Origin of the sequence: Ruegeria sp. HKCCSP346, from assembly GCF_017872595.1 — a bacterium.
Classification (GTDB): Bacteria; Pseudomonadota; Alphaproteobacteria; order Rhodobacterales; family Rhodobacteraceae; genus Ruegeria.
Genome location: NZ_JAEDOT010000004.1, coordinates 173,015 through 283,972, shown reverse-complemented (window position 1 = coordinate 283,972; position 110,958 = coordinate 173,015). Strand labels below are relative to the sequence as shown.

The window sequence follows — 110,958 nt, the reverse complement described above, 5'->3', positions numbered from 1 at the left end:
AGACAGCCGGGTTCTGTATGTTGGCAAAGCCCGAAATCTCAGGGCACGGGTGTCGAATTACACACGGCCGGGTCATTCGGGGCGGATCGAAAAGATGATCGCCGCGACGGCCTCGATGATGTTCCTGACCACGCGAACCGAGACCGAGGCCCTGCTGCTGGAGCAGAACCTGATCAAGCAGCTCAAACCCAAGTACAATGTATTGTTGCGGGATGACAAAAGCTTTCCGAACATACTGGTCGCCAAGGATCATGACTTTCCGCAGATCAAGAAACACCGAGGGGCGAAGAAGGAAAAAGGTGCCTATTTCGGCCCCTTCGCCAGTGCCGGTGCGGTGAACCGGACGTTGAACCAGTTGCAAAAAGCGTTCCTGCTGCGCAACTGCTCGGATTCGATGTTCGACAGCCGAACGCGGCCATGCCTTCTGTATCAGATCAAACGGTGTTCCGGGCCGTGTGTCGGCCTGATCTCAGAGCAGGATTACCGTGAAAGCGTGAAGGACGCCGAACGCTTCCTGTCGGGCCGCTCGACCAAGGTGCAAGAGGAACTGGCCGAGCAGATGATGGCCGCATCCGAGGCGATGGAGTTCGAACGCGCCGCAGGTCTGCGTGACCGCATCCGGGCTCTGACGCAGGTGCAGACCTCTCAGGGCATCAACCCGCGCGGTGTGGCCGAGGCGGACGTGATCGGCCTGTATATGGACAGCGGTCAGGCCTGCGTGCAGGTGTTTTTCATCCGTGCGAACCAGAACTGGGGCAACAAGGATTTCTATCCCCGCGTCGGCCCGGATGTTTCACCTGCCGAGGTGATGGAGGCCTTTCTGGGCCAGTTCTATGACAACAAGGAGCCGCCGCGTCAGCTGATCCTGTCGGACGGAATCGAAAATGTGGATCTGATGCAGGACGCGCTGACTGAGAAAGCCGGGCGCAAGGTCGAAATCCTTGTGCCGCAGCGTGGCGAAAAACAGGAACTTGTTGCCGGTGCCTTGCGCAACGCGCGCGAGGCTTTGGCCCGCCGCATGTCGGAAAGTGCCACGCAGGCCAAGTTGCTGCGCGGGCTGGCCGAGGCGTTCGATCTGGATGGTCCGCCTGGACGGATCGAGGTCTATGACAACTCTCATATTCAGGGCACCAATGCTGTCGGCGGCATGATCGTGGCCGGCCCCGAGGGGTTCATGAAGAACGCTTACCGCAAGTTCAACATTCGCGGTGATGACCTGACACCGGGTGACGACTTCGGCATGATGAAAGAGGTGCTGAACCGCCGCTTCACCAGACTGCAAAAGGAAGACCCGGACCGCGACAAAGGGCTGTGGCCCGATCTGTTGCTGATCGATGGCGGTGCCGGGCAGGTAAGCGCGGTGCATCAGATCATGGTCGAACATGGGGTCGAAGACATTCCCATGGTCGGCGTCGCCAAAGGGGTCGACCGCGACCACGGCAAGGAAGAGTTTCACCGGATCGGCCAGCGCCCCTTTGCGCTGAAACGCAACGACCCTGTGTTGTATTTCATTCAACGCCTCAGGGACGAAGCGCACCGGTTCGCCATCGGCACCCATCGTGCGAAACGCGCCAAGGCCGTGGGTGCAACGCCGTTGGATGAAATCCCAGGGGTAGGGGCTGCGCGCAAGCGTGCTCTGTTGACCCATTTCGGCAGCGCCAAAGCCGTCAGCCGGGCCAATCTGGCTGATCTGAAAGCGGTCGAAGGAATCTCGGCCGGGTTGGCGCAAAAGGTTTACGATTTCTTCCACGACAAGGGCTAGGCCTGCCGGCCCCGCCACAGGATATAAAGACCCGACGCGACGATCAGCGCGCTGCCGATCCACATGTTGGGATCCAGCCTCTCTCCAAACATGGCTACGCCAAGCCCGATGCCGAACAACAGCCGGGTGTATCTGAACGGGGTCACGGCGGACACTTCGCCGGTGCGCATCGCCTTCATCAGCGACGCATAGGCCATTACGCCCATCAGCACCGCACCGATCAGATGCACGCTGGTGTGAAGGCCAACCGGTGCAATCGGCGCGCCCTCCCAGAACCGATAGGCCACGCCGGCCACGATGATGCTGAGGAAGCCGTAGAACCCCAGGACTTCGGTTCCAAGCGTGGCAGGTGCTGCGCGGCTGGCCAGATCACGTCCGGCAAATCCCAGCATTCCCAGCACCGCCAGTATCGACAGCAGCGAAAAGCTGTCTCCGGTGGGTTGCAGGATGACGACAACGCCGATCATGCCGACAAAGATAGCGCTCCAACGCCGCCAACCGACTGTCTCGCCGAAGAACAACGCGGCGCCTGCTACAACGACCAGAGGCGTGGCTTGCAGAATCACCGTGGCCGAGGACAACGGCGTCAGTGCGATGGCCAGAACATAGAACAACCGACCAAAGACCTCGAACAGCACCCGAATTTTCATCGGGCGGGACAGAACGTCAGGTTGCAGCAGCCGCTGCCCGCGGGCCCGAGCCACCGCAGCGAAAATCACCGACCCGCCCGCGCCGAAAAGAACCAGGACCTGCCAGATCGGCAGCGCGGCTGAGGCTGCCTTCAGCAACGCATCCTCCAGCGCAAAACCGGCCATCGCGGCAACCATCCAGAGGCTGCCTATCATGTTTGACCGTGTGTCGGTTTGAATATGCGCTGTCATCTGGTACTTTCCGGCTGGGCTTGCGCGGCAATCTGACCGCAAAGCCGGTAAAGGCCAAGAGGTACTGTTCTGAGACGTCGGGCCTGCGGCGCTTTGACCAAGCGTCTGTGAGTGATGCAGTTTTTTGTCTGATTGGCTTTTCTGTCCCGGACCGGCGATATAGGGTCCAAGCCATGAAGTGGAATTTACCTAATCTCCTGACCGTCCTGCGCCTGCTGGCCGCGCCCGGGCTGGCAGTCATGTTTCTGTATTTCACCCGTCCCTATGCGGACTGGTTTGCACTGATCCTGTTCCTGTCAGCGGCGATTACCGATTGGTTCGATGGGTATCTGGCCCGCGCATGGAAGCAGGAGACCAAGATCGGAGCGATGCTGGATCCGATCGCCGACAAGGCTATGGTGGTGATCGCGCTTATGATCCTTGTGGGCTATTCGACCGAGCACTGGACGCCGTGGCTTGTCCTTCCTGCAACCGTGATCCTGTTTCGCGAAGTCTTTGTCTCGGGCCTGCGGGAATATCTGGGCGATGTGGCCGGGACGCTCAAAGTCACCAAACTGGCCAAATGGAAGACCACGGCCCAGATGGTCGCCATCGCGGTTCTGTTTTCGCAGGGTATCTTCGAGCACTATGCCGTGATGGCAAGTTTTGGCATGGATGCCGAGCTGGTCGAGCAGATCATTGCGGGTCAGGTCGAAGACGTGAACCACCTGCGTCTGAATGTCGATGGCATGTATTGGGCGGGTCAGGTCGGGCTGTGGCTGTTGTGGATTGCGGCAACGCTTACATTGATCACCGGCTATGACTATCTACGTAAGGCCATGCCTCATCTGAAGGAGAGCTAACCGATGGATGTTCTGTATTTCGCCTGGGTGCGCGAACGCATCGGCTTGCCAAAGGAAAAGGTCGAAACGCAAGCGGCGACGGTCAGCGAATTGGTGGCAGAACTGAGCGCTCGGGAAGAGCGCTATGCCGCGGCATTTGCCGATCTGTCCGCGCTGCGCGTTGCGTTGGATCAGGAGCTGTCGGATTTCGATGCGTCGCTGTCAGGTGTTCGGGAAGTTGCGTTTTTCCCGCCGATGACGGGCGGTTGACCGATGCGGATCGCGGTTCAGGAGGAGGCATTTGATCTGGGGGCCGAGGCCAATGCCTTTGCCGCCGGGGATGATTCCAACGGCGCCATCGTCACCTTCACCGGCGTTGTGCGTGATCTGGCGAGCGGTGATCTGGATGTGATGGAGATCGAGCACTATCCCGGTATGACCGAACGCGCCCTGACCAAGATCGCCGAAGAGGCGCAGGCGCGTTGGGCATTGGGTGACGTGCTGGTGATTCACCGCCATGGACGTCTGGCCCCGGGCGACAAGATCATGATGGTGGCCACCGCTGCACGGCATCGCAAGGATGCGTTCGAGGCGGCGGAGTACCTGATGGATTACCTGAAATCCCGTGCTCCCTTCTGGAAGAAAGAAATCACCCGGTCGGGTGCGGAATGGGTTGCCGCCAAGGATGAGGATGAAGACGCGCTGACCCGGTGGTGAGGATGCGTCGAGCGGGCGGATCGGCTGACGCGGCCTTATTTCGGCAGATCATTGAACGGGCAAACATCGTCTTCGAACGGAACTCTCTTGCGGCGGAACATGGCACCCTCAACGCATTCCGGGTCGCTGATCCTGTCCATGCGGAAATGCCGAAAATCATCTCGCTGCGGATCCCAGGCAACCAGGTACCAGAGCGGTGGCAGGATCAGCATAGCTTGCGGTTCAACTTCGCGAAAACTCTGGACACCTTTGGCGTCGCGATAACCAAAGCGCAGGTAAAGCCGGTTCAGAAACGCCTGTTCGAAGGCGGGCAGAAGGGCCGCATCCATGGGTCCGAGGTCTGACAGGTTCTGCTGAGGCGACAATTGTCCAACGTAGAGGCAATCGAGAAAGCGACGCAGATCGCGCACCCGGTCCGCTGGCAGGGATTTTTCGATCTTGGCCAGACCTGCATCCGCCAGATCCGAGAACGGCAATGCACGTGCCGCCCGCATTGACGCCACGCCGAGCAGCAGGGCAAAAACTTCGGTTACCGACAACCGGGCGGTTGTTTGGACGGATTGCGGATCAAGTTGCAGCCCGCCACCCCGGCCACATTCGGAATAGATTACAAATCCCTGATCACGCAGTGCAGCGATGTCGCGCAGGATGGTGCGGCGCGAGACGCCGACCTCTGCGGCCAGCGCATCTACGGTGGAACTGCTGTTGCGTCGTAGGATACGGGCGATGGCGTCTTGTCTGGTCGCGGCTTTCATTAGCCCAACCTAGCATATTCAGTGACAAAATTTGGCACTAATACCGTCTAGACCTGTCCTTGCACTTCAGCAAGGATTTCGAACATGACACTTGAAAAACAAAATCTCGAAACGACCCTGCGTCCTCAGATCGTCAATCCCGGAAACCTCCACGACCCATCCCCGAACGGCTATAGCACCGCCGTTGTAACCCCGGGCGCCGGTCGGTTGGCCTTTGTCTCGGGTCAGGGTGGGCAGGATCAAACCGGAGCGTTGTCGCCTGATTTCGGCGCGCAGGTCGAACAGGCCTATACCAATCTCAAGGCGGTGATCCACGCGCTTGGGGCGCAGTGCGATCAGGTTGTGAAGTTGACGGTTTACGTGGTGGACCACGACTTGTCGAAACTCGGCCTGCTGACTGACGCCGTCAGACGCGTGTTTGGAGATACTCTGCCAGCGCAAACCCTGGTTCCGGTGCCAAAGCTGGCAATCGAACCGATGCTGTTCGAAGTTGAGGCTGTCGTTTACCTGAACTGATACTGTAGCGTCTAGTCGGCGTTGTTGATCCGACCGCGCATTTCCTCGGCCTCTTGCCGCGCGGCGCGCAGACCGTCCATGGCTGCGGCCAGTTCTGCCTCTGTCTGGGTCAGCTGGTTGGTCAGCTCGGCTTCACGTTGCTGAAGATAGGTTATGGCCTGATCGCGGGTTTCTTCCGCTTCGTGCAGTTCCTGGCTCATGCGATCCAGATCGGCAACGTCGCTTTGGCGGACGCGGGACAGGCGGTGTGCCAGCCAGTTGGCAAACCAGCCCATGCAGAAGGCCGCAAACAGGATGACGGCTGTGGCAATGATGAATTCGGTTCTGTTCAACTTACTGGTCCTCTGCGTCCGTGTCTGGTGCGGTCGATTCGGTCTGATCCGTTTCAGGCGCGTCAGCCTCAGCCCCAGCCTCGGCCTCAGCCTCGAGCGCTTCGAGACCTGTTTCGGAGGCTTCGACCGGCTCGGGACGGATCAGCCGGAACTCGATCCGCCGGTTGGCTTCGCGGCCTTCTTCGGTGTCGTTGTCCGCGATGGGCTGTGTTTCACCATATCCAACGGCAGTGTAGCTGCTGGTGGGAATGCGCCGCCCGCGCAGCTCGTTCAGAATCGATTGCGCCCGTGCCTGGCTGAGCTGTTGGTTCATCTCTTCGCGGCCCTGGCTGTCGGTATGGCCCTGGATCTCCAGCCGGATCGGCCCGCAGTCGCGCAGGATGTCGGCGATCTGGTTCACCGTATCGCGCGAGTCGGATGCGATCGTCGCTGATCCGGGTTCGAACGCAATTTTGCTGACGGTCTGGATTTCGGCGATCTGCGCTTCGCAGACTTCAGGATCGGGCAGCGCGTCTTCGGGCTCTGGCGGAGGCTGATAGGTGATCGTCAGGGTGAATTCCTGCCCTTCGCCCAGCTTGTCCGACAACTGACCTGCGATACGGGCCTTGGCATCCTCTTCATGGCTGAGGCCGGTCAGTTCGACCGAGCCTGGTGTTACGGTCAGGGCCCCGTTGTGAAGCTGGGCCAACGCCTCGAGGCCGGCCAGAACACGCACCGGCCAATCTGCCGGAAGCCCCGGCGCGATGCGGGTCGCGGTATAGACCTGATCCGAGCCGAAGGCCGCGCGGGCATAGCTGTCGACCATGTCCCGCAACGTTTCATCCCCCAGGCGCCCTCGTAGTTGCACAAGCCCTTCGGGGCTGCGGGTCGCCGAGAACTCGACGGGTCCGGTCTGTTCGCTGGTTTCAGGTTCCGGCAGCACGGCATGCAGGGCAAAGACCTGAGGCAACGCTGTTTCAAGTTCACCTACAACCCGGTCGAACAAGGCTGGATCCGTGCCTTGCGCCGCAACCAGGGTGATGTCCGCATCCGACATCGTGACCGAGCCTTTGCCGATTCTGGCCAGTGCCTGAATGCTCTTCTCGGCGGCTTCGGGCCAGCGTGGCGAGGGCTCGCCCAGACCGATGGTGCAGGAATATGTTCCCGACAAGCCGGCATCGCGCGCAGCGGTCACGATCCGGTCGCGTGCTTTTGCATCTTGTGCCGAGCAGGCGTCAAATTGCCCACCGTTTTCGTTGATCAGAAAACGCAGCGTAAAGGGCGTTATGACGGGACGAGGTGCCGAGATCGCCAGCCCGATCCGCAGGCTGGGCGGCGCGGCGCGGGTCAGATCGCGTTCGAGACGTTGTTTTTCCTGTTGGCTGTCCGCAATGGCAGTGATTTTGACCAAATCGGCGTTTGCGGAAATTTTGGCACGTGGCAGGCTGGCCAGCGCCTCGATGGCATATGATATCGCGGCATCCCAACCGTCGGGCTTGGGGTAATCCGCGGTTTCCATCAGGTCCGAAACTGCGATGTTGCGGTCGAGGTTGCCCAGCCTTCTGATCAGGGCATCTCTGTCTTCGCTGGCCGGGATCAGGCCGATGATCGAGATGCCGTGATCGTTGCGCAGAATTTCCGCCGAAAAGCGCGGCGGCGCCAGGGCAGAGGTCGCTTCAACCTCCATTTCATCGATTACGCGGGACGCATCGACCTCGGTTCCGGCTGCGGTCAGTGCGTTGAACCGTGTCGCCTCATCGGGTGCAATCCCGGTCAGGACCACGCGTAAGCCGTCCGACTCGACCTCGGCCCAGTCGTGCCCTTTGAGGTCAAGCGCCCGGCGCACGGCGAATTCCGATGTCTCTTCGATCTTTGTGACGGCATAGCTGGCTGCCAAAAGCGACAGCCCGGCTGATACAAGAAAGATCAGGGAAACAACGATAAAATACGGCAGACGCATATTTGGGTTTGACACTCCTCAGGCGGTTGGGCCGATCTTTACAGGCCACGTTCAGCAGGTGCAATCAGAGCAACAGGGCGACGCAGAGGAAGATCAGCGGAATCAAGCCAGTGTCGCGGTTGACCCTGAACAATTGCAACAGCCTGGCATTGTCTTCGATGTCCAGCGTGCGGAGTTGCCACATCATGTGCCAGCCCATTGCCCAAGGCCCACAGAGCGCAACACCCAATGCCAGCATCGAGGTCTCCGGCACCCCTGCATCGACGATGGCCAGCCCCATCAGCGACACGGTCGCCACCAAAAAGTACTTCAGCCACCGCGCTGTATCGGCTCCGAACAGACGAGCGGTTGATTTGATGCCGATCAGTTCGTCATCCTCGGCATCCTGATGCGCATAGATGGTATCGTAGAACAGGGTCCACGCGATTCCAGACAGGTAAAGCGTCACCGCAGGCCACCCCACGGAACCGCTATGCGCCGCCCAGGCCAGAAGGGCGCCCCAGTTGAAGGCCAGCCCCAGAAACACCTGAGGCCACCAGGTAAATCGTTTGGCAAACGGATAGATCGTCACGGGCAACAGGGACAGAACACCCATTGCGATTGCCGCCTGATTGAAGCTGAGAAGGATACCAAGCGCCAGAATGCATTGCAGGATCATCCAGACCACGGCCTGCCGGACACTGACCTGACCCGACGGAATCGGGCGCGAGCGCGTGCGTTCGACCTGCCCGTCGAATTCCCGGTCCGTAATGTCATTCCACGTGCAACCGGCGCCCCGCATCAGAAAGGCCCCAAATGCGCATCCCAAGGCGATCCACAGATCTTCCCAACGCGGCTGACCATCATGCAGGATCGCCAGCGCCAGCCCCCACCAACAGGGAATCAGCAGCAGCCATGTCCCGATGGGCCGGTCCGCGCGGCTGAGGCGCAGATAGGGGCGGGCAAAGGCCGGGGCGTGGGTGTCGACCCAGTTGCCGCTGACGGCATCGGCGACTTGACCATCTGGTGTTGGGGCATTGCCTTGCATATGTAGGGTCTCATGAGTGCGAAGATCAGACTGTATGTAGAGCAGCCCTTGGGTCAGGGGCAATCGGTTCCTTTGACGCGCGACCAGGCGCACTACCTCTTTGGTGTCATGCGCCTTGCGGTCAAAGGGCAGGTCGCCCTGTTCAACGGGCAGGACGGAGAGTGGTTGGCCGAAGTCTCCGAAGCGGGAAAACGCGGCGGGACGCTAACCTGCCTTGAACAGACGAAACCGTTGCAGCTGCCGCCCGATCTGTGGTTCCTGTTCGCGCCCATAAAAAAGGCCCGCACCGATTTCATCGTGGAAAAAGCCGCCGAAATGGGCGCGGCGCGTATCCTGCCGGTGCAGACCGAGTTCACCAATTCCGAACGCATTCGTCAGGACCGCCTGCAGGCCCATGCCGTCGAGGCGGCCGAGCAGTGTGGCGGAACCTTCGTGCCTGAGGTTGCCGAATTGCAGCGGTTGGATCGGCTGCTGGATGCATGGCCCGAAGATCGGCAACTGATGTTCTGCAACGAAGCCGAGGTTGGATCGGCCCTGCGATTGGCCGCCAATGAAAAAGGACGGCCCTGGGCGATTCTCATCGGCCCAGAAGGCGGGTTTTCGGACCAGGAACGCGCGCGTCTGACAGGGTTGCCATTCGCGCATGTGGTCAGCCTTGGCCCTCGTATCCTGCGGGCCGACACGGCAGCGGTGGCTGCATTGACCATGTGGCAGCAGGCGCTGGGGGATTGGGCGTGATCCAAGAAGCCTCGCCGTCTGATGCCCCGGCCATTGAGGCGTTTTTGGCCAAACATCCCGATACTTCCATGTTTCTGCGCAGCAACCTGTTGGCGCACGGGATTGGATTTGGAGACGATGACCACTCCACCCGGTTCTTCATTTGGGGGCAGGATCGCATCCAAGGCGTATTCGGCCTGACCAAAAAGGGCTACCTGGTGACGCAACTGCCCGATTGTTCGCCAGAGGCAGCTCAGGCCTTTGCGGGTCGGATCGCAGGTCAGACCGTACTGGGCATGACAGGGGCTGCAAAACAGGTTGAGATGATATTGGACGCGCTAGGGCTTGGACAGGCCGGTTATCGCCTGCATCATGATGAACCCCTGTACCGCCTGGATCTGGGCGAAATCCCAGAGGCACCGATTCCATTTCGCGCCCTTTCCGAGGCAGACCGGCCGTTACTGACGCGTTGGTTTGCGGATTACTTCGAGGATACCGACCAGGCCAAAGGGCAAGAGGCGCGTGAAATGGCCTCAGATCGGATCACCACCGATATTCAATCAGGCAGGGCGATTGTCATGCTGGAAGACGACGCCCCCGTAGCCATGGCCGCCATCAATGCATCAGTCCGGGATCAGGTTCAGGTCGGCGGTGTATTCGTGCCGCGCGAGAACAGAAACTGTGGGCTCGGACGCAAGGTCACAACGGCTGTGCTGCAAAAGGCGAGGACCGAGGGCGCGAACAAGGCCATCCTGTTCGCCAACAATCCACCTGCTGCGCGAGCCTATGAGGCGATGGGGTTTCAGCAGATCGGCTGGTATCGGATCGCCCTGTTGCAAACACCACAAAAGGTGCTGTCATGAGTTTCATCCGACCCGAGGCAAAACTGGCCCTGTGGCGCTGGCGCGAAGTGCTGGTAGCCGGGTTTGTCCTGATCCTCGGTCTCAGCTGGATCAACGGGCCGGGTGGTCTGCTGGGGTGGATCGGCTGGCTGCTTGTCGCTGTCGCAATCGCCCTGGCGGTGATCGGGGTGCAGCGCGCAAGGTTCAGAACCGGCACTGGCGGACAGGGTGTCGTGACCGTCGATGAAGGTCAGATCACCTATTTCGGCCCACTGGATGGCGGCATCATCGCCACGCGCGAGATCGAGCGGCTGGCGCTCGATCCGACCTCGACGCCGGCGCATTGGGTGTTGGAACAACCGGGTCAGGCGGTGCTTCACATTCCTGTGAATGCGGAAGGGGCCGAGGCGCTGTTCGATGTCTTCTCGGCGCTGCCGGGCCTGAAAACCGAGCATATGCTGGCCGAACTGAACGGTGAATCGGCCCATCCGGTCGTGATTTGGGAGCGTACGTCCTCGCGCCCTCCACACCTTCGGCTGCATTGACACCGGCGCGGTTTGCCCCCACGACTGGCCAAAAGACAGACACATCAGGATCGGAGCACGGGTCTCATGTCCATCCCCCAGTCCGGCGGCGGACCAATCGAACGCCACGAGCAATTGGCCGAATATCTGGAGTCGGGCTGCAAGCCCAAGTCAGACTGGCGCATCGGCACCGAGCATGAGAAATTCGGCTACTGCAAAGACACGCTGAAACCGTTGCCGTTTGAGGGTGCGCGATCCATCGTGGCGGTGTTGGAGGGCCTGCGCGACCGGCACGGTTGGGCCGAAGTCCGTGAAGCGGGTCATCTGATCGGTCTGGAAAAGGATGGCGCCAATGTCAGCCTGGAGCCGGGCGGCGCGCTGGAGCTGTCGGGTGCTCCGCTCGAGACCATCCACGAAACCTGCGATGAGGTGAACACCCACCTGCGCGAGGTGAAGGACATCGCTGATGAGATCGGCGTGGGTTTCATCGGTCTGGGCGCGGCACCGACCTGGACACATGAGGAAATGCCGCTGATGCCCAAGGGGCGGTATCGGCTGATGAACGACTATATGGAAAAGGTCGGCACCATGGGCCGCGCCATGATGCGACGGACCTGCACGGTTCAGGTCAACATCGATTTCGGGTCCGAGGCCGACATGGTGCAGAAACTGCGCGTGGCGTTGGCCTTGCAGCCGGTGGCAACGGCGTTGTTTGCGAACTCGCCCTTTTTCGAAGGCAAGGTAAATGGCCAGAAAAGCTGGCGCAGTTACATCTGGCGGCATCTGGACGATGCGCGTACGGGCATGCTGCCTTTCGTGTTCGAAGACGGCTTCGGGTTCGAGCGCTACGTGCAATACGCGCTCGATGTTCCGATGTATTTCGTCTATCGCGATGGCCAGTACATCAATGCGCTGGGCATGTCGTTCCGCGACTTCCTGAAAGGCGAACTGCCCGCTCTGCCGGGTGAAACGCCCACGCTCAGCGATTGGGCCGACCACCTGACCACCGCCTTCCCCGAGGCGCGGATCAAGAAATTCATGGAAATGCGCGGGGCCGATGGCGGCCCATGGCGTCGTCTGTGTGCCTTGCCCGCCTTCTGGGTTGGCCTGACTTACGATCAAACGGCCCAGGACGCGGCCTGGGATCTGGTCAAAGGCTGGGATACCGAGACCCGCGAGGCGCTGCGTGTCGCGGCTGCCAAAGACGGTCTGCAAGCGAAGGTCGGCACCATCAACATGCACGATCTGGCGCGTGAGGTTGTGGCGATCTCCGAAGCCGGCCTGAAAGCCCGCGCCTATCCCGGGGCCGGTGGTCTGGTTCCGGACGAGACCCATTTCCTCAACGCGCTCAAGGACAGCATCCAAAGCGGGAAAGTGCCTGCGGATGAGTTGCTGGAACACTACAACGGCGACTGGAACGGTGATCTGACCCGGATTTTCCCCGAATACAGCTATTGATCCGCCCGGTCCCGCTTGCATTCGCGGGGCTGGCCCGATAGCAGGTTGGCGACCAAATTCAGAGGGCGTCATGGACGATCTTAAGGCAAAATATCTGGGCCAAATCGCCGAAGCAGGCGATGAAAACGCGCTTGAGGCGATCCGCGTCGCTGCCGTGGGCAAAAAAGGCGAGGTCGCGCTGAAGATGCGCGAGTTGGGTAAAATGACGCCCGAGGAACGCCAGGTGGCAGGCCCCGCGCTGAACGCCCTGAAGGATGAGATCAACTCGGCCCTGTCCGCCAAAAAGGCCGCTCTGGCCGATGCCGCGCTGGATGAGCGTCTGCGCACCGAATGGCTGGACGTCACCCTGCCGACCCGCGCGCGCCGTCAGGGCTCGATCCACCCGGTCAGCCAGGCGACCGAGGAACTGACCGCGATCTTTGCCGAACTGGGTTTCTCTGTGGCCGAAGGTCCGCGGATCGAAACCGACTGGCACAACTTCGACGCCCTGAACATCCCCGGCCACCACCCCGCGCGGGCCGAGATGGACACGTTCTACATGCGCCGCGCCGAGGGCGACAATCGCCCGCCGCATGTGCTGCGGACCCACACATCCCCTGTGCAGATCCGGTCGATGGAGAAACAGGGCGCGCCCATCCGCGTGATTTGTCCGGGCGGCGTCTATCGCGCCGACTATGACCAGACCCACACGCCGATGTTCCATCAGGTCGAAGGGCTGGCCATCGATAAGGACATCTCGATGGCGAACCTGAAATGGGTTCTGGAAGAGTTCGTGAAGGCGTTTTTCGAGGTCGACGACGTCGAACTGCGCTTCCGCGCCTCGCACTTCCCCTTCACCGAGCCGTCGGCCGAGGTCGATATCCGCTGTTCCTGGGATAACGGTCAGCTGAAGATCGGCGAGGGCGACGACTGGATGGAGATTCTGGGCTCGGGCATGGTCCACCCCAAGGTGATCGCCGCCGGTGGCATCGACCCCGAGGTCTATCAGGGCTTTGCCTTTGGCATCGGCATCGACCGTCTGGCGATGCTGAAATACGGTATTCCCGATCTGCGGGCGTTCTTTGATTCCGACCTGCGCTGGCTGCGCCACTACGGGTTCGCAGCGCTGGATATGCCGAACCTGCATGGTGGTTTGAGCCGGTAAGTGTACCCGTTGGGTTTATTTCTGGCGCGTTATGTCGATTGGTGCAAAAGGCGCGCCAAAGGTATTCGGTTGTGGCAAATATTTGGATTGTTCACGCTCTCATTTGTCGCAATGCTCTTGGTTTTCGGGTTTGGCGGGGAGTTGTTCGGCTACTTGTTCACAGTCGTAGTTGTTCTTCCTGTAATGCACTTTTTGCAAATCGCCGGGGACGTTTGGTTAAAGGACAAAACTCGCCGCCAAGACGAGAATGAGCAGCTTCAGAAGACTAGAAAGCTCTTGAAAGATTTCCGGAAGTAGAATGCGCGGAGCAAAGGCCGATAGGCCGCCGCGCTATCGCCAGACCGCCCGTACGGGCTGGCGATTTGTCTCCGCAAGTACAACGCTCGAACAGCGCGCGGATTTGGCAATCATAAACCGCCCAACTCAAACCACGGATCGCCACCCCGCGGTCTGGCGACAGCGCGGCTTGTCACAATCTCGCACGGGGTTGTGACGTGACAGCGGGCGCAGGCTCGTTAGGGTTCGGCAGATGATTTACCGACTGCTCTGCCTTCTCCTGCTGACCGCCACCCAAGCCGTTGCCGTGGATACCTGCCACGGTGATACCGCCTGTCAGGTCGGGGACCGCTCGTATCATGTGTTGGAGCCGGATGGGTGGGACGGCGAAACGCCTCTGCCGGTGTTGCTGCATTTCCACGGTTGGGCGCGGCAGGGGACCGTGGTGGTGAACCACGAGCGCATCGCCGGAGCCACAAAGCTGCGCGGTGTGCTGCTGGTGGCTCCGAACGGGTTGGGCAAAAGCTGGGATTTCTGGACCTCGAACACGGGCGACGTGCCTTTTGCTGATCGGGTGCTTGAGGATGTAGCCCAACGCTATCCGATTGACCCGGATCGCATCTATGTCTCGGGCTATTCCTTTGGCGGCGCGATGGCGTGGCGTTATGTCTGCCAGTCGGGCAATGACACTGCCGCGCTCTTGGGCATTGCAGGCACCATTCGTCAGACTGAGCACTGCCCGCAGGCCCCGGCCGAGGTGCGCCATGTGCACGGAACCAGCGATACCGTAATGGACTTCCCCTTTGGCCCGGGAGGGGACACGACCTATCCGGTGGCGCTGTGGCGGCAGAAATTCGGCTGCGAAACAGCGACGCCGCGTGGCGATTGGAGCGTGGTGCCGATCCTGACGCTCAGCCGGGTGGAGTGGACCGATTGCACGCAGGGGCAGGTTTCACTGGACACGCATCCGGGTGGGCATTTCATCCCACACGGCTGGATCGGACGGCAGCTGGACGAGCTTTTGGGCCGCACCCCTACCTATCCGTGACGCAGGGCGCTTGCACCCCGGCCCATTCTTTGTCATTGCCTGTGCCGACTGGATATCTGCCAAAAAAGGCCCCGAGCAATGAAATTCACTCTGTCCTGGCTGAAAGACCACCTCGACACCGATGCGTCGGTTGATGAGATCACTGAGGCGCTGACCGACCTTGGCCTTGAGGTCGAAGAGGTCATCAACCCGGCTGACAAGCTCAAGGGCTTTACGCTGGGCTATGTGAAACACGCGGAAAAACACCCTGACGCCGACAAGCTGCGTGTCTGCAAGGTGGACACGGATGAAGGCGAGTTGCAGATCATCTGCGGCGCGCCAAACGCCCGCGAAGGGATCACTGTCGTCGTCTGTAAACCGGGCATGTATATCCCCGGTCTGGACCTGACGATCAGCGTTGGCAAGATCCGCGGCGTCGAAAGCTTTGGGATGATGGCTTCCGAGCGCGAGCTGGAATTGTCGGACGAACATGACGGCATCATCGAATTGCCCTCGGGCGAGGTCGGTGACAGGTTCGTTGATTGGCTTGCCGAGAATGACCCGTCGAAAGTCGATCCCGTGATCGAGATCGCAATCACTCCCAACCGGCCCGATGCGCTGGGCGTGGAAGGCATCGCGCGTGATCTGGCGGCGCGTGGGATCGGCACTTTGAAACAGCGCGACTACGTGCCGGTGCCCGGAGATTTCGAAAGCCCGATCAAGGTGACGATTGACGACGACACGCTGGACGGCGCGCCGCATTTCACCGGCCGTCTGATCCGTGGTGTGAAGAATGGCCCCAGCCCGCAATGGTTGCAGGATCAGTTGAAGGCGATTGGTCTGCGTCCGATTTCGGCGCTGGTGGATATCACCAACTATATGACCTTTGACCATAACCGTCCGCTGCATGTGTTTGACGCGGACAAGGTGCAGGGCAACCTTCGCGTTCACCGCGCCAAAGGCGGTGAAACCCTGGTGGCGCTGGACGAGAAGGAATACACGCTACAGCCCGGCATGATGGTTATTTCCGATGACAAAGGCCCGGAATCCATCGCAGGCATCATGGGCGGTCAGGAAACCGGCTGCACCGAGGATACGGTGAATGTGTTCCTGGAAAGCGCGTTCTGGGATCATGTGCAGATCGCGCTGACGGGTCGGGCGCTGAAAATCAATTCGGACGCGCGGTATCGGTTCGAACGCGGCGTGGACCCTGAATACACGCTGGAAGGGCTCGAGCACGCAACCCAGTTGATTCTGGACATCTGCGGCGGCGAAGCGTCCAAAGTGGTCGAGGCGGGCAAAGCGCCGAACCACGCGCGTGCGTACAAGCTGGATGCCGAACGGGTGCAGTCTCTGGTCGGGATGGACATTCCCGAAAGCGAGCAGCGTCAGACGCTGACCCGTCTGGGTTTCCGTCTGGAGGGCGAGATGGCCCACGTGCCCAGCTGGCGCCCCGATATCATGGGTGAGGCCGATCTGGTGGAAGAGGTCGCACGGATCGCCTCGTTGACCAAGTTGCAGGGCAAACCCTTGCCGCGCGTCACCGATGGTATTCCCAAGCCGGTGATGACACCGACGCAGCGCCGCCAGTCCATGGCGCGCCGCACCTGCGCCGCGCTGGGTTACAACGAATGTGTCACCTATACGTTCATCGATCAGGCTTCGGCTGCTTTGTTCGGTGGCGGGGATGACGCGACCATGCTTGAAAACCCGATCTCGTCCGAGATGAGTCACATGCGCCCAGATCTGCTGCCCGGATTGTTGCAGGCCGCAGCCCGCAATCAGGCACGCGGATACGCCGACGTCGCCCTGTTCGAGGTTGGCCCCGTTTTCCATGATGGCGAACCCGGCGACCAGAAAACCCAGATCGCCGGCCTGCTGGTTGGCCGCAACGGCCCCAAGGATGTGCACGGGGCCTCGCGCCCGGTGGATGTCTTTGATGCCAAGGCGGATGCCGAGGCCGTTCTTGCGGCGATCGGAGCACCGGCCAAGGTGCAGATTCTGCGCGACGGCGATGCCTGGTGGCATCCGGGTCGTCACGGCAAGATCTGTCTGGGTCCCAAAAAGGTGCTGGGTGTTTTTGGTGAGCTGCACCCGCGCGTGTTGCAGGCGATGGATATCAAGGGTCCGGCAATGGCCTTTACGATCTGGCCTGACGAGGTTCCCTTGCCCCGCAAGTCCGGCGCCACACGTGCCGCATTGGAATTGCGTGACTTGCAAGCGGTTGAACGTGACTTTGCCTTTGTCGTTGATGACAACGTCGAGGCGCTGACATTGGTGAACGCGGCGGCAGGTGCCGACAAGGCGCTGATCGAAGATGTACGTGTCTTTGACGAATTCATCGGCGGCAGCCTGGGTGAAGGTAAAAAATCGTTGGCCATAACGGTACGTTTGCAGCCGACAGAGCAGACGCTGAAGGAAAAGGACATCGAAGCGGTGGCCGAAAAGATCATCGCCAAGGTCACCAAGGCAACCGGCGGTGTTCTGCGGGGCTGATGCAGGACCGCCTCCGGCGGGAGTATTTCAGAAAAGATGAAGGGGCGGTGGCGCCCTTTCCGTGTTTACGGAGGACGAAAGATGCTGAACGTGTACCTCTCTGGCGAAATCCACACCGATTGGCGCGAACAGATCATCGACGGCGCGCAGGGGTTGGACATCACATTCAACAGCCCGGTGACGGACCACGCGGCAAGCGACGATTGCGGCGTTGCCATTCTGGGGGAAGAGCCGAACAAATACTGGCATGACCACAAGGGGGCGATGGTCAACGCGATCCGGACCCGAAAGGGCATTTCGGATGCCGACGTGGTGGTTGTCCGGTTTGGCGACAAGTACAAACAGTGGAACGCGGCTTTTGATGCGGGCTATGCCGCAGCGCTGGGTAAATCCATTATCGTGCTGCACGGTCCCGAGCATCAGCACGCGTTGAAAGAAGTGGATGCAGCCGCGCTGGCCGTGGCGGAAAAGCCCGAGCAGGTTGTTGAAATCCTGCGGTATGTGCTGACGGGCGCACTGCCGGGCTGAGTTTTGCAATGCGGGTGCCGGTTTCGGCACCCCGTCGATTGCGAAGCAGATCAAGCGCGTGCGGGTATGGTCTTGCCGCGCTGCACCGCCGGGCGTTGCATGAAACGGTCGACATAGGCGACGACATTGGCGTAGCCGTCCCAGCCAACAACCTCTTTCGCGCCGTAGAAGTCCAGAGCATTCAACCAGGGGGCAAGAGCGATATCGGCGATGGAGTAATCGCCGGCGATCCAGTCTTTCCCTTCCAGTTGCGTGTTGACCACGTTCAAAAGGCGTTTGGCCTCGTTGATATAGCGTTCGCGCGGTCGGGGGTCTTCGATTTCGCTGCCCGCGAATTTGTAGAAAAAGCCAAGCTGGCCAAACATTGGCCCCACGCCCCCCATTTGGAACATCAGCCATTGCGTAATGCGATGCTTGTCTGCTGCGCTTTGTCCCAGCAACATGCCTGATTTCTCGGCCAGATACAGCAGGATTGCCCCGCTTTCGAACAGGGCCAGCGGCTCACCGTCCGGCCCGTTGGGATCGATTATGGCTGGGATTTTGTTGTTTGGGTTCAGCGACAGAAACTCGGGGCTTTTGACATCCGCATCCGACAGCGTCACCAGATGGGGCTCATAGGGCAGGCCGGTTTCCTCCAGCATGATCGACGCCTTCACGCCGTTTGGAGTCGGATAGGAATACAGTTGAATCCTGTCCGGGGATTGCGCGGGCCAGCGCGCCATGATCGGATGCGGTTCGTTGTCCAGCATTAGGGGCTCCTGTTTGGCTGTCCCTGTAAAAGCTAGGGGCCACGCCTGATTTATTTAAGCCCTTGGCGATGTGCATTTCCGGTCAGGCCGTGTTTTCTGACGAACAAAGGGGAAATCCCACGAAACTCGCACCTAGACCGGAAGCCAAACTTGGCTCACAATCTGGTGACCCCCGCGAAAACCTCGCGGGTTTCTTGCTGTTGAAAGGAGATGGGCGTGGATGAGGTCGTAACACAGGTGGGTGCATTTGCCCCGCTGATCATGAGTGCCGTCAAGGCGCTTGTCGTTCTGATCCTGGGCTGGATCGTGGCTGGTGCAATCGGGGGCATGGTTCGCCGCCGGATCAATTCGACGCCGCATATTGATCCGACGCTTGGGAACTTTATGGCAAGCCTGGTCAAATGGGCCATTCTGGCCATGGTTCTGGTTGCGGTTCTAGGCATCTTCGGAATTGAAGCCACCAGCATCGTCGCCATTCTGGGTGCTGCGTCCCTGGCTATCGGCCTGGCGCTGCAAGGCACACTCAGCGATCTGGCGGCCGGTGTGATGCTGGTTGTCTTCCGGCCCTACAAGCTGGGACAATTTGTTGATATCGGCGGCACGTCGGGCACCGTAAAGGACCTGAACCTGTTCACCACCGAACTGGTGACGCCGGACAACGTGCAGATCATTGTTCCGAACGGTCAGGCATGGGGCTCGATTATCACGAACTACTCTGCCCATGACACGCGTCGTGTCGATCTGGTATTCGGAATCGACTATGGTGACAGCGCTGACAAAGCCATGCAGATCATTCTGGATGTGGCCAAAGCGGACAGCCGCATTCACAGCGACCCGGAACCCTGGGTTCGGGTAACGAACCTGGGTGACAGTTCGGTGGATCTGACAGCACGGCTGTGGTGCTCGGCGCCAGACTATTGGGATGTCAAATTCGAGCTGACGAAAACGATCAAGGAAGCCTTTGACGACAAGGGTATTTCGATCCCTTACCCTCATTCTGTGGAGATCCAGAAACAGGGGTGACGGCTCCCGCCCGTCGATCGGGCATTCGAAAATGCCCTCCTCCCGTTGGGCCGGGCACCGCGCAAGGGCGCGGTGCCCTTTTCTTTGTTCAAACCATCGCTTTGAGTCCAACCGCGCCACGCCTGTGGCGTGGCGCTATGCCCAACGCTGGAAACCGCTTTTCAAAAACGATTTCAGGGGCAGGAGTGGTTACGACTTGACGATCACGTTGGGCGAGACGACGTCAATACCAAGGGCCTTGCCGACCGCATAGTAGGTCAGCTTGCCAGCGTGGACGTTCAGACCTTCCAGCAGATGCGGATCGTCCTGACACGCCTGTTTCCAGCCTTTGTCCGCCAGAGACAGCATGAACGGCATTGTTGCGTTGCCCAGGGCGATGGTCGAGGTGCGCGCCACCGCGCCCGGCATGTTGGCAACGCAGTAGTGCATGATGCCGTCGACGTCGTAGATCGGGTCGGCATGGGTGGTGGCTTTCGACGTTTCGAAGCACCCGCCCTGATCGATGGCAACATCGACAAGTACGGCACCGGGTTTCATCGTCGACAGCTGGGCGCGCGAGACAAGTTTTGGGGCCGCAGCGCCGGGGATCAGAACGGCACCGATGACCATATCGGCATCCTGGATCAGCTCGGCCGTGGCACCTGCGGTCGAATACTGGTTCTTGAAGGTGCCGCCAAAGACGTCGTCCAGATAGCGCAGCCGCGGCAAAGAGCGATCCAGAACGGTGACATCCGCGCCCATACCGGCGGCGATCTTCGCCGCATGGGTTCCTACGACGCCGCCGCCGATTACGACCACTTTGGCAGGGCCGACACCGGGTACGCCACCCATCAGCACGCCGCGCCCGCCATTGGCCTTTTGCAGGGTCCACGATCCGACCTGAGGGGCCAGACGACCGGCGACTTCGGACATCGGTGCCAGCAGGGGCAGGCCGCCGTTCGCATCGGTCACAGTTTCATAGGCGATGGCAGTACAACCCGATTCCAGCAGGTCATGCGTCTGATCCGGGTCCGGAGCCAGGTGCAGATAGGTGAACAGCAGCTGCCCTTCGCGCAGCATCTTGCGTTCCACGGCCTGGGGTTCCTTGACCTTGACGATCATGTCGGCGGTGGCAAACACCTCTTCCGCAGTGTCGATGATACGTGCGCCAGCCGCGACATAGGCGTCGTTGTCAAATCCCGCGCCGATGCCTGCGCCGGATTCGATCAGGACTTCGTGACCACGTGCAACTGCTTCCTGAGCAGCATTGGGCGTCATCCCGACGCGGAATTCCTGAGGTTTGATTTCCTTGGGGCAACCGATTTTCATTGGGCTCTCCGTTCATAAGCTGCTTAAATTATGTGCATTTTGTCGCGCAATTTCTGTGAAAGAAAACGTGTCAATGCGTTTTTCTTTGGAAGAATTTCGCGCAATGTGTATATATTTCGCAAAGGACTTGCGCAAATGAGCTTGGATACGACTGATCGAAAGATTCTGGCGGCACTGCAAAAAAACGGCAGGATGTCGAATTCGGAATTGTCTGAACAGGTCAACCTGTCTCCGTCGGCTTGCCACCGGCGTGTTCAGCGGCTGGAGGTTGAAGGCTACATTCGCAACTACGTGGCGCTGCTGGATGCGCGGAAGATGAACGTGCCGACAACGGTCTTTGTCGAGATCACGCTACAGGGTCAGGCCGAAGAGGTTTTGGATGCGTTTGAAAAGGCGGTAGCCCGGATACCGGATGTGCTGGAATGCCATCTGATGGCTGGTACGGCGGATTACATTCTGAAAGTTGTGGCGGAAAACACCGAAGATTTCGCCCGCATCCATCGGCAATACCTGTCGCGCCTGCCCGGGGTGGCGCAAATGCAAAGCTCGTTTGCCTTGCGTACCGTGTTCAAGACCACTGCCTTGCCCGTCTGATTGTCATAAAGACCCGGGATAGGTGAACAGAAAAAGGTGGGTCAGGTTGAACCCAAAATGCATCATCACAGGCACCCACAGGCGTCTGGTTGCATAGTATCCCAATCCGCAGGCCAGCCCGAGAATGGAAGCAAAAACCACCAGCGCCGTACCCCCGGCGACATGGGCCAGTCCGAACAGCAGGCTGGCTGCGATCACGCTGCAAGCGGCCCCGAAGCGCGAGGAGATGGCCGATTGCAGATAGCCACGAAAGAAGGCTTCTTCCGTAAGGCAGGTCAGAAACAGGTTGGACAGGGTAAATACCAGCCACCAGGGCGGGACCGAAAATTCCGGCTGCACCGCGCCAAAGGCAAGCCCCAACAGAAACAGCCCCGGCAAGAGCAGCAACCCTGCCAGCAAAGCCGTGCGTTTGATCTGCGTTTTGCCGCGCAGCATCCGGGGCCAGGCCAGAAGAACGGCAAAGAAGACCATCGGTTTGTCCAGGTTCAGATGCAGGGTGAAACTGGCGCTTCCCGCACCTGCCTGTACCTGATCCAGAATTTTCAAATTTTCGAATCCCGGCAGCAGATGTGCACCCATCACCAGACACCACAGGATCAACAACAGGTGTCCGGCGACAGCAGGCCATCCTTTCAGATGGGGCAGCAACGAAGCTCCGACCAGACCAAAGGCCACCGCTGCGATCGCCATGGGTGACATCAATCCTGTCGCCGAGGCAATGCTGATGAACAAAGCCAGCAACGAAAAGCCGATGCCTGTCCGCCGGGTCAGCACCATCAATTGCGCTAATATCAGAACAAGCCAGGGCCAGATCGCGGGCATCACGGAAAGAAGGAATGTCACAATCGCCTCGTCTTTGTCATGCGCACCGTGATGCCGCACCAAAACGAGGCAATGCAAGCAGCCATGGCCAAGCGCCGTGCATTGCGTCAATTCAGACGCTTGTATCCCGCGGGCCAGATGTACAAATTCAGGGGAAAGACCGTATACCCGCGCTGGACCTGATTTGTAGGCGTGACAACAGCCGCAGGACTCGTGACCCTCGCATCAATTCATCTGGTGACATCAGACGGTAACACGGGCCCGATATGGTCCGAACCCGAAGACCGAGAAGGAGCTGACCTTGGACAACGAAAACACTGGCGCCCCCAAAGACTGGCTGGAAGCCGAGCTGGAGGACACGCTGGACGAAGATTTCGAGATAGAATTCAGTGAGCCGATGCTGTCGATGGAAGTCCGCAAAATCTATCGGGAACAGCATCCGGACATGTTGGATCGCAAGGTTTACTTCCGCAACCTGCTGCGCCTGCAAGCCGAACTGATCAAGGTTCAGGACTGGGTACAGCATACCGGAGCCAAGGTCTGTATCCTGTTTGAAGGCCGTGACAGTGCCGGTAAAGGGGGCGTGATCAAGCGGATCACCCAGCGTCTGAACCCGCGCGTCGCGCGCGTGGTGGCATTGCCGGCACCCAGCCGCCGAGAGCAAAGCCAGTGGTATTTCCAGCGCTACGTACCGCATCTGCCGGCGGCGGGTGAAATCGTTCTGTTCGACCGCTCCTGGTACAACCGGGCCGGCGTCGAGCGGGTGATGGGTTTTGCGTCCGAGGACCAGGTTGAACAATTCTTTCAGGACGTTCCGGAATTCGAACGGATGCTGGTGCGGTCAGGGATCATTCTGCTGAAATACTGGTTCTCGATCACGGATGAAGAACAGCAGTTGCGATTCCTCATGCGTATTCACGATCCGATGAAGCAATGGAAGCTGTCACCGATGGATCTGGAATCCCGCATCCGCTGGGAATCCTACACAAAGGCCAAAGAGGATATGCTTTTCCGAACCAATATTCCCGAGGCCCCGTGGTACATCGTCGAAGGCAATGACAAAAAACGCGAAAGGCTGAACTGTATCGAGCATCTTTTGACAAAAATCCCTTACGAGGACGTGCCTCAGGAAAAGGTCAATCTGCCCGATCGCAAGTACAACCCGGAATACGAACGCCGCGTTTTGCCGGATGAACTATATGTACCAAAGATCTACTGAAGCAAAATCAGGCTCTGAGCCGGAATATGCGAGGCCGACACGGCCGGCCTCGCACAGGGTCAACTGATCAGGCTGCATCCATCATGCAGTCAAAGTGGAAGAAGTTGACCATTGTGATGTCACAGTCATCGACGTCGGCTGTTTCGGTACCCGCAGGCTCGGATTCCGTTTCCGGCGTGACGTCGACGGTCGGCATCATGTCGATATCATCGGTGTCCGCCACGTCCGTGTCGCCGTTCATATCGTCACCCCAGTTGAACTCGTCAAACTGCGCTTGCAGGTTTTCGAGGAAACTGGCGATTTCATCCAGGAAGGCCTGAACGTCAAAGCAGAACGTCTCGGCCTCACCGCCGTCAACCACGTCCACGTCCGGCGTTTCGGGCTCCGGTTCCTCGGTCTCGGTGACGTCGGTATCGGGTGTTTCGGGCTCCGGTTCTTCGGTTTCGGTGACGTCGGTGTCAGGTGTTTCGGGTTCCGGCTCTTCGGTCTCGGTGACGTCGGTGTCGGGTGTTTCGGGCTCCGGTTCCTCGGTCTCGGTGACGTCGGTGTCGGGTGTTTCGGGCTCCGGTTCCTCGGGCTCGGTGACGTCGGTGTCAGGTGTTTCGGGCTCCGGTTCCTCGGTCTCGGTGACGTCGGTGTCAGGTGTTTCGGGTTCCGGTTCTTCTGTCTCGGTGACGTCGGTGTCAGGTGTTTCAGGTTCCGGCTCTTCCGGAACGGCAACTTCGTCCGGCGTGGTTGGCGGAACGGGCGGTGTGTTCGTATTGCCGTTGTCCAGCATGACTGCCGCGTCGGTTGCGGCAAAGTTCTGGGTGACCATCACCGCATCAAAACCCTGCATATCGCCGGTTTCGATACCGATCCCGATATACTTGAAATCCGGGTTCAGAATATTGGCGCGGTGGCCCGGGCTGTTCATCAGGTTCTGGTGCAACTGAGCCACGTCATCGCTGATGCCGGGCTGCCCGCGTTCGGACTGCCATGCGATGTTTTCGCCGGTCCGCCAGTTGCCCTCAAGATCGAACCCGGCATCTTGCATCCGCTGGGTTGCACTGGAACCGCCCGAACCGGTGTGACTGAACGTGTCTGTGTCCAGCATCCAGGTGCTGTGATCTTCGGATGAATCGTTCAGCTGCGTCTCAAGTTGCAGCGGGTTGAGCCCGCGGGATGTGCGTTCCTGGTTGATCAGCCCCAGCATCTCGCGTTCGAATGTACTTGCAGTCGACATTTTTGCCTCCGTTTGTGTTTGTGTCCTTCCGGACGGGCTCACTTAGAGGTGGGGGTGTCGACGGTGGTAGGGGGCGGTTCACTTCAGGCGAGTTTTGGCAACCCGATGCTACCGGTGCGGGATTCGCTGCGCTGCAAAACGCCGGGCAAAATGTTGCTGGTGAGGAAATGGCGGCTTGTCGCACAGCCGGTACCACGAGTCGGCGGATTGAAACCGATCCCCGAAACGACAAACCCCCGGGCGATGCCTCGGGGGTCGTCAAATAGTGTCATCCAAAGCTGGACGAGGAAAGTCTTAGAGCAGACCTTCGCGCTGTGCTTTCTTGCGTGCCAGTTTACGGGCACGACGGATCGCTTCAGCCTTCTCGCGCGCTTTTTTCTCGGACGGTTTCTCGAAATGTTGCTTCAGCTTCATTTCACGGAACACGCCTTCGCGCTGCAGCTTTTTCTTCAGGGCACGAAGTGCCTGATCGACGTTGTTGTCGCGAACACTAACCTGCATGTGGTTGTCACCACCTTTCTAGATAGAGTTGCAAGGAAATTGCAGGAGTTGGCCGTATAGCAAAGCCGCTCTAACTTGTCTAGTACTGGGGCCGACAACCGGAGAACCGCCATGACGACCACATATGAAGATGCAAAACAGCAGCTTTTGGATGCAATGCTGATCCATGTTCCCTTCGATGGGTGGTCGGAATCCAGTTTCCGCGCCTCCATTTCCGACTGTGGTCTGGATGACGGCCTGGCGCGCGCGATCTGTCCGCGTGGGGCGGTAGATCTGGCGCTGGCGTACCACGCGCGCGGCGATCAGGCGATGCTGGACCGCATCAAGTCCGAAGACCTGAGCGAACTGAAATTCCGTGACAGGATTGCCGCTGCGGTTCGGTTCCGGTTGCAGGCCGTCGAGGACAAAGAGCTGGTGCGCCGGGGCATGACACTGTTTTCCCTGCCGACACATGCAGCAGATGGTGCCAGGGCGGTTTGGCAGACCTGCGATCTGATCTGGGATGCGCTGGGCGACACCTCGGATGATGTGAACTGGTACACGAAACGGGCCACTTTGTCGGGTGTCTATTCCTCGACGCTGCTGTTCTGGCTGGGCGATGACAGCCGGGATCATCAGCGCACGTGGGAGTTTCTGGATCGCCGGATCGCTAATGTCATGGAGTTTGAAAAGTTCAAGGCACAGATGCGCGACAACCCGGTGTTGAAACCGTTTCTGGCGGTTCCGAACTGGCTGGCGGGTCAGGTGAAGGCTCCGGTAAAAATGCGGGCCGATCTTCCGGGGATGCTGAACCCCCGAAAGTAGCGCGTCTTGGTGCTGGGCCTTGGCCCTGATGCCTGTTAGGCATTGGGCAAAGGAGGTGCCTATGACCCAGATGATGCGCGCTGTTGAGATCACCGAACCGGGTGGTCCCGATGTTTTGCAACTGACCGAGCGTCCGATTCCCGAACCGGGTGCAGGGCAGGTCGTTCTGAAAGTGGCCTATGCCGGGGTGAACCGCCCGGATGCGTTGCAGCGCGCGGGCGCTTACGATCCGCCGCCCGGTGCCAGCGACCTGCCGGGGCTTGAGGCTTCGGGCGAAGTGGTCTCGGTCGGGGCCGGGGTCGAAGGACTGTCCGTCGGCGATCAGGTCTGTGCGTTGCTGCCGGGCGGCGGCTATGCCGAATATGTCGCCACCCCTGCGGCCCATTGCTTACCGGTTCCTGCCGGCATGGGAATGAAAGAGGCGGCCTGCCTGCCCGAGACCTTTTTCACCGTGTGGTCCAACGTGTTCACGCGGGGCGGGCTGAAAGCAGGCGAGAGATTTCTGGTCCATGGTGGCTCGAGCGGGATTGGCACGACGGCCATCCAGTTGGCCAATGCTTTTGGGGCCCGCGTTTTTGCCACCGCAGGGTCGGATGAAAAATGCGAGGCTTGCGTCAAATTGGGTGCGGAAAGGGCGATCAACTACCGCGATGAGGACTTTGTGGCCGTCATGCGGGCCGAAGGCGGGGCAAACCTGATCCTCGACATGGTCGGTGGCGACTATATCCCGCGCAACGTCAAAGCTCTGGCCGAGGATGGGCGGCTGGTCCAGATCGCGTTTCTGCAAGGCCCGGTGGTCGAGCTGAACTTTGCCCTGATGATGGTCAAGCGCCTGACCCTGACCGGCAGCACCCTGCGCCCGCAAAGCGATCTGGCCAAGGCCCGGATTGCGCAGGACCTGCGCGAAGCTGTCTGGCCTCTGCTTGAGGCTGGCAAGGTTGCGCCTGTCATGGACAGCGAATTTGATCTGGCCGAGGCTGCCGCCGCCCATGCACGCATGGAAAGCTCGGGCCATATTGGCAAGATCGTTCTGAACGTCGCGGGCTGAACTCTGCGCGCGCGGGGCAGACCCGCGCGTTCACGCAACCGCGCGGCGGTACAGGTGCCATGTGGCATGACCCAGAACCGGCATCACTATGATCAGGCCCAACAGCATCGGCAGGGCTCCCAGAAACAGAAGGGCCGCCACGATGAACCCCCAGGTCAAGATGACGCCGGGGTTGTGACGCAACACGCGAAACGACGTCACGACCGCCACCGGCAATCCGACTTGCCGGTCCAGAAGCAACGGAAAGCTGACGACGCTGACGGCCAGAGCGCAAAGAGCGAATACGAAACCAACGGCGAGTCCGACAACCATCATGGTCCAGCCGGCAGTCGTCGTGAAAGCCTGCGTGGCAAAAGTGCCAAGTGATGCAGGGGCTTCAGGCCCCATTGTATGCGTATAGATGCTCTGCGCCACCATCAGCCAGATCAGCAGAAGCATCACCAGATAGAAGCCCAAAACCAGAATTGCGCCGAATGCCGGTGAGCGGAATACGCCGAATGCATCCAGCCAATGCACCGTGCTGCCTTGTTCACGTTTGCGGCTGATCTCGTACAAACCCACAGCTGCCACTGGACCGATCAAGGCAAAACCTGCGACCAGAGGCGCCAGAAGTGGAACCATGTTGACGTTCAGGGCAAAGCCGAACATCAAAAGCCCCGCGATCGGGTAGATCAACACAATGAATATGGCATCCGCCCGTGTTTCGACAAAGTCGTGATACCCCGCCCGCAGGCAAGCGCGCAGATCCTGCACCGTCAATGTCTGCACCATCGGCAAGTGTTTGGTATCTGCGCTTCCGAGTTGTGAAACGCTATCCGAGACATGATCACTGGCCGCCCCCAGATTCCGGGCGGCCCAACTGATCGGATTTCCGATTGTTTTAGCCATTTTCATCCCCTTTCCTGGCGAGAATTGCGCCGCGGAATGGATCCGGCATTTGGTTGTCCGCGGCCGGACCAGCCGACAACGCCTGGTCGCAGTATAGCACAGTTTGGCGGAATCCTGATCAACACTGTGGCACCAGACGGATTGCCCTGCATTGCAGTCATGTTAGCTTGATGTCAGGCAAGAGGAGGTCAGGATGCAGACAACAGCGAAAACGGTGGTATTGCACGAATTCGGCGGGCCCGAGGTGTTGCGGATCGAAGACAGGCCATTGAGCGACCCCGGACCGGGTGAAATACGTATCCGCCATCATGCCTGCGGTCTAAACTTTATCGATGTTTATCAACGCACTGGATTGTATCCCCTGGAACTCCCCCATGCGTTGGGGATGGAGGCGGCGGGTGTCGTCGAGGCCGTTGGGGAAGGGGTAACGCACCTGCAACCCGGTCAGCGGGCCGCGTATGCGGCAGCCCCGCCCGGCGCGTACTGCGAGGCCCGCGTCATGCCTGCGGCACAGGTGTGCCCTCTGCCGGACGACATCTCTTTCGACGCTGCCGCGGCAATGATGTTGAAGGGCTTGACGGTTGAGTACCTGTTTCACCGAACCACTCCGCTGAAACGCGGGGATACTGTGCTGTTCCATGCGGCGGCGGGCGGGGTCGGACTGATCGCCTGCCAATGGGCGAAATCCGAAGGGATCACCCTGATCGGTACGGCGGGGACCGACGAGAAATGCAGCCTCGCCCGGTTCAACGGGGCTGCGCATTGCATCAACTACCGATCCGAGAATTTCGCCGAACGGGTGGCCGAGATCACCAAAGGCAAGGGCGTGGACGTGGTGATGGATTCCGTCGGGGCGGATACGTTCGAAGGGTCGCTGAACTGCCTGAAACCCTTGGGGATGATGATTTCCTTCGGCAACGCCTCAGGGCCGGTGCCGCCATTCGATATCGGTGTTCTGGGTCAGAAAGGATCGCTCAAGATTACCCGACCCACTTTGTTCACCCATATTGCGGATCACTCCGTATGTCAGGCAATGGCGCGCCGCTTGTTCGGCAAGGTCGAGGGCAGAGAGGTCAAGATCCACATCGACCAGCGTTTTGCGCTTGATCAGGTGGCAGATGCACATCGCGCGCTTGAAGCGCGGCAGACGACCGGCAGTACGATTCTGGACCTTTGACGCGAAACCCGGCCCGTCAGGCCGGGTTCAACTTTATCCGAAGTGCCGTTCAGAACCGGTAGGAGACACGAACCTGCAATGTGGTTGCGTCGACATCCACGTTGTTTCCGTTGAAGTTATCGAATTCGTGGTACAGCAGCTCTCCGCCAATGCTGACATTTGGGGCCACGATCTGTTCATAACCCGCGCCGATGAACCACCCGTCATCACTGCCCAAGGTGTCGGTGCTCGCTTCGGCGTAGCCTGCCGTGCCGTACAGCAGACCTTGCGGGTTTACCTTGTAGCCGGCGCGCGCTTTCAGCCGCCAGACATCTTCGACAGTTGCGGCGCCGGACAGACCCACGTCAGTCCAGTCATAGTCAAATCCGCCGCCAACGACCCAGTCGCCCAGATCATAATCATAGCCCAGGATGATACCACCGATCACGCCATCGCCATCGACACCCGACAGGCTGGTGTCTACATCGGCATAACCCAGTTGCAGACCGCCATAAAACCCGGTCCAGTTGCCCGAGGATTGTGCCATTGCCGATCCCGCGACCGCGGTTGCGACAGTAGTGATGAGAGCCAATTTCAAAGTCATCTCATTTCCTTTCGATTGTCACTCTGCTCCAGTGAAATTCGGTTCACTTATGCAGACAGTTACGATCCGCGAACGTCATCGGATCAGTGATACCTACGAACCCCTGCCCGAATTCTGCCTCTGAAACGTGAAAAGACACGCCGGGGACCTTTGAAGTCGGGCACTTCTGATACTGATGAGATAGGTAGAGATGAGAGGTCTTCAAACGATATACGGCGGCGGAACATTCCGCCGCCGACACATCTGAAGATTTAGGCGGATTATTGCTTTTGCAATTCAGCAGGGGTCTTGTCCGCGATGTTTTCCCAGTTTGCGCTTGCGCTTTCGATAAAGCCCGGGATGTCGCCTTCCCAGCGTTCCTGGATGTCTTCCGACAAGTTCAGGTACAGTTTGTTGTCCACGATTTTCCAGTGGTTCGGGTCACCGTCGAATTTGAAGCCCATGGCTGTACCAAAAGCACAATAGCCGCCATAGGCAGGCAGGTAAGCTTCCGGGTTGGCTTCGAAGGCGGCTTTGTTCTCCTCGGACGAGAAACGGTACAGCGCATCGTCGTGCAGCGTGGTGATGCGGTAGTCACCCTTGGTCGCTTCACCGACGGTGAAATAGGCAACCGGGTCATAACCCTGCATGGCCAGACCGGTCGAGCTTGCGTTGATGTCCACTCCAGCGGCCAGAGCGGATGTTGCCAGTGCAACGGACAGAGCGACGCCACCGATCAGAGATTTAAACTTGTTCATTGTTCCACCTTTCGTGAAAGGAGCCTCGTCTGTGTGCCGATCGAAGGCTCCGGATTGTTGTCCTGTGTGGCCCGTAATTGACCGTCACGACAGCGATCTGGGAAGCAGACGGATCACGTTCAAAACAATGAATCGTGATTGTGCGTCAGAGAGGAACGTCTGTTCAAAAATGCAGGCCTGACATTACGCGTCCGGTTCAAAATCCAGAACAAACGCGATGACTTTGCACGCCGCCATTTCACAAGGCCTCAGCAGCGTGCCGCTGATGCGTGTCTGATACAGGTTCATGCTGATATAGTCGGTGCCGCCCAGTTCGTGCGCAACCAGCTTGTGGGATTTCCCCTTTGCCAAATGTTGGCGCACGACGACATAGCGCCGATCCCCCGATGTACCGGTAAAACTGCCTTCGGGCAGTGCGAAAAACGCGGAAACGAAAGCGTCCGGCGGTGTCACGACTTTCCGATTTTCGGTTCAGTTCCGGCCTTGATCCGTGCGACATTGGTGCTGTGACGCCAGTAGATCATAAGGGTCAGGATAATCCCAAGGATAAAGGAGTGTCCGTTTGTCAGAACCAGTACCCAGGTCGTTGAAAGCGCGGCCGCAGCCAGCGCGCCGACCGAAGATATCCGCCAGATCGCCGCCGCCACCAGCCAGCTGAGACAGCACGCAACTCCGACGCGCCAGTCCAGCGCCAGCCAGAGGCCCAGAAAGGTGGCCACGCCTTTTCCGCCCTTGAAACCCAGCCAGATGGGAAAGCAATGACCCAGAAAGGCAAAAAGGGCAGCGATCTGCGCGGCGTCTTCTCCTGCATAAGCACGGGCAATCAGAACCGCGACCGCGCCCTTGGCCGCGTCGAGCAGCAAGGTCAGCGCCGCGGCGGCTTTGTTGCCGGTGCGCAGGACGTTGGTCGCGCCGATATTTCCGGATCCGATTTCGCGCAGATTTCCCAGCCCCATGACCTTTGCAAGCAGCAGGCCGAAGGGAATGGAGCCCAAGAGATATCCAACCACCGCCCACTGGAGCAGTTCGCTAGTCGAGTTGTCGATCGGGGGCATCAGGAACTCCGGAACACTTCTTTACCTGCAACATAGGTCGAAATGACCTTACCTTGCATCCGCTGGCCGTCAAATGGCGTGTTCTGAGATTTGGATTTTAAGGCAAAGCGATCAAGCACAAAAGGCACATCCGGGTCGAACAGAACCAGATCCGCCGGGGCGCCTTCCGACAATCGGCCGCTTTCCAGACCAAGCCGTTTGGCCGGGTTCAATGCCATCGCCCGGAACAGGGTCGGTAGGTCCAACTGGTCGGCATGATACAGGCGCAATGCCGCCGGCAAGAGCGTTTCCAGCGCCACCGCGCCCGAGGCGGCCTCTTCGAACGGCAGGCGTTTGCTTTCTTCGTCCTGCGGCGTGTGCATCGAACTGATCGTGTCGATCAGGCCGGTGCGCACCGCCTCGATCACCGCCTGCCGGTCATCCTCGGACCGCAGCGGAGGCTTGACCTTGAAGAAGGTGCGATAGTCGGCCACGTCCAGCTCATTCAGCGTCAGGTGATGGATCGAGGTGCCGGCGGTTATATCCAGCCCGTTACGCTTGGCCCGTTCCAGCGCGGGCAGGGCGCGGGCGGTGGTGATCTGGTCGGCGTGATAGGCCGCGCCCGTCATTTCCAACAGCGCGATGTCACGGTCCAGTCCCATGCGCTCGGCCATGGGCGAGACCGCAGGCAACCCGCGCAGGGCGGCGAATTTGCCGCTGGTGGCCGCGGCGCCATGGCTCAGGCCCGGATCCTGTGGGTGGGCAATCACCAGCGCTCCGCAGGATTTTGCATAGGTCAGGGCGCGGGAAAACACCTTGGTATTGGTGATGACGTGATCGCAATCGGTGAAGGCCACGGCGCCTGCGTCCTGCAAAAACCCGATTTCCGTCATCTCTCGCCCGTCGCGCCCTTTGGTCAGCGCGGCCATCGGCAGAACATTGACCGGCGCATCCGCCTGCGCGCGCCGGGTCGCGAATTCCAGCGTTTCCGGCGTATCGACCGCGGGCATTGTATCCGGGCGGGTGACAATGGTGGTGACACCACCGGCTGCGGCAGCGAGGCCTGCGGATTTGTAGCTTTCCTTGTGCCGTTCGCCCGGCTCACACACCTTGACGCCGATATCGACGATGCCGGGGGCGAGGCACTTGCCGCCGCAGTCGATGACCTGGGCGTCAGCGACGGGCACGTCCCCGTTGCCCTTGCCCTGAATGAGGCCGTCGGCAATGTGCAGCCAGCCGGGACTGTCCGTGCCGCTATCAGGGTCGATCAGGCGGGCATTGGTGAAGATCAAGGTGGTCATGGAATGGCCCTTTCAATCGCGGCTTTGGTGGCGGCCGGGTCTGACTGGTACTTGATCAGATGCTTGTCGCCGGTTTTGGTGACAACCTGGACGAAGCTGCCCATGATATTCACGGCGGTGATCTGGTTCAGCGGCATGCTGCGTCCGCCGGGACCGGTCAGTGCGGTGTCTGACAATTGCCAATTGGCGACCATCTCTTCCGAGGCCAGATACCAAGCGCGTATGCCAATGGCGGCAAGGCCAGCAGGCGCTCCGGTCCAGACGTAAGGATTGCCGATCAGCCACAAAACGATCATCGCACCGGCCATAGCAACAGCAGCCAGCCATGCATTTGTGCGGATATAGGCCCCTTTGTCCGGGGTGAAGATCACAGGATCAGCCATAAGATGCCTCCGATGACCAAAAGCGCGACCAGTGCCAGAATGGCCGATCCTACGCGGCGGGGGGTGTCACCCGCTGTGACGGTTTGCGGGGCGGAAAAGGGTTTGGCGCTTTCGGTTTCGATGATCCCCCCGGTCCAGTTCGTGGCTTCTTCCGTGAACAGGCCGATCAGGCGCAGGCGCGGATCGGGGTTCAGCGTCGCCGGGTGTCCGTTGAAAGCCGCGCTGCGAAGGACCATGACCCAACCGTCGACAGAGGCCAGAGCGTTCCGGTCCAACTGATCCGCAGACACGCCGCAGCCCTCGGTCAGATAGCCGTATAGCCCGAGATCTTCGAGGTCGGAGACCGGGAAAATATCGATATGGCTGGAATCCAGCCCGTCGACCCCAAGCACCTGATCGGCGGCACCCGGTTCGCGCAGGAACTTCGCCTCTTCCGGGCGCATGTCCAGCGTGAACAGGCGCAAGACGCCGCGTTCGTGGGGGGCGACGATCAGATCGCTCATGCGGCCTCGCGCAGGTTGCGGGCCAACAGATCCATCGCCGCCATGCGGACGGCGACACCCATTTCCACCTGTTCCTGAATGACGGATCGGTTGATATCATCGGCCAGCGTACCGTCGATCTCGACCCCGCGGTTCATCGGGCCGGGATGCATCACGATCGCGTCTGGCTTGGCCTGCGCCAGCTTCGCGGCGTCCAGACCGTAGCGGTGGTAGTATTCGCGTTCCGAAGGGATGAACCCGCCATCCATCCGTTCTTTCTGAAGGCGCAGCATCATGACGACGTCAACATCCTTCAGGCCCTCGTTCATGTCGTCATAGATCTCGGCCCCGAACTCGGCGAACTGGCTGGGCACCAGCGTCGGCGGGCCAATCAAGCGGATGCGGTTTTCCATCTTGCCCAGCAGGATCAGGTTCGAGCGGGCCACGCGGGAATGGGCCACGTCCCCGCAGATCGCGATGTTCAGCCGGTGCAGGCGACCCTTGGCGCGACGGATGGTCAGGGCGTCCAGCAGGGCTTGCGTGGGGTGTTCATGTTTGCCGTCACCGGCGTTCAGAACGGCGCAATTGACCTTCTGCGCCAGCAGATCGACCGCGCCGGAATGCGGGTGCCGCACCACCAGAAGATCCGGGTGCATCGCATTCAGCGTCATCGCCGTGTCGATCAGTGTTTCACCTTTCTTGATCGAACTGGCCTGCATCGCCATGTTCATCACATCCGCGCCCAGGCGCTTGCCCGCCAGTTCGAAACTGGCCTGTGTGCGGGTCGAGTTTTCAAAGAACATGTTGATCTGGGTCAGTCCCGACAGCACATCCGAATGCTTGGTCGACTGGCGGTTCATAGCGACATAGGTCTCGGCCAGATCCAGAATTTCGGTGATATCGGATTGCGACAGATGCTCGATGCCAAGAAGGTGACGATGGGCGAAACGCATGGGCGGGCTCCTGTCTGACAATCGTGCCGCTTATAGGAAGCCGGGCGGCGCAAGGCAACCTAAGGTTCCGTACCCTCAGGCAGTTTTTCGCAGCCGCCCTCGGGCAGGCATTGCTGGCCCGGCTTGCACCATTTGCCATAGCCGCAGTCGATCGCCTTGATCGGTACGCACCCTTGATGGGCCGAGCATTTGAAACCGGGACGGCATTGTGATCCGGTTTCCTCGCACAGGAACCATCCCGGACGAGAGCATCCCCCGCCGGGCAGGCAGGACGAGCCACGCGCGCAGGTTCTGCCATCAGCGCAAGTGGTCGGAGGCGTCGTATCCAGTTCGGGTGCGTTCCGTTCACACTCACCACGGCCATTGCAGAAACTGTCGCCCGGACAATCCAGCCGCGAGGCGCATTTGTTCAGGCCTGCGGGCGCACATCTGAGTCCACCCGCAACGCAGCGTTCGAACGGACCGCAACTGCGCCCGCCGCCGCAATAGGTGCCGCCCAGTGGAATGCAATAGCCATCAAAACTGCATCTTTGCCCGCCTGAACAACATGTGCTGCCACATTTGAACTGACCCGCACGGCACTGCCCGTGTTTGTCATGAAATGTGGCCCATGCCGGATCATCGGTGACAACCAGCACTAATCCAATGATGAGGAATCGCAGAAATCTGAGCATCGCATGCCGATGGTCGGCGCGACAGAGCGACCGATCAAGCCCTATTCGCTTTCCCTCAGCCCTCAGGCGGGTAAGTTATCCCTATGGAATCGGGCTTGGACTATTATTCTGCGCAGGCGCTGCTGGAATGGCAGATCGAACTGGGTGTGACCGAGGCAATCGGTGATGCGCCGGTTGACCGGTACGCGTTGCCCGACACCTCGGCCAAACCCAGGAAACCGGAAACGCACCCCGCCGCCCCGGCAAAGCCAAGGGATGTGGACCCGGTAGAAATCGCTGGATCCGCAGCACGGGGCGCGGGATCGCTGGATCAGCTGCGCGCAGCGATGGACGCGTTCGAACATTGCGAGCTCAAGCGCGGTGCGCGGCAATTGGTCTTTGCCGACGGGACCCCCGGCGCGCGCGTGATGATCATCGGCGAGGCGCCGGGTCGCGATGAGGACCGCGAGGGCAAACCCTTTGTCGGCCGTGCGGGTCAGTTGCTGGACCGGATGCTGGCGGCAATTGATCTGGATCGTCGCGAAAACGTCTATATCACCAATGTGCTGCCATGGCGGCCCCCGCAGAACCGCGACCCCAAACCCGAAGAGATCGGGATGATGAAGCCGTTTCTGGAACGCCACGTGGCCCTGGCCAGACCCGAGGTTCTGGTTGTGATGGGGAATATCAGCTGTCAGGCGGTGCTGGGCAAACGCGGCATCACCCGCCTGCGCGGCAAATGGGATCAGGCAATGGATCTGCCGGTGATTCCGATGTTCCACCCGGCTTATCTGCTACGACAACCGCAGATGAAACGGCAGGCCTGGGCGGATCTGCTGGAACTGAAAGCGCGGCTGCGAGGTGCAACATGAAGGTTCTGGCATTCTCTGATCTGCACATGGCGCGCAACCGGGCAGCCGATCTTGTTTCCGCCAGCGCCGAGGCTGATCTTGTCATCGGTGCCGGTGATTATTGCAATTCGCGTCAGGGGCTGGACGAGGCGATGCAGATGCTGTCCGGCATTTCGACGCCGCTGGTCCTGATCCCTGGGAACGCGGAAAGTGCAGAAGAGCTGGGCAATGCGGCCCCGAACGGTGTCCATGTCCTGCATGGGTCTGGCATGACCATAGACGGCTTGCGCTTGTTTGGTCTTGGCTATGGCGTACCACCGACCCCGTTCGGAGACTGGTCCTGTGACCTGACAGAAGGTGAGGCGACCGAGATGCTCGACCGGTGTGAAACGGCGGATGTCCTGATCGTTCATTCTCCGCCCAAAGGGTATGGGGATCAGACATCGCAAGGCCTTTCGGTCGGATCGACTGCCATACGGGATGCGGTGGAACGCCTTCAGCCGGGATTTGCGTTCTTCGGTCATGTGCATGAAAGCTGGGGCTATCGCGGTTCCCTGGGGCAAACGCATTTGGCCAATCTGGGCCCGATGCCAAGTTGGTTCGAGGTGGATGCGTGATCGAATTCCAGACCTTGCTGGTCTTTGTTCCAGCGGCACTGGCACTGAACCTGACGCCCGGTGCTGATATGATGTTCTGCTTTGGCCAAGGGCTGCGATCCGGGGCGTGGCCTTCGGTATCGGCAAGCGCCGGCGTGTCCGTGGGTTCGATGATTCACGTGCTGCTGGCAGGGCTTGGACTGGGCGCTGCGGTGTCGGCGCTGCCCTGGCTTTTTGAAGTGATCCGCTGGATGGGTGCCGCTTACCTGATGTATCTGGCTTGGGGTGCGGTCCGGCATGGCGCTTCGACGGGGGATACGCCTGTGCGGTCGACGCGCATGGCCTTTCGGGATGGGATGTTGGTCAACCTGACCAATCCCAAGGTCATTCTGTTCGTGCTGGCGTTCATACCGCAATTCGTCGACCCGACCGCGGGATCGGTTCTGGTGCAGTTCCTGATCTTCGGGCTGATCATCGCGTTTGGCGGGTTCTTGGTGAACGGGCTGGTCGGGGTTTTTGCCGGCGGGGCAGGCAAGGTGCTAATCGGCAACCCGCGCGCCGCGCGTATTATTGGTTGGATCACGGGGGGTATTTTTTCCGCCCTTGCGATCCGGCTTGTCATGATGGAAAGGGCCTGACGCAAGATGTCGCGCATTGACGAAACCAAGGAGTTCATCCCCGTCAGAATTGCCGTTCTGACCGTTTCGGACACCCGATCGATGGACGAAGATCGCTCGGGGCAGACATTGGTGGACCGGATCGAAAAAGCGGGCCATGTGGTTGCGGACCGCCAGATCATCCGGGATGAGCGCGACCAGATCGCCGATCAGTTGCGGGCATGGGTGGCTGATGAGCAGATCGATGTCGTGATCTCGACCGGTGGAACGGGTTTGACCGGGCGGGACGTGACGGTCGAAGCGCATCGGGACGTGTACGAAAAAGAGATCGACGCATTCGGTACTGTCTTTACCGTCATTTCGATGGAGAAAATCGGCACTTCGGCGGTGCAGTCCCGCGCAACCGGGGGGGTTGCGGGGGGAACATACCTTTTTGCATTGCCCGGCAGCCCGGGGGCCTGCAAGGATGCGTGGGATGGGATTTTGGAAAAACAGTTCGATTACCGGCATCGCCCCTGCAATTTTGTGGAAATAATGCCCAGATTGGACGAACATCTGCGACGGAAGTAGACTGGTCGTACGTTCAATTCCGTATAACCGCTTTGTGGCTTGGCATAATTCGTGATCCGGCTACATGTTGTGGACGGCAGCTTGGTGCAACCGGGGTAACTGTTTGATGCGATTTCTACGGCAGAGTCTTGTCGGTATCTTTCTGGCGTTCCTGACGCTTGCTCTGCTGTTTGTTGCCGCGCAGATCATCATGGGTGCCGTTCAGGACGTCCTGACGCGTGAGGACCAGGCGCCCGCGGCCCGCGAACGGGTCTTCGCGGTTGCCGTACGTCAGGCCGAGGCGGAAACCGTAATCCCATATCTCGAAGCATTCGGAGAGGTCCAGAGCCGGCGCAGGCTGGAATTGCGCGCGGCACTGGGTGGCCGCGTTGTCGCCCTGGCAGAGGATTTCGTGGATGGCGGAACGGTAACTGCCGGGGAAGTTCTGGTTGAACTGGATCCGGCGGATGCCCAATCCGCGCTGGATCGGGCCAAGTCCGATCTTTTGGACGCACAATTCGAAGAACGTGATGCCGAACGGTCTTTGCTGCTGGCGCAGGACGAATTGAAATCGGCCGAGGCGCAAGCCGAACTGCGGGAACGGGCGCTGCAACGGCAACGCGATCTGGAGGCCCGAGGGGTAGGCGCCGCCGCCAGCGTGGAAGAGGCGGAACTGGCGGCTGCTTCGGCACAACAGGCCGTTCTGGCGCGCCGTATCGCGCTTGCACAGGCTGAATCCCGCGTCGATCAGGCAACGACGTTGTTGGCGCGCGCGGTGATTGCCTTGGAGGCGGCGGAACGCGATCTTGATGATATGACCATTCGGGCCGGATTCAGCGGTACGCTGACCGATGTGACGCTTGTGGAAGGGCGGTTGGTGTCGGCCAATGAAAAACTGGCTGAACTGGTCGATCCAAATGCTCTTGAAGTGGCGTTCCGGGTGTCAACGGCACAATATGTACGTCTGTTGGACGAGAATGACAGGCTGATCAACGCACCGGTCACGGTTTCGCTTGAGGTGACGGGCACCGATCTGACCGCGACTGGTCATATTAGCCGCGACAGCGGTTCTGCGGGCGAGGGTCAGACCGGACGTTTGATCTATGCGCGTTTGCAAGAGGCGTCCGGTTTCAAGCCCGAAGATTTCGTCACCGTCTCGGTTCAGGAACAACCGCTTGCCAATGTGTTCCGCTTGCCGTCTTCGGCATTGGACGCATCGGGAACGGTTCTCGTGCTGGGTGCGGATGACCGCCTGGAAAGTTTGCCGGTGCAGCTTGTCCGCAGACAGGGTGACGAGGTTTTGCTGCGGGGCGACGGGTTGGAAGGGCGCGAGGTTGTGATCGGACGCACGCCGTTGCTTGGATCTGGCGTGCGGGTGCGCCCCTTGCGGCTTGAGGCCGGGGCAGACCCGGGCATGGTCGAACTGTCAGATGCGAAACGCGCTGAACTCGTGGCCCGGGTCGAGGCCAGCGAAACCATGCCTCAGGATGAGAAAACTCAGGTTCTCGGTCAGTTGCGCGAAGCGCGCGTCCCTTCATCTCTGGTGCGGCGCATTGAAACCAAGGCCGGGGGCTGAGCGTCATGATGCGCGAGATACCTGGCGCAGCGGGGGGCCTTCTCAGCTATTTCACACGGCACCGGACGGTGGCCAATTTGCTGTTGCTGGTGATGCTGGTTCTGGGTGCGGCAGCTATCCCGAACATGCGGGCGCAGTTCTTTCCGGATGTCATTCTGGAACGCGTTGATGTGACCGTCTCGTGGGAAGGTGCAGGCCCCGAGGACATGGATGCCGGTATCGTGCAGTTGTTGGAACCTGCGCTGCTGGCCGTTGAAGGGGTAACCAGTACCGAGGCCAGTTCCCACCCAGGTTGGACCCGCGTCAGACTGGAGTTTGAGCCGAACTGGGACATGTCCCGCGCGGTCGAAGACGTCCGGACCGCGATAGACGGTGTGACGGATCTGCCCGAAGGCTCGGAAGAACCTGAAATTCGACGCGGCGCTTGGCGGGATCGGGTAACGGATGTCGTTATCAGTGGCCCCACCGACACCAATCAACTGGCGAAGCTGACGGATGAGTTCATCAACCGTTTGTTTTCGGCAGGGGTTACGCGAACCGAAATCAGGGGCATTGCCGCGCCTCAGATCATTGTCGAGATCACAACGGCGCAATTGATCGCCAATGACATCACCATGGAAGAGATCGCGTCCGCGATTGCGGCCGAGGTCAGCACCGATCCCGCTGGTGAGGTTGAGGGCGCAGGTGCGCGTATCCGGGCCGGAACCGAAAAGAGGACCCCAGAGCAGATCGAAGACATCGCGCTGCGGACCTTTGCCAACGGGTCGAAGCTGAAGGTCGGTGATATTGCCAGGATTCGGGTCGAAGGTGTCACACGGTATCGCAGTTATTTCGTCGGCGACGATCCGGCCATGTCCATCCGGGTTGATCGGTCAAATCTGGGCGATGCGATAGACATCCAGCACACGGTCGAAGATGTTGCCCGTGAAATGCAGGCCAGCTTGCCCGAAGGTGTGAAGATTGAGCTGATCCGCACCCGCGCCCAGGCCATAACCGACCGATTGAACATCCTGGTCAACAACGGGTTGATGGGTCTTGGCCTTGTCGTCTGCCTGCTGTTCTTGTTCCTCAACGCGCGCATCGCCTTCTGGGTTGCGGCGGGTATCCCCGTGGCGATGTCGGCCGCAATCGCATTGATGTATCTGGGGGGCTTGTCGCTGAACATGGTCTCGCTGTTCGGCCTGATCATCACGCTGGGCATCGTGGTTGATGACGCCATCGTGGTGGGGGAACACGCGGATTTCCGCGCCCGGCGTTTGGGTGAGCCGCCTGTTGTGGCTGCGGAACGTGCGGCGCGGCGGATGGCCATGCCGGTTCTGGCTGCGACTGTCACGACGGTAATCGCGTTTTTCGGTCTGACCCTTGTGGGCGGACGTTTCGGAGAATTGATCCGCGACATTCCCTTTACGGTGATCGCCGTTTTGATCGCTTCGCTGGTCGAATGCTTTCTGATCCTTCCCAATCACATGGCACACGCCATCGCGCATTCGGCCAAGGAACACTGGTATGATCTGCCCAACCGGGTCGTCAATCGTGGTTTCCGTTGGGTTCGGGATCACCTGTTCCGTCCCTTGATCGCCTGGGTGATATGGGCGCGCTACGTCGTCGTGGCGCTGATGATCGCGGTACTGGCCAGCCAGGTTGCACTGTTCATTCGCGGCGACGTGAACTGGCGTTTCTTCAATGCACCAGAGCGAAGTTCCGTGACCGGCGGCTTTATCATGCGCGAAGGTTCGACGCGATCGGATACGCTGGAAATGATGCGCCTTCTGCAAAAGGCGGTCAATGACCTGGGCCAGATCTATGAAGAGCGTCATGGGCGCAATCCGATTGACTATGTCCTGGCCGAGGTTGGCGGCAATGCAGGCCGACAGCTGGCTGCTGCGGATGGCAAGGATGGCAGTTTGTTGGGGGGTATCTCGATCGAACTCATCGATGCCGATCTGCGCCCTTATTCGAGTTTCGAATTCGTCGGAGAGTTGCAGGAATTCGCGCCGCGCCATCCCAAGCTCGAAGTGATCAGCTTCCGGGGGTGGCGCTCTGGACCGGGTGGCGACGCCATCGACGTGCAGTTTTTCGGCTCGGACGTGAGCGTTCTCAAGGCCGCGTCCGAAGACTTGCAGGCCGAGCTGTCGAAATTTCCCGAAGTCTCGGCGCTGGAAGACAACCTGGCTTATGACAAGGAAGAGTTCATCCTGGACCTGACTGCACAGGGAGAGGCGCTGGGATTCCGGATTGAAACGCTTGGTCGCGCCCTGCGCAATCGCCTGAACGGTATCGAAGCGGCAACTTTCCCGGACGGGCCGCGCAGTGCCGAGATCCGTGTGGAACTGCCTGAAGGCGAACTGACGGCAGATTTCCTCGAGCGTACACTCATGCGGTCTCCTGACGGGGTTTACGTACCGCTGGCCGACATCGTTTCGGTCGAGCGTGAATCCGGTTTCTCGACGGTTCGGCGCGAAAACGGCCTGAGGGTTGTTTCGGTCTATGGCGACATCTCCGAGGATGATCCGGCCCGCGCGGCTGAAATCGAACGGGCGATGCAGGAAGAAATCCTGCCGAATATCGCTGCCGAAAGGCAAGTCGAGTGGCGCATGTCGGGCCTGAGTGAACAGGAAAATGAATTCCTTGCCGAAGCCCGCACCGGTTTGATCCTGTGCCTGACAGGTATCTACCTTGTTCTGGCCTGGGTGTTCGCCAGCTGGACACGGCCAGTGGTTGTCATGGCAATCATACCCTTTGGCCTCGTTGGTGCGATCTGGGGCCACTACATCTGGGATGTGCCGCTCAGCATGTTCACGGTGGTCGGGTTGCTGGGCATGACGGGGATTATCATCAACGACTCGATCGTTCTGGTGACGACGATAGATGCGTATCAAAAAGACCGTGGTCTGGTTCCGTCCATTGTCGAAGGTACCGCAGACAGGTTGCGTCCCGTGATGCTGACCACTTTGACCACGGTTCTTGGACTTGCACCGTTGCTTTATGAAGGTTCGCAACAAGCGCAATTCCTCAAGCCGACCGTGATCACGCTGGTTTACGGGCTTGGGTTCGGGATGTTGCTGGTTCTGATTCTGGTGCCTGCCCTGCTGGCGATCCTCAATGACGTGGCGCGTCCGATGACAGCCATGCGCCGTGCCGCGCGGGCACCCGACCGGGTGGTTCGCGGGGCGCTGGCGGCAACCGGGGCCGCATTGGCTGTTTGGTTCGGCCTGACGATGATTTGGCCCGCGGTTACAGGCGCACCGCTTGGCGTGCTGCAAGGCCTCTATGCGGGTGGAGATGGCATTGCGGTGCTGCGAATGGGGTTGGGTGCATTCCTGGCCGGGGCAATTCTGATCGTGGTCCTGAGCGTGATCCTGTCAGGTTTGCTTTATGGGCGGCTGACAAGATCGGCCGATGCCTGATCCGCGCGGATCGCGTGTTCTAAAAGGTCGATGACCCGCGCGCTCATCGGCAGGTCGCCCCGGCGTATCTGCTCGATGGCAAACCAGCGGGCATCCAGCGCGTCATCACCAGCCTGCGGTGTGCCGGACTGATAGCGGCAGGCAACGCCGACCAACAGGTAATGGGACAAAACCTGCCCCGCCTTGTCGTGACGCAGCAGATCCAGATTTCTCAGGTAATGAGACGGTTCCGCAATCACCGAGGTTTCTTCCCGCAACTCACGCTGCGCCGCCTGCAGAACGGTTTCACCCCACTCTACGTGGCCGCCGGGGAACCCCCACAGCCCCTTGTCCGGCTGTTTGCTGCGCTGAACCAGAAGAACCTTGTCCTGATGCAGAACAACCGCCAATGCACCGATCTTGGGGGATTGGCTCATGCATTCAGCCCGCGCTACAGCCCAGAATATCCACCGCGTGGTCAGACCCCAGAACGGTGATCCGGATCTCGGACCGGTCCAGCGCAAAAGGTGCACCTGATGCGTGTATGATTTCTGCTTCGGCCACCAATGTATCCCCCTGCCTTAGAGATACGGGTTGCGAGGCCCAAAGCGAAGGATTGCCGGGTTCGATCACGGCGACTTCTCGACCGCCCGCGGACGGCATCGTCATCCGCGCCTCGATCCGCATCCCATCTTTCGTGGGCGTCAGGTTGCAGGTGGTCTTGGTGACACGGGCTTCGCGCGCGGAATAGGGCCTTTGCGCCATCGCTGCGGCAATCGCCGGGTTGCGATCAGCTTCGGCGTCCAGCGTGTGGTCGAAATCCAGGCGTTCCGGTATGCAAACGTCTTTGCAGACCCCCAGATCCATCTTGCCTTTCAGACGGACCGGTTTTGCCGGGTTGCGCGGAGTGACCTTGATGGGCAAGACCAGCTGATTTTCATAGCCAATCGATTGCAGGCCATTCTGATCAAAGATTTCGGGCGAGGGCCAGATGATTTCCACCTGGCCGACATTTCTGGATCGCTTCCAGTCGAACTCGGGCGGGATGCCGGAATCTCCTGGCGCGCGCCAGTAGGTTTTCCAGCCATCCTTGAGCGTTAGTTTCAACGCGGACATATAGGTGCCATTGGCCGTCCGACCACCATCCAGAACATCCAGCCGAACCACGTTGTCCAAATCTTGCGCGGCAACTGGAACGGACAGGCTCAGACACGCGAGCGCGGCGACGGCGGTGGGTTTGATCGGCATCTTCATACCCCATAAATGCGCGTCGATGGCGCGGATTCCAAGTCACGATCCGGTCACCGCGCTGAAATCTGTCGAAATACGGGTTGGTCTCTTGCAAACTGGGGTGCGGCAGGGCCATTGTTGACGTGAACGGACAAAGAGATGAAGGCCCATGGACCTGACCGGAAAACTGTTGATTGCGATGCCCGGAATGGGCGATCCGCGATTCGACCATTCGGTGGTGTATATGTGCAGCCATGGCGACGATGGTGCCATGGGATTGATCGTGAACAAGCCTTCGGATCTGCGAATCAAGACGTTGCTGGGGCAACTGAACATTGCCTGCAGTATCCCGGTGATCGGAGAGCGCCTTGTGCATTTCGGTGGCCCGGTCGAGATGTCGCGCGGATTTGTCCTGCACAGCGCCGATTACGAGGCCAATCTGCATTCGATGCAAATTTCCGCGGATTTCAGCATGACGGCGACGCTGGATGTGCTTGAAGATCTGGCCTCTGGCAGCGGACCACTGAATTCGATGCTGACGCTGGGCTATTCCGGCTGGGGCCCGGGTCAGCTTGAGGACGAAATCGCGATGAACGGCTGGCTGACCACCGAAGCGACGACGAAACTTGTCTTCGACGTGCCTGATGACGAAAAATGGGAAGCTGCCTTGGCGACGCTCGGGGTGGACCCTCTGACGTTGTCCGCCAGCGCAGGCCGGGCCTGATCAGCTGTCGCGTGGCGCAGCGGCGCGGCGCAGCCGGTCGTTGATTGCAGCCCCCAATCCGGTGTTCGGGATCGGAGATACGGCAATTGGTCGGCCGGTCTCGTTCAATCTGTGAAGGGCTGCAAAGAGGTTCGCGGCCGCCTCGGTCAGACGTCCTTCGACAGACAGGTTCAGGTCGCAATCCACCGCTCCAAAGCCCAGCAGAACCTCATCCCCGTGACGCGCAGTGGCGTTCAGGCGGACCGGGGCGTCGGGCGCATAATGCGACTGCAACTGTCCCGGAGCGGTCAGCAGATCGCCGGATTGGTGCAGGTGCAGGTGCATGTTCAGCACGCTTTCGATCCGGTCCAACGCAACGCCGCCCGGACGCAGCAATGTGAGCTCTCCGGCCAGACCGACAATGGTGGATTCCAGCCCCACCGCACAGGGGCCGTCGTCCAGAACTGCCGCGATCCTTCCGCCAAGACCGGACCACACATGAGCCGCCGTCGTGGGGCTGATCTGACCCGAGGGATTAGCCGAAGGGGCCGCGACCGGTCCGTCAAAGTCGGCCAGCAGCGCACGCGCCGTCGGATGCGCAGGCACCCGCACGGCCAGAGTGTCCAGCCCGGCGGTCACCAGCGAGGAAACCCCGTGCCCTTCGCGCAACGGCAGAACCAGGGTCAGAGGACCGGGCCAGAAGGCCTGCGCTAGCTGCTCGGCCAGATCCGACCATTGCACAAAGCGCTGGGCCGCTTCGACCGAGGCGACATGGGCGATCAGCGGGTTGAAGCTGGGCCGTCCCTTGGCCTCGTAAATCGATGCGACGGCCTGTCCGTTGCGGGCATCGCCGCCAAGGCCATAGACCGTTTCGGTCGGAAAAGCGACCAGAAGACCCTGGCGCAAAAAATCGGCAGCCTGCGCGATGCCGCCGGGATCTGCCGTCAATTCCTGTGTGCCGGATGAGATCATATCTGATGACGCCGCGTTTTGGTTGCCTGGAACTTGAGGTAAGGTACGTAATCGGTTCAGGCCCACACGCTTACCGGCGCTTGCATTTGATTCCAAGCCCGCCGATGTATTCTGATCCGTTAGACCCCGAGAGAAATCATGCCATATCGCGCCCCAATCTCAGATTATCAATTTCTGCTGGACCATGTCGTCGGGTTCGACCAGGTCGCCGCCACCGAGATTTTCGAAGATGCCAGCGCCGATGTCGTCACGGCCATCCTGACCGAAGCGGCCAAGATGAGCGAAGAGGTTCTGGCCCCGTTGCAGCGTGCCGGTGATCTGGAACCGGCTCGGCTTGAGAATGGCGTGCTGCGCAGCTCTCCGGGTTATGCCGATGGCTGGAAGGCGATTGCCGAAGGCGGGTGGATCGGGATCAGCGCTGATCCCCAATTCGGCGGAATGGGCCTGCCGATGGCTGTCACCACTGCCGTGAACGAGATGATGAGCGCCGCTTGCCTTTCGCTGCAACTTGCTCCGCTGATGGCGCAGGGCCAGATCGAGGCGTTGGAACACCACGCCAGCGACGAATTGAAGTCGCTGTATCTGCCCAAAATGATTTCGGGTGAGTGGTCTGCGACCATGAACCTGACCGAAGCTCAGGCCGGATCGGATGTGGGTGCGCTGACCTCGAAGGCCGAGCCAAATGGTGATGGCACATACTCGGTGACCGGGCAGAAGATCTTCATCTCTTGGGGCGACAACGACTTTGCTGAAAATGTCTGCCATCTGGTTCTGGCCCGTCTGCCGGATGGTGTGCCCGGCACCAAGGGCATTTCCTTGTTTCTGGTGCCGAAATACATCCCCGATGCGGATGGCAATCCCGGCCTGGCCAACGACCTTAAGGTTGTTTCCGTCGAACACAAGATGGGCCTGCATGGCTCACCCACCTGCGTGATGCAATATGACGGCGCCAAAGGATGGCTTGTCGGTAAGGAACATGGCGGTATGGCGGCCATGTTCACCATGATGAACAACGCCCGCCTGGGCGTGGGTGGCCAGGGTGTGGGCGTTGCGGAAGGCGCCTATCAGCACGCTTTGGCCTATGCGCTGGAACGCAAGCAGGGCAGGACGCCTTCTGGTACGATCATCGATCATGCGGATGTGCGTCGCATGATCATGGATATGCGCGCCGATATCTTTGCCGCTCGGGCTATTCTTCTGGCCAATGCGACCGCGATTGACATGGCGAAAGCCACCGGCGACGCCGATTGGGCCGCGCGGGCCGCGTTGTTGACGCCAATCGGCAAGAACTTTGGGGCCCGGACCGGGATACGCGTGGCCGAAACCGGCGTACAGGTGCATGGCGGAATGGGCTTTGTCGAAGAAACAGGCGCGGCGCAATATTCCCGCGACGTTCGCGTGACCGCGATTTACGAGGGAACCGACGGCATTCAGGCCATGGACCTTGTTGCACGCAAAATGATGGACGGGGGCGAGGCGGCGTCGAACCTTCTGGACGAGATCGAAGAACAGGCCGAGCGCGCGCGCGCGACGATGCCCGATCTGGCCGGTCCAGTGTGGGAAGCAACAGAAACCCTGCGCGAGGCAACCGAATGGTTGGTGGCACAAGACGACATGAACGACCGATTTGCAGGCGCAACGTCCTATCTTCAGGCGTTTGCCCGGGTTCTTGGCGGGCATTATCACCTGTCCGCGGCACTGGCCGATCCGGAAGGACCGCGGGCCAAACTGGCGCGCTACTACATCAACGCCTTGTTGCCCGAGCATTCCGGGCTTCTGACGCGGGTGCAAAGCGGTGCGGGTGACCTCTTTTCGCTCAGCCCGGATGAGTTGGCGGCGTGATGGACGGGGATCGCGTATCGGGGATCAGATATCCGTGGGCTGAACCGCCCGCGCCGGGCGAAGCCGTCGAAGTTGCCGAGGGTGTACTGTGGATGCGCCTGCCTCTTCCGATGGCGCTGGATCACGTCAATATCTACGCGCTGGACGATGGCGAAGGTTGGACGGTGATTGACACTGGGCTGTCGTCAAACAAGACGCGGCGTATCTGGGAAACCCTGATGGGCGGGCCTTTGAAAGGCAAACCGATCACCCGTGTTGTGGTGACGCATCATCATCCAGACCATGTCGGCAATGCCGGGTGGTTTCAGTCGGAACACGGGGCTGAGTTGGTCACAAGCCGCACCTCATGGCTGTTCGCGCGGATGCTGACGCTGGATGTGCAAGAGACATGGCCGCAGGAAACGCTTGATTTCTATCGCAGCGCCGGCATGGCACCCGAGGTTCTAAATGCGCGGATGAAGGATCGTCCGTTCAACTTTGCCGACACGGTTTACCCCATGCCGCTGGGCTTTGCCCGGATCAAGCAGGGCGACGTGATCCGAATGGGAGGGCGCGACTGGGATGTGCATATGGGCAATGGCCACGCGCCGGAACACGCCACCTTCTGGAGCCGTGACGACAATCTGGTGTTGAGCGGCGATCAGATTCTCAGCTCGATCAGTCCCAATCTGGGCGTCTATGCCACGGAACCGATGGCCGATCCGGTTTCAGCGTGGCTGGAAGCCTGCGAGCGGTTGCAGGCGCTTGCCCGGCCCGATCATCTGGTTCTGGGCGGGCACAAGCTGCCGTTTTCGGGCCTGCCGCTGAGGATGAAACAGCTGATCGACAACCACCACGGCGCGTTGGGCCGCCTGTTGAAACATCTGGATCAACCCAGAGCGGCCGCAGATTGTTTTCTGCCCCTGTTCAAACGCACGATCCGCGAAGGCGAATATGGGCTTGCGCTGGTCGAGGCGGTTGCGCATGTGAATCATCTCTACCACATTGGTGCGGTAACCCGGACGCAACGCGCTGACGGGGCATGGCTGTACCAGCGCAAAGGGTAGAAGAATGCAGGACCAGATCGAAACCTCGGCCGAGGCTGCCGAAGCCGCCGCTTTGCCGCGGTGTCACGAGGTGCACGCGGATCCCAATGCCGAATCCGGGGCCAAGGACCTGCCCGAGGGGTTGAAGAAGCCTGTTGCCAACAAAAGCCCGGCGCAATGGGCTTACGAGCGTCTGATCATGTATATCCAGAACTTTGAAAAGACTCTGGACGGCGATCACGAAGTCGCGATGGGCTTTACCGGCGGCGATGCCGGCGTCATGCGGATCGAAGGGATGGGGTATTTCGACCCCGACATGATCACCTTTTACGGATCCGACGGAACCGGGGCCCGCACGCAATTGGTGCAGCATGTCAGCCAGTTGAACGTGATGCTGCGCGCCCTGCCCAAATCGGTCGAGGACAAACCCGCCAACCGCATCGGTTTCCGTCTGGCGGCGGATCTGGAAGACAGCTGACTTGCAATTCACGCTTGCGCGCCTTTGAATGACTGCATCAGTCCGGAGGCGCCCACGTGACAAGATTTTTTCAAGCAGTAACACATGCCTATGCAGGTGCCTGGGAACGGCGCCGGGTCTTTGTGCCAATTTATGTCGCTGTGCGCTTGCTGCTGGTGGCGCTGATCGCGCCGGGTGTGGCTGTGGCTGTCAATCTGGCGGTCTCTCTGTCAAATCAGACCGCTCTGACCGATCAGGACATTGCGATGTTCCTGCTGTCTCCGGCAGGGTTCATTGCGGGTGTTGCGGTGCTCAGTCTGTTTTTGCTGGCTGAGGTTATTGTGTTCGCGGTCATGGCCGGGTCCTTGCGTATGGGAGAAAATGACCCTTGGCGCGCAGGCAGTGCGGCACTGGCACTGAACCTGTCCCGCTTTCCGGCGCTGTTCGGATTTGCCGTTCGGTTCATCCTGCGCGTCCTGCTGCTTGCCCTGCCGTTTGTGGCCGTCGCGGGGTTGATCGCATGGTGGACGCTGACGGAATATGACATCAACTATTACCTGACATTCCACCCTCCGGCCTTTCAGGTGGCCGTGGTACTGATCGGGCTTGTCGTTCTTGCGTTGGCATGGGTGTTGATCCGCCGTCTGTCGGGATGGGCGCTGGCGTTGCATCTGGTCCTGTTCGAGGGGGCCTCACCACGCGGAGCATTTGCGAAAAGCGAACAAAAGATGGAAGGCAAGCGCGGGCGTTTGAAGATCGAGCTTGCCCTTTGGCTGGGACTGCGGCTTGTGATTGCAGCTTTGATTGCGGCGGTGGCCAGTCTGTTGTTTGCAGTTGTGCCCTTGCAGGAAGGCGGCAGCCTCAGACTGGCGTTGATCCTCAGCCTGATCATTGCGGGGCTTTGGTCCCTGGCGGGGTTGGTTCTGGCGGCGACGGCGCTGGGCGCATTGGCGGTCTTGCTGGACGGCTTCTTTGAAGCTGAGACCAAGGACGTTCCCCATCCCGAACCCCGAAGGATTCGCGTGCCGGTTCTTGTCACTGTCGCGACGGCCTTGGCCGCATTGGGCGTGGGCTTCTGGCTTGGGCAAAGCTTGCTGGAACGCGTGCAGGCGCCGGATCAAGCCGAGGTCATCGGCCATCGGGGCGCTGCGGCTTTGCGACCTGAAAACACAATGGCCTCGGTCCTGAAAGCGATCGAGGATGGTGCGGACTGGGTTGAGATTGACGTTCAGGAAACGGCGGATGATGTAGTTGTCGTGGCCCATGACAGCGATTTCATGAAGTTGGCCGGCGTCAACCTGAAGGTCTGGGATGCGACGATGCAGGATGTTGCTGATATCGACATCGGAAGCTGGTTCGGACCGGAATACGCCGCAGAGCGGACCCCGACCCTGCGAGAGGTTCTGGAAGCGGCCAAGGGCAAGTCGAAGGTTCTTATCGAGCTGAAATATTATGGTCACGACGTCGATCTGGAAAATCGGGTGATCGGCCTTGTCGAAGAGCTAGGGATGCAGAACGACGTTGCCACCATGTCGCTGAAATACCCGGCCGTGCAAAAGATGGAAAAGTTGCGGCCCGACTGGCGCTCTGGTGTGCTGGCGGCCACGGCCATTGGGGATCTGTCGGGGCTGGAAGGTGAATTTGTCGCCGTCAATGCAGGCATGGTTACACCTGGGCTGATCCGCAAAGTGCAGGACGCTGGTAAGGATATCTATGTCTGGACGGTGAATGATCCGTTGCAGATGTCCAGGATGGCCTCGATGGGTGTGGATGGTTTGATTACCGACCGCCCGGCCATGGCCAATGAGGTTTTGCGCGTCCGCGCTGAAATGGGGCCGGGCGAGCGGCTGTTGCTGTGGCTGGCAACCACCTTTGGATTGCAGGTCGATACAGAGGCAATGCGCGATGAAAGTCCTTAACATGGCGCTGTTTCTGTCTCTGCTGCCACTGTCGGCATGGGCACAGGATCTGATGCGCGGATTTGAGATGCCGGGCCACCGCGCCCTGATCGAGCAAAGCAAGGACGCCGAACTGACGCCGTTTGAAACCGATGGCTGTTCAGGCGGGTTGTCAGCCAGTTGGCGCTGGGTGGCAAAGCAATTCCCACAGGTTGGCGCGCTATATCAAGAGCACCCGCCGTGGGAGTACTGCTGCGTCATCCACGACCGGGCATATCACAATGCTGGCGGTGCAGAGACAGCCAGCGAAAGCTATGAGGCACGTCTGGCAGCGGATGACGCCTTGCACGCCTGTGTGGTGCAGCACGGAGACAACCATGCCGAGGACTATGCCGACCAGTACGACATGTCGCCTGAACAGATTCGCAGCGTGCACGCGATCACTGCGGATGCAATGTACGGGGCGGTGCGATTCGGTGGCGGGCCGTGCAGCGGCCTGCCCTGGCGGTGGGGGTTCGGGTATCCCGGTTGTTCGGTTCTCAAGTAACAGCGTCCTGCGCGCGAATGACGTGGTGACAGGCGTTCTGTTTTCTATTATCCAACAGATCAAACACGCGAATTGGGAATCTGAGACTCATGGCTGAACACAAGCACGGCGAAATGGACATCACGGTCCAAACCAAGACATTCAACGGTTTCATCAAAGCCACCACGTGGTGTGTGGTCGCCATTGCCTTCCTTTGCCTGTTCCTGGCGGTTTTCGCCTCCTAATTGTTTCGGGGGCTGACTTGCTCAGGATATTGATTGCTTGCTTGCTGGCAGCGACAGTGGCGGGCTGCGCCAATTCGAACCGACCACAGGCGGATCGGAACGAAATCGTGTCCCGGTCCTACCGTGATCCGGGGCCAGCGACCCTGACGCTGTACACAATGATCAACACACGCACCGGATCGGGCGCGCATACGTCGCTGATGATCTCGGGCAGCGAGCGGGTGATCTTTGACCCTGCCGGTTCGTTCCGGGCGGATGTGGTTCCGGTGAAGGATGATGTGCTTTACGGCATTACCCCGGCGGTCGAACGAGCTTATCGCAGCTCGCACGCGCGCGAGACACATTATGCCCGCATACAGACCATTCAGGTGAGCCCGCAACAGGCTGAAATCGCCTTGCAACTGGCAAAGCAATCCGGTCCGGTCGCTGGCGCGTTCTGCACCAACTCGACTTCCCAACTGTTGAAGCAGGTACCGGGGTTCGAGCAGATTGATGTGACGTTCTATCCGGTGAACCTGTCGGAACAGTTCGCGCAGATTCCGGGCGTCGTGACCGAAGAATATCGGGAAAATGACGATGCGGATCTGCAAAAGGGGCTGGCGGCAAACAATGCGCGTCTCAACCAGCTCGACGCTGTCTCAACTCAGTAGATAAAGCAGACCATAGAGCGTGGCGGCCCCGGAAAAGATGGCCGCTATCACGTTTTTGCTGATCACTCCCACCGCCAGGGCAACGGCTGCCGCCGACATACGTGGCAGATCAGGCTGCCCTTCGGTGGCAGAGGGCCAAACGACCAGCGGTGCGATCAATGCAGGAAGGATGGCCACTGCTGTATATCGCAGGTGACGCAGCAGCCAAGGCGGCATCGGGCGATCACCCACAAAACCGATAAAGACAAAGCGCAGCGCATAGCTGCCGATGGCAAGCCCGATGATAATGGCCCAGATGGTGACGGAATCGGGCTGAGTCATAACTGCGTCTTTCTACGTTCGAGGATCAGTTCCGCCTGTGCTCCGGCAATCATTCCAGCGCATCCGGCGATCAGCAGGCCCAGATTGAACGGGATTACGACGGTCAGCAAAGATACCGCAATGGCCACAAGGGCCGCGACCACATGTGCAAAGGTCCGCATCATCGGCCCTATCATGGCCAGAAAGGTGATCGGCAGGGCAAAATCCAGTGCCCAGCTTTCCGGTATTTGCGCACCCAGCACTGCGCCCAGATAAGTGCCCAGAATCCAGAGCGGTGTGATCGGCGTGACAGAGCCCACGAAATAAGCCATCCGTTGCGGCACTGACAGGTCGGGCTCTTTCTCGAACCGCACGATCGAGCAGGCATAAGATTGATCCACGGTCAGGTATGCCGCAAAGGCACGCTGCCACATGGGCGCGGAACCCAGGTAAGGTGTCAGTGATGCGGAATACATCGCCATACGCAGATTCACAGCCAGCGCCGAGACTATGATGATCACGGTCGGGGTGTTGTCCTGCAACAATTGCAACGCCGCGAATTGCGCGGCACCTGCAAAAACGGTCGATGTAAAAGCCATCGTCTGGACAAGGGTCAACCCGGCTTCGGTCGCAAAAACACCGAACAGAAGGCCAAAGGGCACGGCGACGAAGACAAACGGCGTCCCATCCCGAAAACCTTTCCAGAAGTATGACTTGGATGTGGCAGAGGCCATGGCTAAATCCTATGGTGATTCATGCAGCAGTAACTGTCTTGGGAAGGGGTTGCAATTGGCCACGGAATTCGATCTGTCGGACTATCTTATCGCCCCTGATCCGGCTGCGATGCGCCTGACCCGAGCGGTCGAGGGTGTGGATCAGAACGGTGAAATCAGCCAGATATCTGTGGTCGAGGAACGCCCGCTTACGATCTTTCTCAATTCGCAGGAAATCGTGACGGCGATGACGATTGGCGATTATCCCGAATATCTTGCGCTGGGCTTTCTGCGCAATCAGGGGATGCTGCTGTCGGATGATGAAATCACGCGCGTGGAATATGACGACGACCTTGAAACCGTGATCGTCCGAACCGCGCGCGAAACATCTTATGAAGACAAACTGAAGAAAAAGACCCGCACCAGTGGGTGTGCCGTGGGTACTGTGTTTGGCGACATGATGGAGGGCCTGGAAGACGTACAACTGCCACAGGTTCAGGTGCGAACTTCCTGGCTGTATGATCTGGCCTCGAAGATCAACCGCACTCCGTCGCTGTACCTCGAAGCCGGAGCGATTCACGGCACGGTCCTGTGCCGTGAAAACCGCCCGCTGGTCTATATGGAGGACGTGGGCCGCCACAACGCCGTCGACAAGATCGCAGGCTGGATGCTGTCAGAAGGAGAAAGTGCCGAGGACAAGATCCTCTATACCACTGGTCGCCTGACATCCGAAATGGTGATCAAATCGGCGATGATGGGGATTCCGGTACTGGCGTCCCGCTCGGGCTTCACCGCCTGGGGCGTCGAGATCGCGCGCGAGGTCGGGCTGACGCTGATCGGGCGGATGCGCGGCCAGCGCTTTGTGTGCCTGTCGGGTGAGGATCGCCTGCTGCGCGACGTGGACCCGTCAACCGTTGCTGTCGAAGACAGGAAACACCGCCGGAAAAGTGCAGGATGATTTTGGAAACCCTTAGACTTTTTTTCTTGTTTGTTGTTGCAGTCAGTATCTTGCCGCTGAGCATTCTTGCTGCACGAAACTACGCACGCAGCAAACGGGCAATCGTAGAGGGCATGGCACGGTTGGACGAAGAAACTTTGGATCGATTGGGGTGGGAGGCAAGAGAATACATCGGCACATTCGACCTGTTTGCCCCATTCCGGATGGGATGGGCAGCTTGGGGATTGGCGGTGCAAAAACAAAGCGCCGTGTTGCAACGTACCCTTCTTCAAGGTTTGCCAGACTCAGTCGTTTTGCCAAACGAAATCAGACGATCACTTCGCAGGTATCGGTGCTTTTTCTGGTTGTTTTTCGCGCCTGTGGCGGTTTTGGTGCTCTTTTTCGCTTTCATTCGCTTGAGCCATGTTTTGGCCGACTTTTCCGGACTTCCTGTGAGCCTGTGTTTCATTTTGCTGGGTGCGGGTAGTGGGGTTTGGATTTTTTCACCGCTGGAGAAATTCCAAAAATGGCCGGAGATCGAGGACCCATCATGACGAAACCGCTTGGCGTCATTCTTGCAGGCGGGCAGGCCACACGTATGGGTGGTGGCGACAAAGGTTTGCTGCAGATCGGGGGGCAGAGCCTGCTATCCCATGTGATTGACCGTTTGTCCCCACAGGTAAGTGGGCTGGCCTTGAACGCGAATGGCGACCCTGAGCGCTTCGCTGATCTGGGCCTGCCCGTCCTGCCTGACACGATCGAAGGGTTCGCCGGGCCTCTGGCCGGTGTGCTGGCCGGGCTCGACTGGGCGGCAGAGCAGGGGGCGGACAGCATCGTGACAGCTGCTGCGGATACGCCGTTTTTCCCGCGCGATCTGGTGGCGCGACTGACGCAAGCTGCGGAAGGGCAGGTACACCCGTTGGTTTTGGCTACCACGCCGCGTTCGGGCGACGAGGCGCACAAATCCGGTGGCGGCAAGCGAGTCAACCGACACCCGACATTTGGGCTTTGGCCCGTGGCGCTGCGCGATGATCTGCGGGCGGCGCTGATGGACGGGTTGCGCAAGGTGGTGTTGTGGGCTGACAAACATGACGGGCGCGAGGCTTTGTTTTGCGCCGACCCGTTTGATCCGTTTTTCAACGTCAACACGCCTGAAGATCTGGATCGTGCCCGAACACTGTTGGAGCAGGCATGAGGGTCTATGGCGTCACGGGCTGGAAGAATGCCGGCAAAACCGGGCTGATGGAACGGCTGGTGGCCGAGATCACAGGCCGGGGCTTTACGGTCTCTACGGTCAAGCACGCGCATCACAGTGTCGATGTGGATCAGCCGGGCACCGACAGTCACCGGCACCGCGTTGCGGGGGCCAGCGAGGTGCTGCTTGCCTCGGGGCAACGCATTGCTTTGATGCAGGAACTGCGGGGCGCGCCTGAACCGCCGCTGGCCGAGCTGTTGGCGCGGCTCTCGCCGATCGATCTGGTGTTGGTCGAAGGGTTCAAGCGCGAGGTCCACCCCAAGATCGAAGCGTATCGCGCCGCGGCGGGCCATGTGCTGATGGCACCTGAAAATGGCACCATCCGCGCCGTGGCCAGCGACACTCCGCTGGATTTGGACCGCCCGGTCTATGATCTGGACGATACTGCCGGGATTGCTGACTTCATCCTGAAAGAGGTTGGTTTGTGAGCCTGTTCCAGACCTTTGCAATGGTGGATTGGTCTGGCGGAAACGACACCGGGCCGACCCCGCGCAAGGATGCGATCTGGGCCTGCATTTCACGAAACGGAAAAGCGTTTGACCCCGAATACCTGCGCAACAGGCGGATAGCCGAGCAGAGGTTGGATGCTCTGATCCGGGCCGAGCTTAAGGCCGGTCGCCGTCTGCTTCTTGGGTTCGATTTTCCTTTTGGATATCCTTGCGGCTTCGCACGGGCGATGACCGGAACGGACGATCCGCTGGTGTTGTGGGATTGGTTCGACCAACAAGTCGAGGATTCTCCGAAGGCCAACAACCGCTTTGATCTGGCGGGTCGGATCAACCTTCAGTTTGGCGGCCGTGGTCCGTTCTGGATGAATGGATTGCGCCGAGATATTAAGGGCCTGCCGCGTACCAAATCGGACTATTCCAACCCGTTCCCGAACCGTCGTGTCGTTGAGACTTTGGCAAAAGGAAGCTTCACCTGCTGGCAGATGGCAGGGGCAGGCGCGGTTGGTGGCCAAGTCATGATGGGGCTGCCGATTCTGAACCGGCTTCGCCACCGGTTTGCCGGGCAAATCTCGGTCTGGCCATTCGAGCCGCTGGATAAACCTGTTGCCTTTGTGGAAATCTGGCCGTCTTTGACCCTTGGCGCTGCACCGGATGGGCGGATCAAGGATGCCTGGCAGGTTGAACAGGTCGCCTTGACTCTGTCGCGTTTGACAGAGCAGGAGTTGGATGCGCAATTGAACGTCTCAGCGGCAGAGGAAGGTTGGATATTGGGTGTACCTCAGGACAAGCCGAACATAGCCCCGCCCCCGTTGCGGAACGATTGCTTCGCGTTGCCCGCCGGGGTCAACTGGACACCGGTGGATGAGGCGCTGGCCTGTTTGCGTGACAGGCTGCACCCGATTACCGCGTCTGAGACGATGGCGCTGACCCTGGCATGCGGGCGCGTTCTGACCGGGGATGTGGTCGCCCGACGCTCGAATCCGCCGCAACCGAATTCGGCCGTGGATGGGTACGGGTTTGCCGGTCCCGCCCCTGATGGCCCACAGATCATGCCATTGGTTGACGGGCGCGCGGCGGCAGGGATCCCGTTCGACGGTGACGTGCCTGAAGGCCGGGCCTTGCGCGTGCTGACGGGGGCGGCGCTGCCCGCCGGTGTCGACACGGTCATTCTGGAAGAGGATGTCACGGTCAAGGACGGCCACATAGCCTTCTACGGCCCGCTGAAAAAAGGCGCCAACACACGGCGCGCGGGAGAAGATGTGGCCGCAGGCGATATCGCCCTTCCTGCCGGGCGCAGGCTGACCCCTGCCGATCTTGCGCTGCTATCTGCCGTGGGGATTGCCGAAGTCAACGTGCGCAAACCGCTTCGCGTGGCCGTGGTCTCTACGGGCGATGAATTGGTCGAAGCCGGAGAGAACGCTGGTCCGGGTCAGATTTTCGACGCCAATCGCCCGATGCTGCTGTCCTTGATCGATCGTATGGGGTTCGTACCCGTGGATATGGGGCGTGTTTCGGATGATCGGGACGCCTTGCGGGATCGATTGGATCAGGCCGCAGAGCAGGCGGATGTGATTTTGACCAGTGGCGGCGCGTCAGCGGGTGACGAAGACCATGTTTCGGCCCTTTTGCGTCAGGCCGGAGCGATGCAGCACTGGCGCATTGCGTTGAAGCCCGGGCGGCCGCTGGCTTTGGGTTTGTGGTCTGGCGTGCCGGTGTTTGGCCTGCCCGGAAATCCGGTCGCCGCCATGGTCTGTACGTTGATCTTCGCGCGTCCGGCCTTGGGGCTGATGTCCGGCGAAGGCTGGGCTCAACCGCAAGGTTTCGAAGTGCCTGCCGCCTTTGAAAAGCGCAAGAAGCCCGGTCGCCGGGAATATCTGCGCGCCCGAATGCGGGACGGGCGGGCCGAGGTCTTCCACTCGGAAGGATCAGGCCGGGTCAGTGGCCTCAGCTGGGCTGAAGGGTTGGTTGAAATCGAGGACGGTGCGCGCCATGTCAAACCGGGCGATATGGTCCGGTTCCTTCCTTATGGAAGTTTCGGGTTGTGACGGTCACGATTTCCAGAGGGTTCGCCGATCAGGAACGCGCGCAAGCGGCGGTACTGTTCTGGCAGGCATTTGCGGCAAAGCTGGGCAAAGTCATGGGGCCGGACGAAAAAGGACTGGCTTTCTTTGAAATCGCATTGAACCCGGATTTCGCGCTGGTTGCACGGGATAAAGCGGGCCGGATGCTGGGGCTGGCAGGTTTCAAGACACGCGACGGCTCTTTTGCGGGGGGCAATATGTCTGATCTGGCTCGGGTCTATGGCTGGTTCGGGGCGACCTGGCGCGCCTTGGTTCTGAGCGTGCTGGAGCGCGAACTGAAACCGGGCGTGTTCCAGATGGATGGTATTTTTGTCGCTGCCGAGGCGCGCGGCAAAGGAGTAGGCACGGCATTGCTGAATGCCATCAAGTCCGAGGCCCGCAATCACAACATGTCAGAGGTTCAGCTTGATGTCATCGACACGAACCCCCGCGCCCGCAGCCTTTACGAGCGCGAGGGGTTCCAGCCTGTGGGTCAAGAAAAAACCGGACCGCTGAAGTATCTGTTCAATTTCAGCAGCGCGACCAAAATGTCGTGGATTGTCGGGGCGGATTAATCAAACGTGCCCGCCACGCGACCCAGCAACATGAATGCGCGGGCCGTTCGGGTTTCACCCAGTTCACTCAGTTCCGCATCGCTTGCCGTGGGTTCGAACTCGGCCATCATCTTGTCAAACCGGCGCAGGAAATGGTGCGCGGCGTCGCGGAAAATCGGATCCTGTTTCATCCGGGCTGCCGTCAGCGCAAGTGAGGATCTGTCGCGTACCCCCCCCAGCGCCGCCACGGCGCGCCCGCGTGTGCCCTGGGCGAACTGGCGCCAGATTTCTGGTCGGGCCTTGTCGGGCCGCAGGTCATCCATGTAGATGCCTTCCTGGCTGAGCAGCGTCAGAACATCCTGCGAAGCTTGCACAAGCTGTGCCGTCTTGCGGTCCTTCAATGCAACACGCAGCGCATTGAACCCCTCGGTGTCATCCTGCGTTTCGGGGAAGTTCAGGGCGCGGATGAAAACCTCGGTACTCAGCGGCGGTGTGATCTCTTCCGCAGGTGTGCCCAGCTCCAACGAGGTCTGGTCGCCCTGAGCGGAACTCTGCGCGGCCGTTGCAGAGCGCGCTGTGCGTTTGGTCGAGAACGTTGCCAAGGCGTCTTCGGTTTTCCGTGTGGCCGCAGCGATTTCATCCAGCTTTTTTGTCACCGCAGGTTCATAGGTGCTGGAGGCGCGCTGCTGCTGCGCCACATAGGCCTGCCGGATCGCGTCGATTGCCGTTTGCAACCGCGCACTTTCCTCTCGCATCACCCGGCTGGCGCGCATCGCGGTGGCCGCAACCCAGATCATCGCCACGGGCATGAACACGGCCAGAAAGGCGACGACAAAGCCGCCGTTCTGCCCCTGACCGGGCAGCACGAGAAAGACGACCGACACCACCAGCCAGATCAGGCTGAGTACCAGTGCGGCAATCTCGATTTCGGTGACAGCCGGAGTCTTCGGGCGATCATAGATGCCCAGCGACGTCGGCTTTTCGGTTTCCGGGTCAGGTTTTGGCCCCGACATTACATGCGCTCCGGTCAGGCGTACTCGATACTCAGGATTTCGTAAGAGCGCACGCCGCCGGGTGTGCGCACTTCGACACTGTCCCCTTCATCTTTGCCGATCAGGGCGCGGGCGATGGGGGATTTGATGTTCAGCAGGCCGTTTTCGATATTGGCCTCGTATTCACCGACGATCTGCCAGGTCTTTTCTTCATCGGTATCTTCGTCGACCAATGTGACTTTTGCGCCAAACTTGACCGCACCCGACAATTTTGCCGGATCGATGACATCGGCCAGCGACAGAATACCTTCCAGTTCCTTGATGCGACCTTCGATGAAGCCCTGTTTTTCGCGGGCTGAATGATATTCGGCGTTTTCCTTCAGGTCGCCCAGCTCGCGCGCCGAGGCGATGGCTTCGATGATCGCCGGGCGTTCAACGGATTTGAGGTTCTTCAGCTCAGCCTCGAGCGCGGCATTGCCCGCAGGCGTCATCGGGATCTTTTCCATACTCTCTACGTCCACGCATAAATTGAGTCGCCCCGCCGCACAGGAGCGTCGGGGCGAATGTTAGATTGGCAGTTACCTGACCCAAATGCCACGTGAATTGCAAGAGGTGACAGCGTCAGCAGCGGTCAATTCGCGACTTCGCGCCGTTTTGATTTGGGGTGGGGCCTGTGCCGATGATCCGGATGCCGCGACCTGCGCCAACGCTGCGATGGGGTGCAAAGCCAAATTATCTCAATCATATTGCACCACTTCGAACTCGATCCCGTTGTCATCGCGAAAATAGAACCGGCGCCCTGGTTCGTAATCGGCATGGTTGTGGGGCTCGAATCCTGCCTTGCGAACCTTGTCTTCGGTGGCATCGATGTCTTCGACCAGAACACCCACGTGGTTCAGCCCGCCGATCACATCATAGCTGCTTTCATCCGACTGTTTCGGGTCATCAGGTTTGTAAAGCGCCAGATACGTATGGGCCGAGCCGACATGCACGGTGTATCCGCCGGCAATTGCGGGGCCTTCCCAACGGGTCTTCCAGCCAAAGACCTTTTGCATCCAATCGGCCGAGGCTTTCGGGTCGCGGACAGTGAAGTTGGTGTGTTCAAGCGTCGCCATCATGGGATCTCCTGTGTTTTTTGGCTTGTCCCGACTCAGAGTAATTTCTAAACCTAACTTTAGGTCAAGGAATTTTTCATGAGGGTTTGATGGCGGTATCAGAGGGGCTGGCGATTGGCGCATTGGCCCGGCGCACAGGTCTGGCCGTGTCGGCCATCCGGTATTACGAAGCGCAGGGTCTGATTTCGCCCTGGCGCAACGCGGGCGGACAGCGACGCTATCAACGGGCCGATATTCGGCGACTGAGCTTTGTCATGATTGCGCAGCAGTTCGGTCTGACCCTGCCTGAAATCCGTCAGGTGCTGTCGGGCCTGCCAGGAAACCGCACGCCGACGCCCCAGGACTGGAAGGCAATCAGTGTACAGCTGAGGGCCCATCTGGATCAGCGAATCGACACCCTGATGCGGTTGCGCGACAATCTGGATGGCTGCATCGGATGCGGGTGTCTGAGCCTGCCGAAATGCGCGCTCTACAACCCCGATGACCGGGCAAAATCGCATGGTAGCGGTCCCAGGTACCTGATGGGGGATGCACCAGAGGGGTGATGTGTCGAATAGCGCCCTTGTTACGCCGTGTTTCGATTGACCAATGTCTTTCCGACCATGTAATCAGCCGTGAAACAAAATTGCGCAGATCATGCGGTGACAGCGCCAATTCGGAAAGTTAGCTAGGGAGCCCGCGATGGCCGAGATTGAACGCGAAGCGATGGAATACGATGTGGTGATCGTGGGTGCAGGACCTGCGGGCCTGTCGGCGGCCATCCGTCTGAAACAGCTGGATGCCGACCTGAACGTTGTCGTTCTGGAAAAGGGTTCCGAGGTTGGCGCGCATATCCTGTCGGGCGCGGTTCTTGATCCCTGTGGTCTGGACGCGCTGATCCCGGATTGGAAGGAAAAAGGCGCGCCGCTGAATGTGCCCGTGAAGGACGACAAGTTCTACATGCTGGGTGAAGCAGGCCAGGTCCGCATCCCGAACTTCCCGATGCCGCCGCTGATGCACAACCACGGCAACTACATCGTTTCGATGGGCAATGTGTGCCGCTGGATGGCGGAACAGGCCGAAGAACTGGGTGTCGAGATCTTTCCGGGCATGGCGTGCTCGGAAATGGTCTATGGCGACAATGGCGAAGTCAAAGGCGTGGTAGCAGGTGTTTTTGGTCTGGAGGCAGACGGTTCCTACGGCCCCAACACCGAACCGGGGATGGAGCTGCACGGCAAATATGTCTTCCTGTCAGAAGGTGTGCGCGGATCGCTGTCCAAGGAAGTGATCGCCAAATACGACCTGTCTGCGGGCAAAGAGCCGCAGAAATACGGTGTCGGCATGAAAGAGATCTGGGAGATCGACCCTGCCAAGCACAAGGAAGGCAGCGTGACGCACACGATGGGCTGGCCTTTGGGCAGCAACGCAGGCGGCGGATCCTTCATCTATCATCTTGAAAATAATCAGGTCTATGTCGGCTTCGTGGTGCACCTGAATTACAAGAACCCGCATCTGTACCCCTATATGGAGTTCCAGCGTTTCAAGCACCATCCGATGGTGGCCGATCTGCTGAAAGGCGGCAAGCGGGTCGCTTACGGCGCCCGTGCGATTACGGAAGGCGGCTATCAGTCGATGCCGAAACTGGTCGCGCCGGGCGTGGCGCTGTTGGGCTGTTCGGCGGGCATGGTCAACGTGCCGCGCATCAAAGGCAACCACAACGCGATGCTGTCGGGCAAAGCTGCGGCCGAGGCTGCTTTCGAAGCGATCAAGGCCGAACGTTCGGGCGATGAGCTGATGGCTTACGAGACCGAAGTTCGCAATGGTGCGATTGGTTCCGACCTGAAAAAGGTTCGCAATGTCAAGCCGATGTGGTCGAAATGGGGTCTTACCGCCAGCCTGATGTTGGGTGGTCTGGACATGTGGACCAACACGTTTGGCTTTTCGCTGTTCGGCACGTTGGGCCATGGCAAGAACGACGCGGAATCGACCGAGGATGCCAGCAAGCACCAGCCAATCGATTATCCAAAGCCGGATGGAACGCTGTCCTTCGATCGTCTGACGAATGTCTCGTTCGCAGCGACAAACCACGAGGAAAGCCAGCCCTGCCATCTGCGTCTGGCCGATCCCGAGATCCCCGTGAAGGTCAACCTGCCTAAATACGATGAGCCGGCACAGCGGTATTGCCCGGCAGGTGTGTATGAAGTGGTCGAGGATGAGAACGGCCCGCGATTCGTCATCAACTTCCAGAACTGCGTTCACTGCAAAACCTGCGACATCAAGGATCCCAGCCAGAACATCACCTGGACCACACCGCAGGGCGGCGACGGTCCAAACTATCCGAACATGTAAGCAAAAAACGGGCAATGGCTGCGCTGTGAAGGCTCTGCCATTGCCTCTTGCCTGCCGAAGCCCTAGCTTACCCCTCAGTCAACGATAGCAAGGCAGGATTTCGGTGTTTTCCCTGGTTCGTCGCGCGGCTTTGTCCGTGCTGTTCATGTCGTCGGTCGCAGTTCCGGCCTATTCGGAAACGGGCGCCGGGTCTTATCTGGCCGGGCGGCAGGCGATTTACGAAAACGACTATTCTGCCGCTGAAAGATACTACGCTCAGGCTCTCAGGTTTGATCCCCAAAATGCGCTGTTGCAGGAAAGCGTTGTCGTTGCACGCATCGCCTTGGGGGAAGTGGCGCGCGCGCTGCCGATCGCCCAGCAGATCGAGGAAGCAAACCTGCCCAGCCAGGCTGCGCGTATGGTAATTTCGGCCAATCTGATCACCGATGGGAAATTTGACGACCTGCTGGCCCGTGACCCTGAAACACAGGGTGTTGGCCCCCTTGTTGACGGCCTGATGATCGCCTGGGCCCATCTGGGGCAGGGTGAGATGACCAAGGCGATGGAACAGTTCGATTTTGTCGCGACACAGGATGGTCTCAGGGAGTTCGCGCTTTACCACAAGGCGATGGCATTGGCGTCTATCGGTGATTTCGAAGGCGCCGAGGCGATACTTGCCGACAATGATGGAACGGTTGCCCGGTTCTCTCGTCGTGCTGCTTTGGCCCGCACCGAGATTCTGTCGCAGCTGGATCGCAACGAAGACGCCGTTCAGTTTCTGGACGATGTGTTTGTGGCGGGCAGTGACCCGACCATCGAGTCGTATTTGAGCCAGTTGGCGGCGGGTGAAACATTGCCGTTCACCCATGTCCGATCCGCTCAGGACGGCATGGCCGAGATTTTTTTCACCGTCGGTGCCGCATTGAACAGCGAAGCATCAGCCGACTACGTTCTGCTGTACGTACGCCTGGCCAGTTTCCTGCGCCCCGATCATGTGGATGCCATTTTGCTGAGCGCGGATCTGCTGGACAACTTGCAGCAATATGATCTGGCGGTTGAGGCATACCGCCAAGTCCCGGCGGACAGCAACGATCACCATGCGGCCGAATTGGGCCGCGCCGAAGTTCTGGACCGTTCGGGAAAAACCGATGCGGCCGTCGAGGTGTTGCAGAACCTGGCTGCGCAGGACCCTGATTTTCCGGGTGTGCATGTCGCTTTGGCAGATTTGCAGCGCCGACAGGAAAACTATGCCGCTGCCGTGGCCTCTTATGACACTGCGATCGCGCTGACGGATAGCGCGGCGGGTGGGAATTGGTTCCTGCATTACGCACGTGGCATCAGTCATGAAAGGCTGAAGCACTGGGATCAGGCCGAAGCTGATTTCCGCCGGGCGCTGGAACTAAACCCGGATCAACCTCAGGTTCTGAATTACCTTGGGTATTCTCTGGTTGAGCGCAAAGAAAAGCTGGATGAAGCATTGGATATGATCGAGCGCGCAGTAGCTGCGCGTCCGGACAGTGGCTATATCGTGGACAGTCTGGGCTGGGTACTGTTCCGTCTGGGGCGTTATGACGAGGCCGTCGAACACATGGAACGTGCGGTTGAGCTGATGCCGGTGGATCCGGTGGTCAACGATCATCTGGGTGACGTCTATTGGGCTGTCGGGCGCGCGCGCGAGGCCGAGTTCCAGTGGAGCCGCGCCTTGTCCTTCATCGACCCGGAAGACACCGACGGCGAAGCCGATCCGGATCGAATCCGGCGCAAGATCGAAGTCGGGCTGGATGCCGTTCTGGCCGAAGAAGGTTCGGAGCCATTGAAAGTCGCCAATGGAAATTAAGGCGTTTGCGCCCGCCAAGATCAACCTGACCCTTCATGTGACCGGCCGTCGAGACGACGGCTATCACCTGTTGGATTCGCTGGTTGTATTCGCCGATCTGGGTGATCGGCTGACATTCACCCCCGGCCCCGAATTGTCCATGGACGTGCGCGGCGAGTTTGCCGGCGGAGTCCCCACGGACAGCCGAAATCTGGTCTGGAAGGCGGCAGAAGCTGTCGGTTGGACCGGTCATATTCAACTGACCAAGTCCTTGCCCCATGGGGCGGGCATTGGCGGAGGGTCGTCTGATGCCGCGGCCACGCTTGGGGCCCTGGCAGATCAGGGCCACGACCTTCCGCGGGGCCTGCCGTTGTCATTGGGGGCGGATGTCCCCGTCTGCCTGGAAGGTCGGGCGATCAGAATGCAGGGCATTGGCGATCGTTTGACGGCGGTGAACCTTCCGCACCTGCCCGCCCTTTTGGTCAACCCAAATGTCCAGGTGCCCACCGGTGCCGTTTTCAACGCGCTGGCGTCCAGAGACAACCCGCTAATGCCTGAAAGCATGCCTGAGTTTGACAATGCTGATGAGTGCGCCCAGTGGCTGCGCAATCACCGCAACGATCTGCAGGTGCCCGCCATGAACATCGCACCTGAGATCGAGCAGGTGTTGGACGAGTTGCAGATGACCAATCGCGCGCTCATGGTGCGCATGTCAGGGTCAGGATCAACCTGTTTTGCGTTGTATCCGACGATGAAAGACGCGCATTTTGCGGCCTATGAGATCGGCGCAGCCCATCCTGATTGGTGGTGCCGCGCCACGCAGCTCAGTTGAGACGTGAAACCACGTAATCGGCCAATTCGCGCAGCAGACTGCGAATATCGTGGTCAGGCAATACATCCAAAGCGGCTTTGGCCTTGTTTGCCCAACCCAAAGCGTCTTGCCGGGTTTCTTCCAGCGTGGCGTATTTGTTCATCAGACCCAGCGCCTGATCCAGATCCCCGTCCTGTTGGCGGCCCTTTTCGATCGTACGTTCCCAGAAGGCGTGTTCTTCCGGCGTGGATTGCGCCACGGCTTTGATGACGGGCAGGGTCAGTTTCCGTTCACGGAAGTCATCGCCAACATTCTTCCCGGTCGCCTTGCTGTCGCCCTGATAATCCAGCAGGTCATCGGCAATCTGGAACGCGATGCCCAGTGAATCACCATAGTCGAAAAGCGCTTTGACCTGCTCTTCCGAGGCACCTGCGATCACGCCGCCCACTTCGGTCGCGGCTGAAAACAATGCCGCCGTCTTGCCGCGCACGACCTGAAGGTAAACGCTTTCATCCGTACTCAGATCGGTTGCGGCCGTCATTTGCAGCACTTCGCCTTCGGCAATGGTTGCAGAGGCATTGGCCAGAATATCCAGAACGCGCAGCGAGCCCGTTTCCACCATCAGCTGGAAACTGCGTGAAAACAGGTAATCGCCAACCAGAACACTGGATTTGTTGTCCCAAAGCAGATTGGCGGTCGGGCGGCCCCGTCGCTGTGCGCTTTCATCCACGACGTCGTCATGCAGCAGGGTGGCGGTGTGAATGAACTCGACCGTCGCGGCAAGGCGCACGTGATGGTCGCCGGAATAGCTAAACAGGCGTGCTGCGGCCAGTGTCAGCATCGGGCGCAGGCGTTTTCCACCTGCTTCGACCAGATGCCGCGTCACTTCCGGGATGCGTGGCGCATGGTCCGATGCCATCCGCGTGCGGATCAGCCCGTTCACGGCCTCCATCTCGCCCGCCAGAATTTCAGCGAGACGCTCATGCGGTTTTGAGATCATGTCGACGGTCATCACACTCCTGATACAAGGCTCGACTTTCGCCTCGCCTTGCCCTTACATCCATCCCCATGAAAGAACTGTTGCGCAGTACCGATCCGACAATCCTGGCCTTTGCATCCGCTCTCCTTGAGGGCGAGGATATAGACTGCTTTCAGATGGACGTAAATATGAGCATCCTCGAAGGTGGTATCGGGATTTTCCCTCGTCGGCTGATGGTTCGGTCCGAAGACCTGACCCGGGCCGAGCGTGTGATGCGCGACAACGAGATCCCGCTGGGCCGATGATGCGCTTCGACGACAATGAATTGACGTGCAACGATTTCCTTGGTGGCCGGGTGCGATTGCTGCAACCTGCGTCAGGTTACCGCGCCGGGGTAGACCCTGTTCTGCTTGCCGCATCGGTCCCTGCAAAGGCCGGGCAATCCGTGCTTGAACTGGGATGTGGCGCGGGGGCTGCCATTTTATGCCTGTCCGCGCGGGTGGCGGGGCTGCAAATGGTTGGGATCGAATTGCAACCGGCCTATGCGGATTTGGCCCGCCGCAATTCGGAAATCAACGGCTGTGATCTGGACGTGATCGAGGCTGACCTGAACGCTTTGCCTGATGAGCTCCGACAGCGGCACTTTGATCACGTAATCGCGAACCCGCCCTATTACCGTTCTGGGGCGCATAGCCCCGCCAGCGACACAGGGCGAAGCATTGCACTGGGCGAAAATACGCCTCTGATCGACTGGATCACCGTTGCGGCCAAACGCCTTGCCCCTCGGGGGTTCCTGCACGTGATCCAGAAAGCCGACCGTCTTCCCGATATGCTGACGGCTTGTGAGGGGAAACTGGGTTCAATCGAGGTGCTGCCGCTCAGCGCGCGGGTGGGCCGCGAGACCGAACTGGTCATCCTGAGCGCCCGCAAAGGGGGACGCGCGGCATTTCGCCTCCATGCGCCGTTGATTCTGCACGCCGGTGAGCGCCACGAAAAAGACGGTGAAAGCTATACCGAGGCGGTCTCAGCCGTGCTTCGACAGGCCGCTCCGTTGCCTCGGAACTTGTGCCATCGGCAATGACCAGCCGAATTTGTCGGATTTGTTACAGATTCTGTGCGTCTGCAGCGTGACAGGGTGGAAACGATGTGGTCAAATTCTTACGTGACATACAGACACATAAACAAGGAGGATCGCAATGAGCGTGAGCGCACATCTGACGGAACTGAAGAAAAAGCACGAATCTCTCGGTCTAGAAGTGGAACAAGCCCAACGCTCGCCAGGTATCGATGATCTCCATATTGCTCAGTTGAAAAAGCAGAAGCTCAAGCTGAAAGAAGAGATCGAACGCCTGTCCGCTTAAGTTTTCAGGCTGGCGCGGGCCGCTATCAAGGCCCCGCCGGCGATCAGAAAGGCCGCGATCGCAAGCCCCCAGGACGGGGTCGCGATCCCGGCCACTACCAAAGCAAGGGTCGACAGTAACGGGGCCGCATAGGATGAGGTTCCGAGGATTTGGATGTCGCCTTGCTTGACGCCAATGTCCCAGACGTAGAACGCCAGCCCGACGGGCCCAAGGCCGAGTGCCAGCACCGACGCCCAGCCCAGTGCCGTATCGGGCAGTACAGTGTCTTCCACAGCCAGATGCAGCAGACCCGAAGCCAGTGCAGCCGCAAGGCAGAATATTGAGACGGAACTGGTCGGCGTGCCCTCCAGTTTGCGTGATAGAACGGAATAGCCCGACCATGTCAGTGCGCACAGCAAGGCCAATGCGTATCCGGGCAGGTATTGGGCCTGAAAGCCCGCGCCGCCACCCCCGGCAATGATTACAGCGGCCCCTGCGAATCCAAGGCATGCCCCGATCAGGTGGCCGATACGCAGATGCTCACCCGGAAGCAGGCCCGACAGAAGCACAATGAGCAGAGGCCAGAGATAAGCGATCAGCCCGGCCTCGGCAGCCGGCGCCATGCGCAGGGCCGAAAAATACAGCGCGTGATAGCCAAATAGGCCCAATGCGCCAAACAGGTAGGTCGTCCAGGGAACTTGCTTTAGTTCGCTCAAACCACCTGTCGCCGTTGCCCAGACAAGCCCAAGCGCACCACCAATCGAAAAGCAGATCGTGTTCAGCAGCAGGGGCGGCGTGGGCGCCGACCCGACAGTGAACAACGCCAGCAAGGCCCATAGCAAGACAGCCACGAAGCCGATGGCCGTTGCGCGCATTTTGGTCATGGGCGGGAAACCTCTTCAATCGGTACAATTTTGAACTCATCCGATATATGCGCGGTTTTTTCAATCTCGGTCAGGAACCAATCGCGAAACGCCGCGATCTGAGGTTTCTTTTCAGCCCCCGGCAGGCACAGAAACCGGAACCGGCCTTGTGTTTCCAGGGCCACCTTGAACGGTGCAACCAGGCGGCCTTCGGTCAGGTCCTTGAGAATCATGGCGCGTCGCCCCAGTGCCACGCCGACACCGGCAACAGCGGCATCAATCGCGTGATCGGCATTGGAAAAATGCGCGCCATGGGTCGGAGTAAAATCCACCCCCACGGCACGGAACCAAGCGGGCCAATCGCAAGGCGGGGTCAGAAAGCTGATCGAATCGTCATGGATCAGCGGGGCGTCGCGCAGGCTGTCTGGCGTGGTGAATTGTTCTGCAAGTTCCGGTGTCATGACCGGGGTCAGCCATTCCTTTCTGACGGGAACGGAATACAGCCCGTCATCGGCCGAATTCCCGAACCGGATGGCGACGTCCACGTCGTCCCGCTCCAGATCCATGTTGCGCAGCGTGGCCGAGAATTTCAGATCGATCTCGGGATGCGCCCGAGCAAATTCGTAAAGCCGCGGCGCTAACCACTTGGCGGTCAAAGCTGGGCCCGCGGTGACGGTCAGGCTTGTGTCATCTTCCTGTCTGCGCACCGCACGCCATGCGGCTTGCAAGGTGGCAAACCCTTCTGCCGCACCAGGCGCAAGGGCACGGCCCGCCTCGGTCAGTTCTACGGCGCGGTTCAGACGACGAAACAGCGGCCGCCCCAGGTGTTCTTCAAGCGACTTGATCTGAAAGGACAGGGCGGCTGGCGTCACATGCAGCTCTTCCGCCGCCTTCGAAAAAGACATGTGCCGGGCTGCGGCGTCAAAAGCACGCAACGCGGTCAGCGGAGGCAGATAGTCACTCATAGTGAAGAAAAACTTATCTGAAGTCTCAAGAAAGCTCGTTTGTCGTGTTTGTTTTTAGCCTCCATATTCACATCAGGTCAAATAAAACTGATTTGAAAAGGAGGCTGTCATGATCGAGATGACAACAAATCCCGCCGCCCAGATGGCGATCCTGCGTGCCCACCAAGAGCGCAGCAGGGTGATCTGGCAGTTTTGGGGATGGATATTCGGTTCCCGCTGATCGCAGCGCGCGCGTTCTTACGGGATCAGAAAGGGCCGGCCCAAAGGGACCGGCCCGTTTTTAGTTCACAACTCTGGATCAGACGAAGAACTGCGCACCGTTGGCCGAGATCGTCGAACCGTTGATGAACTGCGAATCGTCCGATGCCAGGAAGACCACGCAGCGCGCGATTTCCTCTGGCTCACCCAGGCGGCCGGCCGGGATTTGGCCAATGATGGACTCGCGCACCTTCTCGGGCACAGCCATGACCATTTCGGTTGCGATATAGCCGGGGCAGATCGCGTTGGCAGTGATCCCCGCCCGCGCGCCTTCCTGCGCCAGGGATTTTACGATGCCCAGGTCACCTGCCTTGGTCGCTGCATAGTTCACCTGAGCGAACTGGCCTTTCTGACCGTTGATCGAGCTGATGACGATGACACGACCGAACTTGCGCTCTCGCATGCCGGGCCAGACAGGGTGCACCGTGTTGAACACGCCGGTCAGGTTGGTGTCGATCACGTCTTTCCACTGATCAGGTGTCATTTTGTGGAATGGTGCATCGCGGGTGATGCCGGCGTTGGCGACGACCACATCGATGGGGCCAACCTCGGCCTCAACCTTTTCAATACCTGCTTTGGATTCGTCATAATCGGCGACGTTCCACTTGTAGGTCTTGATCCCGGTTTCTTCAGTGAAATTTGCGGCGGCTTCGTCATTTCCCGCATAGGTTGCCGCAACGTTGTATCCTTCGGCTTTGAGCGCCTTGGAAATTGCTGCGCCAATGCCGCGGGAACCGCCGGTAACGAGTGCTGTTCGTGCCATTTATGACTCCTTCAATTTTAGTCGTCTTAGTAATGCTGTTACTCTGAGAGATGGTTGTGCGCAATATTGTTTCGTCTTGAATCTTGGTTTCCGGGCGGCAATATCGTCGCATCCAACAGTTGGAACCTCAATGTAACAAAAAAAGGCGCCCACCGGGCGCCTAATTCTATTTGATTGCCAACGCGCTTAGTCGCGCTCCACACAAAGGGCAACGCCCATGCCGCCGCCGATGCACAAGGTCGCCAAACCCTTTTTTGCATCGCGACGCTTCATTTCGAATAGCAGGGTGTTCAAAACACGGCACCCCGAAGCACCGATCGGATGGCCGATGGCAATGGCGCCGCCGTTTACGTTCACGATCGACGGATCCCAGCCCATATCCTTGTTCACCGCGCAAGCCTGCGCGGCAAAGGCTTCGTTGGCCTCGACCAGGTCCAGATCGTCTACCGACCAGCCTGCTTTTTCCAGTGCCTTGCGCGATGCATAGATCGGGCCGACGCCCATGATCGACGGGTCCAAACCGGCGGTCGCATAGGACGCGATGCGCGCCAGAGGTTCGATTCCCCGCTTTTCAGCGTTTTCGGCTGACATCAGCAGCGTCGCGGCCGCACCGTCGTTCAATCCCGAGGCGTTGGCAGCTGTGACCGAACCGTCCTTGGTGAAGGCTGGACGCAGTTTGGCCATGGCTTCCATGGTTGCGCCATGACGGATGTATTCGTCCTTGTCCATCACGATGTCGCCCTTGCGGGTCTTGATGGTGAAGGGCACGATTTCGTCTGCGAACTTGCCGGCCTTTTGTGCTGCTTCGGCCTTGTTCTGCGAAGCAACGGCGAATTCATCCTGCATCTCGCGGCTGATCTGCCATTTCTCTGCAACATTCTCGGCAGTCTGACCCATGTGATAGCCGTTGAAAGCATCCCACAAGCCATCGCGGATCATTGTGTCGATATACTTCATGTCGCCCATCTTGTGACCGGCGCGCAGCGCGGCGGCGTGGGGCGACAGCGTCATGTTTTCCTGACCACCAGCAGCGACGATTTCCGCGTCTCCCAGCTGAATATGCTGGGCGCCCAAAGCAACGGCGCGCAGGCCCGAGCCACAAACCTGGTTGATTCCCCAGGCCGCGCTTTCCTGCGGCAGACCGGCGTTGATGTGGGCCTGACGTGCGGGGTTCTGCCCCTGGGCGGCTGTCAGAACCTGCCCCATGATGGTTTCGCTGACTTCGCCTTTTTCCACTCCGGCGCGCTCGACAACTGCTTCCAGAACGGCAGCGCCCAGATCATGGGCAGGTGTGTTCGCAAACGAACCACTGAAGCTGCCAACACCTGTTCGTGCGGCGGATGCGATTACTACGTTGGTCATATGATCAGTCCTTTACCGTCATGGGACAGCGGAATTTCTGACGGCGCAGGTCGAAAGATGTCCTCTCGAAACAAGAGCGCCCCGTGATCCCCCGCTCAAGTACTCTTGCAATAGCGTAACGCTGCACATGCAGCAACGGGCAGCTTGTCTCAGTGTCGGAATTGGTAGGAAAATGTCGATGAACAGGCAATCAACTGCCTGTTTTTGATCTGTTTTCCTGCTTCCAGGGTTCCGCAACACTGGGTGCGCCATACAAGAATCCTTGCAGGCAATCCACGCCACTTGCCACCAAGAAAGCGGCATCCTCCTGCGTTTCAACCGATTCGGCCGTGACCAGAATTTCGAATTCACGGGCCACCGCGATCAGGGCCCGCACCAAAGTCTGGTTGTCGGGATCGTTGCTGATGCCCCGCACGAACTGGCCATCGATTTTGGCTGCGTCGAACAGAAACTCGCGAAAATGGCGAAAGCTGAAATTGCTGGAGCCAAAGTCATCCAGCGCAAAAGCGATGCCGCGATCCTGCAAGCGGTCCATGAAGTCGACAACCAGCTCAGGCACCTGCATGGCCGAGCTTTCGGAGATTTCGAGGATCAAGCGTTCGCCCAATTCGGCATCTCGTTTCAGGAATCTGTCCAGTATTCTGGACCAGTTGGAATAACCGATCGAGCGCGCAGACATGTTGATCGACAGGCGTATTTCCGGGTTCCTCGCCAATGTGCGCAACCCAAGCTCCAACGCGACGCAGTCCAGATCGCGGCCGATAGGAGTGTTTTCGACCTGAGGCATGAATTCTCGCGCCGGGATGACGCGGCCGGTTTCGTCCAGAACCCGAATGAACCCTTCGTAGAACGCGACTCGGTACGGGGCGTGCGCCTGTATCACCGGCTGAAAAGCCAGTTTGCACTGCTTATGCTTCACTGCATCGGTTGCCATCTGCACAACCGAACGATCCCGCGTCGAAACGGCCGCATTCAACGGACTTTCCGACCCCTCAGGCAGATGTGCCAATTTTTTATTTCCCATAAGCGCGGATTCCCATGTGTCCGGGACAGGTGTCCGGTCACAGTCTCGGGGCAAAGAGATGAATCTGCGGTTAAGGGTTCGGAAAAATTTCCGTCTCGCGGGCTCAGCGGGTGGATTGCCACGCGCGTGTCAAAGAAGCTGCCGCGCCAAGTATCGCGCCCATCGCACCTAGGGCCATCATTGCAAAACCCAATGCGATCAGGGCTGCAACGGCGCCCCCAAGGGCTGCGAGCATGGCCATCAACAGGCCGAACAGGCCGAAAAAGGTTGAAATGGTTGTCAAACGATTCATACAGACCCTCGCTCACTCACACACGGCGCCTGTCGTCTGATATGGCGCTCAATGGCCGAGATTCAAGGCACAATCAGGGTGCAGCCGGCTGTTTCAAGCCTGTTCTGCTTGTCCGCTGGGCAGCTTTTTGTCCAGATGCTCAAAACCGGGCGTTCCGCAGTCTTCCGGGTGGCGCGCCAGATGCTTGGCCTTGATCTGTTCCGAACTGTCCCGGCTGCCGTCATGGCTGTACCCAGGTGGGGCAAAGCAGTAGGCCAGCCGCTGTTTCAGGGTCAAACCCGGCTGGGTCGCGTCGCGCCAGATGGCCACCCATTCGTGAAAGGCCACCCGCAGGGGATTGAAAGTGCCGATATTGTGCACCAGGCCATAGTCCACCCGGTCGTCCTCCTGCTCGGGGACGAAGGTGCCGAACAGCTTGTCCCAGATGATGAACACCCCGGCATAGTTGCAATCCAGATAGCGTGCGTTGCGGCCGTGATGGGCGCGGTGGTGACTGGGGGTGTTCATTACCGCCTCGAACCAGCGGGGCATCTTGCCGATGGCCTCGGTGTGAATCCAGAACTGATAGATAAGATTGAGGCCACCGACGAACAAAACCATCGCAGGATGGAACCCAAGCAGGATCAGTGGGGCGCGTACGACCATCATGAAAGTAAACGTATAAGTCCAGGTCTGCCGCAGCGCGGTCGTCAGGTTGTAGTGCTGCGAGCTGTGATGGTTTACGTGGCTGGCCCAGACCCAGCGGATGCGATGGCCAAAGCGGTGGACCCAGTAGTAACGCAGATCGTCCAGGACAAAGCACAGGATGATAACCGGAATTGACGTACCCAGGTTCATCGGCGTGATCTGCCAAAGCCACATGAAAAACGCATAGGCGATAAAGCCCAGCAAAAAGCCCGATGCGATGTTTCCGGCCCCCATGATCAAAGAAGTCACCGCATCGCGTGTTTCATAACGCCCGCCTTTGCCTTTGACAGCGATCCACAGAAACTCGGCCAGAATCGCTGCGATGAAAAAGGGAACGGCCCATTGCACCGCATCGGGAAAACTAATTTGGTCTGTCATGCGGGCTCCATCAGGTCACGCCAGTGATGGCGTTCGAATTCGTCCAGTCGGATAAGTGTTTTGGGCACCGAGAATTCGTGAAACAGAATCTCAAAGCCTTCCGGATGATCCAGAAGATCATAGTCCAGCAAATGCCGGGCCACGGTGTCGGCCCCGAAGGACCAAAGCAACCCATTGCCTGAACTGGTGCGCACCATCGCGGCGTGGCCATCATGGGAAACCGTGACGTCGACCACATCATCGTCCGGAAAGTGACGTGCCCATTGTGATCGTGCAATGTCGGGCGTCAGCATCACTTGCTGCGATTTGCCGGTGAGATGCAATAACAGGGTGACACCAGCTATGCCGCCGACGACCAGCGTCAGTAGAATTTCAAGTGGCATTCCATCCTCCTGAGCGCAGAGTGCAAAGGAGTTGAAACTCTGTCAAAGGTGGCGTTGCGTCAGCTGTTTTCCAGCCGTTCCAGTATCTCGTGTTGCACCACACGTTCGACGAAGGGCACCAGCCCCTCGGGGCCGGATGTACGATCCTTCAGATGGATGCAGATATCCGGGCGCCGGGCGGCAATTATGCCCACCATTTCACCACGGATCGTGTCGTCAAGCCCCGCGCCCAAGATGGCGCAGGCAATTCGGGGCTCGGCATCCAGCTGTTTCCGGACCTCGTCCGTGTCATGTGCGCCCAGCCACTGAATCGGCAGATGATCCAGTTGCCGTGCCACATCACCGATCACATTTGGCAACCGTCCGATCAAAAGAACCACCGGCTTCATCGTCGCCTCCTTTCTATAAGGTCACAAACGAAAACCGGCCCAATTGGGCCGGTTCGAGTGTATCACAAACAGGCGGACGCTGCGCCATTCGTCAGCTATTGGATTCCACAAGCGTCGAGATAATCGCCTTCGCACTGTCCGAGTTCCACTCGGCGTCGCCGATCAGCCGGGCGATTTCCTGCCCTTCGGGGTTCAGGATGACCGTGATCGGCAAGGCGATGACGCCGAACTCACGGGCAGCGGCTGAACTGGGGTCCTGGTGACGGGGCAGGTTGGCGATGCCGTTCTCTGCAAAGAACTTTTTGATGCCGGCAGGCGAGTTGCGGCCCGTGGCCAGTGTCAGAACCTGAAACTTGTCGCCGCCGAACTCTTCCTGAAGTTCAGCGATCTGAGGCATCTCTTTGCGGCAGGGCGCACACCAGGTGGCCCAGAAATTCAGCAGCACATACTTGCCCTCATAATCGGCAAGCGTGCCGACACCGCCGTCATCTTCCAGCTGGAATTCGATTGATTTGGCGGGTTTCGGTTCCTTGTGCAGGATCAGACGTTTCAGGCTCTCTTCCCGCAGAGGGGCCAGCGTCTCGGCATCGGTCGCCAAGGCGGCATTTGCACCCAGCGCAAGGGCCATATAAAGGGGGATCAGACGAAATAGGCGCATATCAACTCCGGGTTTTCTTACATGACCGATCAATCCTCGAACCAGATGTGGGGCGGCCGCTTTGCCGCCGGTCCAGACGCGATCATGGAGGCAATCAACGCCTCGATCGGGTTCGATCAGCGGATGGCAGCCCAGGACATCGCAGGCTCGCGCGCCCATGCGGCCATGCTGGCAGCCACAGGCGTCATAAGTGATAGTGACGCCGAAGTCATTCGGGAAGGGCTGCTCACCGTTTTGTCAGAAATCCAGAACGGAGAGTTCCAGTTCTCGACCGCGCTGGAAGACATTCACATGAATGTCGAGGCACGTCTGAAAGAGATCATCGGAGAGCCCGCAGGCCGTTTGCACACAGGCCGGTCACGCAATGACCAGGTCGCAACCGATTTCAAGCTCTGGGTTCGTGATCAGCTGGACGCTGCTGAGAATGGCTTGCTGGCCCTGATCCGCGCGCTTTTGGCGCAGGCCGAGGCTGGCGCCGATTGGGTCATGCCGGGCTTTACCCACCTGCAAACGGCGCAGCCGGTGACATGGGGCCATCACATGATGGCCTATGTCGAGATGTTTGGCCGTGATCTGTCCCGCGTTCGTGACGCCCGTGCCCGGATGAACGAATCGCCACTGGGGGCTGCGGCGCTGGCCGGAACGTCCTTTCCCATCGACCGCCATATGACGGCCGAGGCGCTGGGCTTTGACCGGCCTGCCGCCAACTCGCTGGACGCCGTCAGCGATCGTGACTTCGCGCTGGAGTTCCTGTCCGTGGCCTCGATCTGCGCCGTGCATCTGTCGCGGTTTGCCGAGGAACTGGTGATCTGGTCTTCGGCGCAGTTCCGTTTCGTTACCCTGTCGGATCGGTTCTCAACCGGATCGTCGATCATGCCGCAGAAGAAAAACCCCGATGCGGCAGAGCTGATCCGCGCCAAGGTGGGTCGGATCTTTGGCGCCAACACAGCGCTGATGATGGTGATGAAGGGCCTGCCGCTGGCCTATTCCAAGGACATGCAGGAAGACAAGGAACAGGTCTTTGACGCCGCCGACAACTGGATGCTGGCGCTGGCCGCGATGGAAGGCATGGTCAAGGACATGACCGCCAACCGCGACAGCCTGGCCGCCGCCGCCGGCTCGGGCTTTTCCACCGCGACCGATCTGGCCGACTGGCTGGTTCGGGTGCTGGGCCTGCCCTTCCGCGACGCGCATCATGTTACCGGATCGCTGGTGGCCATGGCCGAGAAGAAGGGCTGCGACCTGCCCGATCTGACGCTGGACGACATGCAATCGGTCCATGCCGAGATCACAAATGACGTCTACTCTGTCCTTGGAGTCGAAAATTCTGTAAACTCACGCCAGTCCTATGGTGGCACAGCTCCTGATCAGGTGCGTGCTCAGGTTGAACGATGGAAGGCAATGGTGTGATGACCGTGCTGCGCGCGATTCTGATTGCAGGGTCCGGCCTGATGCTGGCCGGATGCGGAGCCGATGGTGAGCCCGTTCAGCCAGCGCCCGCTCAGCCAACTGTCAGTGCAACCGTCGGTGTCGGCTCTGGCGGAGCGTATGTAGGCGGTGGCGTAGGTCTGAGCCGTGGCCCGCTGGGGATCTACCTGGGATTCTAAGCCACTTTCATATTGCGCATCGGTTTTATATCCACCAACGTGAGGTGGCATGTCGGTGCGCATGTCATCCAAAGAAAAGATACTGAAATGAGAACACTAGGACTGTTTCTGGTATTTGCGGCTTTGACGGCTTGCGAACCTACATCGGCAAGACGCCCGGAACCTGCGGCAGAGCCCAAACAATCGGGCACCGGAGTTTCGATCTCGGGCTATGGCCGGGTTGGAGTTTCGACCCGAAATTAAACTTGGTCGATGGGTTCGGAATCCATTGATCCGAAGCTATCTTCTGGTCTAAGCGCGCAGACATGGATCATTTTCTCTACCGCGACGGCGCGCTATTCGCCGAGGATGTCCCTGTCTCCGAAATCGCTGCCGCGGTCGGAACGCCGTTCTACGTCTACTCCACAGCAACCTTGCTGCGGCATTTTCAGCTGTTTGACGATGCGCTTGACGGCACGGACCACCTTGTCTGCTATGCGATGAAAGCGGCCAGCAATCAGGCGATCCTGAAAACTCTGGCAAAGGCGGGCGCAGGGATGGACGTGGTTTCGGGCGGGGAATACCTGCGCGCCAAGGCGGCGGGCGTTCCGGGCGACAAAATCGTGTTCTCTGGAGTGGGTAAAACGGCGGATGAGATTCGTACCGCACTGACCGGCGGCATCCGTCAGTTCAACGTCGAATCCGAGCCCGAGATGGAAGTGATCAACGCCGTTGCACTGGAATTGGGTGTGGTTGCGCCGATTACTGTAAGGGTGAACCCGGATGTCGATGCCAAGACCCATGCCAAGATTGCCACGGGCAAGTCTGAGAACAAGTTTGGCATTCCGATTGCCCGTGCCTCGGAAGTTTACGCCCACGCTGCCAGCTTGCCGGGGTTGGAGGTGATCGGCATCGACGTCCATATCGGCTCGCAACTGACCGAACTTGAACCGTATGAGCTGGCCTACACAAAAGTAGCCGAGCTGACCGAACGCCTCCGTTCTGAAGGTCACAACATTCGGCGTCTCGATCTGGGTGGCGGTCTGGGCATTCCTTACACCCGGTCGAACAACGCACCCCCCTTGCCGATTGAATATGGTGCGCTGGTCAAGAAAACATTGGGCCATCTTGGCTGTGAGATCGAGATCGAGCCGGGCCGCCTGATCGCGGGCAACGCCGGGATCATGGTTAGCAAGGTCATCTACGTGAAATCAGGCGAAGGTCGCGATTTTTTGATCCTTGATGGGGCGATGAATGACCTGATCCGCCCGGCAATGTACGAAGCTTACCACGATATCGTCGCGGTGCAGGAACCTGTCGCCGGTGTGGAACAGCGCCCTTATGACATCGTGGGCCCGGTCTGCGAATCCGGTGACACTTTTGCCAAACAACGCAACATGCCGCCGCTGAAATCGGGTGACCTGATCGCCTTCCGCAGCGCGGGTGCCTATGGCGCGGTGATGGCCAGCGAGTACAATACCCGCCCGCTGATCCCCGAGGTTCTGGTCAATGGTGATCAATTTGCAGTCATTCGTGAACGACCAAGCTTTGACGAAATCATAAACCGCGATACCATACCTTCATGGCTTTGACGCGATGACCGCGCGGGCCTAACCCCGGAGGCCCGTCTTGTCCGACCGTTCAAACCTGCCCATTCCGCGCCTGTCCGTGTGGTTGACTCATGTCGGCATGGTGGCAGAACAGGTGTTGCGCGCGTTCTGGCCGGCGTTCTCGATTGTACTTGTTCTGCTTGCGGCTTTGATGCTCGGGCTTCAAGATGTTGTTTCCGTGGAAATTGTCTGGGCGGTCGGCGCGCTGTCCTTGGGGTCGTTTTTGACGGCTGCGGTGCTTGGCCTGAGGGGTCTCAAGTTGCCTTCGCGCGCCGAGGTTTTGATGCGGCTGGATGAGACCTTGCCGGGACGCCCAATTCAGGCCTTGATGGATGATCAGGCTATCGGTGCGGCCGATCGGGATTCCGTGGCGCTGTGGCAAGCCCACAAAGCCCGGATGGCGCAACGGGTCGCGACGGCCGAGGCCGTGAAACCAGACCTTCGGCTGGCATCGCGAGATCCTTATGCACTGCGCTACGCGGCGTTGCTGGCTTTTGTCGTAGCGCTGGTTTTCGGCTCTTTGTGGCGCGTGGGGTCTGTGGCGGACATGGCCCCGGGCACTGCCGCCGCCGGGCAGGGGCCGACTTGGGAAGGATGGGTCGAACCCCCGCGCTATACGGGCCTTCCAACGCTGTATCTTGCGGACCAAACGGATGCAGAGCTTGCCGTTCCCAAGGGTAGCCGCGTTACCTTGCGGCTTTATGGTGAGGTTGGCGCACATAGCCTGACGGAAAACAGCTCGGCCCTGGGGGCCGAGGCGGCGACCGACCCCGAGCAGGAGTTCGTGGCAGAACGCTCTGGCCAATTGCGCATCGACGGGCCGGCGGGGCGGGAATGGGCCGTTGAGATCATTGACGACACGGCACCACAGATAGCCGTGGCTGGATCGGCTGAGGCCGAGGCGGGCGGGCAGATGAAGCTGCCATTCGTTGCAGGAGATGACTATGGTGTGGTTGCAGGCTCTGCCCTGATCGAACTGGATCTGGCTGCCGTTGATCGCCGCTATGGTCTGGCGGCAGAGCCCGAACCACGCGAAGCGATCGCAGTTGAATTGCCTATGCCGATCACCGGCGACCGGGTGGATTTTGCAGAAGATCTGATCGAGGATTTCTCGCAACACCCATGGGCGCATTTGCCGGTTCGGATCACCTTGATGGCCACGGACGCGGCGGATCAGCAATCGTCTTCCGAACCTTATGTGACCGATCTTCCGGCCCGTCGGTTCTTTGATCCGCTGGCCGCTGCGGTGATCGAACAACGGCGCGATCTGCTGTGGTCGCGGTCCAATGCGCCTCGGATCGCGCAACTGCTGCGGGCTGTATCTCATCTGCCAGAGGACTTGTTTCGCTCGGAAACTGCCTATTTGCGTCTGAGGGTCGTGCTGCGGCGGCTTGAGACCTTTGATCAATACGGGCTGAAACCCGAACAGCAGGCAGAGATCGCCCAGGCGCTCTGGGATCTTGCCGTGTTGATCGAGGACGGCACGCTTGCGGATGCGCTGGAACGGATGCGGCGCGCGCAGGAACGTCTGACCGAAGCAATGAAGAACGGCGCCAGCGACGAGGAAATCGCGGAACTGATGCAGGAATTGCGCGAAGCGACGCAGGATTACCTCCAACAACTGCAACGGTTGGCCCAGCCGAACGGCGAAGATGGCGAGCGTCAGCAGGGCCAGAACGGCGAGTCCCTGCAAATGACGCAGGATGATCTGCAACGCATGATGGACCGCATTCAGGAGCTCATGGAACAGGGCCGGATGGCCGAAGCCCAGCAGGCACTGGAAGAGTTCCAGCAGATGATGGAAAACATGCGTGTGACTCAGGGCCAGGGCGGAGGGCAGCAGTCCGAAGGTCAGCAGGCCATGGAAGGTCTTGCGGAAACCCTGCGCGAGCAACAAGGTCTGAGCGATCAGGCCTTCCGTGATTTGCAGGAACAGTTCAACCCGGGCGCTCAATCCGGTGAAAGCCAGGGCAATGAGGGACGCAATGGCGGGCAAGGCCGGGGGCAAAGCCACGAAGGTCAGGGCGGTCAGGGGGAAGGCTCGGATCAGGCTGGCGAAGGCCAGCAGGGTCAAGGCTCACTTGCGGATCGGCAGCAAGCGCTAAGAGATGAGCTGAGCCGCCAGCAACAGGGTTTGCCCGGCGCCGGCACGCCCGAAGGTGACTCCGCGCGCGAGGCGCTGGACCGGGCCGGGCGCGCCATGGACGAGGCGGAACAGGCCCTGCGTGGGGATGATCTGGCCGAAGCCATCGACCGGCAATCCGAGGCGATGGAAGCCCTGCGCGAAGGGATGCGTTCGTTGGGTGAGGCGATGGCGCAGAACCAGCAGAACCAACCGGGGCAAGGAACGCAGGATGGCGACATGCAAGCCAACAATCGCGATCCGCTGGGCCGAAATCCGGGTGCCGCCGGTTCGATTTCAACAGATGAGAATTTGCTGCAAGGCGAAGACGTGTATCGCCGGGCGCGGGAACTGCTGGATGAAATCCGGCGCAGAACCGGGGAATCGGACCGCCCCCAGATCGAACTGGAATACCTGAAACGTTTGTTGGAGAGGTTCTAGACCTCAGTTCTGGGCACCGGATCCAGCCTGTGCTTCAAGCCAGATACGCGCCTGATCCACAAGCGACACGTATGAGCTGAGCAACGGGTCGGCCTGAGGGACCGCTTCGCTGATCTGTTGGGCATTGCCATAGATCAGATACAGAACCACGCCGATGATCAGCATCAACGCAAAACCGCGCAGGAAACCGCCCGATTTGCGGGGTGGCTGCGGGACTTCTTCCGACTCGTCAGATCGCATTGTCGAATTGATGGCTTCAACATCCGGCAGCGCGTCTTTCTGCCCGGCATCGACAGCGGTTTCCGAAGCCGAAGGCCGCTTGGGGCGCACCTTGGGTTCTGGTGGCGTATCCAGCCCCAGATCGGGCTGGCTTTCAAGGCTGCTGCCTTCCTGCGCCCGCAATTCCGCTTCGCGGGCAGCTTCCTCTTTCAGAATGCTGGCAACGGACGGATCGACATTCCCTGTAGGCGCAGCGGGTTCTTCAACTTCTGGCTTGTCTTCGGATACCGCTTCTTCAACAGGACCCGGTTCGGCGTCCTGCGGAGCGTCGACCACGTCGGGCGATGTGTCATCCTGTTCGGGGGTTTCCGCTTTTTCGTCCGGTGCGCCTGCGGCTTCGGCAGGGTGCTTCGCTTGAAACCAGGTCTGATCACAGTTGGAACACTGTACGTCGCGGCCTTCCTCGGGGATGACCTCGTCAGGAACCTCGTACTGCGCGCTGCAATTCGGACATGTAAGACGCATGCTGCCTCCTCGGCCGGGCGAAGGGCCGATAATAGTTTTTTCAGGAATGATATTCGGTTAAGACCCAACAGCAAAGAGCGTTTTCGGTTTCGCGGGTCAAGTGTCACCAATTGGACCCGGTAGAGCCATTGAAACCATCACCATGCTCGGGCAAGAAGAGCGGCAAAATAACGGGGGCACGTGTGATCGAGCTGGAAAATGTCAGCTACACCTACGGTGGCGGCGAGTTGCTGAGTGATGTCTCGGTACAATTGCAGCCGGGTTCGTTTCACTTTCTGACCGGGCCTTCCGGGGCGGGCAAGACCACGTTGCTCAAGCTGTGCTATGGTGCCCTGCTGCCGAGCTCGGGGCGGTTGAGCGTGTTTGACCAGGATATTTCAACCCTTGATCGCGACCAGCTGGCCGTATTGCGTCGCCGCGTTGGTGTCGTGCATCAGGATTGCCAGTTCCTTGACCACATGACGCTTGCCGAAAACGTCGCGTTGCCGCTGATGGTGTCCGGGCGTTCGGAAACATCCGAGCAGGAAAACCTGACCGAGCTGCTCAGCTGGGTGGGTCTTGGCGCCAGGCTCGAAGCGCTCCCGCCTGAACTGTCCGGCGGCGAGCGGCAAAGGGCCGCTCTGGCGCGTGCCGTCATATTGTCGCCTGACGTGGTTTTGGCGGATGAGCCGACGGGCAATGTTGACTGGGAAATGTCGCAACGGCTGCTGCGTCTTCTGATCGAACTGAACCGGATGGGCAAAACCGTCCTGATCGCCACCCATGATCTGAGCCTGATCCGCGCGGCCAAAAGCCAGGTACAGGCTCGTGTCCTGCGTATTTCGCAGCGCAAGCTGCAACTGGCGGGGGCGGATCTATGATCAGTCCTGATCTCAAAAATCTGTTGCGCGGTGACAAACGGGCAGACCGGGTTGTTCCCCCAACGGGATATACGGCACACCTGACCCTGTTTGTCGCGGGTGCGATGGCGTTTCTTGCAGTATTCGCACTGGCCCTGTCTCTGGCTTCGGGGCGCATTGCGGATCGCTGGGCCTCGGAACTGGCCGGAGCTGCAACCCTGCGCATCAACGCGCCAGCGGAACAGCGTGCGGCCCAGACCGAGGCCGCGCTGACCGTTCTGAGCCAGACGCCTGGCGTGGCCTCGGCCCGTGCTTTGACGCAGGAAGAGCAGGCGGCGTTGCTTGCCCCTTGGTTCGGGCCGGATCTGCCGCTGGATACGCTGCCCGTGCCGCAGCTTATCGAGATCATTGAAACCGAACCGGGCATCGACGTGGCTGGGTTGCGTTTGCGACTGGGGGCCGAGGTGCCGGGCGCCGTGCTGGATGATCATACGCGGTGGCGGGAGCCTTTGGTTGATGCGGCGATGTCCCTGCGTCGTCTGGGGTGGATTTCGATCCTGCTGATCGGTGGTGCGACCGCGGCCATGATTACTCTTGCCGCCAATGCGTCGCTTGCCGCAAATGCCCAGATCATCGAAGTGCTGCGCCTGGTCGGTGCACGCGACGGGTTCATAGCGGGCGCATTCGTAAGGCGGTTTACTTATCGCGCATTTTTTGGAGCCTCGGTCGGTACATTGCTGGGAATGACCGGTGTTCTGATGCTGCCCGAAGCCTCGGAATCGGGTGGGTTTCTGGCCGGCGTCGGCTTTCAGGGCAAAGACTGGGCGTTGCCGGTTCTTATCCCGATCCTTGGTGCCATGGTCGCGTTTTTTGCTACTTGGGCTGCGGCCCGACGCAAATTGAAGGAGCTTTCCTGATGTTGATGGCTGTTCAATGGGTTAGATCATTGATCTTCATGATCGTGATCTACGCCTGGATGCTGATCCTTGGCATTGTCTTTCTGCCCTATGCACTGTTTTCCAAGGCTGGCGCCCTGAGGGCGTGCAAGACCTACGCGCGCAGCACCATGTGGCTGGCCCGGTGGATGGTTGGCATTCGGTGTGAAGTGCGGGGTAGGGTCCCAACGAATGAAGTGGTCATAGCCGCAAAACACCAGTCGTTTCTTGATATCATCATAATTTTTGATGCGATTCCGCACGGCAAGTTCATTATGAAGCGCGAGCTTTTGTTTACACCCGTCATTGGAATGTATGCGCGGCGACTTGGCTGTATTCCGGTCAATCGCGGCAAGCGCGGTGCTGCCGTGACCAAGATGGTCAAGGATGTATCGAAAGAGTTTTCGGAACCCGGGCAGCTTGTGATTTACCCGCAAGGGACACGTGTGGCGCCCGGTGCGAAGAAACCTTACAAGGTTGGAACAGCCGTTCTTTACGAAGGGCTCGGCTTTCCCTGCGTTCCGGTCGCGACGAATGCCGGCGTCTTCTGGCCCCGAACGGGTGTCATGCGCAAACCGGGCCTTGCGATCGTCGATTTCCTCGACCCAATCGAGCCGGGTGTTGGCCGGGACGACTTCCTTGCCCGGCTGGAAGATGTGATAGAAACACGTTCCAACGAGTTGATGCGGGAAGTGGGGTTTGATCCGGATGGAGCACATTCGTGACATTGAAACGCTTGAAGCGTTGTATGGTCGGCCCGGCGCGCCGTCCTTGCGAAAGGTCGTTCATCAGCTGACGCCTCTCTATCGCAAGTGGATCCTCGCATCGCGCCTCTGTGTGCTCAGCACGGTTGGCCCAGAAGGTGTGGATGGCAGCCCGCGGGGCGATGATGGCCCGGTCGTGAAAGAGCTGGATGCGAATACGCTGGCTCTGCCGGACTGGCGCGGCAACAACCGTCTGGACAGTCTGCGCAATATCGTGCGCGACCCACGTGTTTCGCTGATGTTCTTCGTCCCGGGGTCCAATAACGTCGTTCGGGTGAACGGGTTGGCGCGGGTAACGGCGGATGAGACCCTGCGGCATCAATTCGAGAAGGCCGGCAAACGCCCGGCGACTGTTATCGTGATTGAAATTGCTGAGATATACAGCCAATGCGCTCGTGCTCTGATCCGGGCGCGTATCTGGTCCAGCGGTGATGGAAGCGGCAATCTTCCCACGATAGGACAGCTTCTGTCCGAGGCATCAGACGGTGCGGAAGGCGGCGCGCAATATGACGAGGAATGGCCTGCACGCGCCGCAAAAACGATGTGGTAGATGTAGGTGCCAGTTGTGGTTCAAACCGCAGCGGCTCCGATCCTTGATACTTTTTCCAACCAGCGATCGACGCTGCCGGGCTTGGGATAGCTTGCACCGGAAAAATAGGTGAACCGCGTTGGCTTGAAGCCGACGAACCCAAGGATCTGGTCCCGTACCTGACGGATAAGCGCCTGCCTGTATATCAGGCGCATGAACCATCCCGGCGTGTCTGACGTCAGGATGACGCGTGCAGTACGCCCAGTCAGCATGGGCGCCGGAAATCCGATCTTGGTGGTGTTCCGTGTGTCAAACGTTCGCCCCGGAATGAACATTCGGTCGATCAGTCCTTTGAGTTTTGCTGGAAGGCCGCCCCACCACATCGGGGTGGTCAGGACCAGGTGGTCGCTCCACTCAAAGTCTTGCAACACTTGCTCCAGAACCGGCTCAAGCGGTTTGAAGTCGTGATAATTGCCCTGACCGAAATCAAAATCGAATTGCAGATCGCTCAGATGAACCAACCGTACATCGTGCCCGTTTTTGCGGGCCGCGTCTCTGTATGTTTCGGCAAATGTGCGTGACAGGCTGCTTTCTGCGGGGTGTCCGTCAAGAATGAGAATCTTTTTCGGTTGCATCGGGTATCTCCTGAAAAATGACCGTGGTCAGTTTATAGAATCAAAAAATGACCACGGTCAATAAAAATTTGACCACGGTCAGAAATTGTGCGATTGAGCCATATGCAAAAGACGATTCAGAAACGCACGATCAAGACCCGCGCCAAGCTTCTTGCGGCCGCTGAAGAGGTCGTCCGCAATGGCGGATATGAAGCGTTACGGGTGGAAGAGGTCGTGAAGGCCGCAGGGGTCGCGAAGGGCACCTTTTTTGCGCATTTCCACGACAAGGATGCGCTGATGGAAATTCTGATCGCGGACAAGCTGAATGCGTGTCTGGATCAGGCCGAGGCCGGAGCACCACCCAATACTGTTGCAGAAATCGTCGCGTCGCTGGACCCGGTTCACAGTTTCATGACGTCCGAGCGATATGTATTCGATCTGTTGATCAGGTATTCCGGTGCGACGGCTGTCGCCGAAATAGGACCGGTGGCCTATTGTTTTGAGCGATATTTCCGCATCGTGATGCTGTGGCTCGAAGATGCAGAGGTGCGCAAGGATGTGCCACCCGAGTTGTTGGCCGAAGGTGTGCAGGCCTTTGCCATTCAGGCCATGTCACTAAGATTCTGCGCATTGCATTCCGCGGCGACATTCACCGACAGGTTGAAGACCTATCTGGATGCCTGGTTGACCCCGACAGGCTGATCGCTGCCGGGGGCAAGGTTGTCAGCTGTGGATCGGACCGTCGCCGCAGGCCAGTGCGGCCTCGCGCACGGCCTCGGAATAGGTCGGGTGCGCGTGGCAGGTCAGGGCCAGATCTTCGGCGGATGCGCCGAATTCCATCGCCACGCAGACCTCATGGATCAGGTCGCCTGCGCCGGGGCCGATGATGTGGCAGCCCAGGATACGGTCGGTTTCCTTGTCGGCCAGGATCTTGACGAACCCGTCAGAGGCAAAGTTGGCTTTGGCGCGGCCGTTGCCCATGAACATGAACTTGCCGACCTTGTAGGCACGGCCTTGTTCTTTGAGCGTCGCCTCGGTTTCACCAACATTGGCGACCTCGGGCCACGTATAGATCACACCCGGAATGACACCATAGTTCACATGCCCATGCTTGCCCGCAACCTGTTCCGCCGCGGCCATACCTTCATCTTCGGCCTTGTGCGCCAGCATCGGGCCTTCGATCACGTCGCCGATGGCGTAGATGCCCGGTACGTTGGTCTGCCAGTCCGCACCCACCTTGATCTGGCCGCGCGGGGTCATCTCGACGCCCAGAGCGTCCAGCCCCAGACCATCGGAATAAGGCTTGCGCCCGGTGGCCACCAGCACGGTATCGGCGTCGATCACATGCTCGCTGTCGTCCTTGAGCAGCTTGTATGTCACTTTGGCCTTGGTCTTGGTTGCTTCGGTTTTCTGTACCGCTGCACCCATGATGAAGTTCAACCCCTGTTTCTTGAGGATACGCTGGAATGTCTTCTGCACCTCAGGGTCCATGCCCGGCGTAATTTCCTTGAGGAATTCGATCACCGTTACATCTGCGCCCAGGCGGCTGTACACCGAACCCAGTTCAAGCCCGATCACACCCGCGCCGATCACCACCATTTTCTTCGGGATCTTGCCCAGAGACAGCGCTCCGGTTGAGGTCACAACCACCTTCTCATCGACTTCGACACCGGGCAGCGAGGACGGTTCGGAGCCTGACGCAATGATAATGTTCTTGGTTTCATGGATTTCATCGCCAACCTGAACCTTGCCGGCCGCAGGGATCGAGCCCCAGCCTTTCAGCCAGTCGATCTTGTTCTTCTTGAACAGAAACTCGATACCCTTGGTGTTGCCCTCGATCACCTCATCTTTGTAGGCCTGCATCTGTTTCCAATCGACCGAAGGCGATTTGCCCTTCAGGCCCATCTTGGCAAAGTTGTGTTCGGCTTCATGAAGCTGATGGCTGGCATGCAGCAGAGCTTTTGACGGGATGCAGCCCACGTTCAGGCAAGTGCCACCCAGCGTTTCGCGCCCTTCAACCACAGCGGTTTTCAAGCCCAGTTGAGCGCAGCGGATCGCGCAGACATAGCCGCCGGGTCCGGCGCCGATTACGATGACGTCATAGTTTGCCATTACATTCTCCTAAACCGACCGGACGATCCGGCGCTTTCCCGACCCGATCTGGCGGGTCGGGAATATCTATTGTCAAACAGGTTCCAGCAGCTTGATCGAGATATGCGCAATGCCGCCTCGTTCATGGTGCATTGCCAATTCTTCGGATCCGAAAAATGCCTTGGCCTTGTCCAGGTTGATCACCTCGAACATCGCGATCGCATGGTCCTTCTGATCGGGGTCGCGCCAGACATGCAGGTCGCGGATACCCGCGGCCTTGCGCATCGGCTTGTCCTCGCGGAACACTTTCAGCCAGGCGTCGAAATCGGCCACATCGGCCTGCCAGAGTACATGTGTCGCCATGGTTACAGATCCATCAGCAGGCGGCGCGGATCTTCAAGCGCCTCTTTCACGCGAACCAGGAAGGTTACCGCGCCCTTGCCGTCAACAATGCGGTGGTCATAGGACAGGGCCAGATACATCATCGGACGGATCTTGATCTCGCCATTGATGACCATCGGTCGTTCCTGAATCTTGTGCATGCCCAGAATGCCCGACTGCGGGGGGTTCAGGATCGGCGAGGACATCAGCGAGCCGTAGACGCCACCGTTCGAGATTGTGAAGGTACCGCCCTGCATCTCGGCCATCGAAAGCTTGCCATCGCGGGCGCGCTTGCCCTTTTCGGCAATGGCCTTTTCAATGGCTGCAAAGGACATGCTGTCCGCGTCGCGAATGACCGGAACCACCAGACCCTGCGGCGTGCCGGCCGCAACGCCCATGTGAACGAAGTTCTTGTAGACGATGTCGGTGCCATCGATCTCGGCATTGACCTCGGGCACTTCTTTCAGGGCATGGCAGCAGGCCTTGGTGAAGAAGGACATGAAGCCCAGGCGCACACCGTGCTTCTTCTCGAACTGGTCTTTGTACTGATTGCGCAGGGCCATGACTTCGGTCATGTCCACCTCGTTATAGGTGGTCAGGATCGCGGCGGTGTTCTGCGCATCCTTCAGGCGCTTGGCGATGGTCTGACGCAGACGGGTCATCCGTACACGCTCTTCGCGAGCCTCATCTTCGGCAGCAACCGGTGCGCGCGGAACCTGAGCAACGGGCGCCGGCGCAGCCGCCGCAGGTGCGGGGGCCGAAGCAGCTGCGACCGCCTTGGCGACATCTTCCTTCATGATGCGACCATCGCGACCGGTGCCGGTGACCTGATCGGCTGACAACCCGGCTTCGGCCATCGCCTTTTCGGCAGACGGCGCATTTGCAACATCCTTGCCGGTGCTTGCTGCTGCAGGAGCCGCAGCAGCAGCTGCCGGTGCAGGGGCTGCGCCTGCGGTCGCGCCCGAGATGACTGCCAGCTTTGCGGTTGCATCAACGGTTGCACCTTCCGGCGCGACGATTTCCGCCAGAACACCCGCAGCCGGGGCGGGTACCTCGACCGAGACTTTGTCGGTTTCCAACTCACACAGCATCTCGTCCTGCGCGACGCTGTCGCCGACTTGCTTGAACCAGGTCGAAACAGTCGCCTCAGTCACAGATTCGCCAAGCGTGGGCACCATCACGTCAACCGACCCGCCCGATGCAGAGGGTGCGGCCTCGGGGGGTGCTGCGGCTGTTGCCGGGGCAGGCGCGGCTGCACCTTCACCGGCAGCAATCGTCGCCAGCAGAGCATCGACACCAACCGTGTCGCCTTCGGCGGCCACAATCTCACCCATCACGCCAGCTGAGGGAGAGGGCACTTCGACCGTCACCTTGTCAGTCTCCAGCTCACACAGCATCTCATCCACGGCGACCGCATCACCGGGCTTTTTGAACCATGTTGCAACAGTGGCTTCGGTGACCGACTCGCCAAGCGTGGGAACACGAACTTCAATCGTCATCGCTTATTTTCCTTCGAGGCTCAGCGCTTCGTTAACCAGCGCTTCTTGTTGGGCTTTGTGTTGGCTGGCCAAGCCCGTCGCGGGCGAGGCCGAGGTTGCGCGACCGACATAAGCCGGACGGGTATGTTTCGCGCCGATCCGGGAAAGAACCCATTCGATATTGGGTTCAATAAAGGTCCACGCACCTTGGTTCTTCGGCTCTTCCTGACACCAGACCATTTCGGCATTCTTGAACCGTTCAAGCTCGTTGATCAGAGAATGCGCCGGGAAGGGATAGAACTGTTCGATCCGCATCAGATAAATGTCGTCGATGCCGCGAGCATCGCGTTCCTCGAGCAGGTCGAAATAGACTTTACCGGAACACATCACCACGCGTTTGATCTTGTCATCCGCCACCAGTTTGGTGTCGGAATTGCCCTTCTGGGCATCATCCCACAATACCCGGTGGAAGCTGGATCCGGTTGTGAAATCCTCGGCGGTGCTGACTGCCAGCTTGTGGCGCAGCAGTGATTTCGGAGTCACCAGGATCAGCGGCTTGCGGAATGTCCGGTGCAGTTGGCGGCGCAGGATGTGGAAATAGTTCGCAGGCGTCGTGCAGTTCGCCACGATCCAGTTGTCCTGACCGCACATTTGCAGGAACCGCTCCAGCCTTGCCGACGAATGTTCGGGGCCTTGCCCTTCGAACCCGTGCGGCAGCAGACAGACCAGGCCGGACATCCGCAGCCATTTCGATTCACCCGAACTGATGAATTGGTCGAACATGATCTGCGCGCCGTTGGCGAAGTCCCCGAACTGGGCTTCCCAAAGGACCAACGCATTTGGTTCGGCCAGCGAGTATCCGTATTCGAAGCCGAGCACTGCATATTCGGACAGCATCGAGTCGATCACTTCGTAATGCGACTGACCTGCGCGAATGTTGTTCAGCGGGTAATACCGTTCTTCGGTTTCCTGATGAACGAATCCGGAATGGCGTTGGCTGAAGGTGCCGCGCGTGGCGTCCTGCCCTGCAAGGCGTACCGGGTAGCCCTCGGTCAGCAGGGATCCGAAGGCCAGCGCCTCACCAGTGGCCCAGTCAAAGCCTTTACCGGTTTCAAACATCTGTTTCTTGTGCTCAAGCAGACGACCAACCGTCTTGTGCATGGCAAATCCGCTTGGTGCGCGGGTAAGGGCATCGCCGATTTCGGCCATGGTTTCCGGCGTGATCGCCGTCTCGCCGCGCATGTATTCGTCTTTGTTCTTGTCAAGATGCGACCAGCGCCCATCCAGCCAATCGGCCTTGTTGGGTTTATAGTCCTTACCGGCCTCGAATTCGTCGTTCAGATGAGCCTGGAAGGCCGCCTTCATATCCTCGATCTCACCCTCGGGGATCAGGCCATCCTTGACCAGGCGTTCCGTGTACAAAGACAGCGTGGTCTTATGCGTCTTGATCTTCTTGTACATGATCGGGTTGGTGAACATGGGCTCGTCGCCCTCGTTGTGACCAAACCGGCGATAACAGAAGATATCCAGAACCACGTCCTTGTGGAACTTCTGGCGGAACTCGGTCGCCACCTTGGCTGCATGAACAACTGCCTCGGGGTCATCCCCGTTAACGTGGAAGATCGGCGCCTCGACCATCAGCGCGATATCCGTCGGATAAGGGCTGGAGCGTGAAAAATGCGGCGCGGTGGTAAAGCCGATCTGGTTGTTCACCACGATATGCATTGTCCCACCGGTGCGATGCCCGCGCAGACCGCTCAGGCCAAAGCCTTCGGCCACGACGCCCTGACCGGCAAAGGCTGCATCGCCGTGCAGCAGAATGGCCATGACCTTGGTGCGGTCCGTGTCGCCCAACTGATCCTGCTTGGCGCGGACCTTGCCCAGAACCACAGGGTTCACCGCCTCAAGATGCGACGGGTTCGCCGTCAGCGACAGGTGCACGCTGTTGCCGTCGAACTCGCGATCGCTTGAAGCACCGAGGTGGTATTTCACGTCGCCCGAACCATCCACGTCTTCGGGTTTGAAACTGCCGCCCTGGAATTCGTTGAAAATGGCGCGGTACGGTTTGCCCATCACGTTGGCCAGAATGTTCAGGCGCCCCCGGTGCGGCATCCCGATGACGATGTCGCTGAGGCCAAGCGCACCACCGCGCTTGATGATCTGCTCCATCGCAGGGATCAGCGCTTCACCGCCGTCCAGACCAAAGCGTTTGGTGCCCATGTATTTGACGTGCAGGAATTTCTCAAAACCCTCGGCTTCGACCATCTTGTTCAGGATCGCCTTGCGGCCTTCCTTGGTGAACGCGATTTCCTTGCCATACCCTTCGATCCGCTCTTTCAGCCAAGCGGCTTCTTCGGGGTTCGAGATATGCATGTATTGCAGCGCAAAAGTACCACAATAGGTTCGCTTCACTATCTCGACGATCTGCCGCATCGAGGCGACCTGAAGTCCCAGAACGTTGTCGATAAAGATCGGTCTATCCATATCGGCATCGGTGAAGCCGTAGGTTTTGGGGTCCAGTTCCGGATGATTGCTGGCCGCGCGCATGCCAAGGGGGTCAAGGTTGGCGGCCAGATGGCCCCGGATCCGATAGGCCCGGATCAGCATAAGCGCCCGCAGACTGTCCAGCACCGCGCGTTTGATCTGGTCATCGCTGACTTCGACACCTTTGTCGGCGGCCTTTTCCTTGATCTTCTTGCCTGCGGCCTTGGCGTCAATCTCGGCCCACTCGCCGGTCAACGCACCGGTCAGATCATCCGCTGGCATGGGCGGCCAGTCCGTGCGCGCCCACGAAGGCCCTTCGGCCTCACGCTGCACATCAGGCGCGGCGTCACCCATGGCCTTGAAGAACTCGACCCAGGCAGCGTCTACCGCACCGGGGTTCTTGGTGTACTGCGCATAAAGCTGTTCCAGATATTCGGCATTATGCCCCTGCATGAAGCTTGAGGCATGAAAGGCAGTATTGGGCGAGTGTTCGGTCATTGGGCTACCTCATGTGGGTTGGGACCGTATTGATTGGTGCCTGGTTGACTGGGGCGGGTCAGCCACCACAGCACCAGGAGGGGCGACACCACCAGAACGATAAGTGTCGGGATGACGATCAGCAATGTTGCGCGGGTAAACAAAATGTCGAGCGTTCCGCCATGCTGAAAACTCGAGGCGATCCCGATACCAAAGATCAGGACGGCAAAGGCCCCAAGGATCAGCAGGATCGGCAGCAGAGCGTACAGCCCACTGCGCCCGGTATCGTGCATCCGCCTCCACGCAACGGCCAGATGCGGGAAGAAGACGATCAGGCCGACGATGCTCTGCACCGGAGCCGAGGACGTTGCGGTGACAGATTTCACCTCATCGCTTTCGGTGATCGCGACCTGAGTGAAGAACTGCCAGTCGATGATCCCGGCGATGATGTTCCAGATCACGATGAACAGGAAAAAGAACCAGTACTCGGGCCGCGAGGCACGCCCCGAAAAGGTGAAGAACTTGGAGAAACAGGTGCGGATAGCGTCGGAGAAGGTCATTCTGAATTCCCCGATTGTTTTGAGGTAAATGTTGAATAAACCGAGGAAACATCAATTTCAGTTTCTGAAACAGCTGAAATGCGCTCTTTGTTCAAGATTGCTCCGTTCAGAATCCGTTTGAATCCGTTGTGTTCGGCAGATTGACCACGAAGATGGTAAACTGGAGGGAGCGTATGAGGATCTTGACCCGACACGCCGAGCAACCGTTCAAAAGTAACAGGAGAGTCTTCCTCTTTGAATGCAAGAACACAGCTTATCTGGCCGTAGGTCTCATGCTCCAAGCTGTCGATCCGCAAAACGCTGCCGGTTTTTTTTAGAACGAACCAACGGTCTTTTTTTTGTGAACCATCGACAATCTTTAAATTTCGCGCACCTCTTGCATTTTTGAGAGCCAACTCCCAAGTGGCGGCAATTCGGGCGTCCGCATAGTCGCTAAAACCAAGATGGTTGACGAGATATGTCGCTGCGTATGATCGAATCGCACGATCATCAAGCTCCTTAGGCACGTTAGGCGTCCAGCCGATCTGGATTAAACTATCGGTCAAAGCAGCTAGGTCGGTCGTCGACTGGCAAGCGGCAACGGTTTCAGATGCGACGTCCTTGTTTTTGGCAATTGCGCAGACGGGCGTGGCTGCCACAAGGGCAGCCACTAGGCCATACAGTAGTTTACGGCCTCGTCTCACAGCTTACCCAATCGCTTCCAGCACAGCCTCACCCAGCTGCGCCGGGCTTTCGGCAACGACGATACCGGCACTGCGCATGGCTTCGATCTTGTCCTCGGCGCCGCCTTTGCCACCGGCGACAATCGCGCCCGCGTGGCCCATGCGGCGGCCCGGAGGGGCTGTGCGGCCTGCGATGAAACCGGCGGTCGGCTTTTTGCGGCCCTTCTTGGCCTCATCCGCCAGGAACTGCGCGGCTTCTTCTTCGGCCGAGCCACCGATCTCACCGATCATGATGATCGACTCGGTCTCGTCATCGGCCAGGAACCATTCCAGCACGTCGATATGCTCAGTCCCTTTGATCGGGTCGCCGCCGATGCCCACACAGGTGGACTGGCCCAGACCCACATCGGTGGTTTGCTTGACGGCCTCATAGGTCAGGGTGCCGGAACGCGACACAACACCGACCGAGCCGCGCTTGTGGATATGGCCGGGCATGATGCCGATCTTGCAGGCGTCGGGCGTGATGACACCGGGGCAGTTCGGGCCGATCAGGCGGGATTTGCTGCCTTCCAGCGCGCGCTTCACCTTCATCATGTCCAGCACCGGGATGCCTTCGGTGATGCAGACGATCACCTCCATCTCGGCATCAATCGCTTCGAGGATCGAATCCGCAGCAAACGGCGGCGGCACATAGATCACGCTGGCATTGGCTTCGGTCACGTGCTTGGCCTCGTGGACCGAGTTGAACACGGGCAGGCCCAGATGCTCCATCCCGCCTTTGCCGGGGGTGACGCCGCCGACCATCTTGGTGCCATAGGCAATGGCCTGTTCGCTGTGGAATGTACCCTGCGAGCCGGTAAAGCCCTGACAGATCACTTTGGTGTTTTCGTCGATGAGGACTGCCATTTTGTCCCTTTCTCTAGGCGGTGTTGGATTGATTGGGTTCAGTCGCCGGCAGAACCTGCGGCGCATAGGTAATTTTCTCGAGCGTGGCACGTCCCAGGGCCAGGTTGGCCGTGGTACGCAGGCCGCTGCTGATTTCAGCGATGCCACGCCTTACTTTTTGCCGGATCAGAGGCCAGCCTGTTGGCCGCGCGCGCGGTGCACCCATATTGTATTCGCCGGGCGCTTCGTTGCCCTGTTCGACCATGGCCGGGATCACCTGATAGATGTTGATCTGACGCGCCGCCGGCGAGGCGGACGGGTTGAACAACAAACCATCCAGCGTGATGTCAAAGGGTTTCTGGGCCAGAAAGTGCCGGGCCGCTTCGCGTGTCAGCGCATAAGCTGCACCACCGGGATGGCGCGAGCGCATCAGGCGCAGTTCCCGCCCCAAATGGGACAACCGCTTGCGTCCAAGTGCCACGTAAAGCTTCGTGCTGCGCCAGCGTTCGAACCGGACGATATCGGCATCTGCGGGCCACCATGACGCATCATTCAACCAGTCGGCCAATTCCGGTGTCAGAAACACATCATCTTCGAGGATCAAGGCCTGTTCCGCGCCCGAGGCGATCAGCGCCTCCCATGCTTTGGCATGGCTGAGGGTGCAAGCCATGTCCTTGGTATGGAAATAGCCCCACGGCCCCTCGGCCTTGCATTCGCGCAGGAAATCCTCACGGGTGGCGGCATCGCAGTCAACAGCGTTGACGCGCGTCGCCGACAGGCCTGCCTTTTGCAGCTCCTGCTCCATCAAACGCGCCCGCCCTGTGGCGCGTTCCAAGCCTATGAGGAAGATTGGGATGGTCATCAGATCGATTGCTTCTTTCAGCCTTGCGCGGCAATGTTTTTCAGCTTGGTTTTAACCGCGATGGGGCGGGCCCGAGGCCAGCCCCACTTGAACAAGCTTAACCCTTAACCGCCTTCACGATCTTTTCGGCGCCGTCCTTCAGGTTGTCCGCCGCGATCACGTCCAGGCCAGAGGTGTTGATGATCTCTTTGCCCTTCTCGACATTCGTACCTTCCAGACGCACAACCAGGGGAACCTTCAGGCCGACCTCTTTCACCGCGGCGACAACGCCCTCGGCGATCACGTCACAGCGCATGATGCCGCCGAAGATGTTGACCAGAATGCCTTTGACCTGCGGGTCCGAGGTGATGATCTTGAACGCCTCGGTGACCTTCTCTTTGGTGGCGCCGCCACCCACGTCGAGGAAGTTGGCAGGCTCAGCCCCGTACAGCTTGATGATGTCCATCGTCGCCATCGCCAGACCGGCACCGTTGACCATGCAGCCGATCTCACCATCCAGTGCGATGTAGTTCAGGTCGTACTTGGAGGCTTCCAGTTCCTTGGGGTCTTCCTCGGTCGTGTCGCGCAGTTCGGCGATGTCCGGGTGGCGGTAGACCGCGTTGCCGTCAAAGCCGACCTTGGCGTCCAGCACCTTGAGATCGCCGCTGTCGGAAACGATCAGCGGGTTGATTTCCAGCATCTCCATGTCCTTCTCGACGAAGGCTTGATAGAGCTGACCCATCAGTTTGACGCATTGCTTGACTTGCGGGCCTTCCAGACCCAGCGAGAAGGCGATGCGGCGACCGTGATACGGCATGTAACCGGTGGCCGGATCGACCGAGAAGGACAGGATTTTCTCGGGCGTCGCTGCGGCCACTTCTTCGATGTCCATGCCGCCCTCGGTCGAACAGACGAAGGAAATGCGGCTGGTCTGGCGGTCCACCAGCAGGGCCAGGTACAGTTCACGCTCGATGCCCGAGCCTGCTTCGATATAGATGCGGTTGACCTGCTTGCCTGCCGGACCGGTCTGATGCGTGACCAGTGTACGGCCCAGCATCTTTTTGGCTTCTTCAGCGGCTTCTTCAACCGATTTGGTCAGACGAACACCGCCTTTTTCACCGGCGTCGGCCTCTTTGAACGAACCCTTGCCGCGACCACCTGCGTGGATCTGTGCTTTGACAACCCAAAGCGGGCCGTCCAGCTCACCTGCTGCGGTTTTGGCTTCTTCGGCGCGCAACACGGCGCGACCATCGGACACCGGTGCGCCATAGCTGCGAAGGAGGGCTTTGGCCTGATATTCGTGAATGTTCATCGAAACTGTCCCGTCTGACTGCGTTTAATCGTTATAGGGGTGTCTAGCGGGCAAGTTTAAAGGGTTTTTTGATGCTCGATGGGTTTTTAGCGAAGATTTTCAACATTTGTGATCACGGGTTTTTAGGGTGTGATCACAAAATTTCTGATGCGGCAAAACGATTCGAAAAAACTGCGCCGCGTCAGAAAATCACATTCGAAAAAAGGGATTTGCGGCGTTTGCGCCAACATTTGCGACCGGGACATGCGCGGACCAAAAGAAAACCGGCCCTGAAACGGGCCGGTCTGTTATTCGGACTTCAGAGCTGTTTTACGCCAGCGAGCTGTCGATGCCCTTGCACGCGTCGATCAGACCCTTCACGGCGTTCACCGAGTTGTCGAACCCTGCCTGCTCGTCTTCGTTCAGCTTGATGTCAACGATACGCTCGACGCCGCCTGCGCCGATCACGGTCGGAACACCGACATAGAGCCCGTCTACACCCAGTTCGCCGTTGCAGTAGGCCGCGCATGGCAGAACGCGCTTCTGGTCTTTCAGATAGGCTTCGGCCATTTCGATCGCCGACGTTGCAGGCGCGTAGTAGGCCGAACCGGTTTTCAGCAGGCCAACGATTTCGGCGCCGCCGTCACGGGTGCGCTGCACGATGGCGTCCAGTTTCTCTTGCGTGGTCCAGCCCATCTCGACCAGATCAGGCAGCGGAATACCGGCAACGGTCGAGTAACGGACCGACGGCACCATGGTATCGCCGTGGCCGCCCAAAACGAAGGCGGTGACGTCGCGCATCGAGACGTTGAACTCTTCCGACAGGAAATGTGCAAAGCGCGCCGAGTCAAGCACCCCTGCCATGCCGCAGACCTTGTTGTGCGGCAGGCCCGAGAATTCGCGCAAAGCCCAGACCATCGCGTCCAGCGGGTTGGTGATGCAGATCACGAACGCATCGGGTGCGTGGGCTGCGATGCCTTCACCGACCGACTTCATGACTTTCAGGTTGATGCCCAGCAGATCATCGCGGCTCATGCCCGGTTTGCGGGCCACGCCTGCGGTCACGATGCACACATCCGCGCCAGCGATATCGGCATAGTCGCTGGTGCCTTTCATCGAGGCGTCGAACCCTTCCGAAGGGCCGGATTCAGCGATGTCGAGCGCCTTGCCCTGAGGCAGCCCGTCTGCGATGTCAAACAGGACAACGTCACCCAGTTCTTTGACAGCTGCGAGATGTGCGAGCGTGCCACCGATGTTCCCCGCGCCGATCAGCGCAATCTTGGGTCTGGCCATTTGGAATTTCTCCATATCCGGTCGGTATTGAAATCGCGGTCGTGCTAGTCGTTAAAACGTCAATAGGCAAGAGTTCTGCGACGTGGCATACAACCGCATACTGTTTGCAGGCCCCGCTTTGATTGCGCTAAACGGCCTTTGAGACAAGCCAAAACCGGGACTGTCACATGTTCGAATTGAACTTGATGTTTTTTGCCGTGGCGATCCCTGCCGTGATCTTTGCCGGTATTTCAAAGGGCGGTTTCGGTTCCGGCGTGGCATTTGCCTCGTCGTCGATTCTGGCCTTGATCCTGACGCCCGGGCAGGCTTTGGCCTTGATGCTGCCAATCTTGATGGTGATCGACGTGGCCACGTTGGGTCCCTATTGGAGGCGGTGGAGCTGGCCGGATTCCCGTCTGCTGATCCTTGGCGCGCTGCCCGGTGTGGCGGTGGGTGCGTGGCTTTACCGTGCAACGGATGATGATCTGTTGCGTCTGCTGATCGGTGGCATCTCGGTCGGGTTCGTAATCTGGCACATCGCGCAGTCGAAAGGGTGGGTGCGCGGGTTTGCCAGGCGATTGCCGCCGTCTTCCGGTTTGTTTGCCGGGCTGGTCGCGGGTTTCACAAGTTTCGTCAGCCATGCCGGCGGTCCTCCGGCAGCGGTCTATCTTTTGTCGCAACGCCTGACGAAAACCGAATTTCAAGCCAGTACGGTACTGGTTTTCTGGGTGATCAATATCGCGAAATTCATACCCTATGCGTATCTGGGTATGTTCACATGGCAGACGTTATGGGCGGATTTGCTGCTGACACCCTTTGCGATCCTGGGGGCATGGCTGGGCGTCCGGGCACATTTCATGTTGTCCGAACGCCTGTTCTTCGGGCTTGCCTATGTGCTGTTGACGCTCACCGGCAGCAAGCTGATCTGGGACGCGCTTACCTGATCAGGCATTGGGTGGCAGCGCCTCGACCACCTCTTCAAAAGCCTGACCCGAAGCCACAAAGCAGGTTATCCCGTTTGGCAAAGTCACCGTGATCGTCCAACTGCCGGTTTCGTCCGAGGCAAAAAGCTCCATGACGGCGCCTTTCCGGGCCAGTCCCAAACCCCTGCGCGTTTCGCCATAGGCCTCGTGCAACCGTTCCAGCACAGCCTCTCTGGGCGCACAGTTTTGACCCTGAGCGTGCACATGTTGCGCGGCCAGGACCATGATCCCAAGCCCCATCGTCATCTTGAACACCGTCTTTTGCATGCCGCACCCTTTTTGATTCCAACTGCCGATCAGGGTGCGTGGCAAGGGACGAAATCCGGTTAAGGGAACGCACGTTGCGTCGGGTTTGCTGCGGTGCGGCGATTTTGTGCTTGAACTTTCCTGCAAAAAATGTCCCATTCCGCGCAACTTTATTTCAATGGGAGTGGTCCATGGATCCTCGTCTGCGCCCCTATCGTTCGGTTCTCTACATTCCTGGTTCGAGGGACCGGGCCCTGGACAAGGCCCGATCTTTGCCTGTGGATGCGATCATCTTCGACCTGGAAGATGCAGTTGCAGCGGACGAAAAAGAAAACGCTCGCGAAACGCTGAAAGGGGCCTTGGCCGCTGGGGGCTATGGTGCGCGGGTCAAGATCGTCCGGATCAATGGGCTGGACACCGAATGGGGGCGTGCCGATGCCGAGGCGGTGCGCGACATGGATGCCGATGTAGTCCTGTTGCCCAAGGTGAATTCGGCGGCTGACGTGGATGCTCTGGCGGCGATCACCGGAGAATTGCCGATTTGGGCCATGATGGAAACGCCGCGCGGAATGCTGAACGCTGCCGAGATCGCCGCGCATCCGCTGATGGCCGGATTCGTGATGGGCACAAACGATCTGGCCAAAGAGCTGCAAACCCGCTTTCGCCCCGATCGCCTGCCGATGATGACTTCGCTGGGTCTGTGCCTGTTGGCCGCCAAGGCCGAAGGGCTGATCATCATTGATGGCGTTTACAACGCTTTCAAGGATGCCGAGGGTCTGGCCGCCGAGTGTGCGCAGGGCCGCGACATGGGCTTTGATGGCAAAACACTGATCCATCCGGCCCAGGTCGATGTGGCCAACACGGCCTTCGCACCATCGGATGACGAGATCGATCTGGCCCGCCGCCAAATTTCGGCATTCGAAGAGACCGAAGCGCAAGGGCAGGGTGTTGCCGTCGTGGATGGCAAGATCGTTGAAAACCTGCACGTTGCAACGGCCCGTGAAATTCTGGCAAAAGCAGAGGCGATTTCAGCTTTGCAAGCGGGGTAAGCCAGCATGGGCTTTGTTCTTCTGATCTTGGGCGTGGCACTGTGGTGGGCCGCGCATCTGTTCAAACGTGTGGCGCCTGAACGCCGTGCCGCGATGGGCGACGGGGGCAAGGGTGCAGTAGCCCTGGCGCTGGTAGCGTCGATCCTGCTGATGGTGTTCGGCTATCGCATGACCGACTTCATTTATGTCTGGGCGCCGCCGACCTTCCTGATTCACGTCAATAATCTGTTGGTTCTGATCGCGATCTTCATGATGAGCCCCGCGGGCACCAAAGGCCGGGTGCTGAACAAGTTTCGCCATCCGATGCTGGGTGGTTTCAAGCTGTGGGCCTTTGCGCATTTGCTGGTGAACGGAGATCTGGCCTCGATCATCCTGTTCGGCGGTCTTCTGGCATGGGCCGTGGTCGAAGTTGTTGTGATCAACAAGACCGAACCCGACTGGACGCCCAGTGAGCCGGGAACCTATGGCAAGGATGCCATGTTCTTTGTGGCGTCGATCGTGCTGCTGGGGATTATCGGATATATCCACGGCCTGGTCGGTCCGTCTCCGTTTGGCTCATGAGGACCTGACCCCATGGCGAAACTCTATCGTTTGTTGACCGAAGAAGACACGTCAGCCTTCTGCCACAAAGTGTCAGATGCGCTGGCGAAGGGATGGGAGCTGTACGGCGACCCGTCCTATGCCTTTGACTCAGCTAACAATGTAATGCGGTGTGCGCAGGCTGTGACCAAAGAGGTCGACGCCGACTATTCCCCCGACATGAAACTGGGACAGCAGTAATGGTAAAAACAAATCCGGGCCGATTCTTCGAGGATTATTCTGTAGGGCAGGTGTTGCATCACGCCGTGCCGCGCACAGTGACCGAGGGCGAACGCGGTTTGTATCACGCGCTTTATCCCGCGCGTCACGCGCTGTATTCTTCGGACGAATTTGCCCGGGATTGCGGTTTGCCGGAAAGTCCGCTTGATGATCTGGCGGCGTTTCATCTGGTGTTCGGCAAAACGGTTCCGGATGTCTCGTTGAACGCGGTTGCCAATCTTGGCTATGGTGAAGGCCGCTGGCTGAAACCCGTCTATGCCGGTGATACCCTGCGATCTGTGTCCGAGGTGATTGGCGTCAAACAGAATTCCAACGGGAAAACAGGTGTCGTCTGGGTCCGCACCCGTGGATTGAACCAATTGGACGAAGTCGTCATCGAATATGTCCGTTGGGTGATGGTGCGCAAGGCAGACGTGAATGCACCAGCGCCCGAAACGGTTGTTCCCGAATTGAAGAAGGCCTTGACGCCCCAGGATCTGATCGTGCCCGAAGGTCTGGATTTCTCGAATTACGATTTCGCTTTGGCCGGTGAAGCGCATCGTTGGGGCGATTATGAAATCGGAGAGAAAATCGACCACGTGGACGGCGTCACCGTGGAAGAGGCCGAACACATGCTGGCCACGCGATTGTGGCAGAACACCGCCAAGGTGCATTTCGACCTGACGTTCCGCCCGGAAGGCAGGTTGATCTATGGCGGGCACGTGATCTCGATGGCGCGGACATTGTCGTTCAATGGGCTTGCGAACGCGCAGATGATTGTCGGCCTGAATGGCGGCGCGCATGCCAACCCATGCTTCGCGGGCGACACGATCAAGGCCTGGTCCGAAGTTCTGGATAAGGCGGAAACCGGTGTTCCCGGCGTGGGTGCGATCCGCCTGCGTCTGGTGGCGACAAAGGGTGGTGATCCGTTCGTGTTGAAGAATGACGAGGGCCGGTATTTGCCGGATGTGCTTCTGGATCTCGATTATTGGGCGCTCATGCCGCAATAGGCCTGCTGACGGTAATGTGAGCCATTTGCGTGCAAGCCGTGTTAGGCTTGCACCATGCATATTCTGCGCGCGATATTGACCAGCGTTTGTCTGGCGCCGGCGGCTCAGGCCTGCGATCTGGCGCTGGCCCTGGCGGTTGATGTTTCCGGCTCGGTCGACGCCAGCGAGTTTCGTATCCAGATGGACGGGTTGGCCGCTGGTCTGCGCGACCCGATCGTGTCCGAGGCATTGGTTCGTGGTCAGGCTCAGTTGATGCTGGTGCAATGGACCGGGTCGTCGCGCCAGCAGGTCACGATCCCCTGGGCTCGAGTCGACAGTTTCGCGGCGCTGGATCGTTTTGCCGATCAGGTTGCCGAAGATCCACGCATCTGGCGGAACTTCTCGACCGCGATTGGCGAGGCGCTGCACACGACGCTGGACGCGTTTGAGTCCGTATCCGATTGCAAGCGGAGACTGATCGATCTGTCTGGGGACGGCGTATCCAATGAAGGCGTCGAACCGACGCAAGTTCACGCGGCTTTGCGGGACCGAGGCATTGTCGTCAATGCGTTGGCCATCGAAGAAAGTGAACCGGACCTGACGGCCTATTTCTTTGAGAATGTCATCGTGGGCGAAGGCGCTTTTGTCGTTTCGGCCTCGGGCTTCGCGGACTACCCGGAGCGAATTCGCAAGAAACTGCTGCGCGAAGTGACGCAGCAAACAGCGGGCCTGAAATGACAGTCAGGAGATTCGTGATCACATGCCTTTGGTCTTGAAATCGCTAACATTGATGAAGGGGAATGTTAAATGTGATCACGACAATATTTTGTGTGATCACATACTTGAATAATCCGTCAAATTGCGCCGAATTTAGTGGCTTTTGCACCCGCAGCACGTGACAGTGTCGCAAAAAACAGTAAAACGTTCGGTAGCCAACCGAAAAGGAGCCGCCATGGCCGATGTAAATCGGGGCAACCGCCCACTTTCGCCGCACCTGTCGATCTATCGTCCACAGCTGACGTCGGTCACATCCATTCTGACACGCATCACCGGAAACGCGCTACTGCTGGCGGCGCTGCTGATCGTCTGGTGGTTTCTGGCCGCAGCAACGTCGCCCGAGGCCTTCGCCGTTGCGAACGGAGTGATTACTTCGGTGCTTGGCGATCTGGTGATGGCTCTGTCCGTATGGGGTCTTTGGTATCACACGCTGGCCGGTGTACGGCACCTGATCTGGGACAATGCGATTGGGCTGGACCTTCCCACAGCGACAAAGCTGGGCTGGGCCGTTGTCATCGGATCGGTCGTGCTGACCCTTCTGACCCTTGTCATCGTCGCGTGATTGGAGGCCTGACATGCGTTATCTGACCGACCGCAAACGCGCCGCTGGCCTTGGCTCGGCGAAATCAGGCACCGCCCATTTCTGGGCGATGAAAGTCAGCTCGGTGGCTCTGCTGATCCTTGTGCCTTTGTTTGTCTTCACCTTCGGCCCGGTTCTGGGTCAGCCGTTTGACGTGGTGCTCGAGTATTATTCGCGGCCCTTCCCGGCCATCGTGGCAGCACTGACGCTGGCGGTTGGCTTCAAACACTTCGCAGACGGTGCGCAGGTGATGCTTGAGGACTATGTTCACGGCACGCTTGAAAAGGTCCTGATCATTCTGGTGACCTGCCTTTCCTACGGTGCGGCTGCGGCCGGCATCTTCGCCATCGCGCGCATTGCCCTCTAATTCCCGGAGCTGAAAGAAATGGCTGCATACGAATACGAAACGCATGAATATGACGTGGTCGTTGTCGGCGCCGGTGGGGCCGGTCTGCGGGCGACATTGGGTATGGCGGAACAAGGCCTGCGCACGGCCTGCGTGACCAAGGTTTTCCCAACCCGTTCGCATACTGTGGCGGCTCAGGGCGGTATCGCCGCGTCGCTGTCGAATATGGGTCCCGATCATTGGCAATGGCACATGTACGATACCGTCAAGGGCTCGGACTGGTTGGGCGACACCGACGCGATGGAGTACCTTGCCCGCGAGGCGCCAAAGGCGGTCTACGAGCTGGAGCACTATGGCGTTCCGTTCAGCCGTACGGAAGAGGGCAAGATCTATCAGCGCCCCTTCGGTGGACACACCACTGAATTCGGAGAAGGTCCTGCGGTACAACGCACCTGTGCAGCCGCCGACCGGACCGGCCACGCGATTCTGCATACACTGTATGGGCAGTCGTTGAAGAACAACGCCGAGTTCTACATCGAATATTTCGCCATTGACCTGGTCATGTCCGAAGACGGTCAATGTCAGGGTGTCGTCTGCTGGAAGCTGGACGATGGCACCATGCATGTCTTCAACGCCAAGATGGTGGTATTGGCGACCGGCGGCTATGGCCGTGCCTATTTCAGCGCCACCTCGGCCCATACCTGCACCGGCGATGGCGGCGGCATGGTGGCCCGTGCCGGGCTGGCCTTGCAGGATATGGAATTCGTTCAGTTCCACCCTACCGGCATCTACGGTTCGGGCTGTCTGATCACCGAAGGCGCGCGCGGCGAAGGCGGGTACCTGACAAACTCGGAAGGTGAACGGTTCATGGAGCGCTATGCGCCCCAGTACAAGGACCTCGCACCACGCGATTACGTTTCGCGCTCGATGACCATGGAAATCCGCGAGGGACGTGGCGTAGGGGCCGAAGGGGATCACATTCACCTGAACCTCAGCCACTTGCCTGCCGAAGCTCTGGCGGAGCGCCTGCCCGGTATCTCGGAAAGCGCCAAGATTTTTGCGGGTGTGGATGTCACGAAGGAACCGATCCCGGTTCTGCCCACCGTGCATTACAACATGGGCGGTATCCCCACGAACTATTGGGGTGAGGTTCTGAACCCAACTGCCGAGGATCCGACTGCGGTCGTTCCCGGTTTGATGGCCGTTGGCGAAGCCGGGTGTGCCTCGGTCCACGGTGCGAACCGACTGGGGTCGAACTCGCTGATTGACCTTGTGGTCTTTGGCCGGGCGGCGGCGATCCGGGCTGGCAAGGTTGTCGACGCCGAATCCCCCAACCCGGTTCTGAACCAGGCGTCGGTCGACAAGGCGTTTGACCGTTTTGATGCGGTGCGTAACGCCAGCGGTTCAATCCCAACCGCCGATCTTCGGCTTGAGATGCAAAAGACCATGCAGGCGGATGCGGCCGTGTTCCGAACCGCCAAGACCATGGCCGAAGGCGTCGAGAAGATGACGGCGATTGCCGCAAAGATGGACGACCTGAAGGTCACAGACCGTTCGTTGGTCTGGAACAGCGATCTGATGGAAACCCTTGAACTGACCAACCTGATGCCAAACGCGCTTGCCACCATCGTCGGCGCCGAGGCCCGCAAGGAATCCCGAGGGGCCCACGCGCATGAGGACTTCAGCGAGCGAGATGACGAAAACTGGCGTGTTCACACGGTCAGCCGGGTCGAGGGCAACAAGGTTGAGCTCAGCTATCGTCCGGTCATCGTTGATCCGCTGACGACCGAGAACCAAGGCGGTATCAGCTTGCAGAAAATCGCGCCCAAAGCGCGGACGTTCTAAGGGTTGGTCAGGAACAGGGGCGAGATGGCTGAGTTTTCTTCGACCGATTATTGGCAACGCCGATATGAGCGCGGCAAGACCTCGGGAGCGGGGTCTTACGGGCGTCTTGCTGTCTACAAAGCGAATTTCATCAACACGATGGTCGAGATGGAAGGCGTGGACTCGGTTGTAGAATTGGGATCGGGCGACGGAAATCAGGCGCAATTGTTTGATATCCCGAATTATACCGGTCTAGATGTCTCGGACCTCTGCGTTCGGCGCTGCAACGAAGTTTTTCGATCCCGCCCCAATTGGGTGTTCAAAAACGCCGATTCCGAGGTTGAGCCGCATGACGTTTCTCTTTCGCTGGATGTCATTTATCATCTGACCGAAGACAGCGTTTTCGAAAACTACATGCGGCGGTTGTTCGGACTGGCAAAGCGTTTTGTCGTTATCTATTCGTCTGATTTTGACCAGAACCCTTCCAACCAGCATGTGCGCCATCGCCCGTATTCCCTGTGGGTTGAAGAATTCATGCCCGGCTGGCAGCTCTATTGTGAAGAAGAGAACCCGTTTGCCGTCAAAGGGCATGCGCATGCCTCAAAGAACAGCTTTGCCGCGTTCAAAGTGTTCGAGCGGAGTTGAACGTGTGACTGGCGCAAGCACCATATCAACCCGGGAAGCCAAACAAGCCGCTTTTGATCATGTCACATGCCGGAGGGGCGTGCAAAAAAGCGCAAGTCATGGTGAAATCCCAGGCGTGCCAAGGCGTATGCTTTGCTGGTGCCCGCAATGACGGTCGAGAAACTCAAATCCGGGCAAAGCGATCCCAAGATCATCCTGATCGGCTTGAACCGCTGTGCGACGACCTCGTTTCACAAGCTGTTTCAGAACAGCGGGATTCCTTCGGTGCATTGGGAAGATGAACAGGGTCTAAACCTTGCACATCGGATGGTAACCAATATTGCCATGGGGCGCAGACCGCTGGATGGGTTTGGTGCCGTCCGGGCCTTCACCGATATCGCCTTTGTCAATTCGCGCTTCATGCTGGACGGCGCGCGGTTCTTTCGAGAGCTGCACGCGGCTTACCCCGACGCCTTTTTCTTGCTGAACACGCGCAATCGCGATGACTGGATCGCATCACGTGCCAACCATTCCGGCGGTAGGTACCTAGAGCGATGCTGCAAGGCCAATGGACAGACGGCCGACGAGGTAAAACGGGGCTGGGCGCATATGTATGACGTGCACCATTCCGAGGTCGAAGCTTTCTTTGACGACAACCCGCGCTTTCTGCGCTTTGATATCGACCGGGACGATCCGCAAAGCCTTGCGGATTGGCTTTCGCCGGATTTCGACGTGAACATCGCCCATTGGGGGCATTATAACCGAGGGGCGTCTGAATGCGCCCGGACAGGCTGAAAGGCGGCCTTGTGCTGAATGGAGAATTGACATGGTTCAACTGACCCTGCCCAAGAATTCCCGGATTACCACCGGCAAGACCTGGCCAAAGCCGGACGGCGCCACGAACGTGCGCAAGTTCCAAATCTATCGTTGGAACCCCGATGACGGGCAGAACCCGCGTGTCGACACCTATTTCGTTGATATGGATACGTGCGGTCCGATGGTACTGGACGCGCTGATCAAGATCAAAAACGAGATCGATCCGACGTTGACGTTCCGCCGGTCTTGCCGCGAAGGCATCTGTGGATCTTGCGCGATGAACATCGACGGGATCAACACGCTGGCCTGTATCTATGGCATGGATGAGATCAAGGGCGATGTGAAAATCTATCCGCTGCCGCATATGCCGGTGGTCAAGGACCTGATCCCTGATCTGACTCATTTCTATGCCCAGCATGCGTCCATCATGCCGTGGCTGGAAACCAAGACCAATCGCCCTGCGAAGGAATGGAAACAATCCATCGAAGATCGCAAGAAGCTGGATGGTCTTTATGAATGCGTGATGTGCGCCAGCTGCTCGACCTCATGCCCCAGCTACTGGTGGAATGGTGATCGCTATCTTGGCCCCGCGGCCTTGCTGCATGCCTATCGCTGGATCATCGACAGCCGGGATGAAGCCACTGGTGAGCGTCTGGATGAACTGGAAGATCCGTTCAAGCTCTACCGCTGTCACACCATCATGAACTGCGCCAAGACCTGTCCGAAAGGTCTGAACCCGGCCAAGGCGATTGCCGAGATCAAGAAGATGATGGTCGAGCGCGCGGTCTAAACACAGGCCCGATTTGCGATTTTCGCATGTCCATCTTGCAAAAATAGGCGATGCAGCCCCGGCTGCATTGCCTTATTTTTTTGGCAGGGAGGAGTGATGAGCTTTAGTCAGGATCACTCCAATGAGCAAAGACACATCCAAACGGAAAAGCGACGCCCAAGACGCGCTGGAACTGCTTGAACAGGCATGGGCCTATTACACGCCCGAACCTGCGAAGGCTGACAAGGAACCAGAGCTTTTCGAATACGCAAACGCAGCCTGATACAGGCTGCAAGGCTTGCAAACTGACGGTTTATCGGCAAAGCAGAGGGATGCCTGTTCTTCTGCTTCTTCTGGCGGCCGGCGTGTTTGCCTATTTCCTCTGGCGCTCGCGCCATTCCGGGCTGACACGTGATTGCAGGTGGCGGCAGGACAAGAGCCACGGCATCTGGCGGTGCAGCTTCTGCGGTGCCGAAATCACTGCACTGGACCAACCTTTGCAGTGTTTGAAGGCGCGTGACCCCTGAAAGATAGGGCTTTCCGAGGGTTGAATAATGCGCCACTCTGCCCGGCATGACCGTTTCAGAAAACACTCTCCACCCGCCTGAAGATTCCGAAGCCCGTCGCGCGGTTTCCCCTGTCATCTGTTACCCGAACGAGGCATTGCCGCGACCGGATGTGACTTGGATGAAGTCCCTTCGCGAACGCGCAAGCAAAACGGGCGAAGTGCTGGTGCCGCCACGTGATGCACGTTGTTTTGAAGTGCCTGCCGGCCATTTCTTTCGCATCACTTCCGTCGAGGGGCCGCAGGTTGGCGATCTGAACCTCTGGAACCGAAACGACCTGTCGGAACGCTTCTATTCCGGAAAAACCCGGGCGCTGCATGGCACGCATCTGACCACCGGAGAGCGGATGTGGTCCAGTTTTCCTCATCTGCGCCCGATGGCCACGATTATTGCGGATACGCTGGAGTGGTACGGGATCGATTCCTATGGGGGGTCGGTTCATGACGTCATCGGCACGCGATGCGATCCGTATACGGGCAACCTTTTGTCCGGTACGCAATACCATCATTGTTGCCACTCCAACCTGACCCGCGCGCTTGCGGATCACCTCAATATTCCGCTGACCGAAGCCGAACCAGCGGTGCACGACGTACTGAACGTCTTCATGTGTACCGGTTTCACCCGCGACACGGGTCAGTACTTCATGAAAGCCTCACCCGTGCGGCCCGGGGATTTTCTGGAATTCTTTGCCGAGATTGATTTGCTGGGCAACCTCAGCGCCTGTCCGGGCGGGGATTGTTCCTCGGAACATTCCTCGGACACGGCTGCATGCCACCCCTTGCTGGTCGAGGTATTCGCTCCTGCCAGTGGTGATTTGAAGGGGTGGGACAGCCCTGCGAGCAATGGTTATGATCGCTCGCACGGGCGTTAGCAAAGGCAGGCACCCGTTTCCTCGTGCCTGCCCACCATCAGCTGTTGGGGAACGCAGCCTGAAGCGCGATTTCCACCATTTCACCAAAGCTGCTTTCACGTTCTGACGATGGCAGGGCCTCTCCGGTCAACAGGTGGTCGGAAACAGTGAGAACGGCCAAGGCGCGGCATTTGTGGCGCGCCGCCAGGATATAGAGTTCGGCCGCTTCCATCTCGACCCCCAGAATGCCGTGACGCACCATCTGTTCATTGAGATCTGGACGTTCGTCATAAAAGACATCTGACGAGTAAATTCCACCAACATGGGTCGGCGTTCCCTTGGCGGCAGCCGCTGTGGCGGCAGCTTGCAGAAGCCCCCAATCGGCGCAGGGCGCAAAGTTGAGCTCTTTCATGATGCCGCGCGACGGCGTGCTCAGCGTGGTTGATGTCATGGCCAGAATAACGTCACGAATTTTGACGCTGTCCTGCATCCCCCCGCAGGATCCGATGCGGATCAGGGTTTTCGCATCGTAATCGCGGATCAACTCGTTTACATAAATGGAAAGGGACGGCATTCCCATGCCGCTTCCCTGAATTGTTACGGGGTTTCCCTTCCAGTTTCCGGTAAAGCCAAGCATTCCCCGAACGTTATTGACCTGTTTGACATCATCCAAAAACGTCTCGGCCGCCCATTTCGCCCGGTAGGGATCACCGGGCAATAGAACGGTTTCAGCTATTTCGCCTTCTTCGGCGCCAATATGAATTGTCATTTTCCAAATCGCTCAGATTAGATTTCCAGATCAGAAATATCCGCGCCTGCCGTCAGCGCGTCATGCACCCATTGAGGTTTGCGGCCGCGACCGGTCCAGGTTTGATCGGGATTCTCCGGATTACGGTATTTAGCCTTTGTTTTTGTTGGCTTAACACTGCGCGACGTTTCTTCGGACAGTTCAGACAAAGAGAAGCCGAATTCTGCCGCAGCCTTTTCTGCAGCTTTCAAAGCCTCCTGACGTTCGCGTTTTTCTGCCCTGACCAAAGCTTTTTCAATGTCATTGCGCAAAGCCAAAAGGTCTTTGCGCGACATATTCTCAAGATTGATCCCCATCATTCTTCTCCA

General features: G+C 59.2%; 125 protein-coding genes (1 of these 125 running past the window's edge). 71 read left to right on the top strand and 54 right to left on the bottom strand.

Going from position 1 to position 110,958, the window contains the following annotated elements:
• Positions 1–1,762: the 3' portion of an excinuclease ABC subunit UvrC gene (gene uvrC, locus I9185_RS14300; RefSeq protein ID WP_171635096.1), read on the top strand. The gene continues 101 nt to the left of window position 1, outside the view; the window shows 1,762 of its 1,863 coding nt (coding positions 102–1,863); the start codon falls outside the window, past its left edge; it ends in the stop codon at positions 1,760–1,762.
• On the opposite strand, the gene I9185_RS14295 is transcribed toward uvrC, so the two are convergent.
• Positions 1,759–2,643: a DMT family transporter gene (locus I9185_RS14295; protein ID WP_210093374.1), complete on the bottom strand. Its 885-nt coding sequence runs from the start codon at positions 2,641–2,643 to the stop codon at positions 1,759–1,761. The two genes, uvrC and I9185_RS14295, sit on opposite strands and share 4 nt — an antisense overlap.
• 173 nt (positions 2,644–2,816) lie before the next feature.
• Here I9185_RS14295 and pgsA point away from each other — a divergent pair, with 173 nt between their 5' ends.
• From pgsA to I9185_RS14280, 3 genes are read left to right on the top strand one after another with little or no spacing between them, the layout of a single operon-like run.
• Positions 2,817–3,485: a CDP-diacylglycerol--glycerol-3-phosphate 3-phosphatidyltransferase gene (pgsA, locus tag I9185_RS14290; protein WP_117872882.1), complete on the top strand. Its 669-nt coding sequence runs from the start codon at positions 2,817–2,819 to the stop codon at positions 3,483–3,485.
• A gap of 3 nt (positions 3,486–3,488) precedes the next feature.
• On the top strand, positions 3,489–3,734 hold the full coding sequence (moaD, locus tag I9185_RS14285) for a molybdopterin converting factor subunit 1 (protein WP_210093373.1): 246 nt from the start codon (positions 3,489–3,491) through the stop codon (positions 3,732–3,734).
• 3 nt (positions 3,735–3,737) lie between these two features.
• Positions 3,738–4,181: a molybdenum cofactor biosynthesis protein MoaE gene (locus I9185_RS14280; RefSeq protein ID WP_171635087.1), complete on the top strand. Its 444-nt coding sequence runs from the start codon at positions 3,738–3,740 to the stop codon at positions 4,179–4,181.
• A gap of 35 nt (positions 4,182–4,216) precedes the next feature.
• Here the strand turns inward: I9185_RS14280 and I9185_RS14275 are convergent, their stop codons facing one another.
• Positions 4,217–4,936 carry a WYL domain-containing protein gene (locus tag I9185_RS14275; RefSeq protein ID WP_210093372.1) on the bottom strand — a complete coding sequence of 240 codons (720 nt, stop codon included), beginning with the start codon at positions 4,934–4,936 and terminating at the stop codon, positions 4,217–4,219.
• A gap of 84 nt (positions 4,937–5,020) precedes the next feature.
• On the opposite strand from I9185_RS14275, the gene I9185_RS14270 reads away from it, so the two are divergent.
• Positions 5,021–5,452, top strand: a complete 432-nt coding sequence (locus I9185_RS14270) for a RidA family protein (RefSeq protein ID WP_210093371.1) — start codon at positions 5,021–5,023, stop codon at positions 5,450–5,452.
• Between the two features lie 11 nt (positions 5,453–5,463).
• Here the strand turns inward: I9185_RS14270 and I9185_RS14265 are convergent, their stop codons facing one another.
• The 3 genes from I9185_RS14265 to ubiA all read right to left on the bottom strand — a co-directional run bounded on the left by I9185_RS14265 (position 5,464) and on the right by ubiA (position 8,750).
• Positions 5,464–5,784, bottom strand: coding sequence for a hypothetical protein (locus I9185_RS14265; RefSeq protein ID WP_117870533.1), 321 nt, complete (start codon positions 5,782–5,784; stop codon positions 5,464–5,466).
• A gap of 1 nt (position 5,785) precedes the next feature.
• Complete coding sequence (locus I9185_RS14260; protein WP_171724313.1) at positions 5,786–7,723, bottom strand: OmpA family protein; 1,938 nt, start codon at positions 7,721–7,723, stop codon at positions 5,786–5,788.
• Between the two features lie 64 nt (positions 7,724–7,787).
• Positions 7,788–8,750 (bottom strand): 4-hydroxybenzoate octaprenyltransferase, encoded by a 963-nt coding sequence (ubiA, locus tag I9185_RS14255; protein ID WP_210093370.1) that lies wholly within the window; start codon positions 8,748–8,750, stop codon positions 7,788–7,790.
• A gap of 12 nt (positions 8,751–8,762) precedes the next feature.
• Between ubiA and I9185_RS14250 the strand changes: the two genes are divergently transcribed.
• The 8 genes from I9185_RS14250 to I9185_RS14215 all read left to right on the top strand — a co-directional run bounded on the left by I9185_RS14250 (position 8,763) and on the right by I9185_RS14215 (position 17,762).
• On the top strand, positions 8,763–9,488 hold the full coding sequence (locus I9185_RS14250; protein ID WP_171635083.1) for a 16S rRNA (uracil(1498)-N(3))-methyltransferase: 726 nt from the start codon (positions 8,763–8,765) through the stop codon (positions 9,486–9,488).
• Complete coding sequence (locus I9185_RS20615; protein ID WP_210093369.1) at positions 9,485–10,330, top strand: GNAT family N-acetyltransferase; 846 nt, start codon at positions 9,485–9,487, stop codon at positions 10,328–10,330. Before I9185_RS14250 ends, I9185_RS20615 begins: the two co-directional genes overlap by 4 nt.
• Positions 10,327–10,854, top strand: a complete 528-nt coding sequence (locus I9185_RS14240; RefSeq protein WP_210093368.1) for a hypothetical protein — start codon at positions 10,327–10,329, stop codon at positions 10,852–10,854. The genes I9185_RS20615 and I9185_RS14240 overlap by 4 nt, the downstream gene beginning before the upstream one ends.
• A gap of 66 nt (positions 10,855–10,920) precedes the next feature.
• Positions 10,921–12,291 (top strand): glutamate--cysteine ligase, encoded by a 1,371-nt coding sequence (locus I9185_RS14235; RefSeq protein WP_210093367.1) that lies wholly within the window; start codon positions 10,921–10,923, stop codon positions 12,289–12,291.
• A 70-nt stretch (positions 12,292–12,361) separates the two neighbouring features.
• Positions 12,362–13,435 (top strand): phenylalanine--tRNA ligase subunit alpha, encoded by a 1,074-nt coding sequence (pheS, locus tag I9185_RS14230; RefSeq protein WP_210093366.1) that lies wholly within the window; start codon positions 12,362–12,364, stop codon positions 13,433–13,435.
• A 529-nt stretch (positions 13,436–13,964) separates the two neighbouring features.
• The gene (locus tag I9185_RS14225; protein ID WP_210093365.1) at positions 13,965–14,759 is read left to right on the top strand and encodes a polyhydroxybutyrate depolymerase; all 795 of its coding nucleotides are present in this window, start codon (positions 13,965–13,967) and stop codon (positions 14,757–14,759) included.
• Between the two features lie 78 nt (positions 14,760–14,837).
• Positions 14,838–17,234 carry a phenylalanine--tRNA ligase subunit beta gene (gene pheT, locus I9185_RS14220; RefSeq protein WP_210093364.1) on the top strand — a complete coding sequence of 799 codons (2,397 nt, stop codon included), beginning with the start codon at positions 14,838–14,840 and terminating at the stop codon, positions 17,232–17,234.
• Positions 17,235–17,315: 81 nt separating this feature from the next.
• Entirely contained in the window at positions 17,316–17,762 is a 447-nt protein-coding gene (locus I9185_RS14215; protein ID WP_171635069.1) for a YtoQ family protein, read from the top strand.
• Between the two features lie 50 nt (positions 17,763–17,812).
• Here the strand turns inward: I9185_RS14215 and I9185_RS14210 are convergent, their stop codons facing one another.
• On the bottom strand, positions 17,813–18,511 hold the full coding sequence (locus I9185_RS14210) for a glutathione S-transferase N-terminal domain-containing protein (RefSeq protein ID WP_171635067.1): 699 nt from the start codon (positions 18,509–18,511) through the stop codon (positions 17,813–17,815).
• Between the two features lie 216 nt (positions 18,512–18,727).
• Between I9185_RS14210 and I9185_RS14205 the strand changes: the two genes are divergently transcribed.
• Positions 18,728–19,534, top strand: coding sequence for a mechanosensitive ion channel domain-containing protein (locus tag I9185_RS14205; RefSeq protein ID WP_171119766.1), 807 nt, complete (start codon positions 18,728–18,730; stop codon positions 19,532–19,534).
• Positions 19,535–19,723: 189 nt separating this feature from the next.
• Here the strand turns inward: I9185_RS14205 and ald are convergent, their stop codons facing one another.
• Positions 19,724–20,842 carry an alanine dehydrogenase gene (gene ald / locus I9185_RS14200; protein WP_152456755.1) on the bottom strand — a complete coding sequence of 373 codons (1,119 nt, stop codon included), beginning with the start codon at positions 20,840–20,842 and terminating at the stop codon, positions 19,724–19,726.
• Between the two features lie 135 nt (positions 20,843–20,977).
• On the opposite strand from ald, the gene I9185_RS14195 reads away from it, so the two are divergent.
• A complete protein-coding gene (locus I9185_RS14195) occupies positions 20,978–21,436 on the top strand; it encodes an Lrp/AsnC family transcriptional regulator (protein WP_152456756.1) in 459 nt (152 codons plus the stop codon).
• 3 nt (positions 21,437–21,439) lie between these two features.
• Here I9185_RS14195 and I9185_RS20610 read toward each other — a convergent pair whose 3' ends face one another.
• Positions 21,440–22,279 carry a CPBP family intramembrane glutamic endopeptidase gene (locus I9185_RS20610; RefSeq protein WP_171635062.1) on the bottom strand — a complete coding sequence of 280 codons (840 nt, stop codon included), beginning with the start codon at positions 22,277–22,279 and terminating at the stop codon, positions 21,440–21,442.
• A gap of 274 nt (positions 22,280–22,553) precedes the next feature.
• Between I9185_RS20610 and ppk2 the strand changes: the two genes are divergently transcribed.
• Entirely contained in the window at positions 22,554–23,477 is a 924-nt protein-coding gene (gene ppk2, locus I9185_RS14185; protein WP_152456758.1) for a polyphosphate kinase 2, read from the top strand.
• 67 nt (positions 23,478–23,544) lie between these two features.
• On the opposite strand, the gene I9185_RS14180 is transcribed toward ppk2, so the two are convergent.
• Entirely contained in the window at positions 23,545–24,702 is a 1,158-nt protein-coding gene (locus I9185_RS14180; protein WP_245223567.1) for a CAP domain-containing protein, read from the bottom strand.
• A gap of 294 nt (positions 24,703–24,996) precedes the next feature.
• On the bottom strand, positions 24,997–25,203 hold the full coding sequence (gene rpsU / locus I9185_RS14175; RefSeq protein WP_005614280.1) for a 30S ribosomal protein S21: 207 nt from the start codon (positions 25,201–25,203) through the stop codon (positions 24,997–24,999).
• A 111-nt stretch (positions 25,204–25,314) separates the two neighbouring features.
• On the opposite strand from rpsU, the gene I9185_RS14170 reads away from it, so the two are divergent.
• Both I9185_RS14170 and I9185_RS14165 read left to right on the top strand, forming a co-directional pair.
• The gene (locus tag I9185_RS14170; protein ID WP_210093363.1) at positions 25,315–26,007 is read left to right on the top strand and encodes a COQ9 family protein; all 693 of its coding nucleotides are present in this window, start codon (positions 25,315–25,317) and stop codon (positions 26,005–26,007) included.
• Between the two features lie 61 nt (positions 26,008–26,068).
• Complete coding sequence (locus I9185_RS14165; protein WP_210093362.1) at positions 26,069–27,055, top strand: NAD(P)H-quinone oxidoreductase; 987 nt, start codon at positions 26,069–26,071, stop codon at positions 27,053–27,055.
• Between the two features lie 30 nt (positions 27,056–27,085).
• Here the strand turns inward: I9185_RS14165 and I9185_RS14160 are convergent, their stop codons facing one another.
• Positions 27,086–27,943 carry a DUF2189 domain-containing protein gene (locus tag I9185_RS14160; protein ID WP_210093361.1) on the bottom strand — a complete coding sequence of 286 codons (858 nt, stop codon included), beginning with the start codon at positions 27,941–27,943 and terminating at the stop codon, positions 27,086–27,088.
• A gap of 193 nt (positions 27,944–28,136) precedes the next feature.
• Here I9185_RS14160 and I9185_RS14155 point away from each other — a divergent pair, with 193 nt between their 5' ends.
• Complete coding sequence (locus I9185_RS14155; RefSeq protein WP_210093360.1) at positions 28,137–29,120, top strand: quinone oxidoreductase; 984 nt, start codon at positions 28,137–28,139, stop codon at positions 29,118–29,120.
• Positions 29,121–29,169: 49 nt separating this feature from the next.
• On the opposite strand, the gene I9185_RS14150 is transcribed toward I9185_RS14155, so the two are convergent.
• The 9 genes from I9185_RS14150 to I9185_RS14110 form a co-directional block, all read right to left on the bottom strand.
• On the bottom strand, positions 29,170–29,703 hold the full coding sequence (locus tag I9185_RS14150) for a porin family protein (RefSeq protein ID WP_210093359.1): 534 nt from the start codon (positions 29,701–29,703) through the stop codon (positions 29,170–29,172).
• Positions 29,704–29,963: 260 nt separating this feature from the next.
• Positions 29,964–30,440, bottom strand: coding sequence for a YHS domain-containing (seleno)protein (locus I9185_RS14145; protein ID WP_171635047.1), 477 nt, complete (start codon positions 30,438–30,440; stop codon positions 29,964–29,966).
• A 183-nt stretch (positions 30,441–30,623) separates the two neighbouring features.
• Entirely contained in the window at positions 30,624–30,893 is a 270-nt protein-coding gene (locus I9185_RS14140; protein ID WP_171635045.1) for a hypothetical protein, read from the bottom strand.
• Positions 30,890–31,495 carry a glycerol-3-phosphate 1-O-acyltransferase PlsY gene (gene plsY, locus I9185_RS14135; RefSeq protein WP_210093358.1) on the bottom strand — a complete coding sequence of 202 codons (606 nt, stop codon included), beginning with the start codon at positions 31,493–31,495 and terminating at the stop codon, positions 30,890–30,892. Before plsY ends, I9185_RS14140 begins: the two co-directional genes overlap by 4 nt.
• Positions 31,495–32,775 (bottom strand): dihydroorotase, encoded by a 1,281-nt coding sequence (gene pyrC, locus I9185_RS14130; protein WP_210093357.1) that lies wholly within the window; start codon positions 32,773–32,775, stop codon positions 31,495–31,497. The genes plsY and pyrC overlap by 1 nt, the downstream gene beginning before the upstream one ends.
• Positions 32,772–33,158: a hypothetical protein gene (locus tag I9185_RS14125; protein ID WP_171635036.1), complete on the bottom strand. Its 387-nt coding sequence runs from the start codon at positions 33,156–33,158 to the stop codon at positions 32,772–32,774. Before I9185_RS14125 ends, pyrC begins: the two co-directional genes overlap by 4 nt.
• Complete coding sequence (locus tag I9185_RS14120; RefSeq protein ID WP_171724301.1) at positions 33,143–33,661, bottom strand: hypothetical protein; 519 nt, start codon at positions 33,659–33,661, stop codon at positions 33,143–33,145. Before I9185_RS14120 ends, I9185_RS14125 begins: the two co-directional genes overlap by 16 nt.
• Complete coding sequence (locus I9185_RS14115; RefSeq protein WP_050604003.1) at positions 33,658–34,593, bottom strand: aspartate carbamoyltransferase catalytic subunit; 936 nt, start codon at positions 34,591–34,593, stop codon at positions 33,658–33,660. The genes I9185_RS14120 and I9185_RS14115 overlap by 4 nt, the downstream gene beginning before the upstream one ends.
• A 59-nt stretch (positions 34,594–34,652) precedes the next feature.
• A complete protein-coding gene (locus I9185_RS14110; RefSeq protein ID WP_210093356.1) occupies positions 34,653–35,267 on the bottom strand; it encodes a scavenger receptor class F, member 2 in 615 nt (204 codons plus the stop codon).
• Between the two features lie 83 nt (positions 35,268–35,350).
• Between I9185_RS14110 and I9185_RS14105 the strand changes: the two genes are divergently transcribed.
• From I9185_RS14105 to I9185_RS14080, 6 genes are all read left to right on the top strand, one after another.
• Positions 35,351–36,118, top strand: a complete 768-nt coding sequence (locus I9185_RS14105) for a uracil-DNA glycosylase (protein ID WP_210093355.1) — start codon at positions 35,351–35,353, stop codon at positions 36,116–36,118.
• Positions 36,115–36,714: a metallophosphoesterase gene (locus I9185_RS14100; RefSeq protein ID WP_210093354.1), complete on the top strand. Its 600-nt coding sequence runs from the start codon at positions 36,115–36,117 to the stop codon at positions 36,712–36,714. The genes I9185_RS14105 and I9185_RS14100 overlap by 4 nt, the downstream gene beginning before the upstream one ends.
• Positions 36,711–37,331 carry a LysE family translocator gene (locus I9185_RS14095; protein ID WP_171724297.1) on the top strand — a complete coding sequence of 207 codons (621 nt, stop codon included), beginning with the start codon at positions 36,711–36,713 and terminating at the stop codon, positions 37,329–37,331. Before I9185_RS14100 ends, I9185_RS14095 begins: the two co-directional genes overlap by 4 nt.
• A gap of 6 nt (positions 37,332–37,337) precedes the next feature.
• The gene (moaB, locus tag I9185_RS14090) at positions 37,338–37,880 is read left to right on the top strand and encodes a molybdenum cofactor biosynthesis protein B (RefSeq protein WP_171724296.1); all 543 of its coding nucleotides are present in this window, start codon (positions 37,338–37,340) and stop codon (positions 37,878–37,880) included.
• 106 nt (positions 37,881–37,986) lie between these two features.
• On the top strand, positions 37,987–39,435 hold the full coding sequence (locus I9185_RS14085) for an HlyD family efflux transporter periplasmic adaptor subunit (protein ID WP_171635019.1): 1,449 nt from the start codon (positions 37,987–37,989) through the stop codon (positions 39,433–39,435).
• Between the two features lie 5 nt (positions 39,436–39,440).
• The gene (locus I9185_RS14080; RefSeq protein ID WP_209834714.1) at positions 39,441–42,842 is read left to right on the top strand and encodes an efflux RND transporter permease subunit; all 3,402 of its coding nucleotides are present in this window, start codon (positions 39,441–39,443) and stop codon (positions 42,840–42,842) included.
• Here I9185_RS14080 and I9185_RS14075 read toward each other — a convergent pair.
• Entirely contained in the window at positions 42,809–43,258 is a 450-nt protein-coding gene (locus I9185_RS14075; protein WP_209834712.1) for an NUDIX hydrolase, read from the bottom strand. The two genes, I9185_RS14080 and I9185_RS14075, sit on opposite strands and share 34 nt — an antisense overlap.
• Positions 43,259–43,262: 4 nt before the next feature.
• Positions 43,263–44,069, bottom strand: coding sequence for a protein-disulfide reductase DsbD domain-containing protein (locus I9185_RS14070; RefSeq protein ID WP_171635012.1), 807 nt, complete (start codon positions 44,067–44,069; stop codon positions 43,263–43,265).
• 151 nt (positions 44,070–44,220) lie between these two features.
• Between I9185_RS14070 and I9185_RS14065 the strand changes: the two genes are divergently transcribed.
• Positions 44,221–44,775, top strand: a complete 555-nt coding sequence (locus I9185_RS14065; RefSeq protein WP_171635010.1) for a YqgE/AlgH family protein — start codon at positions 44,221–44,223, stop codon at positions 44,773–44,775.
• Here the strand turns inward: I9185_RS14065 and I9185_RS14060 are convergent, their stop codons facing one another.
• Positions 44,776–45,726: an L-threonylcarbamoyladenylate synthase gene (locus I9185_RS14060; protein ID WP_210093353.1), complete on the bottom strand. Its 951-nt coding sequence runs from the start codon at positions 45,724–45,726 to the stop codon at positions 44,776–44,778. It lies immediately after the preceding gene.
• 138 nt (positions 45,727–45,864) lie between these two features.
• Between I9185_RS14060 and I9185_RS14055 the strand changes: the two genes are divergently transcribed.
• From I9185_RS14055 to I9185_RS14025, 7 genes are all read left to right on the top strand, one after another.
• Positions 45,865–47,568 carry an acyl-CoA dehydrogenase gene (locus I9185_RS14055; RefSeq protein WP_171635005.1) on the top strand — a complete coding sequence of 568 codons (1,704 nt, stop codon included), beginning with the start codon at positions 45,865–45,867 and terminating at the stop codon, positions 47,566–47,568.
• Complete coding sequence (locus tag I9185_RS14050) at positions 47,568–48,614, top strand: MBL fold metallo-hydrolase (protein WP_210093398.1); 1,047 nt, start codon at positions 47,568–47,570, stop codon at positions 48,612–48,614. Before I9185_RS14055 ends, I9185_RS14050 begins: the two co-directional genes overlap by 1 nt.
• A 4-nt stretch (positions 48,615–48,618) precedes the next feature.
• Positions 48,619–49,071, top strand: coding sequence for a DUF6173 family protein (locus I9185_RS14045; protein WP_170346311.1), 453 nt, complete (start codon positions 48,619–48,621; stop codon positions 49,069–49,071).
• A 56-nt stretch (positions 49,072–49,127) separates the two neighbouring features.
• Positions 49,128–50,969 (top strand): glycerophosphodiester phosphodiesterase, encoded by a 1,842-nt coding sequence (locus I9185_RS14040; RefSeq protein ID WP_171724288.1) that lies wholly within the window; start codon positions 49,128–49,130, stop codon positions 50,967–50,969.
• Complete coding sequence (locus tag I9185_RS14035) at positions 50,956–51,495, top strand: hypothetical protein (protein WP_171206075.1); 540 nt, start codon at positions 50,956–50,958, stop codon at positions 51,493–51,495. The genes I9185_RS14040 and I9185_RS14035 overlap by 14 nt, the downstream gene beginning before the upstream one ends.
• A gap of 89 nt (positions 51,496–51,584) precedes the next feature.
• Positions 51,585–51,719: an aa3-type cytochrome c oxidase subunit IV gene (locus I9185_RS14030; RefSeq protein WP_050604020.1), complete on the top strand. Its 135-nt coding sequence runs from the start codon at positions 51,585–51,587 to the stop codon at positions 51,717–51,719.
• A 17-nt stretch (positions 51,720–51,736) separates the two neighbouring features.
• Positions 51,737–52,369: a hypothetical protein gene (locus tag I9185_RS14025; protein WP_171206074.1), complete on the top strand. Its 633-nt coding sequence runs from the start codon at positions 51,737–51,739 to the stop codon at positions 52,367–52,369.
• On the opposite strand, the gene I9185_RS14020 is transcribed toward I9185_RS14025, so the two are convergent.
• Positions 52,358–52,690 carry an AzlD domain-containing protein gene (locus I9185_RS14020; RefSeq protein ID WP_171634997.1) on the bottom strand — a complete coding sequence of 111 codons (333 nt, stop codon included), beginning with the start codon at positions 52,688–52,690 and terminating at the stop codon, positions 52,358–52,360. The genes I9185_RS14025 and I9185_RS14020 overlap by 12 nt on opposite strands.
• Positions 52,687–53,403, bottom strand: a complete 717-nt coding sequence (locus tag I9185_RS14015; protein ID WP_210093352.1) for an AzlC family ABC transporter permease — start codon at positions 53,401–53,403, stop codon at positions 52,687–52,689. Before I9185_RS14015 ends, I9185_RS14020 begins: the two co-directional genes overlap by 4 nt.
• A 49-nt stretch (positions 53,404–53,452) precedes the next feature.
• Between I9185_RS14015 and fdhD the strand changes: the two genes are divergently transcribed.
• From fdhD to I9185_RS13985, 6 genes are read left to right on the top strand one after another with little or no spacing between them, the layout of a single operon-like run.
• A complete protein-coding gene (gene fdhD / locus I9185_RS14010) occupies positions 53,453–54,340 on the top strand; it encodes a formate dehydrogenase accessory sulfurtransferase FdhD (RefSeq protein ID WP_171635177.1) in 888 nt (295 codons plus the stop codon).
• Positions 54,337–54,873 carry a hypothetical protein gene (locus I9185_RS14005; RefSeq protein ID WP_210093351.1) on the top strand — a complete coding sequence of 179 codons (537 nt, stop codon included), beginning with the start codon at positions 54,337–54,339 and terminating at the stop codon, positions 54,871–54,873. Before fdhD ends, I9185_RS14005 begins: the two co-directional genes overlap by 4 nt.
• Positions 54,870–55,514: a molybdenum cofactor guanylyltransferase MobA gene (gene mobA, locus I9185_RS14000; RefSeq protein WP_210093350.1), complete on the top strand. Its 645-nt coding sequence runs from the start codon at positions 54,870–54,872 to the stop codon at positions 55,512–55,514. Before I9185_RS14005 ends, mobA begins: the two co-directional genes overlap by 4 nt.
• Complete coding sequence (mobB, locus tag I9185_RS13995) at positions 55,511–56,002, top strand: molybdopterin-guanine dinucleotide biosynthesis protein B (protein WP_210093349.1); 492 nt, start codon at positions 55,511–55,513, stop codon at positions 56,000–56,002. The genes mobA and mobB overlap by 4 nt, the downstream gene beginning before the upstream one ends.
• Before the next feature lie 20 nt (positions 56,003–56,022).
• A complete protein-coding gene (gene glp / locus I9185_RS13990; RefSeq protein ID WP_210093397.1) occupies positions 56,023–58,068 on the top strand; it encodes a gephyrin-like molybdotransferase Glp in 2,046 nt (681 codons plus the stop codon).
• Positions 58,065–58,658: a GNAT family N-acetyltransferase gene (locus I9185_RS13985; protein WP_348539745.1), complete on the top strand. Its 594-nt coding sequence runs from the start codon at positions 58,065–58,067 to the stop codon at positions 58,656–58,658. The genes glp and I9185_RS13985 overlap by 4 nt, the downstream gene beginning before the upstream one ends.
• On the opposite strand, the gene I9185_RS13980 is transcribed toward I9185_RS13985, so the two are convergent.
• The 3 genes from I9185_RS13980 to I9185_RS13970 form a co-directional block, all read right to left on the bottom strand.
• A complete protein-coding gene (locus tag I9185_RS13980) occupies positions 58,655–59,650 on the bottom strand; it encodes a hypothetical protein (RefSeq protein ID WP_171634986.1) in 996 nt (331 codons plus the stop codon). The genes I9185_RS13985 and I9185_RS13980 overlap by 4 nt on opposite strands.
• A 14-nt stretch (positions 59,651–59,664) precedes the next feature.
• A complete protein-coding gene (greA, locus tag I9185_RS13975; protein WP_170346321.1) occupies positions 59,665–60,135 on the bottom strand; it encodes a transcription elongation factor GreA in 471 nt (156 codons plus the stop codon).
• A 231-nt stretch (positions 60,136–60,366) separates the two neighbouring features.
• Entirely contained in the window at positions 60,367–60,747 is a 381-nt protein-coding gene (locus I9185_RS13970; RefSeq protein WP_171206067.1) for a VOC family protein, read from the bottom strand.
• 86 nt (positions 60,748–60,833) lie between these two features.
• Between I9185_RS13970 and soxR the strand changes: the two genes are divergently transcribed.
• The 4 genes from soxR to I9185_RS13950 all read left to right on the top strand — a co-directional run bounded on the left by soxR (position 60,834) and on the right by I9185_RS13950 (position 65,699).
• Positions 60,834–61,289: a redox-sensitive transcriptional activator SoxR gene (gene soxR, locus I9185_RS13965; protein WP_171724285.1), complete on the top strand. Its 456-nt coding sequence runs from the start codon at positions 60,834–60,836 to the stop codon at positions 61,287–61,289.
• A gap of 136 nt (positions 61,290–61,425) precedes the next feature.
• The gene (locus tag I9185_RS13960) at positions 61,426–63,072 is read left to right on the top strand and encodes an electron transfer flavoprotein-ubiquinone oxidoreductase (protein WP_210093348.1); all 1,647 of its coding nucleotides are present in this window, start codon (positions 61,426–61,428) and stop codon (positions 63,070–63,072) included.
• Positions 63,073–63,217: 145 nt separating this feature from the next.
• The gene (locus I9185_RS13955) at positions 63,218–64,888 is read left to right on the top strand and encodes a tetratricopeptide repeat protein (RefSeq protein ID WP_210093395.1); all 1,671 of its coding nucleotides are present in this window, start codon (positions 63,218–63,220) and stop codon (positions 64,886–64,888) included.
• On the top strand, positions 64,878–65,699 hold the full coding sequence (locus tag I9185_RS13950) for a 4-(cytidine 5'-diphospho)-2-C-methyl-D-erythritol kinase (protein ID WP_210093347.1): 822 nt from the start codon (positions 64,878–64,880) through the stop codon (positions 65,697–65,699). Before I9185_RS13955 ends, I9185_RS13950 begins: the two co-directional genes overlap by 11 nt.
• On the opposite strand, the gene I9185_RS13945 is transcribed toward I9185_RS13950, so the two are convergent.
• Positions 65,692–66,690, bottom strand: a complete 999-nt coding sequence (locus I9185_RS13945) for a polyprenyl synthetase family protein (RefSeq protein WP_210093346.1) — start codon at positions 66,688–66,690, stop codon at positions 65,692–65,694. The genes I9185_RS13950 and I9185_RS13945 overlap by 8 nt on opposite strands.
• 56 nt (positions 66,691–66,746) lie before the next feature.
• Between I9185_RS13945 and I9185_RS13940 the strand changes: the two genes are divergently transcribed.
• The 3 genes from I9185_RS13940 (at position 66,747) to I9185_RS13930 (ending at position 68,018) form a co-directional block, all read left to right on the top strand.
• Entirely contained in the window at positions 66,747–66,962 is a 216-nt protein-coding gene (locus tag I9185_RS13940) for a DUF2007 domain-containing protein (protein ID WP_152456800.1), read from the top strand.
• A complete protein-coding gene (locus tag I9185_RS13935) occupies positions 66,959–67,738 on the top strand; it encodes a methyltransferase domain-containing protein (RefSeq protein ID WP_210093345.1) in 780 nt (259 codons plus the stop codon). Before I9185_RS13940 ends, I9185_RS13935 begins: the two co-directional genes overlap by 4 nt.
• 115 nt (positions 67,739–67,853) lie before the next feature.
• Positions 67,854–68,018 (top strand): DUF465 domain-containing protein, encoded by a 165-nt coding sequence (locus tag I9185_RS13930; protein WP_083445267.1) that lies wholly within the window; start codon positions 67,854–67,856, stop codon positions 68,016–68,018.
• On the opposite strand, the gene I9185_RS13925 is transcribed toward I9185_RS13930, so the two are convergent.
• The 10 genes from I9185_RS13925 to I9185_RS13880 form a co-directional block, all read right to left on the bottom strand.
• Positions 68,015–68,881 (bottom strand): DMT family transporter, encoded by an 867-nt coding sequence (locus I9185_RS13925; RefSeq protein ID WP_210093344.1) that lies wholly within the window; start codon positions 68,879–68,881, stop codon positions 68,015–68,017. The genes I9185_RS13930 and I9185_RS13925 overlap by 4 nt on opposite strands.
• On the bottom strand, positions 68,878–69,825 hold the full coding sequence (locus I9185_RS13920; RefSeq protein WP_171634972.1) for a transcriptional regulator GcvA: 948 nt from the start codon (positions 69,823–69,825) through the stop codon (positions 68,878–68,880). Before I9185_RS13920 ends, I9185_RS13925 begins: the two co-directional genes overlap by 4 nt.
• Positions 69,826–70,123: 298 nt before the next feature.
• On the bottom strand, positions 70,124–70,846 hold the full coding sequence (gene phbB / locus I9185_RS13915) for an acetoacetyl-CoA reductase (protein WP_171634971.1): 723 nt from the start codon (positions 70,844–70,846) through the stop codon (positions 70,124–70,126).
• 186 nt (positions 70,847–71,032) lie between these two features.
• Complete coding sequence (locus I9185_RS13910) at positions 71,033–72,208, bottom strand: acetyl-CoA C-acetyltransferase (protein ID WP_170346332.1); 1,176 nt, start codon at positions 72,206–72,208, stop codon at positions 71,033–71,035.
• Positions 72,209–72,398: 190 nt separating this feature from the next.
• On the bottom strand, positions 72,399–73,232 hold the full coding sequence (locus tag I9185_RS13905) for an EAL domain-containing protein (protein ID WP_210093343.1): 834 nt from the start codon (positions 73,230–73,232) through the stop codon (positions 72,399–72,401).
• 103 nt (positions 73,233–73,335) lie between these two features.
• Entirely contained in the window at positions 73,336–73,524 is a 189-nt protein-coding gene (locus I9185_RS13900; protein ID WP_171634969.1) for a hypothetical protein, read from the bottom strand.
• A gap of 93 nt (positions 73,525–73,617) precedes the next feature.
• On the bottom strand, positions 73,618–74,589 hold the full coding sequence (locus tag I9185_RS13895) for a sterol desaturase family protein (RefSeq protein WP_210093342.1): 972 nt from the start codon (positions 74,587–74,589) through the stop codon (positions 73,618–73,620).
• Positions 74,586–74,972 carry a hypothetical protein gene (locus tag I9185_RS13890; protein ID WP_171724278.1) on the bottom strand — a complete coding sequence of 129 codons (387 nt, stop codon included), beginning with the start codon at positions 74,970–74,972 and terminating at the stop codon, positions 74,586–74,588. Before I9185_RS13890 ends, I9185_RS13895 begins: the two co-directional genes overlap by 4 nt.
• Positions 74,973–75,031: 59 nt before the next feature.
• Positions 75,032–75,361: a hypothetical protein gene (locus tag I9185_RS13885; RefSeq protein WP_152456810.1), complete on the bottom strand. Its 330-nt coding sequence runs from the start codon at positions 75,359–75,361 to the stop codon at positions 75,032–75,034.
• A 91-nt stretch (positions 75,362–75,452) separates the two neighbouring features.
• The gene (locus I9185_RS13880) at positions 75,453–76,019 is read right to left on the bottom strand and encodes a TlpA disulfide reductase family protein (protein WP_209834679.1); all 567 of its coding nucleotides are present in this window, start codon (positions 76,017–76,019) and stop codon (positions 75,453–75,455) included.
• A gap of 21 nt (positions 76,020–76,040) precedes the next feature.
• On the opposite strand from I9185_RS13880, the gene argH reads away from it, so the two are divergent.
• The 5 genes from argH (at position 76,041) to I9185_RS13855 (ending at position 81,778) form a co-directional block, all read left to right on the top strand.
• Positions 76,041–77,429 carry an argininosuccinate lyase gene (gene argH, locus I9185_RS13875; protein WP_210093341.1) on the top strand — a complete coding sequence of 463 codons (1,389 nt, stop codon included), beginning with the start codon at positions 76,041–76,043 and terminating at the stop codon, positions 77,427–77,429.
• Positions 77,411–77,626: a hypothetical protein gene (locus tag I9185_RS13870; RefSeq protein ID WP_224854660.1), complete on the top strand. Its 216-nt coding sequence runs from the start codon at positions 77,411–77,413 to the stop codon at positions 77,624–77,626. The genes argH and I9185_RS13870 overlap by 19 nt, the downstream gene beginning before the upstream one ends.
• A gap of 87 nt (positions 77,627–77,713) precedes the next feature.
• Complete coding sequence (locus I9185_RS13865) at positions 77,714–77,869, top strand: hypothetical protein (protein WP_171229797.1); 156 nt, start codon at positions 77,714–77,716, stop codon at positions 77,867–77,869.
• A gap of 62 nt (positions 77,870–77,931) precedes the next feature.
• On the top strand, positions 77,932–79,197 hold the full coding sequence (gene lysA / locus I9185_RS13860; protein ID WP_171634961.1) for a diaminopimelate decarboxylase: 1,266 nt from the start codon (positions 77,932–77,934) through the stop codon (positions 79,195–79,197).
• A gap of 37 nt (positions 79,198–79,234) precedes the next feature.
• Positions 79,235–81,778 carry a TIGR02302 family protein gene (locus I9185_RS13855; protein WP_348539744.1) on the top strand — a complete coding sequence of 848 codons (2,544 nt, stop codon included), beginning with the start codon at positions 79,235–79,237 and terminating at the stop codon, positions 81,776–81,778.
• A 3-nt stretch (positions 81,779–81,781) separates the two neighbouring features.
• Here I9185_RS13855 and I9185_RS13850 read toward each other — a convergent pair whose 3' ends face one another.
• Positions 81,782–82,522 (bottom strand): zinc-ribbon domain-containing protein, encoded by a 741-nt coding sequence (locus I9185_RS13850; RefSeq protein WP_210093340.1) that lies wholly within the window; start codon positions 82,520–82,522, stop codon positions 81,782–81,784.
• 182 nt (positions 82,523–82,704) lie between these two features.
• On the opposite strand from I9185_RS13850, the gene I9185_RS13845 reads away from it, so the two are divergent.
• Genes I9185_RS13845 through I9185_RS13830 form a run of 4 tightly spaced genes read left to right on the top strand, consistent with a single transcriptional unit; the run spans position 82,705 to position 85,610 of the window.
• The gene (locus I9185_RS13845; RefSeq protein ID WP_152456816.1) at positions 82,705–83,382 is read left to right on the top strand and encodes an ATP-binding cassette domain-containing protein; all 678 of its coding nucleotides are present in this window, start codon (positions 82,705–82,707) and stop codon (positions 83,380–83,382) included.
• A complete protein-coding gene (locus tag I9185_RS13840; protein WP_171634956.1) occupies positions 83,379–84,278 on the top strand; it encodes an FtsX-like permease family protein in 900 nt (299 codons plus the stop codon). Before I9185_RS13845 ends, I9185_RS13840 begins: the two co-directional genes overlap by 4 nt.
• Positions 84,278–85,021 (top strand): lysophospholipid acyltransferase family protein, encoded by a 744-nt coding sequence (locus I9185_RS13835; RefSeq protein ID WP_210093339.1) that lies wholly within the window; start codon positions 84,278–84,280, stop codon positions 85,019–85,021. Before I9185_RS13840 ends, I9185_RS13835 begins: the two co-directional genes overlap by 1 nt.
• Positions 85,005–85,610 carry a pyridoxamine 5'-phosphate oxidase family protein gene (locus I9185_RS13830; protein WP_210093338.1) on the top strand — a complete coding sequence of 202 codons (606 nt, stop codon included), beginning with the start codon at positions 85,005–85,007 and terminating at the stop codon, positions 85,608–85,610. Before I9185_RS13835 ends, I9185_RS13830 begins: the two co-directional genes overlap by 17 nt.
• A gap of 20 nt (positions 85,611–85,630) precedes the next feature.
• Here the strand turns inward: I9185_RS13830 and I9185_RS13825 are convergent, their stop codons facing one another.
• Positions 85,631–86,224 carry an NAD(P)H-dependent oxidoreductase gene (locus tag I9185_RS13825; RefSeq protein WP_170346349.1) on the bottom strand — a complete coding sequence of 198 codons (594 nt, stop codon included), beginning with the start codon at positions 86,222–86,224 and terminating at the stop codon, positions 85,631–85,633.
• 102 nt (positions 86,225–86,326) lie between these two features.
• Between I9185_RS13825 and I9185_RS13820 the strand changes: the two genes are divergently transcribed.
• On the top strand, positions 86,327–86,905 hold the full coding sequence (locus tag I9185_RS13820; protein WP_210093337.1) for a TetR/AcrR family transcriptional regulator: 579 nt from the start codon (positions 86,327–86,329) through the stop codon (positions 86,903–86,905).
• A 21-nt stretch (positions 86,906–86,926) separates the two neighbouring features.
• On the opposite strand, the gene lpdA is transcribed toward I9185_RS13820, so the two are convergent.
• The 10 genes from lpdA to mdh form a co-directional block, all read right to left on the bottom strand.
• Complete coding sequence (gene lpdA / locus I9185_RS13815) at positions 86,927–88,315, bottom strand: dihydrolipoyl dehydrogenase (protein ID WP_210093336.1); 1,389 nt, start codon at positions 88,313–88,315, stop codon at positions 86,927–86,929.
• 72 nt (positions 88,316–88,387) lie between these two features.
• Positions 88,388–88,657 carry a hypothetical protein gene (locus I9185_RS13810; RefSeq protein ID WP_152456823.1) on the bottom strand — a complete coding sequence of 90 codons (270 nt, stop codon included), beginning with the start codon at positions 88,655–88,657 and terminating at the stop codon, positions 88,388–88,390.
• Positions 88,658–88,659: 2 nt separating this feature from the next.
• Entirely contained in the window at positions 88,660–90,174 is a 1,515-nt protein-coding gene (gene odhB, locus I9185_RS13805; protein WP_210093335.1) for a 2-oxoglutarate dehydrogenase complex dihydrolipoyllysine-residue succinyltransferase, read from the bottom strand.
• A 3-nt stretch (positions 90,175–90,177) separates the two neighbouring features.
• Positions 90,178–93,135: a 2-oxoglutarate dehydrogenase E1 component gene (locus I9185_RS13800; RefSeq protein WP_210093334.1), complete on the bottom strand. Its 2,958-nt coding sequence runs from the start codon at positions 93,133–93,135 to the stop codon at positions 90,178–90,180.
• Complete coding sequence (locus I9185_RS13795) at positions 93,132–93,674, bottom strand: DUF805 domain-containing protein (protein ID WP_152456826.1); 543 nt, start codon at positions 93,672–93,674, stop codon at positions 93,132–93,134. The genes I9185_RS13800 and I9185_RS13795 overlap by 4 nt, the downstream gene beginning before the upstream one ends.
• Complete coding sequence (locus I9185_RS13790; protein WP_210093333.1) at positions 93,671–94,312, bottom strand: hypothetical protein; 642 nt, start codon at positions 94,310–94,312, stop codon at positions 93,671–93,673. Before I9185_RS13790 ends, I9185_RS13795 begins: the two co-directional genes overlap by 4 nt.
• Before the next feature lie 48 nt (positions 94,313–94,360).
• Positions 94,361–95,242: a succinate--CoA ligase subunit alpha gene (sucD, locus tag I9185_RS13785; protein WP_152456828.1), complete on the bottom strand. Its 882-nt coding sequence runs from the start codon at positions 95,240–95,242 to the stop codon at positions 94,361–94,363.
• Between the two features lie 13 nt (positions 95,243–95,255).
• Positions 95,256–96,083, bottom strand: coding sequence for a glycosyltransferase family 25 protein (locus tag I9185_RS13780; RefSeq protein ID WP_171634943.1), 828 nt, complete (start codon positions 96,081–96,083; stop codon positions 95,256–95,258).
• A 97-nt stretch (positions 96,084–96,180) separates the two neighbouring features.
• Entirely contained in the window at positions 96,181–97,374 is a 1,194-nt protein-coding gene (sucC, locus tag I9185_RS13775; RefSeq protein ID WP_152456830.1) for an ADP-forming succinate--CoA ligase subunit beta, read from the bottom strand.
• 309 nt (positions 97,375–97,683) lie between these two features.
• Complete coding sequence (gene mdh / locus I9185_RS13770; RefSeq protein ID WP_117870353.1) at positions 97,684–98,646, bottom strand: malate dehydrogenase; 963 nt, start codon at positions 98,644–98,646, stop codon at positions 97,684–97,686.
• A gap of 167 nt (positions 98,647–98,813) precedes the next feature.
• Here mdh and I9185_RS13765 point away from each other — a divergent pair, with 167 nt between their 5' ends.
• Positions 98,814–99,569 (top strand): sulfite exporter TauE/SafE family protein, encoded by a 756-nt coding sequence (locus I9185_RS13765; protein ID WP_209834667.1) that lies wholly within the window; start codon positions 98,814–98,816, stop codon positions 99,567–99,569.
• Here I9185_RS13765 and I9185_RS13760 read toward each other — a convergent pair whose 3' ends face one another.
• A complete protein-coding gene (locus tag I9185_RS13760) occupies positions 99,570–99,875 on the bottom strand; it encodes a hypothetical protein (RefSeq protein WP_171724268.1) in 306 nt (101 codons plus the stop codon).
• 170 nt (positions 99,876–100,045) lie between these two features.
• Between I9185_RS13760 and I9185_RS13755 the strand changes: the two genes are divergently transcribed.
• The 14 genes from I9185_RS13755 to I9185_RS13690 all read left to right on the top strand — a co-directional run bounded on the left by I9185_RS13755 (position 100,046) and on the right by I9185_RS13690 (position 109,863).
• Entirely contained in the window at positions 100,046–100,903 is an 858-nt protein-coding gene (locus I9185_RS13755; protein WP_152456833.1) for a CoA ester lyase, read from the top strand.
• A gap of 6 nt (positions 100,904–100,909) precedes the next feature.
• Positions 100,910–101,464, top strand: coding sequence for an NnrU family protein (locus I9185_RS13750; protein WP_171634936.1), 555 nt, complete (start codon positions 100,910–100,912; stop codon positions 101,462–101,464).
• Between the two features lie 12 nt (positions 101,465–101,476).
• A complete protein-coding gene (locus I9185_RS13745; RefSeq protein WP_171634933.1) occupies positions 101,477–101,683 on the top strand; it encodes a DUF1737 domain-containing protein in 207 nt (68 codons plus the stop codon).
• Entirely contained in the window at positions 101,683–102,711 is a 1,029-nt protein-coding gene (locus tag I9185_RS13740) for a MaoC family dehydratase (RefSeq protein ID WP_171634931.1), read from the top strand. The genes I9185_RS13745 and I9185_RS13740 overlap by 1 nt, the downstream gene beginning before the upstream one ends.
• A 54-nt stretch (positions 102,712–102,765) precedes the next feature.
• Positions 102,766–103,428, top strand: a complete 663-nt coding sequence (locus tag I9185_RS13735; RefSeq protein ID WP_210093332.1) for a DUF1194 domain-containing protein — start codon at positions 102,766–102,768, stop codon at positions 103,426–103,428.
• 214 nt (positions 103,429–103,642) lie between these two features.
• Positions 103,643–104,029 carry a succinate dehydrogenase, cytochrome b556 subunit gene (gene sdhC / locus I9185_RS13730; RefSeq protein ID WP_152456838.1) on the top strand — a complete coding sequence of 129 codons (387 nt, stop codon included), beginning with the start codon at positions 103,643–103,645 and terminating at the stop codon, positions 104,027–104,029.
• A gap of 13 nt (positions 104,030–104,042) precedes the next feature.
• On the top strand, positions 104,043–104,414 hold the full coding sequence (gene sdhD / locus I9185_RS13725; RefSeq protein WP_117870336.1) for a succinate dehydrogenase, hydrophobic membrane anchor protein: 372 nt from the start codon (positions 104,043–104,045) through the stop codon (positions 104,412–104,414).
• An 18-nt stretch (positions 104,415–104,432) separates the two neighbouring features.
• Positions 104,433–106,238 carry a succinate dehydrogenase flavoprotein subunit gene (sdhA, locus tag I9185_RS13720; RefSeq protein ID WP_210093331.1) on the top strand — a complete coding sequence of 602 codons (1,806 nt, stop codon included), beginning with the start codon at positions 104,433–104,435 and terminating at the stop codon, positions 106,236–106,238.
• A gap of 24 nt (positions 106,239–106,262) precedes the next feature.
• Positions 106,263–106,862, top strand: coding sequence for a class I SAM-dependent methyltransferase (locus I9185_RS13715; protein WP_171634926.1), 600 nt, complete (start codon positions 106,263–106,265; stop codon positions 106,860–106,862).
• A gap of 147 nt (positions 106,863–107,009) precedes the next feature.
• Positions 107,010–107,636: a sulfotransferase gene (locus I9185_RS13710; RefSeq protein WP_171634924.1), complete on the top strand. Its 627-nt coding sequence runs from the start codon at positions 107,010–107,012 to the stop codon at positions 107,634–107,636.
• Between the two features lie 31 nt (positions 107,637–107,667).
• Entirely contained in the window at positions 107,668–108,447 is a 780-nt protein-coding gene (locus I9185_RS13705) for a succinate dehydrogenase iron-sulfur subunit (RefSeq protein ID WP_152456842.1), read from the top strand.
• A 121-nt stretch (positions 108,448–108,568) separates the two neighbouring features.
• Positions 108,569–108,709, top strand: a complete 141-nt coding sequence (locus I9185_RS13700; RefSeq protein WP_210093330.1) for a hypothetical protein — start codon at positions 108,569–108,571, stop codon at positions 108,707–108,709.
• Positions 108,710–108,758: 49 nt separating this feature from the next.
• The gene (locus I9185_RS13695) at positions 108,759–108,953 is read left to right on the top strand and encodes a hypothetical protein (protein WP_171641649.1); all 195 of its coding nucleotides are present in this window, start codon (positions 108,759–108,761) and stop codon (positions 108,951–108,953) included.
• A 46-nt stretch (positions 108,954–108,999) separates the two neighbouring features.
• Positions 109,000–109,863: a DUF1989 domain-containing protein gene (locus I9185_RS13690; RefSeq protein WP_210093329.1), complete on the top strand. Its 864-nt coding sequence runs from the start codon at positions 109,000–109,002 to the stop codon at positions 109,861–109,863.
• Between the two features lie 37 nt (positions 109,864–109,900).
• Here I9185_RS13690 and deoD read toward each other — a convergent pair whose 3' ends face one another.
• Both deoD and I9185_RS13680 read right to left on the bottom strand, forming a co-directional pair.
• Complete coding sequence (deoD, locus tag I9185_RS13685; RefSeq protein ID WP_210093328.1) at positions 109,901–110,611, bottom strand: purine-nucleoside phosphorylase; 711 nt, start codon at positions 110,609–110,611, stop codon at positions 109,901–109,903.
• Between the two features lie 17 nt (positions 110,612–110,628).
• Entirely contained in the window at positions 110,629–110,946 is a 318-nt protein-coding gene (locus tag I9185_RS13680; protein ID WP_171634916.1) for an H-NS histone family protein, read from the bottom strand.
• Between the last annotated feature and the right edge of the window lie 12 nt (positions 110,947–110,958).

Coding starts and splice junctions, on each gene's coding strand:
- sucD (WP_152456828.1), bottom strand. CDS start 95,242: ATGGCAGTCCTCATCGACGAAAACACCAAAGTGATCTGTCAGGGCTTT.
- mobA (WP_210093350.1), top strand. CDS start 54,870: ATGACGAAACCGCTTGGCGTCATTCTTGCAGGCGGGCAGGCCACACGT.
- I9185_RS13940 (WP_152456800.1), top strand. CDS start 66,747: ATGAAAGAACTGTTGCGCAGTACCGATCCGACAATCCTGGCCTTTGCA.
- pheT (WP_210093364.1), top strand. CDS start 14,838: ATGAAATTCACTCTGTCCTGGCTGAAAGACCACCTCGACACCGATGCG.
- I9185_RS13745 (WP_171634933.1), top strand. CDS start 101,477: ATGGCGAAACTCTATCGTTTGTTGACCGAAGAAGACACGTCAGCCTTC.
- I9185_RS13780 (WP_171634943.1), bottom strand. CDS start 96,083: ATGACCATCCCAATCTTCCTCATAGGCTTGGAACGCGCCACAGGGCGG.
- I9185_RS14125 (WP_171635036.1), bottom strand. CDS start 33,158: ATGGCTGATCCTGTGATCTTCACCCCGGACAAAGGGGCCTATATCCGC.
- I9185_RS13735 (WP_210093332.1), top strand. CDS start 102,766: ATGCATATTCTGCGCGCGATATTGACCAGCGTTTGTCTGGCGCCGGCG.
- I9185_RS14115 (WP_050604003.1), bottom strand. CDS start 34,593: ATGCGTTTCGCCCATCGTCACCTTCTTGGCATCGAGCATCTGTCGCAA.
- I9185_RS13950 (WP_210093347.1), top strand. CDS start 64,878: ATGGAAATTAAGGCGTTTGCGCCCGCCAAGATCAACCTGACCCTTCAT.
- lysA (WP_171634961.1), top strand. CDS start 77,932: ATGGATCATTTTCTCTACCGCGACGGCGCGCTATTCGCCGAGGATGTC.
- I9185_RS13920 (WP_171634972.1), bottom strand. CDS start 69,825: ATGAGTGACTATCTGCCTCCGCTGACCGCGTTGCGTGCTTTTGACGCC.
- I9185_RS13945 (WP_210093346.1), bottom strand. CDS start 66,690: ATGACCGTCGACATGATCTCAAAACCGCATGAGCGTCTCGCTGAAATT.
- mdh (WP_117870353.1), bottom strand. CDS start 98,646: ATGGCCAGACCCAAGATTGCGCTGATCGGCGCGGGGAACATCGGTGGC.
- I9185_RS14165 (WP_210093362.1), top strand. CDS start 26,069: ATGACCCAGATGATGCGCGCTGTTGAGATCACCGAACCGGGTGGTCCC.
- I9185_RS13850 (WP_210093340.1), bottom strand. CDS start 82,522: ATGCGTCTTACATGTCCGAATTGCAGCGCGCAGTACGAGGTTCCTGAC.
- I9185_RS13840 (WP_171634956.1), top strand. CDS start 83,379: ATGATCAGTCCTGATCTCAAAAATCTGTTGCGCGGTGACAAACGGGCA.
- pgsA (WP_117872882.1), top strand. CDS start 2,817: ATGAAGTGGAATTTACCTAATCTCCTGACCGTCCTGCGCCTGCTGGCC.
- I9185_RS14065 (WP_171635010.1), top strand. CDS start 44,221: ATGGACCTGACCGGAAAACTGTTGATTGCGATGCCCGGAATGGGCGAT.
- I9185_RS14045 (WP_170346311.1), top strand. CDS start 48,619: ATGCAGGACCAGATCGAAACCTCGGCCGAGGCTGCCGAAGCCGCCGCT.
- I9185_RS13765 (WP_209834667.1), top strand. CDS start 98,814: ATGTTCGAATTGAACTTGATGTTTTTTGCCGTGGCGATCCCTGCCGTG.
- I9185_RS14075 (WP_209834712.1), bottom strand. CDS start 43,258: ATGAGCCAATCCCCCAAGATCGGTGCATTGGCGGTTGTTCTGCATCAG.
- glp (WP_210093397.1), top strand. CDS start 56,023: ATGGTGGATTGGTCTGGCGGAAACGACACCGGGCCGACCCCGCGCAAG.
- I9185_RS14055 (WP_171635005.1), top strand. CDS start 45,865: ATGCCATATCGCGCCCCAATCTCAGATTATCAATTTCTGCTGGACCAT.
- I9185_RS14280 (WP_171635087.1), top strand. CDS start 3,738: ATGCGGATCGCGGTTCAGGAGGAGGCATTTGATCTGGGGGCCGAGGCC.
- I9185_RS13825 (WP_170346349.1), bottom strand. CDS start 86,224: ATGCAACCGAAAAAGATTCTCATTCTTGACGGACACCCCGCAGAAAGC.
- I9185_RS14100 (WP_210093354.1), top strand. CDS start 36,115: ATGAAGGTTCTGGCATTCTCTGATCTGCACATGGCGCGCAACCGGGCA.
- greA (WP_170346321.1), bottom strand. CDS start 60,135: ATGGAAAAGATCCCGATGACGCCTGCGGGCAATGCCGCGCTCGAGGCT.
- I9185_RS14110 (WP_210093356.1), bottom strand. CDS start 35,267: ATGCTCAGATTTCTGCGATTCCTCATCATTGGATTAGTGCTGGTTGTC.
- I9185_RS14155 (WP_210093360.1), top strand. CDS start 28,137: ATGCAGACAACAGCGAAAACGGTGGTATTGCACGAATTCGGCGGGCCC.
- ubiA (WP_210093370.1), bottom strand. CDS start 8,750: ATGCAAGGCAATGCCCCAACACCAGATGGTCAAGTCGCCGATGCCGTC.
- I9185_RS13700 (WP_210093330.1), top strand. CDS start 108,569: ATGAGCAAAGACACATCCAAACGGAAAAGCGACGCCCAAGACGCGCTG.
- I9185_RS14050 (WP_210093398.1), top strand. CDS start 47,568: ATGGACGGGGATCGCGTATCGGGGATCAGATATCCGTGGGCTGAACCG.
- sdhA (WP_210093331.1), top strand. CDS start 104,433: ATGGCTGCATACGAATACGAAACGCATGAATATGACGTGGTCGTTGTC.
- phbB (WP_171634971.1), bottom strand. CDS start 70,846: ATGGCACGAACAGCACTCGTTACCGGCGGTTCCCGCGGCATTGGCGCA.
- odhB (WP_210093335.1), bottom strand. CDS start 90,174: ATGACGATTGAAGTTCGTGTTCCCACGCTTGGCGAGTCGGTCACCGAA.
- I9185_RS14080 (WP_209834714.1), top strand. CDS start 39,441: ATGATGCGCGAGATACCTGGCGCAGCGGGGGGCCTTCTCAGCTATTTC.
- I9185_RS13885 (WP_152456810.1), bottom strand. CDS start 75,361: ATGAAGCCGGTGGTTCTTTTGATCGGACGGTTGCCAAATGTGATCGGT.
- I9185_RS13795 (WP_152456826.1), bottom strand. CDS start 93,674: ATGACCTTCTCCGACGCTATCCGCACCTGTTTCTCCAAGTTCTTCACC.
- I9185_RS13680 (WP_171634916.1), bottom strand. CDS start 110,946: ATGGGGATCAATCTTGAGAATATGTCGCGCAAAGACCTTTTGGCTTTG.
- I9185_RS13740 (WP_171634931.1), top strand. CDS start 101,683: ATGGTAAAAACAAATCCGGGCCGATTCTTCGAGGATTATTCTGTAGGG.
- mobB (WP_210093349.1), top strand. CDS start 55,511: ATGAGGGTCTATGGCGTCACGGGCTGGAAGAATGCCGGCAAAACCGGG.
- pyrC (WP_210093357.1), bottom strand. CDS start 32,775: ATGACCACCTTGATCTTCACCAATGCCCGCCTGATCGACCCTGATAGC.
- I9185_RS13900 (WP_171634969.1), bottom strand. CDS start 73,524: ATGAATCGTTTGACAACCATTTCAACCTTTTTCGGCCTGTTCGGCCTG.
- lpdA (WP_210093336.1), bottom strand. CDS start 88,315: ATGGCAAACTATGACGTCATCGTAATCGGCGCCGGACCCGGCGGCTAT.
- sdhC (WP_152456838.1), top strand. CDS start 103,643: ATGGCCGATGTAAATCGGGGCAACCGCCCACTTTCGCCGCACCTGTCG.
- I9185_RS13980 (WP_171634986.1), bottom strand. CDS start 59,650: ATGTCGGGGCCAAAACCTGACCCGGAAACCGAAAAGCCGACGTCGCTG.
- I9185_RS14240 (WP_210093368.1), top strand. CDS start 10,327: ATGAGTTTCATCCGACCCGAGGCAAAACTGGCCCTGTGGCGCTGGCGC.
- I9185_RS13960 (WP_210093348.1), top strand. CDS start 61,426: ATGGCCGAGATTGAACGCGAAGCGATGGAATACGATGTGGTGATCGTG.
- I9185_RS13870 (WP_224854660.1), top strand. CDS start 77,411: ATGGAAGGCAATGGTGTGATGACCGTGCTGCGCGCGATTCTGATTGCA.
- I9185_RS14015 (WP_210093352.1), bottom strand. CDS start 53,403: ATGGCCTCTGCCACATCCAAGTCATACTTCTGGAAAGGTTTTCGGGAT.
- I9185_RS14035 (WP_171206075.1), top strand. CDS start 50,956: ATGAAAGTCCTTAACATGGCGCTGTTTCTGTCTCTGCTGCCACTGTCG.
- I9185_RS13895 (WP_210093342.1), bottom strand. CDS start 74,589: ATGACAGACCAAATTAGTTTTCCCGATGCGGTGCAATGGGCCGTTCCC.
- I9185_RS13800 (WP_210093334.1), bottom strand. CDS start 93,135: ATGACCGAACACTCGCCCAATACTGCCTTTCATGCCTCAAGCTTCATG.
- sucC (WP_152456830.1), bottom strand. CDS start 97,374: ATGAACATTCACGAATATCAGGCCAAAGCCCTCCTTCGCAGCTATGGC.
- I9185_RS14105 (WP_210093355.1), top strand. CDS start 35,351: ATGGAATCGGGCTTGGACTATTATTCTGCGCAGGCGCTGCTGGAATGG.
- moaB (WP_171724296.1), top strand. CDS start 37,338: ATGTCGCGCATTGACGAAACCAAGGAGTTCATCCCCGTCAGAATTGCC.
- I9185_RS14120 (WP_171724301.1), bottom strand. CDS start 33,661: ATGAGCGATCTGATCGTCGCCCCCCACGAACGCGGCGTCTTGCGCCTG.
- I9185_RS14210 (WP_171635067.1), bottom strand. CDS start 18,511: ATGCTGGACAACGAACCGCATCCGATCATGGCGCGCTGGCCCGCGCAA.
- I9185_RS13820 (WP_210093337.1), top strand. CDS start 86,327: ATGCAAAAGACGATTCAGAAACGCACGATCAAGACCCGCGCCAAGCTT.
- I9185_RS14160 (WP_210093361.1), bottom strand. CDS start 27,943: ATGGCTAAAACAATCGGAAATCCGATCAGTTGGGCCGCCCGGAATCTG.
- I9185_RS14270 (WP_210093371.1), top strand. CDS start 5,021: ATGACACTTGAAAAACAAAATCTCGAAACGACCCTGCGTCCTCAGATC.
- I9185_RS14215 (WP_171635069.1), top strand. CDS start 17,316: ATGCTGAACGTGTACCTCTCTGGCGAAATCCACACCGATTGGCGCGAA.
- I9185_RS13750 (WP_171634936.1), top strand. CDS start 100,910: ATGGGCTTTGTTCTTCTGATCTTGGGCGTGGCACTGTGGTGGGCCGCG.
- I9185_RS14170 (WP_210093363.1), top strand. CDS start 25,315: ATGACGACCACATATGAAGATGCAAAACAGCAGCTTTTGGATGCAATG.
- I9185_RS13955 (WP_210093395.1), top strand. CDS start 63,218: ATGTCGTCGGTCGCAGTTCCGGCCTATTCGGAAACGGGCGCCGGGTCT.
- moaD (WP_210093373.1), top strand. CDS start 3,489: ATGGATGTTCTGTATTTCGCCTGGGTGCGCGAACGCATCGGCTTGCCA.
- I9185_RS14030 (WP_050604020.1), top strand. CDS start 51,585: ATGGCTGAACACAAGCACGGCGAAATGGACATCACGGTCCAAACCAAG.
- I9185_RS13910 (WP_170346332.1), bottom strand. CDS start 72,208: ATGACCAACGTAGTAATCGCATCCGCCGCACGAACAGGTGTTGGCAGC.
- I9185_RS14070 (WP_171635012.1), bottom strand. CDS start 44,069: ATGCCGATCAAACCCACCGCCGTCGCCGCGCTCGCGTGTCTGAGCCTG.
- I9185_RS14260 (WP_171724313.1), bottom strand. CDS start 7,723: ATGCGTCTGCCGTATTTTATCGTTGTTTCCCTGATCTTTCTTGTATCA.
- I9185_RS13755 (WP_152456833.1), top strand. CDS start 100,046: ATGGATCCTCGTCTGCGCCCCTATCGTTCGGTTCTCTACATTCCTGGT.
- I9185_RS13925 (WP_210093344.1), bottom strand. CDS start 68,881: ATGACCAAAATGCGCGCAACGGCCATCGGCTTCGTGGCTGTCTTGCTA.
- I9185_RS13905 (WP_210093343.1), bottom strand. CDS start 73,232: ATGGGAAATAAAAAATTGGCACATCTGCCTGAGGGGTCGGAAAGTCCG.
- sdhD (WP_117870336.1), top strand. CDS start 104,043: ATGCGTTATCTGACCGACCGCAAACGCGCCGCTGGCCTTGGCTCGGCG.
- I9185_RS13710 (WP_171634924.1), top strand. CDS start 107,010: ATGACGGTCGAGAAACTCAAATCCGGGCAAAGCGATCCCAAGATCATC.
- argH (WP_210093341.1), top strand. CDS start 76,041: ATGACCGATCAATCCTCGAACCAGATGTGGGGCGGCCGCTTTGCCGCC.
- I9185_RS13880 (WP_209834679.1), bottom strand. CDS start 76,019: ATGCGCCTATTTCGTCTGATCCCCCTTTATATGGCCCTTGCGCTGGGT.
- pheS (WP_210093366.1), top strand. CDS start 12,362: ATGGACGATCTTAAGGCAAAATATCTGGGCCAAATCGCCGAAGCAGGC.
- I9185_RS13705 (WP_152456842.1), top strand. CDS start 107,668: ATGGTTCAACTGACCCTGCCCAAGAATTCCCGGATTACCACCGGCAAG.
- I9185_RS14145 (WP_171635047.1), bottom strand. CDS start 30,440: ATGAACAAGTTTAAATCTCTGATCGGTGGCGTCGCTCTGTCCGTTGCA.
- I9185_RS13760 (WP_171724268.1), bottom strand. CDS start 99,875: ATGCAAAAGACGGTGTTCAAGATGACGATGGGGCTTGGGATCATGGTC.
- I9185_RS13810 (WP_152456823.1), bottom strand. CDS start 88,657: ATGGCGACACATGTACTCTGGCAGGCCGATGTGGCCGATTTCGACGCC.
- soxR (WP_171724285.1), top strand. CDS start 60,834: ATGGCGGTATCAGAGGGGCTGGCGATTGGCGCATTGGCCCGGCGCACA.
- plsY (WP_210093358.1), bottom strand. CDS start 31,495: ATGCCCCCGATCGACAACTCGACTAGCGAACTGCTCCAGTGGGCGGTG.
- I9185_RS14180 (WP_245223567.1), bottom strand. CDS start 24,702: ATGTCGACTGCAAGTACATTCGAACGCGAGATGCTGGGGCTGATCAAC.
- I9185_RS13690 (WP_210093329.1), top strand. CDS start 109,000: ATGACCGTTTCAGAAAACACTCTCCACCCGCCTGAAGATTCCGAAGCC.
- I9185_RS14295 (WP_210093374.1), bottom strand. CDS start 2,643: ATGACAGCGCATATTCAAACCGACACACGGTCAAACATGATAGGCAGC.
- I9185_RS14150 (WP_210093359.1), bottom strand. CDS start 29,703: ATGACTTTGAAATTGGCTCTCATCACTACTGTCGCAACCGCGGTCGCG.
- ald (WP_152456755.1), bottom strand. CDS start 20,842: ATGAAAATCGGTTGCCCCAAGGAAATCAAACCTCAGGAATTCCGCGTC.
- I9185_RS14020 (WP_171634997.1), bottom strand. CDS start 52,690: ATGACTCAGCCCGATTCCGTCACCATCTGGGCCATTATCATCGGGCTT.
- deoD (WP_210093328.1), bottom strand. CDS start 110,611: ATGACAATTCATATTGGCGCCGAAGAAGGCGAAATAGCTGAAACCGTT.
- I9185_RS13935 (WP_210093345.1), top strand. CDS start 66,959: ATGATGCGCTTCGACGACAATGAATTGACGTGCAACGATTTCCTTGGT.
- I9185_RS13930 (WP_083445267.1), top strand. CDS start 67,854: ATGAGCGTGAGCGCACATCTGACGGAACTGAAGAAAAAGCACGAATCT.
- I9185_RS13890 (WP_171724278.1), bottom strand. CDS start 74,972: ATGCCACTTGAAATTCTACTGACGCTGGTCGTCGGCGGCATAGCTGGT.
- I9185_RS13970 (WP_171206067.1), bottom strand. CDS start 60,747: ATGATGGCGACGCTTGAACACACCAACTTCACTGTCCGCGACCCGAAA.
- rpsU (WP_005614280.1), bottom strand. CDS start 25,203: ATGCAGGTTAGTGTTCGCGACAACAACGTCGATCAGGCACTTCGTGCC.
- I9185_RS14085 (WP_171635019.1), top strand. CDS start 37,987: ATGCGATTTCTACGGCAGAGTCTTGTCGGTATCTTTCTGGCGTTCCTG.
- I9185_RS14005 (WP_210093351.1), top strand. CDS start 54,337: ATGATTTTGGAAACCCTTAGACTTTTTTTCTTGTTTGTTGTTGCAGTC.
- I9185_RS13865 (WP_171229797.1), top strand. CDS start 77,714: ATGAGAACACTAGGACTGTTTCTGGTATTTGCGGCTTTGACGGCTTGC.
- I9185_RS14195 (WP_152456756.1), top strand. CDS start 20,978: ATGAGCTTGGATACGACTGATCGAAAGATTCTGGCGGCACTGCAAAAA.
- I9185_RS14250 (WP_171635083.1), top strand. CDS start 8,763: ATGAGTGCGAAGATCAGACTGTATGTAGAGCAGCCCTTGGGTCAGGGG.
- I9185_RS14225 (WP_210093365.1), top strand. CDS start 13,965: ATGATTTACCGACTGCTCTGCCTTCTCCTGCTGACCGCCACCCAAGCC.
- I9185_RS14275 (WP_210093372.1), bottom strand. CDS start 4,936: ATGAAAGCCGCGACCAGACAAGACGCCATCGCCCGTATCCTACGACGC.
- I9185_RS13835 (WP_210093339.1), top strand. CDS start 84,278: ATGTTGATGGCTGTTCAATGGGTTAGATCATTGATCTTCATGATCGTG.
- I9185_RS13715 (WP_171634926.1), top strand. CDS start 106,263: ATGGCTGAGTTTTCTTCGACCGATTATTGGCAACGCCGATATGAGCGC.
- I9185_RS14060 (WP_210093353.1), bottom strand. CDS start 45,726: ATGATCTCATCCGGCACACAGGAATTGACGGCAGATCCCGGCGGCATC.
- I9185_RS13695 (WP_171641649.1), top strand. CDS start 108,759: ATGCCTGTTCTTCTGCTTCTTCTGGCGGCCGGCGTGTTTGCCTATTTC.
- I9185_RS14235 (WP_210093367.1), top strand. CDS start 10,921: ATGTCCATCCCCCAGTCCGGCGGCGGACCAATCGAACGCCACGAGCAA.
- I9185_RS13830 (WP_210093338.1), top strand. CDS start 85,005: ATGGAGCACATTCGTGACATTGAAACGCTTGAAGCGTTGTATGGTCGG.